General features: G+C 43.9%; 114 protein-coding genes, 13 tRNA genes, 9 rRNA genes and 2 other annotated features (2 of these 138 cut by a window edge). Of the genes, 132 read left to right on the plus strand and 4 right to left on the minus strand.

The genetic code is table 11. The annotated features are described in order from the left end of the window. The 16 genes from ridA to K7887_RS00365 all read left to right on the plus strand — a co-directional run. Positions 1-41 carry the end of a 2-iminobutanoate/2-iminopropanoate deaminase gene (ridA, locus tag K7887_RS00290; protein ID WP_010191383.1) on the plus strand. 334 nt of this gene lie to the left of the window's left edge, so the window shows 41 of its 375 coding nt (coding positions 335-375); its start codon lies beyond the left edge, outside the window; the stop codon is at positions 39-41. 127 nt (positions 42-168) lie between these two features. Further along, positions 169-459: a septation regulator SpoVG gene (spoVG, locus tag K7887_RS00295; protein WP_010191385.1), complete on the plus strand. Its 291-nt coding sequence runs from the start codon at positions 169-171 to the stop codon at positions 457-459. Positions 460-609: 150 nt separating this feature from the next. Next, positions 610-1980 (plus strand): bifunctional UDP-N-acetylglucosamine diphosphorylase/glucosamine-1-phosphate N-acetyltransferase GlmU, encoded by a 1371-nt coding sequence (glmU, locus tag K7887_RS00300; RefSeq protein WP_223491730.1) that lies wholly within the window; start codon positions 610-612, stop codon positions 1978-1980. A 210-nt stretch (positions 1981-2190) separates the two neighbouring features. Further along, complete coding sequence (locus tag K7887_RS00305; protein WP_010191388.1) at positions 2191-3141, plus strand: ribose-phosphate diphosphokinase; 951 nt, start codon at positions 2191-2193, stop codon at positions 3139-3141. A gap of 84 nt (positions 3142-3225) precedes the next feature. Further along, positions 3226-3867 (plus strand): 50S ribosomal protein L25/general stress protein Ctc, encoded by a 642-nt coding sequence (locus tag K7887_RS00310; RefSeq protein WP_223491731.1) that lies wholly within the window; start codon positions 3226-3228, stop codon positions 3865-3867. Positions 3868-4503: 636 nt separating this feature from the next. Then, on the plus strand, positions 4504-5064 hold the full coding sequence (pth, locus tag K7887_RS00315; RefSeq protein WP_223493546.1) for an aminoacyl-tRNA hydrolase: 561 nt from the start codon (positions 4504-4506) through the stop codon (positions 5062-5064). A gap of 131 nt (positions 5065-5195) precedes the next feature. Then, positions 5196-5426: an anti-sigma-F factor Fin gene (locus tag K7887_RS00320; protein ID WP_223491732.1), complete on the plus strand. Its 231-nt coding sequence runs from the start codon at positions 5196-5198 to the stop codon at positions 5424-5426. A gap of 111 nt (positions 5427-5537) precedes the next feature. After that, positions 5538-9074 (plus strand): transcription-repair coupling factor, encoded by a 3537-nt coding sequence (mfd, locus tag K7887_RS00325; RefSeq protein WP_223491733.1) that lies wholly within the window; start codon positions 5538-5540, stop codon positions 9072-9074. 203 nt (positions 9075-9277) lie between these two features. Further along, positions 9278-9814 (plus strand): stage V sporulation protein T, encoded by a 537-nt coding sequence (gene spoVT, locus K7887_RS00330; RefSeq protein WP_010191397.1) that lies wholly within the window; start codon positions 9278-9280, stop codon positions 9812-9814. 116 nt (positions 9815-9930) lie between these two features. Then, positions 9931-11520 (plus strand): putative polysaccharide biosynthesis protein, encoded by a 1590-nt coding sequence (locus K7887_RS00335; protein WP_223491734.1) that lies wholly within the window; start codon positions 9931-9933, stop codon positions 11518-11520. 21 nt (positions 11521-11541) lie between these two features. After that, positions 11542-13005, plus strand: a complete 1464-nt coding sequence (gene yabN / locus K7887_RS00340; protein ID WP_223491735.1) for a bifunctional methyltransferase/pyrophosphohydrolase YabN — start codon at positions 11542-11544, stop codon at positions 13003-13005. Between the two features lie 16 nt (positions 13006-13021). Next, positions 13022-13291: an RNA-binding S4 domain-containing protein gene (locus K7887_RS00345; protein ID WP_223491736.1), complete on the plus strand. Its 270-nt coding sequence runs from the start codon at positions 13022-13024 to the stop codon at positions 13289-13291. A gap of 78 nt (positions 13292-13369) precedes the next feature. Further along, on the plus strand, positions 13370-13675 hold the full coding sequence (gene yabP / locus K7887_RS00350; RefSeq protein WP_223491737.1) for a sporulation protein YabP: 306 nt from the start codon (positions 13370-13372) through the stop codon (positions 13673-13675). Then, positions 13672-14310 (plus strand): spore cortex biosynthesis protein YabQ, encoded by a 639-nt coding sequence (gene yabQ, locus K7887_RS00355; RefSeq protein WP_223491738.1) that lies wholly within the window; start codon positions 13672-13674, stop codon positions 14308-14310. Before yabP ends, yabQ begins: the two co-directional genes overlap by 4 nt. Positions 14311-14325: 15 nt before the next feature. Then, on the plus strand, positions 14326-14721 hold the full coding sequence (locus tag K7887_RS00360; protein ID WP_223491739.1) for an FtsB family cell division protein: 396 nt from the start codon (positions 14326-14328) through the stop codon (positions 14719-14721). 76 nt (positions 14722-14797) lie between these two features. Further along, positions 14798-15259 carry a S1 domain-containing RNA-binding protein gene (locus K7887_RS00365; RefSeq protein ID WP_088016645.1) on the plus strand — a complete coding sequence of 154 codons (462 nt, stop codon included), beginning with the start codon at positions 14798-14800 and terminating at the stop codon, positions 15257-15259. A gap of 542 nt (positions 15260-15801) precedes the next feature. On the opposite strand, the gene K7887_RS00370 is transcribed toward K7887_RS00365, so the two are convergent. Further along, positions 15802-15873: transfer RNA gene (locus K7887_RS00370), tRNA-Glu, on the minus strand. A 9-nt stretch (positions 15874-15882) separates the two neighbouring features. Further along, a tRNA-Met gene (locus K7887_RS00375) sits at positions 15883-15959 on the minus strand. Between the two features lie 448 nt (positions 15960-16407). Between K7887_RS00375 and spoIIE the strand changes: the two genes are divergently transcribed. The 109 genes from spoIIE to K7887_RS00920 all read left to right on the plus strand — a co-directional run bounded on the left by spoIIE (position 16408) and on the right by K7887_RS00920 (position 107238). Then, a complete protein-coding gene (gene spoIIE, locus K7887_RS00380) occupies positions 16408-18894 on the plus strand; it encodes a stage II sporulation protein E (RefSeq protein WP_223491740.1) in 2487 nt (828 codons plus the stop codon). Beyond that, positions 18895-19362, plus strand: a complete 468-nt coding sequence (locus tag K7887_RS00385; RefSeq protein WP_223491741.1) for a hypothetical protein — start codon at positions 18895-18897, stop codon at positions 19360-19362. An 88-nt stretch (positions 19363-19450) separates the two neighbouring features. Then, positions 19451-20188: a vWA domain-containing protein gene (locus K7887_RS00390; RefSeq protein WP_223491742.1), complete on the plus strand. Its 738-nt coding sequence runs from the start codon at positions 19451-19453 to the stop codon at positions 20186-20188. Then, positions 20154-21197, plus strand: a complete 1044-nt coding sequence (locus K7887_RS00395; protein WP_223491743.1) for a protein kinase domain-containing protein — start codon at positions 20154-20156, stop codon at positions 21195-21197. Before K7887_RS00390 ends, K7887_RS00395 begins: the two co-directional genes overlap by 35 nt. Before the next feature lie 142 nt (positions 21198-21339). Continuing rightward, a complete protein-coding gene (gene tilS, locus K7887_RS00400) occupies positions 21340-22761 on the plus strand; it encodes a tRNA lysidine(34) synthetase TilS (RefSeq protein WP_223491744.1) in 1422 nt (473 codons plus the stop codon). After that, positions 22758-23306 (plus strand): hypoxanthine phosphoribosyltransferase, encoded by a 549-nt coding sequence (gene hpt, locus K7887_RS00405; RefSeq protein WP_223491745.1) that lies wholly within the window; start codon positions 22758-22760, stop codon positions 23304-23306. The genes tilS and hpt overlap by 4 nt, the downstream gene beginning before the upstream one ends. Before the next feature lie 85 nt (positions 23307-23391). Beyond that, on the plus strand, positions 23392-25326 hold the full coding sequence (gene ftsH, locus K7887_RS00410) for an ATP-dependent zinc metalloprotease FtsH (protein WP_223491746.1): 1935 nt from the start codon (positions 23392-23394) through the stop codon (positions 25324-25326). 436 nt (positions 25327-25762) lie between these two features. Beyond that, complete coding sequence (locus tag K7887_RS00415; protein WP_223491747.1) at positions 25763-26536, plus strand: type III pantothenate kinase; 774 nt, start codon at positions 25763-25765, stop codon at positions 26534-26536. A 22-nt stretch (positions 26537-26558) separates the two neighbouring features. Then, positions 26559-27440 carry an Hsp33 family molecular chaperone HslO gene (gene hslO, locus K7887_RS00420; RefSeq protein WP_223491748.1) on the plus strand — a complete coding sequence of 294 codons (882 nt, stop codon included), beginning with the start codon at positions 26559-26561 and terminating at the stop codon, positions 27438-27440. A gap of 9 nt (positions 27441-27449) precedes the next feature. Continuing rightward, entirely contained in the window at positions 27450-28379 is a 930-nt protein-coding gene (locus K7887_RS00425) for a peptidyl-prolyl cis-trans isomerase (protein WP_223491749.1), read from the plus strand. Between the two features lie 93 nt (positions 28380-28472). Next, entirely contained in the window at positions 28473-29399 is a 927-nt protein-coding gene (gene cysK, locus K7887_RS00430) for a cysteine synthase A (RefSeq protein ID WP_223491750.1), read from the plus strand. 116 nt (positions 29400-29515) lie between these two features. Next, complete coding sequence (locus K7887_RS00435) at positions 29516-30946, plus strand: anthranilate synthase component I family protein (protein WP_223493547.1); 1431 nt, start codon at positions 29516-29518, stop codon at positions 30944-30946. Further along, positions 30943-31524 (plus strand): aminodeoxychorismate/anthranilate synthase component II, encoded by a 582-nt coding sequence (gene pabA, locus K7887_RS00440; protein WP_223491751.1) that lies wholly within the window; start codon positions 30943-30945, stop codon positions 31522-31524. The genes K7887_RS00435 and pabA overlap by 4 nt, the downstream gene beginning before the upstream one ends. Before the next feature lies 1 nt (position 31525). Next, positions 31526-32449, plus strand: coding sequence for an aminodeoxychorismate lyase (pabC, locus tag K7887_RS00445; protein ID WP_223491752.1), 924 nt, complete (start codon positions 31526-31528; stop codon positions 32447-32449). Next, the gene (gene folP / locus K7887_RS00450) at positions 32400-33254 is read left to right on the plus strand and encodes a dihydropteroate synthase (protein WP_223491753.1); all 855 of its coding nucleotides are present in this window, start codon (positions 32400-32402) and stop codon (positions 33252-33254) included. The genes pabC and folP overlap by 50 nt, the downstream gene beginning before the upstream one ends. Beyond that, positions 33247-33609 carry a dihydroneopterin aldolase gene (folB, locus tag K7887_RS00455; protein ID WP_223493548.1) on the plus strand — a complete coding sequence of 121 codons (363 nt, stop codon included), beginning with the start codon at positions 33247-33249 and terminating at the stop codon, positions 33607-33609. Before folP ends, folB begins: the two co-directional genes overlap by 8 nt. Then, a complete protein-coding gene (gene folK / locus K7887_RS00460) occupies positions 33609-34127 on the plus strand; it encodes a 2-amino-4-hydroxy-6-hydroxymethyldihydropteridine diphosphokinase (RefSeq protein WP_223491754.1) in 519 nt (172 codons plus the stop codon). Before folB ends, folK begins: the two co-directional genes overlap by 1 nt. Further along, positions 34079-34309 (plus strand): helix-turn-helix domain-containing protein, encoded by a 231-nt coding sequence (locus tag K7887_RS00465; RefSeq protein ID WP_223491755.1) that lies wholly within the window; start codon positions 34079-34081, stop codon positions 34307-34309. Before folK ends, K7887_RS00465 begins: the two co-directional genes overlap by 49 nt. Then, positions 34309-35310 (plus strand): tRNA dihydrouridine synthase DusB, encoded by a 1002-nt coding sequence (gene dusB, locus K7887_RS00470; RefSeq protein ID WP_223491756.1) that lies wholly within the window; start codon positions 34309-34311, stop codon positions 35308-35310. The genes K7887_RS00465 and dusB overlap by 1 nt, the downstream gene beginning before the upstream one ends. Before the next feature lie 158 nt (positions 35311-35468). Continuing rightward, positions 35469-36959 carry a lysine--tRNA ligase gene (lysS, locus tag K7887_RS00475; protein ID WP_168866012.1) on the plus strand — a complete coding sequence of 497 codons (1491 nt, stop codon included), beginning with the start codon at positions 35469-35471 and terminating at the stop codon, positions 36957-36959. Positions 36960-37375: 416 nt separating this feature from the next. Next, a 16S ribosomal RNA gene (locus tag K7887_RS00480) occupies positions 37376-38927 on the plus strand. A gap of 201 nt (positions 38928-39128) precedes the next feature. Further along, positions 39129-42060: ribosomal RNA gene (locus K7887_RS00485) — 23S ribosomal RNA — on the plus strand. 87 nt (positions 42061-42147) lie between these two features. Next, positions 42148-42264, plus strand: a 5S ribosomal RNA gene (gene rrf, locus K7887_RS00490). A gap of 8 nt (positions 42265-42272) precedes the next feature. Then, positions 42273-42348: transfer RNA gene (locus K7887_RS00495), tRNA-Val, on the plus strand. A gap of 35 nt (positions 42349-42383) precedes the next feature. Then, positions 42384-42459 (plus strand) — tRNA-Thr (locus tag K7887_RS00500). A gap of 58 nt (positions 42460-42517) precedes the next feature. After that, positions 42518-42593, plus strand: a tRNA-Lys gene (locus tag K7887_RS00505). 8 nt (positions 42594-42601) lie between these two features. After that, positions 42602-42682, plus strand: a tRNA-Leu gene (locus K7887_RS00510). A 16-nt stretch (positions 42683-42698) separates the two neighbouring features. Beyond that, a tRNA-Gly gene (locus K7887_RS00515) sits at positions 42699-42773 on the plus strand. Between the two features lie 14 nt (positions 42774-42787). After that, positions 42788-42876 (plus strand) — tRNA-Leu (locus K7887_RS00520). A gap of 37 nt (positions 42877-42913) precedes the next feature. Then, positions 42914-42990: transfer RNA gene (locus tag K7887_RS00525), tRNA-Arg, on the plus strand. 4 nt (positions 42991-42994) lie between these two features. Next, positions 42995-43071, plus strand: a tRNA-Pro gene (locus tag K7887_RS00530). Between the two features lie 19 nt (positions 43072-43090). Continuing rightward, a tRNA-Ala gene (locus K7887_RS00535) sits at positions 43091-43166 on the plus strand. 130 nt (positions 43167-43296) lie between these two features. Next, positions 43297-44848, plus strand: a 16S ribosomal RNA gene (locus K7887_RS00540). A 201-nt stretch (positions 44849-45049) separates the two neighbouring features. Next, a 23S ribosomal RNA gene (locus K7887_RS00545) occupies positions 45050-47981 on the plus strand. Between the two features lie 87 nt (positions 47982-48068). Continuing rightward, positions 48069-48185, plus strand: a 5S ribosomal RNA gene (gene rrf / locus K7887_RS00550). The 16S, 23S and 5S rRNA genes sit together here with 9 tRNA genes alongside, the layout of an rRNA operon. Before the next feature lie 531 nt (positions 48186-48716). Continuing rightward, positions 48717-49178, plus strand: a complete 462-nt coding sequence (locus tag K7887_RS00555) for a CtsR family transcriptional regulator (RefSeq protein ID WP_223491757.1) — start codon at positions 48717-48719, stop codon at positions 49176-49178. 11 nt (positions 49179-49189) lie between these two features. Continuing rightward, positions 49190-49738 carry a protein-arginine kinase activator protein McsA gene (locus K7887_RS00560; RefSeq protein WP_223491758.1) on the plus strand — a complete coding sequence of 183 codons (549 nt, stop codon included), beginning with the start codon at positions 49190-49192 and terminating at the stop codon, positions 49736-49738. Continuing rightward, complete coding sequence (locus tag K7887_RS00565; RefSeq protein ID WP_223491759.1) at positions 49739-50803, plus strand: protein-arginine kinase McsB; 1065 nt, start codon at positions 49739-49741, stop codon at positions 50801-50803. Positions 50804-50825: 22 nt separating this feature from the next. Beyond that, the gene (gene clpC, locus K7887_RS00570; RefSeq protein WP_223491760.1) at positions 50826-53264 is read left to right on the plus strand and encodes an ATP-dependent protease ATP-binding subunit ClpC; all 2439 of its coding nucleotides are present in this window, start codon (positions 50826-50828) and stop codon (positions 53262-53264) included. A 198-nt stretch (positions 53265-53462) separates the two neighbouring features. After that, positions 53463-54839: a DNA repair protein RadA gene (gene radA, locus K7887_RS00575; protein WP_223491761.1), complete on the plus strand. Its 1377-nt coding sequence runs from the start codon at positions 53463-53465 to the stop codon at positions 54837-54839. Between the two features lie 2 nt (positions 54840-54841). After that, positions 54842-55915: a DNA integrity scanning diadenylate cyclase DisA gene (gene disA / locus K7887_RS00580; RefSeq protein WP_223491762.1), complete on the plus strand. Its 1074-nt coding sequence runs from the start codon at positions 54842-54844 to the stop codon at positions 55913-55915. A 107-nt stretch (positions 55916-56022) separates the two neighbouring features. Continuing rightward, positions 56023-57114 carry a PIN/TRAM domain-containing protein gene (locus K7887_RS00585; RefSeq protein ID WP_223491763.1) on the plus strand — a complete coding sequence of 364 codons (1092 nt, stop codon included), beginning with the start codon at positions 56023-56025 and terminating at the stop codon, positions 57112-57114. A gap of 91 nt (positions 57115-57205) precedes the next feature. After that, positions 57206-57883 carry a 2-C-methyl-D-erythritol 4-phosphate cytidylyltransferase gene (ispD, locus tag K7887_RS00590; protein WP_223491764.1) on the plus strand — a complete coding sequence of 226 codons (678 nt, stop codon included), beginning with the start codon at positions 57206-57208 and terminating at the stop codon, positions 57881-57883. A gap of 209 nt (positions 57884-58092) precedes the next feature. After that, on the plus strand, positions 58093-58569 hold the full coding sequence (gene ispF / locus K7887_RS00595; RefSeq protein WP_223491765.1) for a 2-C-methyl-D-erythritol 2,4-cyclodiphosphate synthase: 477 nt from the start codon (positions 58093-58095) through the stop codon (positions 58567-58569). 268 nt (positions 58570-58837) lie between these two features. Further along, positions 58838-60289, plus strand: coding sequence for a glutamate--tRNA ligase (gene gltX, locus K7887_RS00600; RefSeq protein ID WP_223491766.1), 1452 nt, complete (start codon positions 58838-58840; stop codon positions 60287-60289). Positions 60290-60346: 57 nt separating this feature from the next. Next, positions 60347-60588 (plus strand) — a binding site (T-box leader). Between the two features lie 41 nt (positions 60589-60629). Continuing rightward, a complete protein-coding gene (gene cysE / locus K7887_RS00605) occupies positions 60630-61322 on the plus strand; it encodes a serine O-acetyltransferase (RefSeq protein WP_263290347.1) in 693 nt (230 codons plus the stop codon). Continuing rightward, positions 61303-62703 (plus strand): cysteine--tRNA ligase, encoded by a 1401-nt coding sequence (gene cysS, locus K7887_RS00610; protein WP_223491768.1) that lies wholly within the window; start codon positions 61303-61305, stop codon positions 62701-62703. Before cysE ends, cysS begins: the two co-directional genes overlap by 20 nt. Before the next feature lie 8 nt (positions 62704-62711). Continuing rightward, positions 62712-63122 carry a Mini-ribonuclease 3 gene (locus K7887_RS00615; RefSeq protein ID WP_223491769.1) on the plus strand — a complete coding sequence of 137 codons (411 nt, stop codon included), beginning with the start codon at positions 62712-62714 and terminating at the stop codon, positions 63120-63122. A 2-nt stretch (positions 63123-63124) separates the two neighbouring features. Beyond that, positions 63125-63868: a 23S rRNA (guanosine(2251)-2'-O)-methyltransferase RlmB gene (gene rlmB, locus K7887_RS00620; protein ID WP_223491770.1), complete on the plus strand. Its 744-nt coding sequence runs from the start codon at positions 63125-63127 to the stop codon at positions 63866-63868. Between the two features lie 6 nt (positions 63869-63874). Beyond that, on the plus strand, positions 63875-64384 hold the full coding sequence (locus K7887_RS00625; RefSeq protein WP_010191462.1) for an NYN domain-containing protein: 510 nt from the start codon (positions 63875-63877) through the stop codon (positions 64382-64384). 68 nt (positions 64385-64452) lie between these two features. After that, positions 64453-65103, plus strand: coding sequence for an RNA polymerase sporulation sigma factor SigH (sigH, locus tag K7887_RS00630; protein ID WP_010191463.1), 651 nt, complete (start codon positions 64453-64455; stop codon positions 65101-65103). 112 nt (positions 65104-65215) lie between these two features. Continuing rightward, positions 65216-65365, plus strand: a complete 150-nt coding sequence (rpmG, locus tag K7887_RS00635; RefSeq protein WP_010191464.1) for a 50S ribosomal protein L33 — start codon at positions 65216-65218, stop codon at positions 65363-65365. 29 nt (positions 65366-65394) lie between these two features. After that, positions 65395-65577, plus strand: coding sequence for a preprotein translocase subunit SecE (gene secE, locus K7887_RS00640; RefSeq protein ID WP_010191465.1), 183 nt, complete (start codon positions 65395-65397; stop codon positions 65575-65577). 205 nt (positions 65578-65782) lie between these two features. Further along, complete coding sequence (gene nusG, locus K7887_RS00645; protein ID WP_010191466.1) at positions 65783-66316, plus strand: transcription termination/antitermination protein NusG; 534 nt, start codon at positions 65783-65785, stop codon at positions 66314-66316. 172 nt (positions 66317-66488) lie between these two features. After that, positions 66489-66914 (plus strand): 50S ribosomal protein L11, encoded by a 426-nt coding sequence (rplK, locus tag K7887_RS00650; RefSeq protein WP_148990097.1) that lies wholly within the window; start codon positions 66489-66491, stop codon positions 66912-66914. Between the two features lie 116 nt (positions 66915-67030). Further along, positions 67031-67735: a 50S ribosomal protein L1 gene (gene rplA, locus K7887_RS00655; protein ID WP_010191468.1), complete on the plus strand. Its 705-nt coding sequence runs from the start codon at positions 67031-67033 to the stop codon at positions 67733-67735. 48 nt (positions 67736-67783) lie between these two features. After that, positions 67784-67929, plus strand: a sequence feature (ribosomal protein L10 leader region). Positions 67930-67969: 40 nt separating this feature from the next. Continuing rightward, positions 67970-68470, plus strand: a complete 501-nt coding sequence (rplJ, locus tag K7887_RS00660; protein WP_169289716.1) for a 50S ribosomal protein L10 — start codon at positions 67970-67972, stop codon at positions 68468-68470. 65 nt (positions 68471-68535) lie between these two features. After that, on the plus strand, positions 68536-68895 hold the full coding sequence (gene rplL / locus K7887_RS00665) for a 50S ribosomal protein L7/L12 (protein ID WP_223491771.1): 360 nt from the start codon (positions 68536-68538) through the stop codon (positions 68893-68895). Between the two features lie 168 nt (positions 68896-69063). Next, positions 69064-69666 carry a class I SAM-dependent methyltransferase gene (locus K7887_RS00670; protein ID WP_148967033.1) on the plus strand — a complete coding sequence of 201 codons (603 nt, stop codon included), beginning with the start codon at positions 69064-69066 and terminating at the stop codon, positions 69664-69666. Positions 69667-69954: 288 nt separating this feature from the next. Continuing rightward, complete coding sequence (rpoB, locus tag K7887_RS00675; RefSeq protein WP_223491772.1) at positions 69955-73512, plus strand: DNA-directed RNA polymerase subunit beta; 3558 nt, start codon at positions 69955-69957, stop codon at positions 73510-73512. A gap of 66 nt (positions 73513-73578) precedes the next feature. After that, complete coding sequence (rpoC, locus tag K7887_RS00680) at positions 73579-77175, plus strand: DNA-directed RNA polymerase subunit beta' (RefSeq protein WP_223491773.1); 3597 nt, start codon at positions 73579-73581, stop codon at positions 77173-77175. 127 nt (positions 77176-77302) lie between these two features. After that, the gene (locus K7887_RS00685; protein WP_010191478.1) at positions 77303-77551 is read left to right on the plus strand and encodes a 50S ribosomal protein L7ae-like protein; all 249 of its coding nucleotides are present in this window, start codon (positions 77303-77305) and stop codon (positions 77549-77551) included. A 102-nt stretch (positions 77552-77653) separates the two neighbouring features. Beyond that, positions 77654-78076: a 30S ribosomal protein S12 gene (rpsL, locus tag K7887_RS00690; protein ID WP_010191479.1), complete on the plus strand. Its 423-nt coding sequence runs from the start codon at positions 77654-77656 to the stop codon at positions 78074-78076. Positions 78077-78125: 49 nt separating this feature from the next. Then, positions 78126-78596, plus strand: a complete 471-nt coding sequence (rpsG, locus tag K7887_RS00695) for a 30S ribosomal protein S7 (RefSeq protein WP_010191480.1) — start codon at positions 78126-78128, stop codon at positions 78594-78596. Positions 78597-78685: 89 nt separating this feature from the next. Next, positions 78686-80764, plus strand: coding sequence for an elongation factor G (gene fusA / locus K7887_RS00700; protein WP_010191481.1), 2079 nt, complete (start codon positions 78686-78688; stop codon positions 80762-80764). A gap of 111 nt (positions 80765-80875) precedes the next feature. Continuing rightward, a complete protein-coding gene (tuf, locus tag K7887_RS00705; RefSeq protein ID WP_223491774.1) occupies positions 80876-82066 on the plus strand; it encodes an elongation factor Tu in 1191 nt (396 codons plus the stop codon). A 632-nt stretch (positions 82067-82698) separates the two neighbouring features. Beyond that, positions 82699-83007 (plus strand): 30S ribosomal protein S10, encoded by a 309-nt coding sequence (gene rpsJ, locus K7887_RS00710; RefSeq protein ID WP_010191483.1) that lies wholly within the window; start codon positions 82699-82701, stop codon positions 83005-83007. 36 nt (positions 83008-83043) lie between these two features. Next, complete coding sequence (gene rplC / locus K7887_RS00715) at positions 83044-83664, plus strand: 50S ribosomal protein L3 (protein WP_047972345.1); 621 nt, start codon at positions 83044-83046, stop codon at positions 83662-83664. A gap of 25 nt (positions 83665-83689) precedes the next feature. After that, entirely contained in the window at positions 83690-84313 is a 624-nt protein-coding gene (gene rplD / locus K7887_RS00720; RefSeq protein WP_088016681.1) for a 50S ribosomal protein L4, read from the plus strand. Continuing rightward, the gene (rplW, locus tag K7887_RS00725; RefSeq protein WP_010191491.1) at positions 84313-84600 is read left to right on the plus strand and encodes a 50S ribosomal protein L23; all 288 of its coding nucleotides are present in this window, start codon (positions 84313-84315) and stop codon (positions 84598-84600) included. Before rplD ends, rplW begins: the two co-directional genes overlap by 1 nt. A gap of 39 nt (positions 84601-84639) precedes the next feature. Further along, complete coding sequence (gene rplB, locus K7887_RS00730) at positions 84640-85470, plus strand: 50S ribosomal protein L2 (protein WP_223493549.1); 831 nt, start codon at positions 84640-84642, stop codon at positions 85468-85470. Between the two features lie 57 nt (positions 85471-85527). Then, a complete protein-coding gene (rpsS, locus tag K7887_RS00735) occupies positions 85528-85806 on the plus strand; it encodes a 30S ribosomal protein S19 (RefSeq protein WP_010191495.1) in 279 nt (92 codons plus the stop codon). A 19-nt stretch (positions 85807-85825) separates the two neighbouring features. Next, positions 85826-86167: a 50S ribosomal protein L22 gene (rplV, locus tag K7887_RS00740; RefSeq protein ID WP_010191496.1), complete on the plus strand. Its 342-nt coding sequence runs from the start codon at positions 85826-85828 to the stop codon at positions 86165-86167. A 3-nt stretch (positions 86168-86170) separates the two neighbouring features. Next, a complete protein-coding gene (gene rpsC, locus K7887_RS00745; RefSeq protein WP_010191497.1) occupies positions 86171-86827 on the plus strand; it encodes a 30S ribosomal protein S3 in 657 nt (218 codons plus the stop codon). 2 nt (positions 86828-86829) lie between these two features. Next, positions 86830-87264: a 50S ribosomal protein L16 gene (gene rplP / locus K7887_RS00750; protein ID WP_010191498.1), complete on the plus strand. Its 435-nt coding sequence runs from the start codon at positions 86830-86832 to the stop codon at positions 87262-87264. Then, positions 87254-87454 (plus strand): 50S ribosomal protein L29, encoded by a 201-nt coding sequence (gene rpmC / locus K7887_RS00755; RefSeq protein ID WP_010191499.1) that lies wholly within the window; start codon positions 87254-87256, stop codon positions 87452-87454. Before rplP ends, rpmC begins: the two co-directional genes overlap by 11 nt. Before the next feature lie 20 nt (positions 87455-87474). Further along, positions 87475-87738 carry a 30S ribosomal protein S17 gene (gene rpsQ, locus K7887_RS00760; RefSeq protein ID WP_010191500.1) on the plus strand — a complete coding sequence of 88 codons (264 nt, stop codon included), beginning with the start codon at positions 87475-87477 and terminating at the stop codon, positions 87736-87738. Positions 87739-87780: 42 nt separating this feature from the next. Then, positions 87781-88149, plus strand: a complete 369-nt coding sequence (rplN, locus tag K7887_RS00765; protein ID WP_010191501.1) for a 50S ribosomal protein L14 — start codon at positions 87781-87783, stop codon at positions 88147-88149. 37 nt (positions 88150-88186) lie between these two features. Then, positions 88187-88498, plus strand: coding sequence for a 50S ribosomal protein L24 (gene rplX, locus K7887_RS00770; RefSeq protein WP_010191502.1), 312 nt, complete (start codon positions 88187-88189; stop codon positions 88496-88498). 26 nt (positions 88499-88524) lie between these two features. Next, a complete protein-coding gene (gene rplE, locus K7887_RS00775) occupies positions 88525-89064 on the plus strand; it encodes a 50S ribosomal protein L5 (RefSeq protein WP_223491775.1) in 540 nt (179 codons plus the stop codon). Between the two features lie 30 nt (positions 89065-89094). Further along, positions 89095-89280: a type Z 30S ribosomal protein S14 gene (locus K7887_RS00780; RefSeq protein WP_010191505.1), complete on the plus strand. Its 186-nt coding sequence runs from the start codon at positions 89095-89097 to the stop codon at positions 89278-89280. A gap of 30 nt (positions 89281-89310) precedes the next feature. Then, on the plus strand, positions 89311-89709 hold the full coding sequence (gene rpsH / locus K7887_RS00785; protein ID WP_010191507.1) for a 30S ribosomal protein S8: 399 nt from the start codon (positions 89311-89313) through the stop codon (positions 89707-89709). Positions 89710-89740: 31 nt separating this feature from the next. Next, a complete protein-coding gene (gene rplF / locus K7887_RS00790) occupies positions 89741-90277 on the plus strand; it encodes a 50S ribosomal protein L6 (protein WP_010191508.1) in 537 nt (178 codons plus the stop codon). Positions 90278-90312: 35 nt separating this feature from the next. Beyond that, positions 90313-90672 carry a 50S ribosomal protein L18 gene (gene rplR, locus K7887_RS00795; RefSeq protein ID WP_223491776.1) on the plus strand — a complete coding sequence of 120 codons (360 nt, stop codon included), beginning with the start codon at positions 90313-90315 and terminating at the stop codon, positions 90670-90672. Between the two features lie 20 nt (positions 90673-90692). Further along, positions 90693-91196, plus strand: coding sequence for a 30S ribosomal protein S5 (rpsE, locus tag K7887_RS00800; RefSeq protein WP_223491777.1), 504 nt, complete (start codon positions 90693-90695; stop codon positions 91194-91196). Positions 91197-91209: 13 nt separating this feature from the next. Next, on the plus strand, positions 91210-91392 hold the full coding sequence (gene rpmD, locus K7887_RS00805) for a 50S ribosomal protein L30 (protein WP_223491778.1): 183 nt from the start codon (positions 91210-91212) through the stop codon (positions 91390-91392). A 35-nt stretch (positions 91393-91427) separates the two neighbouring features. Then, a complete protein-coding gene (gene rplO / locus K7887_RS00810; protein ID WP_010191512.1) occupies positions 91428-91868 on the plus strand; it encodes a 50S ribosomal protein L15 in 441 nt (146 codons plus the stop codon). Further along, positions 91868-93163 (plus strand): preprotein translocase subunit SecY, encoded by a 1296-nt coding sequence (gene secY / locus K7887_RS00815; protein WP_223491779.1) that lies wholly within the window; start codon positions 91868-91870, stop codon positions 93161-93163. Before rplO ends, secY begins: the two co-directional genes overlap by 1 nt. A gap of 60 nt (positions 93164-93223) precedes the next feature. Further along, positions 93224-93874, plus strand: coding sequence for an adenylate kinase (locus K7887_RS00820; RefSeq protein WP_223491780.1), 651 nt, complete (start codon positions 93224-93226; stop codon positions 93872-93874). Then, positions 93874-94620, plus strand: coding sequence for a type I methionyl aminopeptidase (map, locus tag K7887_RS00825; RefSeq protein ID WP_010191515.1), 747 nt, complete (start codon positions 93874-93876; stop codon positions 94618-94620). Before K7887_RS00820 ends, map begins: the two co-directional genes overlap by 1 nt. A 13-nt stretch (positions 94621-94633) precedes the next feature. Further along, positions 94634-94948, plus strand: coding sequence for a KOW domain-containing RNA-binding protein (locus tag K7887_RS00830; protein ID WP_317849229.1), 315 nt, complete (start codon positions 94634-94636; stop codon positions 94946-94948). After that, positions 94948-95166: a translation initiation factor IF-1 gene (gene infA / locus K7887_RS00835; RefSeq protein ID WP_010191517.1), complete on the plus strand. Its 219-nt coding sequence runs from the start codon at positions 94948-94950 to the stop codon at positions 95164-95166. Before K7887_RS00830 ends, infA begins: the two co-directional genes overlap by 1 nt. A 41-nt stretch (positions 95167-95207) precedes the next feature. Next, positions 95208-95321 (plus strand): 50S ribosomal protein L36, encoded by a 114-nt coding sequence (rpmJ, locus tag K7887_RS00840; RefSeq protein ID WP_003156543.1) that lies wholly within the window; start codon positions 95208-95210, stop codon positions 95319-95321. Positions 95322-95341: 20 nt separating this feature from the next. Then, positions 95342-95707: a 30S ribosomal protein S13 gene (rpsM, locus tag K7887_RS00845; RefSeq protein ID WP_010191536.1), complete on the plus strand. Its 366-nt coding sequence runs from the start codon at positions 95342-95344 to the stop codon at positions 95705-95707. Positions 95708-95736: 29 nt separating this feature from the next. Next, the gene (rpsK, locus tag K7887_RS00850; protein ID WP_010191537.1) at positions 95737-96126 is read left to right on the plus strand and encodes a 30S ribosomal protein S11; all 390 of its coding nucleotides are present in this window, start codon (positions 95737-95739) and stop codon (positions 96124-96126) included. A 172-nt stretch (positions 96127-96298) separates the two neighbouring features. Next, on the plus strand, positions 96299-97243 hold the full coding sequence (locus K7887_RS00855) for a DNA-directed RNA polymerase subunit alpha (RefSeq protein WP_223491781.1): 945 nt from the start codon (positions 96299-96301) through the stop codon (positions 97241-97243). A gap of 75 nt (positions 97244-97318) precedes the next feature. Beyond that, positions 97319-97681 carry a 50S ribosomal protein L17 gene (rplQ, locus tag K7887_RS00860; RefSeq protein ID WP_010191541.1) on the plus strand — a complete coding sequence of 121 codons (363 nt, stop codon included), beginning with the start codon at positions 97319-97321 and terminating at the stop codon, positions 97679-97681. Between the two features lie 606 nt (positions 97682-98287). Further along, positions 98288-99121, plus strand: coding sequence for an energy-coupling factor ABC transporter ATP-binding protein (locus tag K7887_RS00865; protein ID WP_223491782.1), 834 nt, complete (start codon positions 98288-98290; stop codon positions 99119-99121). Beyond that, positions 99097-99966, plus strand: coding sequence for an energy-coupling factor ABC transporter ATP-binding protein (locus K7887_RS00870; RefSeq protein WP_223491783.1), 870 nt, complete (start codon positions 99097-99099; stop codon positions 99964-99966). The genes K7887_RS00865 and K7887_RS00870 overlap by 25 nt, the downstream gene beginning before the upstream one ends. Then, positions 99963-100760, plus strand: a complete 798-nt coding sequence (locus tag K7887_RS00875) for an energy-coupling factor transporter transmembrane component T family protein (protein WP_223491784.1) — start codon at positions 99963-99965, stop codon at positions 100758-100760. The genes K7887_RS00870 and K7887_RS00875 overlap by 4 nt, the downstream gene beginning before the upstream one ends. An 11-nt stretch (positions 100761-100771) precedes the next feature. Continuing rightward, positions 100772-101521 carry a tRNA pseudouridine(38-40) synthase TruA gene (gene truA, locus K7887_RS00880; protein WP_317849230.1) on the plus strand — a complete coding sequence of 250 codons (750 nt, stop codon included), beginning with the start codon at positions 100772-100774 and terminating at the stop codon, positions 101519-101521. A gap of 164 nt (positions 101522-101685) precedes the next feature. Then, positions 101686-102123 carry a 50S ribosomal protein L13 gene (gene rplM, locus K7887_RS00885; RefSeq protein WP_010191550.1) on the plus strand — a complete coding sequence of 146 codons (438 nt, stop codon included), beginning with the start codon at positions 101686-101688 and terminating at the stop codon, positions 102121-102123. Between the two features lie 20 nt (positions 102124-102143). Next, positions 102144-102536, plus strand: coding sequence for a 30S ribosomal protein S9 (gene rpsI, locus K7887_RS00890; protein WP_010191551.1), 393 nt, complete (start codon positions 102144-102146; stop codon positions 102534-102536). A gap of 642 nt (positions 102537-103178) precedes the next feature. Further along, complete coding sequence (locus K7887_RS00895) at positions 103179-103496, plus strand: hypothetical protein (RefSeq protein ID WP_223491785.1); 318 nt, start codon at positions 103179-103181, stop codon at positions 103494-103496. A 15-nt stretch (positions 103497-103511) separates the two neighbouring features. Then, on the plus strand, positions 103512-104282 hold the full coding sequence (locus K7887_RS00900; RefSeq protein WP_223491786.1) for a hypothetical protein: 771 nt from the start codon (positions 103512-103514) through the stop codon (positions 104280-104282). Further along, on the plus strand, positions 104275-104718 hold the full coding sequence (locus tag K7887_RS00905; protein WP_223491787.1) for a hypothetical protein: 444 nt from the start codon (positions 104275-104277) through the stop codon (positions 104716-104718). Before K7887_RS00900 ends, K7887_RS00905 begins: the two co-directional genes overlap by 8 nt. A 125-nt stretch (positions 104719-104843) precedes the next feature. Continuing rightward, entirely contained in the window at positions 104844-105284 is a 441-nt protein-coding gene (locus K7887_RS00910) for a YbaK family protein (RefSeq protein ID WP_010191559.1), read from the plus strand. Positions 105285-105346: 62 nt separating this feature from the next. Then, positions 105347-106069 carry an N-acetylmuramoyl-L-alanine amidase CwlD gene (gene cwlD / locus K7887_RS00915; protein WP_223491788.1) on the plus strand — a complete coding sequence of 241 codons (723 nt, stop codon included), beginning with the start codon at positions 105347-105349 and terminating at the stop codon, positions 106067-106069. Positions 106070-106191: 122 nt separating this feature from the next. Continuing rightward, a complete protein-coding gene (locus tag K7887_RS00920) occupies positions 106192-107238 on the plus strand; it encodes an Mrp/NBP35 family ATP-binding protein (protein ID WP_223491789.1) in 1047 nt (348 codons plus the stop codon). A 45-nt stretch (positions 107239-107283) separates the two neighbouring features. Here K7887_RS00920 and gerD read toward each other — a convergent pair whose 3' ends face one another. Continuing rightward, a complete protein-coding gene (gene gerD / locus K7887_RS00925; protein ID WP_223491790.1) occupies positions 107284-107919 on the minus strand; it encodes a spore germination lipoprotein GerD in 636 nt (211 codons plus the stop codon). 157 nt (positions 107920-108076) lie between these two features. Between gerD and K7887_RS00930 the strand changes: the two genes are divergently transcribed. Then, entirely contained in the window at positions 108077-108679 is a 603-nt protein-coding gene (locus K7887_RS00930; protein ID WP_223491791.1) for a KinB-signaling pathway activation protein, read from the plus strand. 45 nt (positions 108680-108724) lie between these two features. Here K7887_RS00930 and pdaB read toward each other — a convergent pair whose 3' ends face one another. Further along, on the minus strand, positions 108725-109489 hold the full coding sequence (gene pdaB / locus K7887_RS00935) for a polysaccharide deacetylase family sporulation protein PdaB (protein ID WP_223491792.1): 765 nt from the start codon (positions 109487-109489) through the stop codon (positions 108725-108727). A 141-nt stretch (positions 109490-109630) separates the two neighbouring features. On the opposite strand from pdaB, the gene K7887_RS00940 reads away from it, so the two are divergent. The 6 genes from K7887_RS00940 to K7887_RS00965 all read left to right on the plus strand — a co-directional run. Beyond that, on the plus strand, positions 109631-109867 hold the full coding sequence (locus K7887_RS00940; RefSeq protein WP_148990121.1) for a hypothetical protein: 237 nt from the start codon (positions 109631-109633) through the stop codon (positions 109865-109867). 373 nt (positions 109868-110240) lie between these two features. Beyond that, positions 110241-111792: ribosomal RNA gene (locus K7887_RS00945) — 16S ribosomal RNA — on the plus strand. Positions 111793-112016: 224 nt separating this feature from the next. After that, positions 112017-114948, plus strand: a 23S ribosomal RNA gene (locus K7887_RS00950). A 125-nt stretch (positions 114949-115073) separates the two neighbouring features. Continuing rightward, positions 115074-115190, plus strand: a 5S ribosomal RNA gene (gene rrf, locus K7887_RS00955). A gap of 9 nt (positions 115191-115199) precedes the next feature. Then, positions 115200-115274: transfer RNA gene (locus tag K7887_RS00960), tRNA-Asn, on the plus strand. A gap of 1 nt (position 115275) precedes the next feature. After that, a tRNA-Thr gene (locus K7887_RS00965) sits at positions 115276-115343 on the plus strand (it continues 6 nt past the right edge of the window).

Consider the following 115343-nt stretch of genomic DNA (forward strand, 5'->3'; position numbering starts at 1 on the left):
ATGTTCTTGTAGAAATAGAAGTTATCGCTCTAGTAAAATAGAATCTGTTCTTTTTACACCATTTTGCCCAAAATTTTCAAAAAAAATTTGAAAATAAGAAGGAATTCTAGAAAATTTAGAGAATTTATAATACTAAGTTTTTTATTGGGACAAAAGGTGGTGAACAGAATGGAAGTAACTGACGTAAGATTACGCCGCGTAAATACCGATGGTCGCATGAGAGCTATCGCATCTATTACATTAGATCATGAATTCGTTGTTCATGACATCCGTGTAATCGATGGAAACAACGGCTTGTTCGTTGCGATGCCTAGTAAACGTACGCCGGATGGAGAATTCCGCGATATCGCGCACCCTATCAATTCCGGGACGCGTGGGAAAATCCAGGAAGCGGTTCTAGCAGAGTACCACCGCTTAGGCGAATTAGAAGTAGAATACGAAGAAGCAGGTGCTTCTTAATCGATAGAAGGTGAAACAGGCTGTTATGCGGCCTGTTTTTTCTTTTGGCCTTTTTTTTGACAAATAAATGTACTTTCGTGTACTTCCTTGAAATGGTCCCCGTTTTAGGATATATTCGTAATGGATAATTAGGTGAAAATGGAGGCCGTTATGATAAATCGATATGCCGTAATATTAGCAGCTGGACAAGGTACACGGATGAAATCTAAATTATATAAAGTGTTACATCCTGTTTGTGGCAAACCAATGGTTCAACATGTCGTTGATCATGTTTCTGCACTCAACTTCGAGAAAATCGTAACAGTGGTTGGACATGGAGCAGAGACAGTAAAGAGCCATCTTGGAACAAGAAGCGAGTATGCACTTCAGGCAGAACAGTTGGGAACAGCGCATGCAGTCATGCAAGCTGCACCAATGTTGCAGGATAAAAAAGGCGTAACACTGGTCATTTGTGGAGATACTCCACTTATCACACCGGAAACGATGCAGGAACTTCTTGATCTGCACGAAAACACGGGAGCGAAGGCGACCATTCTGACAGCTTATGCAGAAGATCCTACTGGGTATGGACGCATTATCCGTAACAGCGAAGGACATGTTGGGAAAATTGTGGAGCATAAGGACGCTAGCGAAGAAGAGCGTAAAGTGACAGAAATCAATACAGGTACTTACTGCTTCGACAATGAGGCACTTTTTACAGCGCTTAACAATGTTTCCAATGACAATGTGCAAGGAGAATATTACCTTCCAGATGTCATTGAAATACTGAAAGAACAAGGCGATATCGTTTCTGCCTACCAAACATTAGACTTTGATGAAACACTTGGAGTCAATGACAGAGTGGCACTTTCTCAGGCCGAAAAAACTATGAAGAAAAGAATTAATAAAAAACATATGATCAATGGAGTAAGCATCATTGATCCAGATAATACGTATATCTCAGCAGATGCAGAGATTGGCAGAGATACTGTCATCAACCCTGGTACCGTTATCTTAGGAGAGACGAAAATCGGGGAAGATTGTATGATCGGACCAAACTCTGAGATTAAAGACTGCCAAATCGGGGACCGTACAACTATCCGCCAATCTGTGGCACATGACAGCGAAATTGGAAACGATGTAAATATCGGACCGTTTGCCCACGTGAGACCTGATTCCAAGATTGGAAATGAAGTAAAGCTCGGTAACTTTGTTGAAGTGAAAAAAGCGACATTTGGAAACGGAAGCAAGGCTTCTCATCTTAGCTATATTGGAGATGCGGAAGTTGGAACAGACGTAAACCTTGGATGCGGCTCTATCACAGTCAACTATGATGGGAAAAAGAAATACTTAACTAAAATTGAAGATGGTGTATTTGTAGGTTGCAACTCCAACTTGGTGGCACCTGTGACAATCGGCAAAAACGCCTATGTTGCAGCAGGATCCACCATAACAGAAGATGTACCCGGAGAATCACTATCCATCGCACGCGCACGCCAAGTAAACAAAGAAAACTACGTAAACAAGCTTCACAATAAATAATTCACCTGTTTCATAGAGTTTTATAGCTGTTGATTGGAGCACCGGGCGAAGACTCCTGAGGGAGATAGCGGTAGCTTGAGACCCCCGAGCGTTGTGAGGAGGCTCAAGCACCGCCCCTAGGAAAGCGAAGCCCGGTGCGGAAATCAACAGCGGTGTTAACAGTTTAACAAAGAAGCCATTAAAAAAACCTAGCGGAGGGTTCAAGATACCATGCCAAAGTATGCAGATTCTAATCTAAAGATTTTCACGTTAAATTCCAACACAGCCTTAGCGGAAGAAATTGCTCAACATGTAGGTGTTCCAATCGGAAAATGCTCAGTTGCCCGTTTCAGTGATGGAGAAGTACAAATAAACATCGAGGAAAGCATCCGTGGTTGTGACGTGTATGTGATCCAATCTACAAGCGCACCTGTAAACGAACACATCATGGAGACGCTTATCATGATTGACGCACTTAAACGTGCTTCTGCAAAAACGATCAACATTGTGATGCCGTATTACGGTTACGGAAGACAAGACCGTAAAGCGCGTGCACGTGAGCCAATCACGGCTAAACTAGTGGCAAATCTTTTAGAAACTGCTGGAGCAGACCGTGTCATTACGCTTGATCTGCATGCACCGCAAATTCAAGGATTCTTTGATATCCTGATTGACCACTTAATGGGTGTTCCGATCTTAGCGGAATACTTCGATAGCAAACAACTAGAAGACCTTGTAATTGTATCTCCTGACCATGGTGGGGTAACAAGAGCAAGAAAGCTAGCTGACCGTCTGAAAGCGCCGATTGCGATCATCGACAAACGCAGACCTCGTCCAAATGTTGCAGAGGTTATGAACATTGTTGGTCATATTGAAGGAAGAACGGCAATCTTGATTGATGACATGATTGATACCGCGGGAACCATTACATTAGCGGCAAATGCCTTGATTGAAAATGGAGCAAAAGAAGTATATGCATGCTGTACACACCCAGTACTGTCAGGCCCTGCGATTGAACGTATCCAAAACTCTAAAATTAAAGAGTTGGTCATTACGAACACCATCTCTTTACCAGAAGAGAAGAAAATAGAAAAAATTACACAACTATCCGTTGCACAGCTTATTGCAGAAGCAATTATTCGTGTGCATGAAGAGAAATCCGTTAGTACTTTATTTGATTAATCGTAAGAATCATGTTTAACCTTCCGTAAATTGGGGAAATTGAATGAGAGACAAGTATTTTATTTTCCCAGGAAGGTGATAAGAATGTCAGTATTACATGCAAATGAACGTACAGAATTCAAAGGATCTTCAAAAACCAAAATCCGTGAGGAAGGTTTAATTCCAGCGGTTGTTTACGGGAATGATACAGAAAATAAATCTATTACTGTCGATAGTAAAGAATTTATTAAAACGATTCGTGAAACAGGACGAAACGGCATCATTTCGCTTGAAATTGGTTCTGATAAACGCAAAGTAATGCTTTACGATTATCAAATTAACCCGTTGAAAAGCTTGGAATTCGTCCACTTGGATTTCCATGTAGTAGATTTCAAATCAGAGATTGATGTAGATGTTACGGTTCATGTTACAGGCGATGCAAAAGGAGTGAAAGATGGAGGAGTCTTACAACAAGTTCTCCATGAAGTATCCATCAAAGCACTTCCAAACGATGTACCGGAATCCATTGATGTGGATGTAACGGAACTTGACGTGAACGAAAATATCACAATCGGCGATTTAAAATCAGGTAAATACAGCTTCAATCATGAAGATGATGAAGTGGTTGCTTCCATCTTACCTCCGCGACAAGAAGAGGAAATCGACCCTGGTGAAGAACAAGAACCAGGCGAGCCTGAACTTGTAGAAGGTAGAGAAAACAAGGAAAGCACAGAGGAGGAGGCGTAACCTTTAAGGTTACGTCTTTTCTCTTGTTACCGAAGAAGACTCTCTAAACTCTGGTGCATCAAAAGGTTAATGGAAAGCTTAATTGGAAAAACATACAATTATAATTGCCCAAAGCCACGAGTGAAAAGAGTAAACGGTCATATAGAGTGCTTCTATACGCCCGAAGGCACGAGGTAAAGGAGTAAACGGTCAAATAGAGTGCTTCTATACGCCCGAAGGCACGAGGAAAAGGAGTAAACGGTCATATAGAATGCTTCTATACGCCCGAAGGCACAAGGAAAAAGAGTAAACGGTCATATAGAATGCTTCTATACGCCCGAAAGCAGGAGGGAAAGAAGCAAACGGTCATATAGAATGCTTCTATACGCCCGAAGGCAGGAGGAAAAGGAGCAAACGGTCATATGAGCGCTTCTATACGCCCGAAGGCACGAAGAAATAGCGCAAACAGTCGTATAGCGCTAGTTAGCCTTCTAAACTCCAGTAATGTTGTTTTCACCGACAAGACCCCTTCTCATTTCCTTTTCACCACGTGTTCAAGTAAAATGAAGATAGCGAATAGGTTTGTGGGAGGTATCCATGAAGAAATTTTTGCATTCCTTATTTGGTAAAGAGCAAGATGTTTCAGGAGGAAAAATAATGAAAGTTTTTGTGGGGCTTGGGAATCCAGGCCGTCAATATGAAGAAACAAGGCACAATATCGGATTTATGGTAATAGATGAATTAGCGGACAAATGGAACATCCCTTTGACACAGTCCAAATTTAAAGGGATATTCGGCCAAGGCACGATAAACGGTGAAAAGGTACTATTAGTGAAGCCTCTTACATATATGAATTTATCGGGGGAATGTGTTCGCCCGTTATTGGACTTCTATAAGCTTGATGTAGAGGATCTGGTGGTAATATATGATGATTTAGACTTGCCTGCAGGAAAGCTGCGCCTTCGCCAAAAAGGCAGTGCTGGGGGGCATAATGGCATCAAGTCTTTAATACAGCACTTGGGGACGCAAAACTTTAACCGTATCCGTATGGGGATTGATCGTCCGAAAAATGGACCGTCCATCTCGGATTATGTACTTGGGAAGTTCCATGCAGAAGAGCGTCCGGCAATTGATGACAGCGTAAAGAAAGCGGCAGAAGCGTGTGAAGAAAACCTGTCAAAAGAATTCCTTCAAGTAATGAACACTTTTAATCAGTAATAGAATGTTAAGGTAGCTTTCCTTAGACTTACTCGAACCCAACACACCTTGTATAACAATGTTTCCCACTGTTCATACTATTGGTAAAAGGGGCCATTTTTTAGGTCTTGTAGAAAAGTGGAGGGAAAAGGATGTCTATCCATTATCATTGCAGGCATTGCGGCTATAAGGTCGGCACCATCGATTCTAAATCGGTATTTTCAGAAGAACTGGGGTTTCATCAACTGTCGGATACAGAACGACATGAAATGATAGCATATCAACAAAATGGTGATGTACATGTTAAAACGATTTGTGAGGATTGCCAGGAAGCCCTTGACCGGAATCCTGACTGGCATGAACAAGAACGGTTCATACAATAGAACAGATAAATTAGCTTTGGTGAGACACCAAAGCCTTTTTGCGTCTGAGAAGCTTAATGATAAAAAAGAAGAATATAAAGCACTGATAATAGAGAGGGGAGGGTGTTTGTCATGAAGGGTTTTATTCCATATTTCAGTGAAAATGATGATTTCCAGTCAGTTTTGGTTGGCCTGCAAGAAGGGTTGCAAGAACAGTTGATTTCAGGGATTTCTAATTCCGCGAGGTCGATGTTAATTGCGGCGTTGTATGAAGAAAGAAAGGCGCCAATCCTGCTTATCACCCATAATTTATTTCATGCCCAAAAAGTGTATGATGACTTGGCAAGCTTCCTGCCGGAGGATCAACTGTATCTTTACCCTGTAAACGATGTGTTGGCAGCGGAAATTGGAATCGCCAGTCCGGAACTTAAAGCACAGCGGGTAGAGGCCCTTAACCATTGGGCTACGAAAAATAATGGAATTATTATCGCACCCATCGCAGGGTTAAAAAGAATACTTCCATCTAAAGAAAAATGGCAGCAAACATTGTTGACCATTGAAGTAGAAAAAACACTGGAACTCGATAACTTAGCTGAACGACTAGTCAGGTTCGGATATCAGCGCGTAGGAATGGTGGCAACGCCTGGGGATTTCAGTATCAGAGGCGGAATCATTGACATCTACCCTATCACGGAGGAATATGCCGTCCGGATTGAACTTTTTGATGACGAAGTGGAGTCCATCCGTTATTTTACGGTAGAGGATCAGCGCTCTCAAAAGCATATGGATAGCGTGACGATTGGGCCTGCAACAGAGATGCTCCTTACAAATCAAGAGCTTGAAAATGGTCGGGAGGTTCTTGAAAAGGAACTGGCGAAAACGATAAAAAAGGTGAAAAATGATAAAGTAAAACAGCTTTTAACGGAAAACATTTCCTATGAACTAGAGCAAATACGCAACGGACAAGTGTTTTCAGAGCTTTATAAATATCTTTCATTCTTTTACAGTTCTCCAGCTAGTTTACTAGATTACATTCCTGAAGGCGGCTTAGTCATCATGGATGAAATCAGCAGAATCCATGAAACGGCGGAAAGCCTTGATAAAGAGGAAGCAGAGTGGCTTGTAGAGCTATTGGCAGAAGGAAAAGCGGTGCATGACCTAAAGTTTTCTCATTCTTTTGCCCAAATCGTACATAGCAAAAAGCAGCCATTTCTATATCTATCCCTCTTTTTACGAGCAGTGCCACATACACATCCGGAAAACTTGATTAATATGTCTTCTAAAAGCATGCAGCACTTCCACGGGCAGATGCATCTGTTGAAATCAGAAATTGAACGCTGGAGGAAGGCGAACTATGCCATTGTGGTCCTTGCTTCCAACCAAGAGAGGATGGAGAAGCTAGAGACAGTGCTTGCGGATTATGAGATGGACATAAGAAAGCTTTCCAAAGGATCGGCCTTTGCCCATGGAGAGGTCCAGCTTGTGGAGGGAGATCTGCAGTCAGGTTTTGAATTGCCGATGCAAAAGCTTGCCGTCATCACAGAAGAAGAGCTTTTCAAAAAGAAAGCGAAAAAACCTAAAAACAGACAAAAGCTATCCAACGCAGAACGAATTAAAAATTATACCGAATTGAATGTAGGCGACTATGTTGTCCATATTAACCACGGTATTGGTAAATACTTAGGAATTGAAACACTTGATATAAATGGTCTTCATAAAGATTATATTCATATTAAATATCAAGGTTCTGACAAACTTTATGTGCCTGTGGAGCAAATAGATCAGGTCCAGAAGTATGTAGGTTCTGAAGGGAAAGAACCGAAAGTTTATAAACTTGGTGGGACCGACTGGAAAAAGGTCAAAAATAAAGTGGAGTCGTCTGTCCAAGACATTGCAGATGACCTTATTAAGCTTTATGCCGAAAGAGAAGCGAGTGTCGGGCATGCCTTTTCACCAGATGGAGAAATGCAAAGAGAGTTCGAAGCAACCTTCCCTTATCAGGAGACAGAAGATCAGCTGCGATCCATCCATGAGATCAAATTGGATATGGAAAAAACCCGCCCGATGGACCGATTGCTGTGCGGTGATGTAGGCTATGGAAAAACGGAAGTTGCCATCAGGGCTGCTTTTAAGGCAATTACAGATGGCAAGCAGGTAGCCATTTTGGTGCCAACCACTATTTTGGCCCAGCAGCATTATGAAACCATCAGGGAAAGATTCCAAGACTACCCTATCAATATTGGCTTGTTAAGCCGTTTCCGTTCTAGAAAGCAACAGACCGAAACGATGAAAGGGCTTGGAAACGGAACGGTGGATATTGTCGTTGGGACACACCGCTTATTATCCAAAGACATTAAATACAAAGACCTTGGTCTGTTGATTATTGATGAAGAACAGCGCTTTGGGGTTACCCATAAGGAAAAAATCAAACAGCTTAAAGCAAATATCGACGTGCTTACCTTAACCGCAACGCCAATACCGCGGACACTTCATATGTCTATGCTTGGCGTGCGTGATTTATCTGTCATTGAGACACCGCCGGAAAACCGTTTCCCTGTCCAAACCTATGTAATGGAATATAACGGAAACTTGGTGAAAGAGGCAATTGAAAGAGAGTTGGCTAGAGGCGGTCAAGTTTATTTCTTATATAACAGGGTGGAAGATATCGAGCGAAAAGCGGATGAAATCTCCATGCTTGTTCCAGAAGCGCGTGTCACCTATGCACATGGAAAAATGACAGAAAATGAACTAGAGTCGGTGATGATTCAGTTTCTTGAAGGAGAAGCGGAAGTGCTTGTCAGTACGACCATCATCGAAACAGGTGTCGACATTCCAAATGTTAATACATTGATCGTCTTTGATGCAGATAGAATGGGATTGTCCCAGCTTTATCAGCTTAGAGGTCGTGTCGGAAGGTCAAATCGTGTGGCATATGCTTATTTCACGTATCGAAAAGATAAAGTGCTCACAGAAGTGGCCGAGAAACGACTGCAATCTATCAAAGAATTCACAGAGCTTGGTTCAGGATTCAAAATTGCCATGCGTGATCTCTCCATTCGGGGAGCCGGAAATCTGCTAGGTGCCCAGCAACACGGATTTATCGATTCTGTCGGTTTTGATATGTATTCCCAGATGCTAAAAGAGGCAATTGAGCAACGCCAAGGTCCGAAAGATGCGAAAAAAACGCATGAAATCTCCATTGACGTGGAGCTTGATGCGTACATTCCTGAGTCCTACATCCCGGACAGTAAGCAAAAGATTGATATGTATAAGCGCTTCCGCGGATTAGAGTCAAAAGAGGATCTTGTTGAGCTTCAAGATGAAATGAAGGACCGTTTCGGAAACTATCCAAAAGAGGTTGATTACTTATTCCAAGTATCAGAGATGAGAGTCTATGGTCTGAAGGAAAAAGTGGATTCCATCAAACAAACAAAACAAGAGTTGGTCATTCTTCTTTCTGAGGAAGCCAGCGCCATTATTGATGGACAAAAGCTATTCTTATTAGGGAATGAGTTTGGCAGGATGGTGAGCCTCGGGATGGAAGGGAAGCATCTGAAGATTGTCATCCAGACGAAACGATCTGCGACAGAAGAGTGGATACAAGTGGCCATTTCCATGATAAAAGGACTAGAAAAAGTAAAAAAAGAAAGCGTAAATGCTTCCTCATAGGTTTGAGTTTGTGAAGAAACGTCTATATAAATACTGGGGGAATTTACTATCAGAAAAAAACTTTTCCAACATGTATATAACTCCCTGAGTGTAAGATACTAACTTCAACGAATGGTGAATTCTTCAAAAGCAGGACATATTGATCAATTCCACCAATTTAACTCATCTCTTTTTATCATCGGATGAAGGAGGCAACCTAAGAAATGAAAGCAACTGGTATTGTACGTCGTATTGATGACCTCGGTCGCGTTGTAATTCCTAAAGAAATAAGAAGAACCCTGCGTATTCGCGAGGGTGACCCGCTTGAGATTTTTGTCGATCGAGACGGAGAGGTTATCTTAAAGAAATACTCTCCAATTAGTGAGCTTAGCGATTTCGCTAAGGAATATGCCGAAGCTCTCTATGATAGCCTGGGACACCCGGTGTTAATCTGTGATCGCGATACGTTTATTGCTGTCGCTGGAAGTTCTAAAAAGGAATATCTGAACAAAAGCATCAGCGAAGTTGTGGAGAAATCCATGGAAGATCGCAATTCAGTGTTAAAAACGGATGAACAGCAGCTGGCAATTGTCGACGGGCACGTAGAACCACTTTCCTCTTATACCATTGGACCTATCGTGGCAAACGGAGATCCAATTGGGGCAGTGGTAATCATGTCCAAAGATAAGTCGCTTGGAGAAGTGGAACAAAAAGCTGTTGAAACAGCTGCAGGCTTCCTTGCGAGACAGATGGAGCAATAATATTTAGGTGGGAGCAGCAGACAAGCGTGTCTGTTGCTTCTTTTCTTTTGTCTCTAAAGCTTGCTGATATGCTATAATTATACAATTGTACGAATACCTTTAAGGCGGGCTTTTTTATGAATGATTTATCATCACACTCCTATCAAAAGGTCTGGAAAGGCGCCATGATCCTCACTGTTGCAGGGATCATCATCAAAATCCTCAGTGCAGCATATCGCGTTCCTTTTCAAAATATCGTAGGAGATGTTGGCTTTTATATTTATCAGCAGGTATATCCCTTTTACGGGGTTGCTATCATTTTATCTACATATGGCTTTCCGGTTGTCATTTCTAAAATCATTGCAGAACACCCTGAGAACACAAGAGAACAAGCGGCACGTAAAATACGCTGGGTGTCCTTTTGTTTCTTGACGCTGTTGGGTTTGAGCTTTTTTCTGTTGCTGTACCTTGGTGCGCCCCACTTAGCAGCTTTTATGGGAGATTTGGAACTCTCTGTATTAATTAAAATTGTCTCCTTCTCCTTTTTGCTGTTGCCTTTGGTGTCTGTGTGGAGGGGAAGCTTTCAGGGACTCGGGGAGATGACGCCGACAGCCGTTTCGCAAGTCAGTGAACAGGTAATTAGAGTAGGGACTATCCTGGTTCTATCCTATCTGCTCATGAATGCTGGATTTTCCCTTTATGAAGTAGGTGCAGGGGCCATATTCGGGTCAGTCATCGGCGGAATTGCTGCGGTCCTGATACTGTTGGCCTTTTATCAAAAAAGGAAAAGAGAGCAGAAACACACGGTTGCACCTTCAAACATGCTTCCGTCTTCGAAGTCTATTGTAAAGGTCCTTATGCTTCAAGGCTTTACCATCTGCATCAGCTCGCTGTTGCTGGTCCTTTTTCAGATGGTGGACGCGTTTACGATTTATGCGGGGCTGTTGGATTCAGGTGTTGATGCGCAGAGTGCCAAAGGACTCAAAGGGGTCTATGACAGGGGACAGCCGCTTATACAGCTTGGAACGGTGGTGGCGACGGCATTCTCGCTATCGCTTGTCCCATACATTATTCTCTCTAAGGACAAGGAAGAGGCAGTGAAAGAGAAGATCAGTCTCTCGATCCGTGTCAGCATTGGAGTGGGAGCAGGAGCGGCTGTGGGACTTGCCTGGCTTATTAAACCAGTGAATGTGATGCTTTTTTCCAATGAAAATGGCTACCATGTTCTATTGGTACTTGGTTTGTCGATTCTCTTTTGCAGTATTGCCCTGACGGCAGCTGCTATCTTGCAGGGACTTGGCAATCCGTATCTTCCGGCTCTTTTTGTAGGTATCGGGATCGGCTTTAAATATTTGCTGAATGTCCTGTTGATCCCGGTCCATTCCACAATGGGAGCGGCGGTCAGTACTTTGGTGGCGTTCAGTTCGGTCGCCGTCATGATGGTCCTTGCGTTAAAAAAGAAGACAGGCACTTCTATTTTTGAGAGAATGCCAACCGTCCCCTTGCTTGTGAGCATCGGAATGATGTCTGCCGTTTTGGCAGTCTATCTGCTTCTTACAGATGCACTGATAGGCGACAGCCGTACCCTTGCCACCTTCCAAAGCATAGTGGGAGTGGTGATTGGCGGACTCACCTACCTATTAATTTTAATTAAAAATCATTTTTTCACAAAAGAAGAACTTATGCTTCTCCCTTTAGGAAAAAAGCTGGTGAAGCTTTTAAAATAATAATAAAGTTGGTGTCCATATATGAATATGATAAAGGTTCTGGGACTTGGTGCAGGTGACCTTGAACAGCTTCCGATGGGAGTGTACAAGCAATTAATGAAGGCGGAACATCTTTTCCTTCGAACGAAAGAGCATCCTGTTATTGAAGAGCTTGAAATGGAAGGGCTGGCCTACGAGTCGTTTGATGCCATTTATGAACAGGAAGGTACATTTGGCACGGTATATGAAAGAATAGCAGACGAACTGATAGAACGTAGTGCGCAAACAGAAATTGTATACGCCGTTCCGGGACATCCGCTTGTGGCGGAGAAGACCGTGCAGATCTTGTTGGAAAAAGAAAGGGAAGGCGTGATTAAGCTCGATATCAAAGGCGGACAAAGCTTCCTTGACCCAATGTTTACAGCAGTAGGACTTGATCCAATCGACGGCTTTCAGTTCCATGATGCCACTGCCCTCGTAAAAGAAGCGATTGAGCCAACCCAGGCGATGATCTTCTGCCAGGTATATGATGCCTTCATTGCATCAGAAGTGAAGCTCACCCTGATGGAGATATTGCCTGATGACTATCCGGTTACCATTGTAACGGCAGCGGGATCTTCCATGGAACAGATAACAGAGGTGCCATTGTACGAGCTTGACAGGGTGGCAGAAATCAATAACCTGACAAGTGTTTATGTACCAGCAGTGAAAGAGGAAGAGGTTCTTTATAAACAATTCTCTTCTTTTAGAAAAACCATTGCGACTTTAAGAGGTCCTGGTGGCTGTCCATGGGATCAGAAACAAACGCATGAGTCCTTGAAAAAATACTTGATCGAAGAAGCGTATGAATTGCTTGATGCCATTGATGAGGAAGACACAGATGGAATCATTGAGGAGCTTGGGGATGTTCTTTTACAAGTGCTGCTTCATGCTCAGATCGGGGAGGATGAAGGGTACTTTAGCATAGAAGATGTGATTGAGGAAATCAATGAGAAGATGATCCGCAGACATCCGCATGTATTTGCCGACACCTCTGTGGAAGATGCAGATGATGTCATCACCAATTGGGAAGCAATTAAAGCGGAGGAAAAAGGAGAAAGGGCGGAGCAGTCCATTCTTGATTCTGTTGCAAAAGGACTCCCTAACCTTACAAAAGCATTCCAGTATCAGAAAAAAGCCGGCAAAGTAGGGTTCGATTGGGATGATGTTGCACCAATGTGGGATAAGGTGAACGAGGAAATCGGGGAGTTGCAGGAGGAACTGGCAAAGGATTCAAGTTCTGTCCTTGTGGCTGCAGAATTCGGGGACGTCCTTTTTGCTCTCGTCAACATTGCAAGATACTATAAAATAGACCCAGAAGAAGCGGTGGCCTTAACCAACCGAAAATTTTACCGCAGGTTTACTTTTATTGAAAAGAAGGTAAAGGAATTAGGGCACTCCTTCGAGAATCTATCATTAGAACAATTAGATGCTATCTGGGAAGAAGCAAAAAAGAACGGGTTATAATAGGGGGAGTAACATTATGCGTTTAGATAAATTTTTGAAAGTATCAAGAATCATCAAGCGTCGTACACTTGCTAAAGAAGTGGCAGAACAAGGACGCATCTACATTAACAACGTACAAGCGAAAGCCAGCAGCAATGTGAAGGCGGGAGATGAATTAAAAATTCAATTTGGCCAAAAAATCGTCACCGCTTCCGTCGACAACATTCAAGAGAATGCCAAAAAAGAAGACGCAGCAATGATGTATACGATTGTAAAAGAAGAAAGAGTGGAACAAACCGAAGAGTAACGGACAGGCTTGTTCTAAAAATATATCCCTCTCATATACATGTACTATCTTCAAGTACTAGATAGGTGAGGGATGAATATGAACCAATACTATGATCCGAATCAAGGAAACAAGCAGACTGTCCAAGAGCAAGACATCGTGATGAGAAGCCGCAGAATGTTGGATATCACAGGTGTAAAGCAAGTGGAAAGTTTTGATAACGAAGAGTTTCTGCTCGAAACCGTCATGGGATTTCTCTCTGTCAGGGGTCAAAACCTTCAGATGAAAAACCTAGATGTCGAAAGTGGCGTCGTCTCCATCAAAGGCAAAATCATGGAAATCATTTATTTAGATGATCAACAGTCGGAGAAAGCTAAAGGGTTCTTTAGTAAGTTGTTCAAATGACACTTACCACCCAGCTTTATACAATGCTTGCCATGATTGGGATGGGAGCATGGCTTGGAGCGGCCATTGATACGTATGGACGCTTTCTTAAACGGGAAAAAAGAGCCAAATGGGTCGTGTTCATTCACGACATCCTGTTTTGGCTCTTGCAAGCCCTTATCGGTTTTTATGTATTACTAAGGGTCAATGAAGGGGAAATTCGTTTTTATATTCTTATTGCCCTCGTATGCGGCTTTGCAGCTTATCAAAGCTTATTCCGGTATTTTTATTTAAGCCTGCTAGAATCCATCATACAACTTGTCATCAATTTGTATCGCTTCTTGGAAAAAATGGTAAGAATACTGATAGTGAAGCCTATTCAACTATTAGTACAAGCACTTATTGTATTATTATTAGGTATCTGGAAGTTCCTTTATTCGACAGTCCGCTTTCTGCTTTTGATTTTATGGCGGATTGTTAAAATTTGTTCATTACCATTTAGGTGGATCCTTATGCTAGTATGGAAGTTGGTCCCGAACGTTGTCAAAAAATATTTACACATTGTTTTCAAAAAACTTGAAGGATTTTTCACACTAGTAAAGAATAGGAAACATAGTATAATAAATAGAGTAAAGAACTTTTGGAAAAAGCGCTAGGAGAGGAATGATAAGATGAGCGCGGCAAAAGATGATAAGGTATCAAAAATCCATTCCGATTATTCCAAGCAAAAACAGGACCAGCAGTTGAAACAACAGAAAAGACGCCGTGGACTTTATCGCCGTTTATCATTATTCTTTTGTTTAGCATTAGTCTTTGGAATACTAATGGGAAAAACACTCTTAGACCAACGAGCTATTCTTCAAGAAAAAGAAGATAGAAAAGAAGTAGTCGCACAAGAGCTGGCAAAACTGAAAAAAGAACAACAGCGTTTAGAAGAGGAAATTGTAAAACTGAACGATGATGATTATATTGCGAAGATCGCACGTAGAGATTATTTCATGTCAGAAGAGGATGAAATCATCTTCAATATGCCTGACGATTCGTCGTCAGATTCGTCGTCATATTGACACCTCAATTTTGCTCTAGGTATAATGGTAGGTAAAGTGATTTATTTTTATGATTTTAAGGAGGAGCATTTTTTTTATGTCAATCGAAGTAGGCAGCAAGTTACAGGGTAAGGTAACAGGTATAACTAATTTTGGCGCGTTCGTTGAGTTGCCAGGAGGAACAACCGGTCTTGTTCACATCAGTGAAGTTGCAGACAACTATGTGAAGGATATTAACGACCATCTAAAAGTTGGTGATGAAGTACAGGTGAAAGTGATCAACGTGGAGAAGGATGGCAAAATTGGTCTATCCATTAAAAAGGCAAGCGACACGTATCGTGAGCCACAACCACGTTCTGCTGCACCATCACAACGTCCGAACAACAACCAACAACGCTCAAATCAACGTCCACCACGAGGAAGAAGAGAAGAATTCAAACCAAAGGAAAACTTCGAACAGAAGATGGCTAGATTCTTGAAAGATAGCGAAGACCGTTTATCTACCCTGAAGCGTAGCACGGAATCAAAACGTGGAGGTCGTGGAGCAAGTAGAAAGTAACTTGCTGCTGAAAATCTCATATATAAAAACGTAACGTTTGAACACGCCCTGAATTTGAGGGGCGTGTTTTTTTGTTTTGCAGGGGGAAAATTGTAGAACGGTTGATTTCCGTTCCAGGCGCTTCGCTTTCCTGCGGGCGGTCCGGGAGCCTCCTCGGCTTCGCCTGTGGGGTCTCCCCTGTCCCTTCCTCCCGCGGGAGTCTTCGCGCCTTCCACTACAATCAACTTAGGTTTTGCATTTAGCAAGTGGACAGTTCCCTTGGGTTACTATAATGGATAAATATCTTTTATGATGGATATATCGGTTTTACAATTGATATATTATTTTTGCAATGGATATATCGACTTTACAATGGATATATTCCATTTACAATGGATAAACGAATATTCACCCTGAATTTGAATAGTTAGAACAGTTAATATGGATGGATCCACCCCAAAATCAAAAGAAAGTTACCCAAAACCACTTTAATAAGTTCCGCAAACACAAAAAAGCTGCCACAGTTTCAGGTATTCCCTGAAGCTGTGGCAGCTTTTATTTTATGACCCATACGGGATTCGAACCCGTGTTACCGCCGTGAAAGGGCGGTGTCTTAACCGCTTGACCAATGGGCCTTATAAAGTTGGTAGCGGCGGAGGGAGTCGAACCCACGACCTCACGGGTATGAACCGTACGCTCTAGCCAGCTGAGCTACACCGCCAAAATTATAAGAGTAATGCATAAGATTCACTGGCGACCAGTCTTACTGGTCTGTGTCCCTTCCTCTGCAAGTATAGCCAGGAAGTGAATCCGTCGGGACAACTCGTAGTAGATTCGTGGAAGTGTCGCTCGTCGCTACACCGCCAAATTTATAAGTGAATCTAGTGAATCTCTCACAAGACACAAGAGTTATCATACTAACTTATCATGCATATGTCAATACGTTTTAAAAATGTAAGAATAATTAGAACATTATCCTCGCAATTACCTATAGAATTTACAAAAACTGATGAGGGGCATTAGCAAATGCGATGATTTCATGACAGCTTTTCCCTCTTTTCCTTGTAATACGTCGAACACTTCTTAGGTTCCGGACGGTTCTTTTGACAAATCTTTTCCTTTTGAGCTTGTATAATGACCCCAATAGATAAAATATGGGAGTGGATATCATGCAGGGACTAGAAAGAGATTTGGGGGAACCGGTTTCCAATCTTCAGTTTGGTAAAATCAGAAAAACATTGATGAAGTCGATCCATACGACGAAAACGAAACTTACGACCATTCTATTTCACCAAGGATTTCTTTTAGTCTTTATCGGGTTCTTACTCGGACGAGCCCTGATCCTTAATGAAATCACACCGTTTGCGTTACCATTTTTCGCAGCTGTGTATTTTTTGAAAAAGAAACGGGCTGGGCTCACATTAATCGCCTTAATGGTCGGATCGGCCACTATCTCGGCACTGACCGCCGCCTATGTGCTTGGTGGGATGATATTATTTGTTTTCCTTTTCAAATGGGCACAGGCATTAAAGATAGAGCCTCTTAAGGCAATGCCGTTCCTCGTTTTCATATCAGCCTTTCTATCCAAGACAACGATGATTTATTTTACTACAGGAATTGTAACGTATGATTGGCTGATGATCGGAGTGGAGGCGGGGCTTGGATTTATCCTCACACTTATTTTCTTTCAAAGCCTGCCGCTCATCACCATGAGGAAAAAAAGACAGGCATTTAAAACAGAGGAAATTATTTGTCTCATTATTTTGTTCGCTTCCGTTCTGACAGGGACCATCGGTTGGACAGCCTATGATCTTTCTGTTGAACATATATTATCTCGTTATCTTGTATTAATCTTTGCTTTTGTCGCCGGGGCCACCATAGGTTCGACGGTTGGCGTGGTGACAGGGCTCATTTTAAGCTTAGCAACTGTATCCAACCTATATCAAATGAGTCTGCTGGCTTTTGCCGGTCTGTTAGGAGGGCTGTTACGGGAAGGAAACAAGCTTGGTGTATCGGTGGGACTGCTTCTAGGTACATTACTAATTGGCATTTATGGGGAGGGGATGACACTGCTTGTTCCTACCATCATGGAGTCGATGGTGGCTGTTGCGCTCTTTCTGCTAACTCCGCAAAGAGCTATTGCTAACCTGGCTAAATCCATTCCCGGAACAGCCGAACATACAGCAGAACAACAGCAATACATGCGGAAGATCCGTGATGTGACCGCGAATAGGGTGGAACAATTTTCACACGTTTTCCAAGCGCTATCCAACAGTTTTTCAAAATTTCAATTTGAACATCCAAATTCAGAAAAAGAAGTGGATCTCTTTTTGAGTAATGTAACTGAGAAGACGTGTCAAAATTGCTTTAAAAAAGAGCAGTGCTGGACACAGAATTTCCAGAAAACCTATGATTATATGACTCACTTAATGGAGGATACAGAGGAAGGAACCATCAGTATGAATGTCAAACTGCAAAAGGAGTGGGATCGCCATTGCGTAAAATCGGAAAAGGTAAAAACCGTGATCAAAAACGAGCTAGCCCAGTTCCACGCGAGTGAGAAGCTGAAAAAACAATTAATGGAGAGTAGGAGGTTGGTAGCCGATCAATTGATGGGAGTTTCACAAGTGATGGAGGATTTTGCAAGGGAGATTCAGCGAGAGAGGGAGAATCATTATGTTCAGGAAGATCAGATACTAGATGCCCTCCAAGCATTCGGGATAGAAATTGAACAAGTAGAAATTTACAGCGTCGAGCAGGGGAATGTGGATATTGAAATGACCGTTCCATACTGCGAAGGGCGAGGTGAGTGTGAAAAACTCATTGCTCCGATGCTTTCAGATATATTGCGGGAGAATATTATCGTTAAAAAGGAAGAGTGTAATGCGGATAACAATGGTTACTGTCATGTATCATTCGGCTCTGCAAAAGCGTTTGTAGTCGACACAGGCGTTGCGCATGCCGCAAAAGGAGGAGGACTGATATCAGGGGATAGCTATTCCACGATAGAGTTAGGACATGGAAAATACGCCATTGCCATTAGTGACGGGATGGGAAATGGCGAGCGCGCGCACTATGAAAGCAAAGAAACATTAAAGTTGCTTCAAGAGATTCTACAGTCTGGAATCAAAGAAAAAGTGGCAATCAAATCGGTAAACTCGGTCCTATCATTAAGGACGACCGATGAGATTTTTACTACGCTCGATCTAGCAATGATTGATCTTCAAGATGCTTCTGCTAAGTTTTTGAAAGTTGGTTCGACTCCAAGTTTTGTGAAGAGGGGAGATAAGGTAATCAAAATTGAAGCGAGTAATCTACCAATGGGCATTATTCAAGAATTCGATGTGGACGTCGTGAGTTCCCAGTTGAAAGCTGGTGATCTACTCATTATGATGAGCGACGGAATTTTTGAAGGACCAAAGCATGTAGAAAACTATGATTTATGGATGAAGCGAAAAGTATCCGAAATCAGAACGGACGACCCGCAAGAAATGGCAGATATCATTATGGAGGAGGTCATTCGGACAAGATCAGGTCAGATCCAGGACGATATGACGGTTGTGGTAGCAAAAATAGAGAGGAATATTCCGAAATGGGCAGCCATTCCTGCCTATAACTATTTATCCAAAAACCAAGGAATGAAGGAGGCGCTTTAAATGTTGAAAATTTTATCTAAAATGGTAACGGGTCTTGTGAAGGAGATGGGTGGCCGTCGTGAGATTGTGGAGGCTGTAACGGAAAGTAAAAATGTTGGTGTCGTGTCCCGCAGTCCTAAGAATATGCTGGGGAGACAAGCTCTGAAACTTGCAAGCAATGCGGAGATCATGCTGGGAAGAACGGTAAGCGAGCTCGGTAATGCGGGAATCGTGATGAGGAGAAAGTTTAACACGCTGGTAGTGATTGCCCGAAATGTGATGGATAAAGAGATCAGTCTTTTATCCAGAATGAAAGCAACGAACGAGAATGGGAAAGAAAAGATTCCAGCAAATATGCCAAATAAATCAGTGGGAGTGAAGGAGCGAATAGGACTCTTCGCAAAACTTCCAATCAACTTACTGGCAGAATTCAAGTTTGCCCTATCTCTTCTTAGTAAAAAGGAAGTGGTCGGGGTGAATACCTCTTAGAAGGTAAATTGTGCACAAAAGGTATAAATTAAGCCCGTCTCGTCCATGATGGCTAATGTAAATTATACGCATTAGGAGGGGACGAAACGTGTATAAAGGAACGTTAAAACAAATTTTACTAATTACAGATGGATGCTCAAATTCAGGGGACGACCCAATTGCCATGGCAGCCCTTGCGAAGGAGCAAGGTATTACAGTAAATGTTATTGGGGTGATGGATGAGGATACGATAGATGAAAGAGGAATGCAAGAGATAGAGGGGATCGCAATGTCTGGTGGCGGCGTCAGTCAAATTGTGTATGCCAAGAACTTATCTCAGACAGTCCAGATGGTGACAAGAAAAGCGATGACCCAAACATTACAGGGGGTTATTAATAAGGAGCTTCAACAAATATTGGGTTCAGAGACTTCCATGGAGGATCTTCCGCCTGAGAAACGGGGGGAAGTGATGGAAGTAGTGGATGAACTGGGTGAAACGGTTTCCCTGCAGGTGCTGATTCTTGTTGATACTAGTGCCAGCATGAAATCCAAGCTTCCAACCGTCAAGGAAGCACTTTTGGATTTGGCGCTAAGCTTGAATGCAAGAATTGGTGATAACCAGTTTTCAGCCTTTGTTTTCCCGGGAAAACGCCAAGAGGTGGAGAAGATCTTAGATTGGACACCGAAATTGGAATCGCTGTCCAGTATTTTTCCAAAACTATCGACAGGCGGGATCACGCCAACAGGTCCTGCCATTCAAGAAGCCATTCCTTATTTTAAAGAAACACGTAACCTGAGGAGCATGATTTCCGATGATGAACAATACTATGAAGAATCCGGTAGGTAACCTGCCTCAAGGGACGACCATTATCGGAAAATGGCATAAAGAGAGATACACCATTGTCAGAACACTCGGGTACGGTGCGACGGGGTATGTATATCTAACCAGGAGTTCAAAGGGATTAGCTGCCTTAAAAATAAGTGAAAACAGCATGTCCATCACTTCTGAGGTTAATGTCCTGCGTCATTTTTCGAAGGTCCAAGGGTTCTCCCTGGGGCCTTCTTTGTTAGATGTAGATGATTGGGAGAGGCCAAGTCTCGGTGGAAAACAGTCCTTTTCCTTTTATGTAATGGAATTTCTGGAAGGTGAACCTCTTCTTTCATTTGTCCAAAAGAGGGGAATGGAGTGGGCAGGCATCCTAACCTTGCAATTGCTGACAGATCTTGAAACCCTTCATCAAGAAGGTTGGGTGTTTGGAGATCTGAAACCCGATAATCTCATTGTCACGGCAACCCCTCCTAAGGTACGTCTTGTAGATGTTGGTGGAACAACCCAGCATGGCCGGGCCATTAAAGAATTCACGGAGTTTTTTGATCGGGGTTATTGGGGACTAGGTTCTAGAAAGGCAGAAGCTACTTACGATCTTTTTGCTGTGGCAATGATCATGATACATATCTGTTACCCGAAACAGTTTCAAAAGAACGGAGAGGGCGGACGCAAGCAGTTGGAAGAGCAGATTGACAAAAACAGCTGGCTAAAAACGTATAAAGTTGTCCTGATGAGAGCGTTAGCGGGTGAATATTCCTCTGCACATGAAATGAAAAGCGGGATGCTCGCGGTCATGAGCCAACGAAACCCAAGCCCTTCTTCAAAGGTGGCGGCACAGCGACCAGTAAGCAACAAGCCCAAACAAGGACCTGCCTCAAGTACGAGTCGGGCGGCTAGAAAAGGTGCCAGTGCACAAAGTCAGCCTATTTCCACGAAACCATCAAGCAAAGGATGGATGGAAACTGCCGTGCTTTTATCAGTCGTACTGTTTGCATATTTCTTCTATTTATATGGCCAAATAATGTAGGGATAAGCGTTTCGAGGATGTGTTTGGGGGTATAAAGCAATATGGATGTTTTTGGATAAGCATCTATTTTTGCAGGAGAAGAAGTCAAATGGTAGGATAAAATAGAAAATATACGCGTAGATTAAAGGAATGGGTACACTTTATGTGGGAAACTGTCTCGACATTCATAAGAAAATATGACTTGCTGCCAGCCAACACAATTGTGGTGGTAGGTGTCAGTGGCGGAGCAGATTCCATGGGTTTGCTTCATTATTTAGATTCCATCAAAGAAGCTAAACGCTTGAAGCTGGTGGTGGCCCACGTCGATCATATGTTCCGAGGGGCGGAATCCGAAGAGGATATGATGTTTGTAAAGCAGCATTGTGAAAAAAGAGGCCTTCTCTTTGAAGCAGAACAAATAGATGTATCTGCCTATCAAAACGAGAAGAAACTCACCGTGCAAGTTGCAGCAAGAGAATGCCGCTATGCTTTTTATGAAAAAGTGATGAAGAAATATCGCGCTGACGTTCTCGCGCTCGGTCATCATGCAGACGATCAGGTGGAAACCATTCTGATGAGACTTGGAAGAGGAGCATCGATGACTGGATATGCCGGCATTCTTCCTACACGTACTTTTGGAGATGGAGTCATCGTGCGGCCGTTCTTGACTGTCACAAAGTCTGAAATCATGGAATATCTAAAAGCCCATGAAGTTCCATTCAGGCATGATCCAAGCAATGACAAGGACGCTTACAGAAGAAACAGGCTGCGGCATCACATTCTGCCAATCCTGAAGGAGGAATTTCCCGGACTTCATCAGAGGTTCCAAGCTTTCAGCGAGCAGATTCAAGAAAGTGAACAATACATAGGGGCATTAATGGAAAAGGAATGGATTGACGTTATTAAGAGTAAAGAGAACGACAGGGTGGTATTGGACAGAAAACCTTTGCTTTTCATGGCTAAACCTTTACAAAGGCGTGGGATTCAACTAATATTAAACTATCTCTATAATAATGAAATTCCTCCATCTCTTTCCTCTATACATATTGATAATTTATTATCCTTATTGGAAAGTGAACACCCTTCTGGAAGGCTGCATTTCCCAAATGGCTTACAGGTTATTAAATCCTATAATGAATGCACATTGACATTTGATAAGGATGAAAGTGATAAAGCCTACAAGCATCTGCTTGAAGTCCCTGGCAATGTAAAGCTGCCAACCGATTTTATGATCACCAGCGAGATTTGGACACAATATAAACCTCAAGATGTCAAAGAAAATCAAGCAGTGATCGATTTATCGAAGGTCGTCCTTCCACTATATGCGCGAACCCGTCTTGACGGTGATCGAATCAAGCTGAAGGGGACAAACGGCTCCAAAAAAATCAAAAGCATCTTCATAGAAGGTAAAATACCTCTGCAACAACGAGATACATGGCCTTTAATTGTCGATGCCAACCAAGAGATTTTGTGGATGCCTATGCTTAAACGTTCCACTTTTGAAGCAACAGAGGAAACGATGGGTCCTGTTTTAGTATTAACATGCAAGACGAGTCAAAAAGTTTGGGAGGCAACAAAGAAATGAACAAAGATATCGAAAAAGTACTCTTTAGTGAAGAAGAGCTTCAAGTAAAGGTTAGAGAATTAGGTGCACAATTAACAGAGGACTACAGTGATCGTTTTCCTTTGGCAATCGGCGTGTTAAAAGGCGCAATGCCTTTTATGGGTGACCTTATCAAACGTATGGATACATATTTGGAAATGGATTTCATGGACGTTTCAAGCTACGGAAACTCCACTGTTTCCTCTGGTGAAGTAAAAATCCTAAAAGACTTGGATACTTCAGTAGAAGGAAGAGACATCCTTATTATTGAGGACATCATCGACAGTGGCTTGACGCTAAGCTACTTAGTGGAACTATTCCGCTATCGTAAAGCGAAAACCATCAAGATTGTTACACTGCTTGACAAGCCAAGCGGAAGAAAAGCAGATATTAAAGCTGACTATGTCGGGTTCATCGTACCAGATGAGTTCGTTGTAGGATATGGCCTTGATTATGCTGAAAAATATCGTAACCTTCCGTATATCGGAGTATTGAAACCTGAAATTTATTCTAACGTAGAAGAATAAGCTATCCCAATACAGATTCCTTGAATTGGATTAATTTACTATGTTACTATTGGTTTAGTTTGGCTATCGTGGGAGGAGGTAAGGGATGAACAGAATATTTCGTAATACCATCTTTTATTTATTAATATTTTTAGTGGTCATTGGTGTTGTGAGCTTTTTCAATAGCCCTGACACGAGCGAAAAACCGATCACCTATAATACATTCATCCAGAATCTTGAAGAAAATAAGGTGGAGGAATTCACCATCCAACCAACGCGTTCGGTATATGAAGCACGCGGTAAATTGGAAGGCGCTAAAGAAGGGGAAACGTTTGTAACGGTCTTCCCAAATAGTGCGAGTGCTCTAGAGCGCGTGGAAAACATTGCAGAAGAACAAAACATTCCAATGACAGTTGATCCGGCGGAAGAAACGAGTGGTTGGGTAACCTTCTTTACTTCGATTATTCCTTTTGTCATTATCTTTATCTTATTCTTCTTCTTACTTAATCAAGCACAGGGCGGCGGAAGTCGTGTGATGAATTTTGGTAAAAGTAAGGCAAAGCTCTATAGCGAAGAGAAGAAAAAGGTTAAATTTAAAGACGTTGCTGGTGCAGATGAAGAAAAGCAAGAGCTTGTCGAGGTAGTGGAATTCTTGAAGGATCCACGTAAATTCTCTGAGCTTGGTGCCCGTATCCCTAAAGGGGTTCTGCTAGTCGGACCTCCTGGTACAGGTAAAACATTACTTGCAAGAGCAGTTGCTGGAGAAGCTGGCGTACCATTCTTCTCTATCAGTGGTTCTGACTTTGTGGAAATGTTCGTTGGGGTCGGTGCATCCCGTGTACGTGACCTTTTCGAAAATGCAAAAAAGAACGCTCCATGTATCATTTTCATTGATGAGATCGATGCAGTAGGTCGCCAACGTGGCGCAGGCCTAGGTGGAGGTCATGATGAGCGTGAACAGACATTAAACCAATTGCTTGTTGAAATGGATGGTTTCGGTGCGAACGAAGGTATCATCATCGTTGCAGCAACGAACAGACCGGACATTCTTGACCCGGCATTATTGAGACCTGGTCGTTTTGACCGTCAAATAACTGTCGATCGCCCTGACTTAAAAGGCCGTGAAGCAGTACTGAAAGTCCATGCAAGAAATAAACCTATCGATGACAGTATCAATATGAAGACAATCGCGATGCGTACCCCTGGTTTCTCTGGGGCCGACCTTGAAAACTTGTTGAATGAAGCTGCACTTGTGGCTGCAAGACGAGACAAGAAGCATATCGATATGTTGGATATTGATGAGGCTATTGATAGAGTAATTGCTGGACCTGCTAAAAAGAGCAGAGTTATCTCCAAAAAAGAGCGTAATATCGTTGCCTATCATGAAGCAGGGCATACGATTATCGGTGTTGTGTTGGATGAAGCTGATACGGTACATAAAGTTACGATTGTACCTCGTGGGCAGGCTGGCGGTTATGCGGTCATGCTTCCAAAAGAAGACCGTTACTTTATGACAAAACCAGAGCTGTTAGACAAGATCACAGGTCTATTGGGTGGTCGTGTTGCAGAGGAAATCACATTTGGCGAAGCAAGTACTGGTGCCCACAATGACTTCCAACGTGCAACAGGAATAGCGCGCAAAATGGTTACCGAATACGGAATGAGCGAAAAACTTGGTCCATTGCAATTTGGTCAGGCTTCAGGAGGGCAAGTCTTCCTTGGCCGTGATATCCAAAATGAGCAAAACTACAGTGATGCCATTGCACACCAAATTGATTTGGAGATTCAACGTTTCATCAAAGAGTGTTATGAAAGAGCCAAGCAGATTCTTACGGAAAACCGTGATAAGCTGGAACTTGTAGCACAAACTCTATTAGAGGTTGAAACACTTGATGCAGATCAAATCAGACACCTATATGACAAAGGGAAGCTTCCAGAACTTCCTGTAAAAGCTGACGGTGGCGAAGACGTGAAAGTGAACATCAACTCTAAAAAAGATGAAACCAAAACTGAATCCACTGACGAAAACAAACCTGAATAAACAAAAAGGTGCCTGGAGTAAAAATCAGGCACCTTTTTTATGTAATCCAAGCGTTAAATGGGAATATCCCCTGTTGACTGAAGTGCAGGGATGAGATTGTAGTTTCTAGCTGTTGATTGGAGCAAAAGGCGAAGACTCCTGAGGGAGATAGCGCTAGGTGGAGACCCCACAGGCGTAGCCGAGGAGGCTCCAGCAGCGCCCCTAGGAAAGCAAAGCCATTTGCGGAAATCAACAGCGGCGTTCAAAGAGGTTCGATAAGTGAGGGGGCTCAAGGTCGCCCCGCGGAAAGCTAACCCCGGAACGGAAGGAAAAAGAGTTACGCAAACACTAGAATTCTGTCGAATCATGATTTCCCGAGGAATAATTATTTCTATTGGGTCAGTTAGGTTACCATATAGTATAATGAAACTAATTTTAAAGCATGGTGGGGATATAAATGTTATTTGTGTTGGATGTCGGAAATACCAATACCGTAATAGGTGTATATGACGGAGAAGAACTAAAACATCACTGGCGTGTCGAAACAAGCCGTAATAAAACAGAAGACGAATTCGGGATGATCTTCAAATCCCTTCTTGAACATGTAGGCTTAAGCTTTAAAGACTTTGAAGGAATCATCATTTCATCAGTTGTGCCGCCAATCATGTTCTCCCTTGAAAGAATGTGCCAAAAATACTTTCATCTAAAACCATTGATTGTCGGACCAGGAATCAAAACAGGTTTAAACATAAAATATGAAAACCCAAGAGAAGTAGGAGCCGACAGAATCGTCAATGCTGTGGCGGGGATCCACCTTTACGGCAGCCCATTAGTTATTGTGGACTTTGGTACTGCAACTACCTATTGCTACATAAACGAAGACAAGCAATATATGGGGGGCGCGATTGCACCGGGAATAAGCATTTCCACAGAAGCGCTTTACTCACGTGCGTCCAAGCTTCCAAGAATAGAAATTGCCAGACCAGATGGAGTGATTGGCAAAAACACCGTAAGTGCGATGCAAGCGGGCATTCTTTTTGGCTATGTTGGCCAGGTTGAGGGTATCGTAAATCGTATGAAGAAACAAAGTGATGTGACACCGAAAGTTATCGCAACCGGTGGTCTTGCTGCCCTTATCGGCAATGAGTCAGATGTCATTGATATTGTGGACCCTTTCTTGACGTTAAAGGGATTGCATTTAATTTATATGAAAAATACTAAAGAGGATTGAAACACGAAAGGAGCTAACTAGCATGTCAGACTATCTCGTAAAAGCTTTGGCTTTTGAAGGCCAAGTACGTGCCTATGGAATTAGAACAACAGAAACAGTGGGAGAGGCTCAACAGCGCCATCAGACATGGCCAACTGCGTCCGCCGCATTAGGCCGTGCAATGACTGCATCGGTGATGATGGGAGCAATGCTAAAGGGTGAAAATAAACTTACCGTGAAAATAGATGGCGGTGGTCCGATTGGGGTAATCTTAGTCGACAGCAACGCAAAGGGACAAGTTCGCGGCTATGTGACCAACCCTCAAACGCATTTTGACTTGAATCAGCACGGTAAGCTTGATGTAGCACGTGCTGTCGGAACAAATGGAACACTTTCCGTTGTAAAAGACCTTGGACTAAGAGAGCATTTTTCCGGTCAAACAGAATTAATTTCAGGAGAGCTTGGAGAGGACTTCACTTATTATCTTGTATCTTCCGAGCAGGTGCCTTCTGCTGTCGGAGTGGGTGTACTTGTTAATCCTGATAACACGATTCTTTCAGCTGGAGGTTTCATCATTCAACTTTTACCAGGAACGTCTGAAGAGACAATTACATTGATTGAAGAGAAAATCAATAATATGACCCCTGTTTCCAAGTTGATTGAAAGAGGCCTAACGCCGGAAGAACTTTTGACAGAAATCCTTGGAGAAGGAAATGTCAAAGTACTAGAAACCATGCCGATTGAATTTAAATGTACATGCTCAAAAGAGCGCTTTGAACAAGCGATCATTTCTTTGGGAGAAAAGGATATTACAGAAATTATCGAGGAAGATGGTCAAGCAGAAACACACTGTCATTTCTGTAATGCAAAGTATCTTTTCAGCAAAGAAGAATTAGAGGCAATGAGGGAGCAAGTTAAAGGCTAGGGGGCACATATGAACGAAAAGCGGAGATTAAAACAAAAGTGGGTATGGAATATCATCTTTGGTCTCGTGATTATCAATTGCCTCACACTAGCTGTAGTGGCGAAACAGGCTTTTTCCTTGAGAGAAGCAGCTGATGCAAGTGCATTTGTGAACGGTCAGGCGAATATAGTTGCAACGGTAGGCGATACGGTCATCACGAGAAAAGATATGTTAGAGGAACTTGAAGGCATGTATGGGCAGGAAATGCTCACAAAAATGGTTAATAATGAAGTGGTCAAGCAAATTGCGAAGAAATACAAGGTGACGGTTTCAGAACAGTCGGTCGACAGAGAATGGAAGATGATCAAAACGATGTACAGCCGTTCCCCTTTGCATACAAATACTTCTGAAGAGCTGGTGAAGGACCAAATTCGTTCCAGTTTATTGCTCGAAGAACTGCTTGTAAAGGATGTCAACATACCAGATGCGGAGCTTGAAAGTTATTATCAAGAAAACAAGCAGCTTTATACGATTGAGGACTCTTTTCATCTCTCACATATTATCGTAGAGACGAAAGATGAGGCAGAGGCTGTTGTAAAAGAATTAGAGGATGGATCCAATTTTACGTCTCTTGCGATGGAAGTCTCAACGGATGAGTTGACAGCAAATCAAGGAGGCGACCTTGGGTTTTTAACACATGAATCGCAAGTTTATCCGAATGTCTATATGACGGAAGCTGCAAACTTAAAAGAGAAAACGTGGAGCGATCCAATTTCTGTTGATGAAAAGTACGCCATCATCTACCTTCATGAAAAAATGAACGGAGTCACATATTCTTTTGATGAAGTAAAAGATCAGATTCGACGACACCTTGCGATGGAACACATGGACGGTTCAGTGGATGCGTCCATATTCTGGGACGAGGTTGGTGTGGAGTGGAACCTGCCGTCTGCACAATAGGTCGAACCAAATAAATTGACAATTCAGATTTAATGGTGTTAAATGGGATTAATCCGACAAAAACACTAAGTTTTAAAGACAGGGGGAAAAATAATGGTACGAGTAGCAAATTCTATTGATGAGTTAGTCGGGAAGACTCCCGTCGTAAAGCTGAATCGAATTGTAGAAGAAGATATGGCTGATGTGTATTTGAAGCTTGAATTCATGAATCCGGGCAGCAGTGTAAAAGACCGTATTGCCCTAGCAATGCTTGATGCTGCGATAGAAGACGGTAAATTAAAAGAAGGCGACACAATCATTGAGCCTACTAGCGGAAATACCGGGATCGGACTAGCAATGATTGCGGCAGCTAAAGGGCTGAAGGCTATTCTAGTCATGCCTGAGACGATGAGCTTGGAGAGAAGAAATCTCCTTCGTGCATATGGAGCAGAACTGGTACTTACACCAGGTCCGGAAGGTATGGGTGGAGCGATCCGAAAAGCGGAAGAATTGGCTAAGGAAAAAGGGTTATTCATGCCCCAGCAGTTCAATAATCCGGCAAACCCTGAGATTCATCGTAACACGACAGGAAAAGAGATTGTCGAGCAATTCAGCGACGGTCTTGATGCCTTTGTTTCTGGTATCGGAACAGGTGGTACCATCACAGGTGCCGGCGGGGTCTTAAAGGAAGCATTCCCCGGCATTAAGATTGTGGCGGTGGAGCCGGCTGATTCCCCGGTGCTTTCCGGCGGTAAACCAGGGCCCCACAAAATTCAGGGAATCGGTGCAGGGTTTGTTCCTTCTATCTTGGATACAAACATCTACGATCAAGTAATTACCGTGAAAAATGAAGAAGCGTTTGAATATGCACGCCTTGCCGCTAAACGTGAAGGGTTGCTTGGAGGTATCTCCTCAGGAGCTGCTATTTCCGCGGCTTTACAAGTGGCCAAAGAGCTGGGTAAAGGGAAAAAGGTGCTGGCCATTATCCCTAGTAACGGGGAACGCTATTTAAGCACACCATTATATCAATTTGAAGAATAGGTTATCTTAAGGGGAACAGTTTGTTGAGCTGTTTCCCTTTTCTTTTTATCGTGCATCAGAGTGTAATTTTCATGTAATATAAAGGTAGTATGCAATTTAGGAGCGTGACAGCAAGAATGCAAAAGGTGCCTGTTGGAATGAAGCTAACGTTAAATGAAGATCAATGGTTTGCAAAATATAAAACACTTGCGAAGGACAAGCCATATCATGTCCTGTTAGAGAGTGGTCGTGGGGGAAGATATCATATTATCGGGCTAGATCCAATCGCCTCCGTGCAAGGAAAAGGAAAAGAGCTGCACATCGATTATCTTGATGGCAAAAAAGAAAAGAGAAGCGGCAATCCTTTAATGTTATTACAAGAGGTCATCTCTGAGCGATCTATTCAAAAACTACAAGGTTTTCCTGACTTTACAGGCGGAGCGATTGGTTATCTGACCTACGATTGCGTCAGATACATTGAGCGTTTGCCCGAAATCGCGGAGGATGACCTCGCATTGCCTGACCTTTATTTCTTGTTATTTGATGATGTGTTTGTCTATGACAAAGAAGAAAGTGTGCTCTATTTGATTAGCCATGCTGATGTGGGACAGGAAGAGGCAGCTAAAACTCGCCTGGAACTATATAAAAGGCAATGGGAAAAGCAAGTGGAAAAAGCAGTCTATCCGTATACACCAGAAAGGCAGCCGGTCGACAACAGAGAGGTCTCTTTTACAGAAGAGGATTTCATAAAAGCTGTGAAAAAGGTTCAAGCATATATTGCTCAAGGTGATGTCTTTCAAGTGAATCTTTCGGTCAGACAGGGAGAACCCCTCATGACACATCCAATGGAAGTTTACTCGTCTTTGAGAAAAATCAACCCTTCTCCATATATGGGATACTTGCAATTCCCCGATTTCCAGCTGGTCAGCGGTTCCCCTGAACTTTTAGTAAAGAAAAAGGGCGATGTGGTAAGTACAAGGCCGATAGCAGGCACAAGATCCCGCGGGATGACGGATGAAGAAGACCGCAGGCTTGCACAAGAGCTGATAGATAATGAGAAAGAGCGTGCCGAACATGTCATGCTGGTGGACTTGGAGAGGAATGACCTGGGCCGGGTCTGCGAATACGGCACGGTGGAAGTGAATGAATTCATGGCGATTGAAAAATATTCACATGTCATGCATATCGTGTCCAATGTCCAGGGAGTGTTGAAAGAAGGAAAAAACATTTCCGATATCATCGAGGCGACCTTCCCGGGCGGAACCATAACAGGTGCCCCAAAGGTGAGGACGATGGAGATCATAGAAGAGCTTGAGCCGGTAAGGCGTTCTGTATATACTGGTTCCATAGGGTGGATCGGCTATGATGGGGAAATGGAACTCAACATCTCCATCCGGACGATGATTGCCAAAGACGGCATGGCCTATGTGCAGGCCGGCGCCGGAGTGGTCATTGATTCCGTGCCGAAGCGGGAATATAAAGAGTCCTTAAAGAAAGCCGCGGCCCTATGGAAAGCAAAAGAGCTGAGTGAAGAAGAGTTAAAAAAACGAGCAGAGGTGAGAGTATGATTTTAATGATCGATAACTATGATTCATTTACGTACAATTTGGTGCAATACTTAGGGGAGCTTGGAGAGGAATTGGTGGTAAAGCGTAATGACGAAATTACCATTGAGGAAATAGAAGCGCTCAACCCTGAATTTTTGATGATATCTCCTGGTCCTTGTTCACCGAATGAGGCGGGAATTAGCTTAGAAGTAATCAAGCATTTTGCCGGCAAGAAACCTATTTTTGGCGTGTGCCTTGGACATCAATCCATTGCCCAGGTTTTTGGCGGAGACGTGATTCAGGCGGAAAGATTGATGCATGGGAAGACATCTGAGATGCATCATGATGAAAAAACGATTTTCCGTACACTGCCAAACCCTTTTGTTGCGACGAGATACCATTCTTTGATCGTGAAAAAAGAAACACTTCCGGAATGCTTTGAGATAACAGCATGGACAGATCAAGATGAAATAATGGCCATCCGCCATAAAGAGCTGCCGATTGAAGGAGTTCAATTTCACCCGGAATCTATCATGACCTCAGTAGGAAAAGAATTATTGCGCAACTTCATTGCCGCCTACTCTACAAAAAAGGTATAACATGATTGTTTATAAGGATGGAAGTTGGCAACCGATAGAAGAGACAAATGTATCTGTAATGGATCACGGTTTTCTATACGGAGTGGGGCTTTTTGAAACATTCCGGACGTATAACGGCGTCCCGTACTTGTTTCATGATCACCTGAAACGTTTAAGGGACGGATTAGAGTCCGTCTATATAGAGTGGAGCCATACAGATGAACAGCTGCGGGAATTAGTAACAGAAGCTTTGGAGAAAAACGGGTTAACGGATGGTGTGATCCGTCTGAATGTTACTGCCGGCATCAGCAATTGGGGTCTTCCGACTGAAACGTACCGGGCCCCGTCCTTGCTGTTGTTCACAAGGCCTGTTCCTGAACACCATGCAGCGAGTAAAAATGCGGTGATTTTGAACCGGAGACGCAATACCCCTGAAGGTGATACAAGGTTAAAGTCTCACCACTACTTAAATAATCTTTTAGGTAAAAGGGAAATAGGGAACAGGCCGGATGTAGAAGGGATCTTTCTTACAGAGGAAGGGTTTGTAGCAGAAGGGCTTGTCTCCAATATCTTTTGGATAAAAGGGGGCACCGTCTATACCCCGAGCATTTCAACAGGGATCTTAAATGGGGTGACTAGAAAGTTCATCTTGCACTTATGCTCCCTAATCAACCTGGAAGTGAAGGAAGGGAAGTTCCCTCTAGAGGAACTTTTAGAAGCCGATGAGGTATTCATCACCAACTCCACCCAGGAAATAATACAGATTGCAAAACTTGATGACACAGTATTTCCCACGGTGAATTCATTGTGGCTCACTTGTCTGAAGGATTTGTATAAACAGAGTACAGAACAACAATTGATGTCCTATCAACAGGTAAAGAAGGTAGATTGGAAAAATGGGAAATACGAACTTATATCAAACGAAGCTGACATGTGGACCGTATAACTTGCCGCTGGGTGAAAAAACCTTAATCATGGGGATCTTGAATGCCACTCCCGATTCTTTTTCTGATGGAGGCAAATACAATGAAGTGCAAAAGGCGGTCCTGCGCGCAAAGGAACTTGTGGAGCAAGGTGCGGACATCCTGGATATTGGCGGGGAATCGACCAGGCCTGGCGCGGAGAAGGTGAGCCTTGAGCAGGAACTCGAACGGGTCATTCCGGTTATACAGGCTATTTCAAAAGAGGTGCAAGTTCCTATTTCCATCGACACCTATAAGGCGGAAGTGGCGAAACAGGCAATACAGGCAGGCGCCCACATCATCAATGACGTATGGGGGGCAAAGGGAGACCCTGACATGCCCGCTGTTGCGGCCGAGCTTCAAGTACCAATCATCCTTATGCAAAATCGGAAAGAGCGGGACTACTACCAATTGATTCCGGATATGATCAGCGACTTATTTGAGAGCATTACATTGGTCAAGCGTGCCGGGGTGAAGGATGAAAATATCATCTTGGACCCGGGGATAGGATTTGCTAAAACATATGAAGACAATATTAAAGTGATGCAAAAGCTCGACCATTTCCATACACTTGGATACCCGCTGCTGCTCGGTACGTCCAGAAAAAGATTTATCGGCCATGTGTTAGATCTTCCGGCCGAGGAAAGAATGGAAGGAACCGGGGCCACCGTGTGCCTTGGCATACAGAAGGGCTGCCACATTGTCCGTGTACATGATGTGAAAGAGATTGCACGTATGGCAAAGATGATGGATGCCATGCTTTTTGAAGGAGGGCCTACCTATCGATAAAATATATGTAAATCAGATGAAATTCTACGGATACCATGGCGTATTTCCGGAAGAAACGAAACTTGGCCAACGGTTTATGATTGATCTGACAGTAGAACTCGATTTATCCAAAGCGGGTAAAACGGATGACCTTACCCAGTCAGTGAACTATGCAGATCTATACAATACATGTAAAAAAGTAGTCGAGGGTGAAACGCACAAATTGGTGGAAACCGTTGCGGAGAGAATTGCAGAGGAGATTCTGTCGTCCTTTGAACGGATTAAAAGTTGTACCATTAAAGCAATCAAGCCGGATCCTCCAATTCCTGGACACTATGAATCTGTAGCAGTAGAAATTACGAGGGGTCGTTCTTAATGAATACAGCCTATATTGCCCTGGGGTCCAATCAAGGGAATCGTGCCGGGTACCTTGAGCAGGCCGTGCAGCAGATTAGGGAACATGACAAGATAACCTTAGAGAAGGAATCTTCCATCTACGAAACAGATCCTGTCGGCTTTACGGACCAGGACAAATTTTTAAATATGGTAATTAAAGTAAACACCGAGTTAACGCCTATTGATTTATTAAAGGTATTACAGGGATTCGAGCATTTTTTTGGTCGGAAAAGAGAGGTGCGCTGGGGTCCGCGTACTTTAGACCTTGACATTTTATTGTATAACCAAGAAAATATTGAAACAGAAGAGCTTATTATCCCGCATCCAAGAATGTGGGAAAGAGCTTTTGTTTTTGTTCCTTTAATGGAGATCGCAGAAAGTAAAGATCTGCCCATAGAGATAGATAGAAAAGAACTTCTTGCACAACAAGATAGAGAAGGGGTACATGTATGGAAGCCGAAAAGTGGGGAAGACGTATCCGGGCTTACCGAAAGCTAAAAGGATATACCCAAGAATCATTTGCAAAAAATCTTCATATATCAGTCTCTGTTCTAGGAGAAGTTGAACGGGGAAACCGCGTTCCTTCAGAAGAGCTTGTTCAGTCGATTGCCAAGGAACTGAATATTACTGTTGAGGAACTTGAACCACCAGAACTAACCAGAGAGGAGGTCAAAAACTGATGTTGAAAATCGGCGATATCACCATGAAAAACCAAGTGGTCTTAGCGCCAATGGCAGGAGTATGTAATGCCGCGTTCCGCCTGACGGTGAAAGAATTCGGAGCGGGCCTTGTCTGTGCCGAGATGGTAAGTGACAAAGCGATTCTCTATAAAAATGCCAAAACGATGGGCATGCTTTATATTGATGAGCGCGAGAAACCACTAAGTCTGCAAATCTTTGGAGGCGAGAAGGATACGCTTGTGGAAGCGGCGAAGTTCGTGGACAAAAACACCACAGCAGACATTATTGATATCAATATGGGTTGCCCGGTACCTAAGATCGTCAAGTGTGACGCAGGTGCAAAATGGCTGCTTGATCCGAACAAAATCTATGAGATGGTGGCAGCTGTTGTAGATGCAGTCGACAAGCCTGTTACGGTTAAAATGCGCACCGGGTGGGACGAAGATCATATCTTTGCCATTGAAAATGCCCGTGCCGTTGAACGAGCAGGGGGGCAAGCGGTAGCGGTCCATGGCCGTACTAGAGTCCAAATGTATGAGGGACATGCAGACTGGGACATCATCAAGCAGGTAAAAGAGTCTGTCAACATCCCTGTCATCGGAAACGGAGACGTTCAAACTCCTCAGGATGCAAAAAGAATGCTGGAGGAAACGGGAGTCGACGGTGTCATGATCGGTCGCGCGGCACTCGGAAACCCTTGGATGATCTACAGTACGGTACAGTACTTGGAAACAGGAAAGCTTGTCGGGGAACCATCTGTTCGTGAAAAAATGGACGTGTGTAAGCTGCACCTTGATCGTCTTATCGACCTCAAAGGAGAAAATACAGCAGTGCGCGAAATGCGCAAACATGCCGCGTGGTATCTAAAAGGCATCCGCGGCAACGCATTAGTTCGTAACTCCATTAATGAATGCAACACAAGAATGGATCTTGTAAGTTTGCTTGATAACCTTGTGGAAGAATCTGAGGAAAAAGAAGCAATGGCTTCGCAAGTGATCTAAGCGACGCTAGGCGACTGTACCCCAAAAACTCGTTTGAACTGCCAGTAAGTTACTACTGGCAGTTTTAGCTTTATTTATAGTTGGAAAGTCTATATGATAGATAAAAGAAAAGCTGCTACATAATGGAGTAGATAAATTACTAGTTGGAGTTGAATGAAATGAGTCAAGAAGAATTAAACTTGAATGACCAGTTGATGGTTAGGAGAGAAAAATTACAAAAACACCGCGATAAAGGATTAGATCCGTTCGGAGCTAGATTTGAGCGCACAAATGATTCCAAAGAACTGATTAACCAGTACGGAGAAATCGAAAAAGAACAATTGGACGAGCAGGAAATTGCAGTAACACTTGCCGGGCGCATCATGACAAAGCGCGGCAAAGGAAAAGCGGGCTTTGCGCATATCCAGGACCTTACCGGCCAAATCCAACTATACATCCGTAAAGATGCTGTAGGAGATGAAGCGTACGAAATCTTCAACTCAGCAGATATCGGCGACATCGTCGGAGTAACAGGTTTTGTTTTCAAAACAAAAGTAGGCGAGCTTTCTATTAAAGCAACTTCTTTTGAATTGCTTACAAAAGCATTGCGCCCGCTGCCTGAGAAGTACCACGGACTTAAAGATGTGGAACAGCGTTACCGTCAACGCTATCTAGATCTAATCACAAACCCAGAGAGCAGAGAAACATTCATTGCTCGCTCTAAGATTATCCAAGCGATGCGCCGTTATTTGGACGACCATGGCTACCTAGAAGTCGAAACACCAATGATGCACTCCATCGCCGGTGGAGCTTCAGCACGTCCGTTTATCACACATCACAATACATTAGATATGACGTTATACATGCGTATTGCGATTGAGCTTCATCTAAAACGCCTGATTGTCGGTGGTTTAGAGAAAGTTTATGAAATCGGGCGTGTATTCCGTAACGAAGGTGTATCCACTCGACATAATCCTGAATTCACCATGATTGAACTATATGAAGCGTACGCTGACTATAAAGATATTATGAGCCTGACAGAGAACCTTGTAGCTCACATTGCCAAGGAAGTCTTAGGCAGCACGAAGGTTCAGTATGCCGACAGCGAAATTGATCTGACACCTGAGTGGAAGCGACTGCACATGGTAGACGCAGTTAAGGAAGCAACAGGCGTAGACTTCTGGCAGCAGATGACTGATGAGGAAGCGCGTGCTCTTGCAAAAGAACATGGCATTCAAATTACAGAACATATGCAGTTCGGTCATATCTTGAACGAATTCTTTGAGCAAAAAGTAGAAGAGACGCTTATTCAACCTACATTCATCTATGGACACCCAGTGGAAATCTCTCCACTAGCTAAGAAGAATGCAGAAGACCCGCGTTTCACAGATCGTTTTGAATTGTTCATCGTTGGCCGTGAGCATGCAAATGCCTTCACAGAGCTTAACGATCCAATCGATCAAAAAGAGCGTTTCGAAGCGCAGCTTAAAGAAAAAGAGCAAGGTAATGACGAAGCACACGAAATGGATCACGACTTCATCGAGGCACTTGAGTACGGTATGCCGCCAACAGGTGGACTTGGAATCGGAATCGACCGTCTTGTTATGTTATTGACAAACTCTCCTTCTATTAGAGATGTATTGTTATTCCCGCAAATGAGACACCGTTAATTCTATATAGTAACGCCGCGCTGCGAATAAGCAGCGCGGCGTTTTTGTTAAGGCTTGACGATTAATGGTGGCCATTTAATTAAGGTGGAAACACGCACTGAATAATGAGACTATTACAACATTACCATTTAACGAAAATAATCGAAAAAACCTATTGCCTTTGTATTCTAGCGATGGTATATTAATATTCGTTGTCACAAACGACATCGTTTCTTCCGAAAAAAAGAAATGAAAAAAGTTGTTGACACAAACCAATTGATTTGGTAAGATAATAAAGTCGCCTTGAGAGAGACGACAGAGTAAATGATCTTTGAAAACTAAACAAAACAACAGCGTCATAACGTCGGTTCTACGGAACACGATAAAATGATTTAAGTAACACAAGCTAGCAAATTTTGAGCAAAAGCTCAGACTCTTTATTGGAGAGTTTGATCCTGGCTCAGGACGAACGCTGGCGGCGTGCCTAATACATGCAAGTCGAGCGGACCTTTTAAAAGCTTGCTTTTGAAAGGTCAGCGGCGGACGGGTGAGTAACACGTGGGCAACCTGCCTGTAAGACTGGGATAACTTCGGGAAACCGGAGCTAATACCGGATAATATAAGGAACCTCCTGGTTCTTTATTGAAAGATGGTTTCGGCTATCACTTGCAGATGGGCCCGCGGCGCATTAGCTAGTTGGTGAGGTAACGGCTCACCAAGGCAACGATGCGTAGCCGACCTGAGAGGGTGATCGGCCACACTGGGACTGAGACACGGCCCAGACTCCTACGGGAGGCAGCAGTAGGGAATCTTCCACAATGGACGAAAGTCTGATGGAGCAACGCCGCGTGAGCGATGAAGGCCTTCGGGTCGTAAAGCTCTGTTGTTAGGGAAGAACAAGTGCGAGAGTAACTGCTCGCACCTTGACGGTACCTAACCAGAAAGCCACGGCTAACTACGTGCCAGCAGCCGCGGTAATACGTAGGTGGCAAGCGTTGTCCGGAATTATTGGGCGTAAAGCGCGCGCAGGTGGTCCTTTAAGTCTGATGTGAAAGCCCACGGCTCAACCGTGGAGGGTCATTGGAAACTGGGGGACTTGAGTGCAGAAGAGGAAAGTGGAATTCCAAGTGTAGCGGTGAAATGCGTAGAGATTTGGAGGAACACCAGTGGCGAAGGCGACTTTCTGGTCTGTAACTGACACTGAGGCGCGAAAGCGTGGGGAGCAAACAGGATTAGATACCCTGGTAGTCCACGCCGTAAACGATGAGTGCTAAGTGTTAGAGGGTTTCCGCCCTTTAGTGCTGCAGCTAACGCATTAAGCACTCCGCCTGGGGAGTACGGTCGCAAGACTGAAACTCAAAGGAATTGACGGGGGCCCGCACAAGCGGTGGAGCATGTGGTTTAATTCGAAGCAACGCGAAGAACCTTACCAGGTCTTGACATCCTCTGACACTCCTAGAGATAGGACGTTCCCCTTCGGGGGACAGAGTGACAGGTGGTGCATGGTTGTCGTCAGCTCGTGTCGTGAGATGTTGGGTTAAGTCCCGCAACGAGCGCAACCCTTGATCTTAGTTGCCAGCATTCAGTTGGGCACTCTAAGGTGACTGCCGGTGACAAACCGGAGGAAGGTGGGGATGACGTCAAATCATCATGCCCCTTATGACCTGGGCTACACACGTGCTACAATGGACGGTACAAAGGGCAGCAAAACCGCGAGGTCGAGCCAATCCCATAAAACCGTTCTCAGTTCGGATTGCAGGCTGCAACTCGCCTGCATGAAGCCGGAATCGCTAGTAATCGCGGATCAGCATGCCGCGGTGAATACGTTCCCGGGCCTTGTACACACCGCCCGTCACACCACGAGAGTTTGTAACACCCGAAGTCGGTGGGGTAACCTTTTGGAGCCAGCCGCCTAAGGTGGGACAGATGATTGGGGTGAAGTCGTAACAAGGTAGCCGTATCGGAAGGTGCGGCTGGATCACCTCCTTTCTAAGGAATGTACGCTTGTTGTTTTGTTTAGTTTTGAGAGAGCATTCTCTCATTTTAGATAAATCTTCGGATTTATCGAAGTTGTTCCTTGAAAACTAGATAATGTAACTAATATCAAGATATTCACAAAATATCGTTCATCTTAGTAATTTTCTTTATAGATATCATCGCTGATATCGACACATGACCATATTGGTCAACGGTTAAGTTATTAAGGGCGCACGGTGGATGCCTTGGCACTAGGAGCCGATGAAGGACGGGACTAACACCGATATGCTTCGGGGAGCTGTAAGTAAGCTTTGATCCGGAGATTTCCGAATGGGGAAACCCACTGCTCGTAATGGAGCAGTATCCTTATCTGAATACATAGGGTATGGAAGGCAGACCCGGGGAACTGAAACATCTTAGTACCCGGAGGAAGAGAAAGCAAACGCGATTTCCTGAGTAGCGGCGAGCGAAACGGAATTAGCCCAAACCAAGAGGCTTGCCTCTTGGGGTTGTAGGACACTCAACATGGAGTTACAAAGGAACGGGGTAAATGAAGCGATCTGGAAAGGTCCGTCATAGAAGGTAAAAACCCTGTAGTTGAAACTTCGTTCCCTCCTGAGTGGATCCTGAGTACGGCGGGACACGAGAAATCCCGTCGGAAGCAGGGAGGACCATCTCCCAAGGCTAAATACTCCCTAGTGACCGATAGTGAACCAGTACCGTGAGGGAAAGGTGAAAAGCACCCCGGAAGGGGAGTGAAATAGATCCTGAAACCGTGTGCCTACAAGTAGTTAGAGCCCGTTAATGGGTGATAGCGTGCCTTTTGTAGAATGAACCGGCGAGTTACGATTACGTGCAAGGTTAAGTCGATGAGACGGAGCCGTAGCGAAAGCGAGTCTGAATAGGGCGCATGAGTACGTGGTCGTAGACCCGAAACCAGGTGATCTACCCATGTCCAGGGTGAAGTTCAGGTAACACTGAATGGAGGCCCGAACCGACTCACGTTGAAAAGTGAGCGGATGAGGTGTGGGTAGGGGTGAAATGCCAATCGAACCTGGAGATAGCTGGTTCTCTCCGAAATAGCTTTAGGGCTAGCCTCATGTGTTAGAGTCTTGGAGGTAGAGCACTGATTGGACTAGGGGTCCTCATCGGATTACCGAATTCAGTCAAACTCCGAATGCCAAAGACTTATCCATGGGAGTCAGACTGCGAGTGATAAGATCCGTAGTCAAGAGGGAAACAGCCCAGACCGCCAGCTAAGGTCCCCAAGTATACGTTAAGTGGAAAAGGATGTGGAGTTGCTTAGACAACCAGGATGTTGGCTTAGAAGCAGCCACCATTTAAAGAGTGCGTAATAGCTCACTGGTCGAGTGACTCTGCGCCGAAAATGTACCGGGGCTAAACGTATCACCGAAGCTGCGGACTGTTCTTACGAACAGTGGTAGGAGAGCGTTCTAAGGGCGTTGAAGCTAGACCGTAAGGACTGGTGGAGCGCTTAGAAGTGAGAATGCCGGTATGAGTAGCGAAAGAAGGGTGAGAATCCCTTCCACCGAATGCCTAAGGTTTCCTGAGGAAGGCTCGTCCGCTCAGGGTTAGTCGGGACCTAAGCCGAGGCCGAAAGGCGTAGGCGATGGATAACAGGTTGATATTCCTGTACCACCTCCACTCCGTTTGAGCAATGGGGGGACGCAGAAGGATAGGGTAAGCGCGCTGTTGGATATGCGCGTCTAAGCAGTAAGGCTGAGAAGTAGGCAAATCCGCTTCTCATTAAGGCTGAGCTGTGATAGCGAGGGAAATATAGTACCGAAGTTCCTGATTTCACACTGCCAAGAAAAGCCTCTAGCGAGGAGTATGGTGCCCGTACCGCAAACCGACACAGGTAGGCGAGGAGAGAATCCTAAGGTGAGCGAGAGAACTCTGGTTAAGGAACTCGGCAAAATGACCCCGTAACTTCGGGAGAAGGGGTGCTCTGTTAGGGTGTTAAAGCCCGAGAGAGCCGCAGTGAATAGGCCCAGGCGACTGTTTAGCAAAAACACAGGTCTCTGCGAAGCCGTAAGGCGAAGTATAGGGGCTGACGCCTGCCCGGTGCTGGAAGGTTAAGGGGAGAGGTTAGCGCAAGCGAAGCTTTGAACCGAAGCCCCAGTAAACGGCGGCCGTAACTATAACGGTCCTAAGGTAGCGAAATTCCTTGTCGGGTAAGTTCCGACCCGCACGAAAGGCGTAACGATCTGGGCACTGTCTCAACCAGAGACTCGGTGAAATTATAGTACCTGTGAAGATGCAGGTTACCCGCGACAGGACGGAAAGACCCCGTGGAGCTTTACTGTAGCCTGATATTGAATTTTGGTACAGCTTGTACAGGATAGGTAGGAGCCTGAGAAGCCGGAGCGCTAGCTTCGGTGGAGGCGTCGGTGGGATACTACCCTGGCTGTATTGAAATTCTAACCCGCAGCCCTTATCGGGCTGGGAGACAGTGTCAGGTGGGCAGTTTGACTGGGGCGGTCGCCTCCTAAAGAGTAACGGAGGCGCCCAAAGGTTCCCTCAGAATGGTTGGAAATCATTCGCAGAGTGTAAAGGCACAAGGGAGCTTGACTGCGAGACCTACAAGTCGAGCAGGGACGAAAGTCGGGCTTAGTGATCCGGTGGTTCCGCATGGAAGGGCCATCGCTCAACGGATAAAAGCTACCCCGGGGATAACAGGCTTATCTCCCCCAAGAGTCCACATCGACGGGGAGGTTTGGCACCTCGATGTCGGCTCATCGCATCCTGGGGCTGTAGTCGGTCCCAAGGGTTGGGCTGTTCGCCCATTAAAGCGGTACGCGAGCTGGGTTCAGAACGTCGTGAGACAGTTCGGTCCCTATCCGTCGTGGGCGCAGGAAATTTGAGAGGAGCTGTCCTTAGTACGAGAGGACCGGGATGGACGCACCGCTGGTGTACCAGTTGTCTTGCCAAAGGCATAGCTGGGTAGCTACGTGCGGACGGGATAAGTGCTGAAAGCATCTAAGCATGAAGCCCCCCTCAAGATGAGATTTCCTTTTACTTCGGTAAGTAAGATCCCTGAAAGATGATCAGGTAGATAGGTTCGAGGTGGAAGCGTGGCGACACGTGCAGCTGACGAATACTAATCGATCGAGGACTTAACCCAAATAAGTATCGAAATAAGTGAACGATATGAATATCTTGATAAGAACACATTATCTAGTTTTGAAGGATCAACCTTCAACTGAATATGTCTGGTAATGATGGCGAAGAGGCCACACCCGTTCCCATACCGAACACGGAAGTTAAGCTCTTCAGCGCCGATGGTAGTTGGGGGATCTCCCCCTGTGAGAGTAGGACGTTGCCAGGCATTTATATGGAGGATTAGCTCAGCTGGGAGAGCATCTGCCTTACAAGCAGAGGGTCGGCGGTTCGATCCCGTCATCCTCCACCATTTAGATTTTTTCATATAATGAAAATTAATCTTATGCCGGTGTAGCTCAGTTGGTAGAGCAACTGACTTGTAATCAGTAGGTCGTGGGTTCGACTCCTATCGCCGGCACCATCTTTCTTGACATAACGAAGTTATGGTCAACTAAATTGCATAATATCACTTTTATTACGTGCCATTAGCTCAGTCGGTAGAGCATCTGACTTTTAATCAGAGGGTCGAAGGTTCGAGTCCTTCATGGCACACCATTTATTTTGCGGGTGTGGCGGAATTGGCAGACGCGCTAGACTTAGGATCTAGTGTCTTTGACGTGGGGGTTCGAGTCCCTTCACCCGCATTGTAATTTTATATTAGCGGAAGTAGTTCAGTGGTAGAACACCACCTTGCCAAGGTGGGGGTCGCGGGTTCGAATCCCGTCTTCCGCTCCAACAGATTTGCCCTTGCCGGGGTGGCGGAACTGGCAGACGCACAGGACTTAAAATCCTGCGGTAGGTGACTACCGTACCGGTTCGATTCCGGTCCTCGGCACCAGAGTTTTTTACAGTAGTAAAATAACTTTCATCTATATGCGCCCGTAGCTCAATTGGATAGAGCGTTTGACTACGGATCAAAAGGTTAGGGGTTCGAGTCCTCTCGGGCGCGCCATTATCGGGGAGTAGCTCAGCTTGGTAGAGCACTTGGTTTGGGACCAAGGGGTCGCAGGTTCAAATCCTGTCTTCCCGACCAGTAGAAACTTTTATATTATGGGGCCTTAGCTCAGCTGGGAGAGCGCCTGCTTTGCACGCAGGAGGTCAGCGGTTCGATCCCGCTAGGCTCCACCAACAGAACTTTTGATTTAATGATCTTTGAAAACTAAACAAAACAACAGCGTCATAACGTCGGTTCTACGGAACACGATAAAATGATTTAAGTAACACAAGCTAGCAAATTTTGAGCAAAAGCTCAGACTCTTTATTGGAGAGTTTGATCCTGGCTCAGGACGAACGCTGGCGGCGTGCCTAATACATGCAAGTCGAGCGGACCTTTTAAAAGCTTGCTTTTGAAAGGTCAGCGGCGGACGGGTGAGTAACACGTGGGCAACCTGCCTGTAAGACTGGGATAACTTCGGGAAACCGGAGCTAATACCGGATAATATAAGGAACCTCCTGGTTCTTTATTGAAAGATGGTTTCGGCTATCACTTGCAGATGGGCCCGCGGCGCATTAGCTAGTTGGTGAGGTAACGGCTCACCAAGGCAACGATGCGTAGCCGACCTGAGAGGGTGATCGGCCACACTGGGACTGAGACACGGCCCAGACTCCTACGGGAGGCAGCAGTAGGGAATCTTCCACAATGGACGAAAGTCTGATGGAGCAACGCCGCGTGAGCGATGAAGGCCTTCGGGTCGTAAAGCTCTGTTGTTAGGGAAGAACAAGTGCGAGAGTAACTGCTCGCACCTTGACGGTACCTAACCAGAAAGCCACGGCTAACTACGTGCCAGCAGCCGCGGTAATACGTAGGTGGCAAGCGTTGTCCGGAATTATTGGGCGTAAAGCGCGCGCAGGTGGTCCTTTAAGTCTGATGTGAAAGCCCACGGCTCAACCGTGGAGGGTCATTGGAAACTGGGGGACTTGAGTGCAGAAGAGGAAAGTGGAATTCCAAGTGTAGCGGTGAAATGCGTAGAGATTTGGAGGAACACCAGTGGCGAAGGCGACTTTCTGGTCTGTAACTGACACTGAGGCGCGAAAGCGTGGGGAGCAAACAGGATTAGATACCCTGGTAGTCCACGCCGTAAACGATGAGTGCTAAGTGTTAGAGGGTTTCCGCCCTTTAGTGCTGCAGCTAACGCATTAAGCACTCCGCCTGGGGAGTACGGTCGCAAGACTGAAACTCAAAGGAATTGACGGGGGCCCGCACAAGCGGTGGAGCATGTGGTTTAATTCGAAGCAACGCGAAGAACCTTACCAGGTCTTGACATCCTCTGACACTCCTAGAGATAGGACGTTCCCCTTCGGGGGACAGAGTGACAGGTGGTGCATGGTTGTCGTCAGCTCGTGTCGTGAGATGTTGGGTTAAGTCCCGCAACGAGCGCAACCCTTGATCTTAGTTGCCAGCATTCAGTTGGGCACTCTAAGGTGACTGCCGGTGACAAACCGGAGGAAGGTGGGGATGACGTCAAATCATCATGCCCCTTATGACCTGGGCTACACACGTGCTACAATGGACGGTACAAAGGGCAGCAAAACCGCGAGGTCGAGCCAATCCCATAAAACCGTTCTCAGTTCGGATTGCAGGCTGCAACTCGCCTGCATGAAGCCGGAATCGCTAGTAATCGCGGATCAGCATGCCGCGGTGAATACGTTCCCGGGCCTTGTACACACCGCCCGTCACACCACGAGAGTTTGTAACACCCGAAGTCGGTGGGGTAACCTTTTGGAGCCAGCCGCCTAAGGTGGGACAGATGATTGGGGTGAAGTCGTAACAAGGTAGCCGTATCGGAAGGTGCGGCTGGATCACCTCCTTTCTAAGGAATGTACGCTTGTTGTTTTGTTTAGTTTTGAGAGAGCATTCTCTCATTTTAGATAAATCTTCGGATTTATCGAAGTTGTTCCTTGAAAACTAGATAATGTAACTAATATCAAGATATTCACAAAATATCGTTCATCTTAGTAATTTTCTTTATAGATATCATCGCTGATATCGACACATGACCATATTGGTCAACGGTTAAGTTATTAAGGGCGCACGGTGGATGCCTTGGCACTAGGAGCCGATGAAGGACGGGACTAACACCGATATGCTTCGGGGAGCTGTAAGTAAGCTTTGATCCGGAGATTTCCGAATGGGGAAACCCACTGCTCGTAATGGAGCAGTATCCTTATCTGAATACATAGGGTATGGAAGGCAGACCCGGGGAACTGAAACATCTTAGTACCCGGAGGAAGAGAAAGCAAACGCGATTTCCTGAGTAGCGGCGAGCGAAACGGAATTAGCCCAAACCAAGAGGCTTGCCTCTTGGGGTTGTAGGACACTCAACATGGAGTTACAAAGGAACGGGGTAAATGAAGCGATCTGGAAAGGTCCGTCATAGAAGGTAAAAACCCTGTAGTTGAAACTTCGTTCCCTCCTGAGTGGATCCTGAGTACGGCGGGACACGAGAAATCCCGTCGGAAGCAGGGAGGACCATCTCCCAAGGCTAAATACTCCCTAGTGACCGATAGTGAACCAGTACCGTGAGGGAAAGGTGAAAAGCACCCCGGAAGGGGAGTGAAATAGATCCTGAAACCGTGTGCCTACAAGTAGTTAGAGCCCGTTAATGGGTGATAGCGTGCCTTTTGTAGAATGAACCGGCGAGTTACGATTACGTGCAAGGTTAAGTCGATGAGACGGAGCCGTAGCGAAAGCGAGTCTGAATAGGGCGCATGAGTACGTGGTCGTAGACCCGAAACCAGGTGATCTACCCATGTCCAGGGTGAAGTTCAGGTAACACTGAATGGAGGCCCGAACCGACTCACGTTGAAAAGTGAGCGGATGAGGTGTGGGTAGGGGTGAAATGCCAATCGAACCTGGAGATAGCTGGTTCTCTCCGAAATAGCTTTAGGGCTAGCCTCATGTGTTAGAGTCTTGGAGGTAGAGCACTGATTGGACTAGGGGTCCTCATCGGATTACCGAATTCAGTCAAACTCCGAATGCCAAAGACTTATCCATGGGAGTCAGACTGCGAGTGATAAGATCCGTAGTCAAGAGGGAAACAGCCCAGACCGCCAGCTAAGGTCCCCAAGTATACGTTAAGTGGAAAAGGATGTGGAGTTGCTTAGACAACCAGGATGTTGGCTTAGAAGCAGCCACCATTTAAAGAGTGCGTAATAGCTCACTGGTCGAGTGACTCTGCGCCGAAAATGTACCGGGGCTAAACGTATCACCGAAGCTGCGGACTGTTCTTACGAACAGTGGTAGGAGAGCGTTCTAAGGGCGTTGAAGCTAGACCGTAAGGACTGGTGGAGCGCTTAGAAGTGAGAATGCCGGTATGAGTAGCGAAAGAAGGGTGAGAATCCCTTCCACCGAATGCCTAAGGTTTCCTGAGGAAGGCTCGTCCGCTCAGGGTTAGTCGGGACCTAAGCCGAGGCCGAAAGGCGTAGGCGATGGATAACAGGTTGATATTCCTGTACCACCTCCACTCCGTTTGAGCAATGGGGGGACGCAGAAGGATAGGGTAAGCGCGCTGTTGGATATGCGCGTCTAAGCAGTAAGGCTGAGAAGTAGGCAAATCCGCTTCTCATTAAGGCTGAGCTGTGATAGCGAGGGAAATATAGTACCGAAGTTCCTGATTTCACACTGCCAAGAAAAGCCTCTAGCGAGGAGTATGGTGCCCGTACCGCAAACCGACACAGGTAGGCGAGGAGAGAATCCTAAGGTGAGCGAGAGAACTCTGGTTAAGGAACTCGGCAAAATGACCCCGTAACTTCGGGAGAAGGGGTGCTCTGTTAGGGTGTTAAAGCCCGAGAGAGCCGCAGTGAATAGGCCCAGGCGACTGTTTAGCAAAAACACAGGTCTCTGCGAAGCCGTAAGGCGAAGTATAGGGGCTGACGCCTGCCCGGTGCTGGAAGGTTAAGGGGAGAGGTTAGCGCAAGCGAAGCTTTGAACCGAAGCCCCAGTAAACGGCGGCCGTAACTATAACGGTCCTAAGGTAGCGAAATTCCTTGTCGGGTAAGTTCCGACCCGCACGAAAGGCGTAACGATCTGGGCACTGTCTCAACCAGAGACTCGGTGAAATTATAGTACCTGTGAAGATGCAGGTTACCCGCGACAGGACGGAAAGACCCCGTGGAGCTTTACTGTAGCCTGATATTGAATTTTGGTACAGCTTGTACAGGATAGGTAGGAGCCTGAGAAGCCGGAGCGCTAGCTTCGGTGGAGGCGTCGGTGGGATACTACCCTGGCTGTATTGAAATTCTAACCCGCAGCCCTTATCGGGCTGGGAGACAGTGTCAGGTGGGCAGTTTGACTGGGGCGGTCGCCTCCTAAAGAGTAACGGAGGCGCCCAAAGGTTCCCTCAGAATGGTTGGAAATCATTCGCAGAGTGTAAAGGCACAAGGGAGCTTGACTGCGAGACCTACAAGTCGAGCAGGGACGAAAGTCGGGCTTAGTGATCCGGTGGTTCCGCATGGAAGGGCCATCGCTCAACGGATAAAAGCTACCCCGGGGATAACAGGCTTATCTCCCCCAAGAGTCCACATCGACGGGGAGGTTTGGCACCTCGATGTCGGCTCATCGCATCCTGGGGCTGTAGTCGGTCCCAAGGGTTGGGCTGTTCGCCCATTAAAGCGGTACGCGAGCTGGGTTCAGAACGTCGTGAGACAGTTCGGTCCCTATCCGTCGTGGGCGCAGGAAATTTGAGAGGAGCTGTCCTTAGTACGAGAGGACCGGGATGGACGCACCGCTGGTGTACCAGTTGTCTTGCCAAAGGCATAGCTGGGTAGCTACGTGCGGACGGGATAAGTGCTGAAAGCATCTAAGCATGAAGCCCCCCTCAAGATGAGATTTCCTTTTACTTCGGTAAGTAAGATCCCTGAAAGATGATCAGGTAGATAGGTTCGAGGTGGAAGCGTGGCGACACGTGCAGCTGACGAATACTAATCGATCGAGGACTTAACCCAAATAAGTATCGAAATAAGTGAACGATATGAATATCTTGATAAGAACACATTATCTAGTTTTGAAGGATCAACCTTCAACTGAATATGTCTGGTAATGATGGCGAAGAGGCCACACCCGTTCCCATACCGAACACGGAAGTTAAGCTCTTCAGCGCCGATGGTAGTTGGGGGATCTCCCCCTGTGAGAGTAGGACGTTGCCAGGCAAATTTATAGAAACCAGTGCTTATATGTTTAGGCGCTGGTTTTTTTGTGTTTTCTTTTAGAGATTGTGGGCGGAAAAATGACAGAATCCTTGGAAAAGAAGAGGTTTTGTCATCGTAGAGCGAGAACGGTGCCAAAACAGAGGAAACGAAGCTAACTTTGTCACCATTTCACGTGCAGACCCGATAGCAGACCCGATGAGTGTAGGGGGACCCCACCATCCCCACCTTCAAAAAACACCTACCTCAAACACCATCCACCCCACCCCACACCCGCCCCTATAAAACCTCTTTTGAACAATTTTGACCAATTGACGTTTAAACAACTCCCAAAAGTGGAATTCTGTTTGAGAGAGACCCGTTCACAAAGAAACTCCCTACATCCTAACACCGACACTACATAAATGGACGCACCTAAACCCAAAACGTACAGAATGACAGTTTTTAGCGAATGGTTATCTATTGAATTTTTTCAGAAGGTCTTATATATTTTACTTATAGTCAAAGATAGTCAAGGTCAGATAGGAGGATAGCATGAGAAACATATCTGATGTCATTGAGCAATATTTGAAACAGGTGTTGGAGGGGAGCAGGGAGAATTCTGCTGAGATCAAACGCAGTGAGATTGCAGATAAGTTTGAATGTGTGCCCTCTCAGATTAATTATGTGATAAATACTAGATTTACGATTGAACGAGGATATTTGGTGGAGAGCAAGCGTGGAGGCGGCGGTTATATAAGAATTATTAAAATTAAGCCGCATGACCATTTGCAATTGATCGACCAGCTTATAGATTTAATAGATATGAGAGTTTCCCAGGCGAGTGCGGAGGATGTTATCTTTCGGTTGGTGGAAGAGAAGGTGATTTCCGCCAGGGAGGCGAAGATAATGGTTAGTGTCATGGACCGCTCTGTCTTATATTTGGGCTTGCCTGAAAGAGATGAACTACGGGCTAGGATGTTAACGGCCATGCTGACTACACTGAAGTATCGGTAGGGGGGATAAAAATGGTATGCCAAGAATGTAATGAGCGTCCAGCTGCTTTGCATTTTACAAAAATTATTAATGGTGAAAAATCCGAGATTCATATATGTGAGCAATGTGCTCAAGAAAAAGGCAGTATGTCGATGTTTACTGGTGGATCAGGTTTTTCCATCAATAACCTGATTGCCGGGTTGTTGAATACGGAACAGGCAATTCCCAATCCTCAACACGAAGACCTTGAGCAGCGCAAGATTTTGCAGTGTGAGCGCTGTAAGATGACGTTTCCGCAGTTTACGAAAATTGGGCGGTTTGGTTGTTCGGAATGTTATCATACTTTTTCCGACAAGATGCAGCCAATTTTAAAAAGGCTGCACAGTGGAAACACGGTACATGCCGGGAAGATTCCGAAAAGAATCGGCGGGAGCATGCATGTGAGGAAAGAAATTGATGCGCTGAGAGAAGAATTACAAGAACTTATTTTACAGGAAGAATTCGAGAGTGCGGCGAATACTAGAGATAGAATCAGAGAATTGGAAAGACAATTAAGTGAAAAAAGAGAGGGGGAGCAGTAAATGTCTCTTGAACACTTTTTGAATAATGCGGTCAGTTCCTGGATGAAGCAGGAGGGCCCGGATTCAGATATCGTCCTTAGCAGCAGGGTAAGGCTAGCTAGAAATTTAGAAAAGATGCAGTTTCCGACAGTGTCGAGCAACGAGGAAGCGCAGCAGATTGTGGATATCATGAAACAGCATTTTGGAGAAATGAAGTTTCAGGATCTCGGGGAGCTGGAGTTTCTTCTTATGGAGGAATTGAATGCTTTAGAGAAGCGGGTGTTGGTAGAAAAGCACTTGATCAGTCCACAACTGGCGGAGGATTCGGCATTTGGAGCATGTTTGTTATCACCGAATGAAGAAGTGAGCATTATGATAAATGAGGAGGATCATATCAGGATTCAATGCTTGTTTCCCGGCCTGCAGTTGAATGAAGCGTTGCAGGTAGCCAATTCATTGGATGATTGGATAGAAGAAAAGATTGATTATGCGTTTGATGAAAAACGAGGATACTTAACGAGCTGCCCGACAAATGTGGGAACGGGGCTCCGCGCTTCGGTCATGATGCACTTGCCCGCACTGGTGCTGACGCAGCAGATGAACAGAATTGTTCCGGCAATTAATCAATTGGGATTAGTTGTTAGAGGAATTTATGGGGAAGGTAGCGAAGCTTTAGGAAACATCTTTCAAATTTCCAACCAAATGACACTCGGCAAGTCAGAAGAGGATATTGTACAGGACCTTATGGGTGTTGTGCAGCAACTTATTTCACAAGAGCGTTCTGCCAGGGAAGCATTAGTCAAAACTTCGAACATACAATTAGAAGATAGGGTATTTCGCTCATATGGATTATTGGCACACAGTCGTATCATGGAAACGAAAGAGGCGGCAAAATGTTTGTCGAATGTCCGGCTAGGTATAGATTTAGGCTATATCACCGACATTTCCAGATCAATTTTGAATGAATTAATGATATTAACTCAACCGGGCTTCTTGCAGCAATATGCTGGAGGGCCATTAAAGCCTAATGAAAGAGATGTTCGCAGGGCCAGCTTGATTCGGGAAAGAATGCGATTAAATAGATAAATTATTCGGGAGGCGAATGGATATGATGTTTGGTCGATTTACAGAAAGAGCTCAAAAAGTATTGGCATTGGCACAGGAAGAGGCATTGCGCCTAAGCCATAATAATATTGGAACAGAGCATATCCTGCTTGGACTGGTCAGAGAAGGGGAAGGGATTGCTGCAAAAGCATTGATCGCCCTTGGCTTAGGACCGGAAAAAATACAAAAAGAAGTAGAAAACCTCATTGGCAGAGGACAGGACAGTGGTCAGTCGATTCCTCACTACACGCCAAGAGCGAAGAAGGTAATCGAGCTATCCATGGATGAAGCGCGTAAACTTGGTCATTCCTATGTAGGAACAGAGCATGTATTGCTTGGCCTGATCCGTGAGGGAGAAGGGGTTGCGGCACGCGTATTGAACAACTTGGGAGTGAGCTTGAACAAGGCGCGCCAGCAGGTGTTACAACTGCTTGGAAGCAACGAGTCTTCCGGAGGACATCAGGGTGGTGCTTCTGCTAATGTGAACACGCCTACCCTTGATAGCCTGGCAAGGGACCTGACTGCGGTAGCACGGGAAGGCAGCTTGGATCCAGTTATCGGACGAAGCAAAGAAATTCAGCGTGTGATAGAAGTACTTAGCCGCAGAACGAAAAACAACCCTGTATTGATCGGGGAGCCTGGTGTAGGTAAAACGGCCATTGCTGAAGGACTTGCACAGCAAATCGTGAGCAATGAAGTTCCGGAAATCCTTCGAGATAAACGCGTGATGACACTCGACATGGGTACGGTTGTTGCTGGTACAAAATATCGTGGAGAGTTTGAGGACCGCTTGAAGAAGGTGATGGATGAGATCCGTCAAGCTGGTAACATCATTCTTTTCATTGACGAACTTCATACATTGATCGGTGCCGGTGGAGCGGAGGGTGCCATTGACGCATCCAACATCTTAAAACCATCCTTAGCGCGTGGAGAGTTGCAATGTATCGGTGCAACAACGCTTGATGAGTACCGTAAATATATCGAAAAAGATGCAGCACTTGAGCGCAGATTCCAGCCGATCACAGTAGATGAGCCGACAGCAGCTGAGTCCATTCAAATTCTGACAGGACTGCGCGACCGTTATGAAGCGCATCATCGTGTATCCATCACAGATGAAGCGATTGAGCAGGCGGTTAAACTTTCCGACCGTTACATTTCTGACCGCTTCCTGCCGGATAAAGCGATCGACTTGATTGATGAGGCAGGCTCAAAAGTACGTCTTCGTTCCTTCACCACTCCTCCTAACTTGAAGGAGTTAGAAGTGAAGCTGGAATCTGTTCGAAACGAAAAGGATGCTGCCGTGCAGAGCCAGGAGTTTGAAAAAGCTGCCTCTTTAAGAGATACAGAGCAGCGTCTTCGTGAACAACTAGAAGAAACGAAGAAAACGTGGAAAGAAAAGCAGGGACAAGAGAATTCTGAGGTGACAGTGGAAGATATTGCGATGGTTGTATCCAGCTGGACGGGAATTCCAGTATCAAAACTTGCACAAACAGAAACAGATAAACTGTTAAACATGGAATCTTTATTGCACTCCCGTGTTATCGGGCAGGATGAAGCGGTTAAAGCTGTATCGAAAGCCGTTCGCCGTGCACGTGCCGGCTTGAAAGATCCAAAGCGTCCGATTGGTTCCTTCATATTCCTTGGACCAACTGGGGTAGGTAAAACGGAGCTTGCAAGAGCACTGGCGGAATCTATCTTCGGTGATGAGGATGCAATGATCCGTATTGATATGTCCGAATACATGGAGAAGCATTCGACTTCCCGTCTTGTTGGTTCCCCTCCAGGATATGTCGGGTATGATGAGGGCGGCCAGTTGACGGAGAAAGTTCGCCGCAAACCGTATTCTGTTATTCTTTTAGACGAAATTGAAAAAGCACATCCTGATGTGTTTAATATTCTTTTACAAGTGTTAGAGGATGGCCGTCTGACAGATTCGAAAGGTCGTACAGTGGACTTCCGCAACACGCTTGTCATTATGACATCAAATGTTGGGGCAGACGCATTGAAGCGCAACAAATATGTCGGCTTTAATGTTCAGGATGAGAACCAGAACTATAAAGACATGAAAGGGAAAGTGATGGAAGAGCTGAAAAAGGCGTTCCGTCCGGAGTTCCTGAACCGTGTCGATGAAATGATTGTGTTCCACTCTTTAGAGAAAACACACTTAAAAGAAATCGTGACTCTGCTTTCCGAGCAGTTAACGAAACGTCTGAAAGAGCAGGATATCGATCTGGAGCTGACAGAAGCTGCGAAAGAGAAGATTTCAGAAGAAGGCTACGATCCGGAATACGGTGCAAGACCGTTACGCCGTGCCATCCAAAAGCATGTGGAGGATAAGCTTTCAGAAGAGCTGTTAAAAGGTAATATCGAGAAAGGCAAGAAAATCTCCTTGGATGTTGTAGACGGGGAATTTGTTGTCCGTGATGTGGAAATAGTAAAATAAGGTTGCTGGTCGTTTGCATGGCTGTATAGAAGTGGAGGTAAGCCCGTGATACAAGGGCTTTCCTCCTTTCTTGTATTTTCCAATAGTTTAGATTAGCGTAATTTATGTGAAATAAGGTATCATAAAAGAAGGAAAACAATGGTATTTTTATAACACTCTTTTCATAAAGATTATTGTTCATATAGAGAGGATTTTTGGATGGCAAAGCGTAAGACAAAGTTTATGTGTAAGGAATGCGGGTATGAGTCACCTAAGTGGATGGGGAAGTGTCCCGGGTGCAACGCGTGGAATACAATGGTGGAGGAACTAGAAGAGTCCAGAACGCCGAGGCGCGGTGGTTTTACGACCACTTCCTCAACATTGGCAAGAAAAGCAGAATCCATCACGAAAGTGGAGAATATTAAACAGTCAAGGATTTATACAGATATGGAAGAGTGCAATAGAGTGCTTGGAGGCGGATTAGTCCAAGGGTCGCTTGTACTGATCGGGGGAGACCCTGGCATCGGAAAGTCGACTTTATTGCTGCAGGTATGCTGTCAATTGGCATTAAAAAAACATCGTGTCCTATACATATCCGGGGAAGAATCTGTTCAACAGACAAAGCTGCGGGCAGATCGTTTAGGAGTACAGGCAGAAGAGTTGTTTGTTTTGTCAGAAACGGACTTTGAGCTTGTTGCAAAAGCGGTGGACGATGTACAGCCGACCTTGCTTGTTGTCGATTCCATTCAAACGGTTTACCACCCTGCTGTTACCTCCGCTCCAGGGAGTGTGTCGCAGGTCAGGGAGTGTACGGCTGAACTGATGAGGATTGCAAAGACAAAGAATATTGCCGTCTTCATCGTAGGGCATGTCACTAAAGAAGGATCTATCGCAGGACCGCGTCTTCTCGAACATATGGTAGACACGGTGTTATATTTTGAAGGAGAAAGACACCATACTTATCGTATTTTGCGTTCGGTGAAAAATAGATTCGGTTCGACGAATGAGATTGGTATTTTTGAAATGAAAGAAGAGGGTTTGACGGAAGTAAAGAACCCCTCAGAAATCTTTTTAGAAGAACGGTCAAAAGGAGCTGCAGGTTCCACAGTTGTAGCATCCATGGAAGGTACAAGGCCCGTATTGGTGGAAATCCAGGCATTGATCTCTCCAACAGGTTATGGAAATCCAAGAAGAATGGCGACAGGAATCGATCACAACAGGGTATCGCTTATTATGGCGGTACTTGAAAAAAGAGTCGGGCTGTTGCTTCAAAACCAGGATGCCTACTTGAAAGTGGCAGGAGGGGTAAAACTCGATGAACCGGCCATCGACCTCGCAGTAGCGGTCAGCATTGCTTCCAGCTTCCGCAATCAAACTTCTGAACCTACAGATGTGGTGATTGGCGAAGTAGGACTGACAGGTGAAATCAGACGGGTATCACGTATTGAACAACGCGTTCAAGAAGCGGCAAAGCTTGGATTCAAACGAGTGATCATACCGGCGAAAAACCTGGGAGGTTGGACCATACCGAAAGAGGTTAATGTCATTGGCGTTAACACCATCGAGCAGGCTCTTCAATATACTCTAGGGGGATAGAGATGGAAGAACAACGGCAGAAAGAAAAAATAATGGCAGATACGTTACAGTTTATTGCTCCCGGAACACCTATTCGGGAAGGGATCAACAATATTCTTCGTTCCCAAACCGGCGGACTTGTGGTCGTGGGATTCAATGATAAAGTGAAAGATATGGTAGATGGCGGTTTTTCGATCAATTGTCCATTCAGCCCTGCCTACGTATATGAATTGGCCAAAATGGATGGTGCCATCATCTTGAATGAAAAAGGGACGAAAATACTCTATGCCAATGCGCAATTAACACCCAATCCCACGATCATTTCCACTGAAACAGGAATGAGGCACCGAACAGCAGAACGTGTGGCGAAGCAGACGGGCTGTCTTGTTGTCGCCATATCTCAGCGCCGTAATGTCATTACCTTGTATAAAGGCGACTTCCGTTATGCGTTGCGTGATATCGGGGTTATTTTTACAAAAGCAAATCAGGCGATTCAAACATTGGAAAAATATAAAACCGTACTAGATCAAGGGATTACCAATCTTGGTGCTTTAGAATTTGAAGAACAGGTATCATTATCGGAACTTTTACAGGTGATACACCGTATAGAAATGGTACTACGAATTAAAAATGAAATACTAAGCTATATCAATGAACTTGGAACGGAAGGCAGACTAATTCGACTGCAAATGACGGAACTCCTTGCCCACATTGAAGAAGAGGCCATTCTCCTCATCAAAGATTATTGCATTGATAAAGAGATGGATGCGTTCATGATTCTAAGACGATTGCAGGAGTTGGCAAATACCGACCTATTAGATGATGCAGTTATTTTAAAGATGCTTGGGTATTCAGGGTTTATGAATCCGGACGAAATCGTCCTGCCAAGAGGTTATAGAGTATTGCATAAGATTCCGAGACTTCCACCGCTTGTCATCGAAAACCTTATCTGCAGGTTCTGGAATTTAAAGCAGATTCTGAACGCTACAGTGGAGGAACTAGATGATGTGGATGGGATTGGTGAGGTACGAGCCCGTAAAATCAAAGAGGGATTGAAACGAATACAAGATCAACTACAAATAGACCGACAAATGTAAGCCGTAAAATCAGGAATGTGACAAAATCCTTACAAAAGTAAATTAAAAGTTTTTTCGACGTTTTATTTAAAGGAAACTGTTTATAATGAATAAAGGGAGGTGAGGCAATGTTAAGGCGTACGGTTCAACTGTTCTTTTTAATTCTTGGCGGAACATTGGGGATCTTTTTTATTCCCGAGCTGTTTTCACTCTTGAATCTAGGGGATATCCCTTTTCTTACTAAGCCTTATACTGTTGCTATTTTAGGAGCAATTATATTTTTTATCCTTACTTTTTGGTTAGTGGATTATGTTGTAGGATTCATTAAATGGATTGAGGAATCTTTAGTGAAAGCGCCTGTTACCGATGTGTTATTTGGTAGTTTAGGACTGATTTTTGGACTTATTGTCGCTTATCTGGCAGTTATTCCTTTAGAGAGAATCCCATTTGTCAGCGCCATATTCCCTATTTTCATTACCATTCTATTAGGATATCTTGGTTTTCAAGTAGGCTTTAAAAAACGAGACGAATTGGTGAATTTATTTTCGATCTCCTCAAAATTCGGTAAGAAAAAATCAGTAGAAGATGACGAGTTGGATTTATCTTCAAAGAAGCTGAAAATCTTGGATACGAGCGTTATTATTGACGGCAGGGTTGCAGATATTTGCCAAACCGGCTTTCTGGAAGGGACCATCGTCATTCCGCGATTTGTTCTGGAAGAGCTTCAGCATATCGCCGATTCTTCTGATGTATTAAAACGAAATCGTGGTCGACGTGGGTTGGATATCCTAAACAGGATCCAAAAAGAATTAGCGATAAAAGTAGAGATATATGAAGGCAATTTTGAAGATATCCAGGAAGTGGATTCAAAGCTTGTGAAGCTGGCAAAATTGACCTCTGGTGTAGTCGTTACCAATGACTTTAACTTAAATAAAGTATGTGAGCTTCAAAGTGTGGAAGTGCTGAATATAAACGATCTTGCCAATGCAGTAAAGCCGGTCGTCCTTCCTGGTGAAGAGCTTACGGTACAAGTCATCAAAGACGGTAAAGAACATAATCAAGGTGTCGCGTACCTTGATGACGGTACCATGATTGTCGTGGAAGAAGGCCGTGATTATATCGGCAAGCACATTCAGGTATTAGTCACAAGTGTGCTTCAGACATCTGCCGGACGAATGATCTTTGCCAAGCCCAAACAACTAGAACGGGCAGCGTTATAAGTAAATAAGAGTAACCCTTACCCTCTTAAGCTCTGCTTAGAGGGTATAAGTTATTTTGTGCTAAAATTCAACACCCACGGGAGAGTATATAATGAACTATCAAGTAATCGTACTAGCAGCAGGACAGGGGAAACGGATGAAGGCAGGAAAAAACAAGCAGTTCATCGAGCTTGAGGGGAAACCTGTCATCATACATACCCTCTCCGTCTTTGAAGCGGATCCTTGGTGCAGTGAAATCAAACTAGTCATCAATGAAAAAGAAAAAGATATATTCAAAGAACTTTTACACCAATATCCAGTACAAAAAATAAAAGAAATGGTCATTGGTGGAGAAGAGCGGCAAGATAGCGTGTATAATGGGCTTACATCGTTTCAATCAGCAGAAATTGTACTGGTTCATGATGGAGCAAGGCCTTTTATTTCACAGGAAGTCATTCACCATCTAGTGGAAAAAGCGTCCAAAGAAGGGGCAGCTATTGTAGGGGTGCCTGTTAAAGATACAATTAAACGCGTCAGCAAGGCGGGAGTGGTGGAAGAAACGGTGGAACGGTCCAGCTTATGGTCCATTCAAACACCACAAGCTTTTCGTTATCCGGTCCTTAAAGAAGCCCATGAAAAAGCAAAAACAGAGAACTACTTAGGAACCGACGAAGCAAGTCTCGTAGAACGAATTCAAGTGCCGGTACACATCGTAGAAGGCGAATACGAAAACTTCAAACTAACCACACCCGAAGACCTAATCCTTGCAAAAGCTTTTTTACAAAAATAATTCTATGGAAATGTAACAGATTATATTAAGCCGTAAACCCCTGTAGATTGGAGTGCAAGGTGTGAAACTCCGGAGGGAGGTAGCGGTAGGTTGAGACCCCGCAACGAAGTGAGGAGGCTCAAGCACCGCCCCTCGGAAAGCGAACACCTGGAACGGAAATTTACAGGAGTTAATCAGACTATAAATACATATAAATGGAGAGGTGCACTATGTTTCGAATTGGACAAGGTTTTGACGTACATCAGTTTGCAGAAGGCAGACCACTAATAATCGGAGGCATCACCATCCCTTACGAAAAAGGACTACTCGGACACTCTGATGCCGACGTACTTTTACATACAATCTCTGACGCTTGCTTAGGCGCAATTGGAGAAGGGGATATCGGGAAACACTTCCCGGACACAGACCCAGCATTTAAAAATGCAGATTCCGCTGTTTTAATGGAACAAGTATGGGCAATAGTAAAAGAAAAAGGCTATACACTGGGGAACGTGGACTGTACCATCATTGCACAAAAACCAAAAATGGCTCCCCATATCGAACCGATGCGTAAAAGAATTGCCGAATTGCTAGAAGCGGACGTGGAACAGGTCAATGTAAAAGCCACCACCACCGAAAAACTCGGCTTCACCGGCAGAGAAGAAGGAATAGCCGCCCAAGCAGCCGTCCTATTACTAAAGAAATAGCTTTTGCCAACGGGATCTTTAGCTGGTGATTGGAGCAAATGGCGTAGACTCCAGCGGGAAAGTAGCGACAATGTTGAGACCCCGCAACGAAGTGAGGAGGCTCAAGGTCGCCCGCGGAAAGCGAAGCCATTTGCGGAAATCAACAGCGGCGTTATAAGAAAGCTATAGAAAGAAATAGATACGAATCCAACATTTTTATGTTAAAATAATGCTTAGTTTTAAAAACCGTCAGCGCCCGAAAGCCGACGGAAAATGGAGGTAACAAAACATGACAGTTCGTGTACGATATGCCCCAAGTCCAACAGGGCACTTACATATAGGAAATGCCAGAACCGCACTATTCAACTACCTGTTTGCACGCAGCCAAAACGGGAAATTCATTATCCGCATCGAAGATACAGACAAAAAGCGCAATATCGCAGGCGGAGAAGAAAGCCAGCTGAAATATTTGAAGTGGCTTGGCATGGACTGGGATGAAAGCGTCGATGTAGGTGGCGAATATGGTCCATACCGCCAATCAGATCGTAATGATATCTACACAAAATACTATAATGAGCTTTTGGAAAAAGGGCTTGCCTATAAATGTTATTGCACGGAAGAGGAACTGGAAGCGGAGCGCGAGGAACAGATTGCCCGTGGAGAGAACCCTAATTACTCCGGCAAGCACAGCAACTTAACCGAAGAAGAACAAAAAGCCTTTAAAGCAGAAGGAAGAGAACCAAGCATTCGCTTCCGCGTACCGAAAGGAAAAGAAATTAAGTTTCATGACATGGTAAAAGGAGACGTATCCTTTGAATCCGACGGCATTGGTGACTTTGTTATCGTGAAAAAGGACGGAACACCTACTTACAATTTCGCAGTGGCAGTTGATGATTACCTTATGCAGATTTCCCACGTCCTTCGTGGAGATGATCATATTTCGAACACGCCAAAACAAATCATGATCTTTGAAGCATTAGGCTGGGATGTTCCTGTGTTCGGTCACATGACATTGATTGTAAACGAAAGCCGCAAGAAATTAAGTAAACGTGATGAGTCCATCATCCAGTTTATTGAGCAATATGAGGAGCTTGGCTATCTGCCTGAAGCTTTGTTCAACTTTATTGCCTTACTTGGCTGGTCTCCAGTCGGCGAAGAAGAAGTCTTCTCCAAGGAGCAATTTATTGAAATCTTTGATACAGCACGTTTATCCAAATCACCAGCTGTATTTGATACAAACAAATTAACATGGATGAACAACCAATACATCAAAACAATGGACCTGGATCGACTTGTTGACATCTCCTTGCCGCACCTAGTAAAAGCAGGTCGTCTGGAAGAGTCGATGACAGAAGATCAGAAGGCTTGGGCAAAAGAACTTATCGGGCTTTACCAAGAGCAGATGAGCTTCGGAGCGGAAATTGTGGAGCTGACAGAAATGTTCTTCCAAACGCATATTGAATACGATGAAGAAGCAAAAGCTGTCCTGGCTGAAGAACAAGTACCGGAAGTAATGGTTGCCTTCCATAAGGAATTGGAAGAGATGGAGGACTTCTCTGTAGACAACATCAAAGCTGCAACGAAAGCTGTTCAAAAAGCAACTGGTCATAAAGGGAAAAAGCTGTTCATGCCAATCCGCGTGGCAACAACTGGCCAAACACACGGTCGTGACCTGCCGCAAACGATTCACCTATTAGGAAAAAAAACAGTTTTAGCGAGGTTGTCGAAGCTAATCGGTTAACATTTTCCGTAAAACATAATATGATAGAACTAACATATTTTTAAACGAGAAAACCATGATTGAATGTTGAAGAGGAGAGTAGAAAAGGTACATCCTTTCCAGAGAGAATCGCCATGGCTGCAAGCGATTCATGTGATGACTTTTTTGAAATGCACCTCCGAGTCTGTTGCTAAAAGGCCTTAAAGCCGAGTAAGTTACAGCGGCCACCTCCCGTTACGAGGCTTAAGTGGGGATAAGGGTCCTTATATAAGCACACCCATATCCAAACAGAGTGGAACCGCGCCATAAGCGTCTCTGTGTCAATGACACGGAGGCGTTTTTATTTTTGAAGAAATATTCATTGGAAAAAAGAAAGGAGGTTCACTCCATGTTTCGCAAACTAAAGGAAGACATTGAAGTGGTATTTGAACAAGATCCCGCTGCAAGAAATTATTTCGAAGTAATCCTAACCTACTCGGGTCTCCATGCCGTATGGGCCCACCGGATTGCGCACGCTTTTTTTAAACGGAAAATGTTCTTCATCGCAAGAGTCATCTCCCAAGTGAGCCGGTTTTTCACCGGAATAGAAATCCACCCAGGTGCCAAAATCGGCCGCAGATTTTTTATTGACCACGGAATGGGAGTTGTCATAGGAGAAACATGTGAAATTGGGAATAATGTTACTGTCTTCCAAGGAGTAACCCTCGGCGGTACCGGAAAAGAAAAAGGAAAACGCCACCCAACCATTCAAGACAACGCATTGATTGCAACGGGCGCCAAAGTATTGGGTTCCATCACAATCGGTGAAAACTCTAAAGTTGGAGCGGGATCTGTAGTCTTAAAAGATGTACCTGCCAACTCCACTGTTGTCGGCATTCCGGGGAAGATCGTCATTCAGGATGGAGTGAAGGTGAAAAGGGATTTAAATCATCACGAAATGCCAGATCCGACAGGTGACAGGTTTGTGGAATTGGAAAAACAAATTGCCCGCCTGCAAAATGAACTGCTACTTTTAAAAGAGAGGAAGAAAATAGATGACCATTCATCTTTTTAATACACTAACACGTCAAAAGGAAAAGTTCGTCCCGCTTGAAGAGGGCAAGGTCAAGATGTATGTGTGCGGACCGACCGTATATAACTACATCCATATCGGGAATGCAAGGCCGCCAATCGTGTTTGATACGGTTAGAAGATACTTAGAATACCGCGGCTACGAAGTGAACTATGTTTCTAACTTTACAGATGTGGACGACAAGCTGATCAAGGCTGCCAAGGAATTAGGAGAAGATGTACCGACCATTGCAGAACGGTTTATAGCGGCGTACCACGAAGACGTCTCTGCACTGGGTTGCAAACAAGCAACTGTTCACCCAAGAGTGACAGAAAGCATGGACATTATCATTGAATTTATTGAAGCATTGATTGAAAAAGGTTATGCCTATGAGTCCGGTGGAGATGTATATTACAGAACTCGCGAGTTTAAAGAGTATGGAAAGCTTTCACATCAACCGATTGAGGACCTTCAGCTTGGAACGCGTATTGAAGTGGGAGATAAGAAACAAGATGCGCTCGATTTTGTGCTTTGGAAAGCGGCAAAAGAGGGAGAAATCCATTGGGAAAGCCCATGGGGTAAAGGCAGACCTGGGTGGCATATCGAGTGCTCGGCAATGGCACGCAAATACCTAGGGGACACGATTGATATCCACGCAGGCGGCCAGGACTTGTCCTTCCCGCATCATGAAAATGAAATCGCCCAATCCGAGGCGCTGACAGGCAAGACATTTGCTAAGTATTGGCTGCATAATGGGTATATTAATATCGATAACGAAAAGATGTCCAAATCACTCGGTAACTTTGTGTTGGTTCATGACATTATCAAAAAGCATGATCCGCAATTGTTGCGTTTCTTTATGCTTTCCGTCCATTACCGTCATCCAATCAACTATAACGAGGAGCTGCTTCAAAGCACGAAAAACGGCCTTGAACGTATCCGAACCGCTTACGAAAACTTAAAGCACCGTTTGGACAATACAGCAGACCTTGCGACAGATGATGCCGAATGGCTACAAAAGGTAGAAGCGTTTAAAAATGAATTCATCAAAGTGATGGATGATGATTTTAATACAGCCAATGCTATTTCCGTACTGTTTGATATGGCGAAACAAGCCAACACTTACTTGAACGGGAAAAACACTTCTGAAAAAGTGCTACAGGCATTTACTTCTCAATTTGAAGAACTATTTTCCGTTATCGGTGTGTCCCTGACCGCAGAGGAAGAACTATTGGATGAGGAAATCGAAAGCTTGATCCAGCAGCGCATTGATGCAAGGAAAAACCGTGACTTTGCAAGAGCGGATGAGATTCGTGAAGAATTGAAAGCGAAAAATATCATCCTCGAAGATACTGCACAAGGCACACGATGGAAAAGAGGATAATAGCTGCAATGAGCAATACACAAGTAGATGCAAAGCAATTAAACAGTCTGGCGCTTGCCTATATGGGGGACGCGGTGTATGAAGGATACATCCGCCACCACCTTTTAAAATCCGGGAAGATTCGTCCAAATCAGTTGCATCGGGCCGCAACAAACTATGTGTCTGCGAAATCGCAGGCACATCTGCTTCATCAGCTGATGGATCGTGAATTTTTTTCCGAAGAAGAACAAGGTGTCATCAGACGGGGACGAAATGCGAAGTCCGGTTCGGTACCGAAAAATACGGATGTGCAGACATACCGTTACTCTACCGCATTTGAAGCGCTGATCGGCTATCATTATTTAAGTGAAGACATAGACCGCATGGAAGAAATCGTGTTTACCTGCATAGAACTGGTAGACAGCAAGAGAGGTGAATAGAGATGACAAAAGAATTCATTATGGGAAGAAACCCGGTGCTAGAGGCGCTTAAATCAAATAGAGAAATTAACAAGTTATGGATAGCAGAAGGTGGTCAAAAAGGCTCTATCCAACAGGTAATCGCTATGGCGAAGGAAGCGAATGTCCTCGTACAATTCGTGCCCCGCAAAAAGATTGACCAGATGGTCGAAGGAAATCATCAAGGAGTCGTCGCTTCTGTCGCTGCCTATGACTATGCAGAGCTTGATGATCTGTATAAAGCTGCAGAACAGCGAAACGAAGATCCATTCTTTCTCATTTTAGATGAAATAGAAGATCCGCATAACTTAGGTTCGATCATGCGTACAGCAGATGCAGTAGGGGCACATGGCATCATCATTCCTAAGCGCAGAGCGGTAGGCTTGACTGCAACGGTAGCAAAATCCTCCACAGGTGCCATTGAGCATATCCCGGTCGTGCGAGTGACCAATCTTGCCAGAACGGTGGACGAGCTGAAAGAGCGAGGACTTTGGATCTTCGGAACAGACGCAAAAGGAACCGTTGATTATACGAAAATGGATGGCTCCTTGCCGCTCGGGCTTATTATCGGCAGTGAAGGAAAAGGAATGGCCAGACTTTTAAAAGAAAAATGTGATTTCCTTGTCTCTTTACCGATGGTGGGAAAAGTTACGTCACTAAATGCATCTGTAGCAGCAAGTCTATTAATGTATGAGGTTTTCCGCAAAAGATTGTCGGCAGGAGAGTAAAGGAGAATGGATATTCTACTGGTAGATGGATATAACATTATCGGTGCGTGGCCGGAGCTGAGGGTCCTGAAAGATCAGGATCTGGCAATGGCCCGTGATATCCTTATTTCTAGAATGGCAGAGTACCAGGCGTATACAGGTTACAAGGTGATTATTGTCTTTGACGCGCATATGTCACAGGGAATAGAGACAAAGTACAAAAATCATCGCGTGGAAGTCATCTATACTCGTGAAAACGAAACAGCCGATGAACGAATCGAGAAACTTGCCATCAGCTTAAGTGACATTCGCACACAAATCCATGTGGCCACTTCTGACTTTACAGAACAATGGGCCATTTTCGGTCAAGGTGCATTGCGGAAATCAGCCCGTGAACTTCTGAACGAGTCAGACGCTATTGAAGCAAGAATAAAAAAACGCGTAACAAAATTTACCAACGAAAAGCCGTCAAAACGCATTGAACTCGACAATGAAATTTCAGCAATTTTCGAAAAATGGCGCCGAGGACAGCGATGAGTGGTTGACGGTCAATTTATGACTACTGTATAATATTTCTATCTACTGATTCAGTCGGAGGGATAGGTGTGATTGTGAGCGATCCAAGAAATGCTAACAGGATATTAGAGCTTATGGAAGACGAACAGATGGTAGAACTTGTGCATTTAGGTGATAGTGAAGCGCTGGATTATTTAATCAACAAGTATAAAAACTTCGTTCGCGCGAAGGCTAGATCCTATTTTCTAATTGGTGCAGATCGCGAAGATATCGTGCAAGAAGGGATGATAGGTCTATACAAGGCAATCCGTGACTTTAAAGAGGACAAGTTGACTTCTTTCAAGGCATTTGCCGAACTTTGTATCACAAGACAGATCATTACTGCGATTAAAACTGCCACTAGACAGAAGCATATTCCATTGAATTCGTACGTTTCCTTGGACAAGCCTATCTATGATGAGGAATCAGATCGTACATTAATGGATGTCATTTCAGGGGCAAAGGTAATGGACCCTGAAGAATTAATTATAAATCAAGAGGAATTTGATGATATAGAGGTTAAGATGGGGGAGTTGCTTAGCGACCTTGAGAGAAAGGTTCTTGCTCTTTACCTGGACGGACGTTCCTATCAAGAAATTTCAGAAGATTTAAACCGGCATGTGAAATCCATCGATAACGCATTGCAAAGGGTAAAACGCAAGTTAGAAAGATACTTGGAGCTGAGGGAGATTACCTTATAAGCAGTTCATTCTCTTATGTTTAGGTAAGATGGTTGCGCCTTCAAATCACATTGACTAATTATTACGCCTATGTTACATTTTTAGGGACATCTATGTTTTGGTGGTGTAACACATGCAAAGTAAGGTAGCACTTGCTTGCGCGACGTGTTCTTCCCGTAACTATTCAACAGTTAAAGGAAAGTCACAGAGTGCAGAGCGATTAGAGATAAAGAAGTTTTGTAAGGTTTGTAATGCTCACACCGTTCATCGGGAGACAAAATAGATCACTATCTGGGGTTGGAGGTTACATGGATGGGACGTTTGACTAATTTTTTTCGTGATGTAGCTCGCGAAATGAAAAAAGTAAGCTGGCCAAAACGCCAGGAACTTACTCGCTATACAATTACAGTAGTAACAACAGTATTGTTTGTAGCAGTGTTTTTCTGGGTTATTGACTTAGGTATTTCCGAGTTAATCCGTGCTTTGATTAACTAATAACTTAAGAGCAGACAATAATTTTTTCCTTATTCCTTTTGCTCTTGAATAAGTAATGTTATATCATGGTATAATGTAAATAATACTTTCTGACAAAAAGCCCGTTCAACGGGTTTTTTCATTTGGGAAAAAACACCACGGTGTTTTAATAGTTTTACTGATTATAAAGTTACAAAAAGGGAGGGACGGACACAAGTCCTAAACAATGGAGAAAAACTGGTACGTTGTTCATACTTATTCCGGATACGAGAATAAAGTAAAAGCGAACTTAGAAAAACGAGTAGAATCAATGGGGATGCAAGACAAGATCTTCCGTGTCGTAGTTCCTGAAGAAGAAGAAACAGACATCAAAAACGGCAAAAAGAAAGTAACAAAGAAAAAAGTATTCCCAGGATACGTCCTAGTAGAAATCGTCATGACAGACGACTCCTGGTACGTTGTGCGTAACACACCTGGAGTAACAGGTTTCGTAGGATCAAGCGGCTCCGGCTCCAAACCAACCCCTCTATTGGATGATGAAATTGCATTTATCCTGAAGAGAATGGGCATGATGGAGAAGCAAGTAGAAGTAGACTTCGATCTGAAAGAATCCGTAAAAGTAACAGAAGGACCTTTTGCAAACTTCACTGGACACATCGTAGAGATGGACAAAGACAAGCATAAAGTGAAAGTTCTTGTAAATATGTTCGGCCGTGAAACCCCTGTGGAGCTTGACTTTACGCAGATTGAAAAATTATAATGTAAAAAAACTTGAAATAGTTTCGTAAAAATGATATTATTTCAAAGGTCAGTATGTCTCTGAAATAGAGGCTATTAATAAAAAAATATTCTTTATTAAATATATAAAGAATGAGTTGAGTGGGAGGGAGAAATCCCAGATACCACATCACGGACTTAAGGAGGTGTGTCTCGTGGCTAAAAAAGTAATTAAAATGGTAAAGCTACAAATTCCGGCAGCGAAAGCTAACCCAGCACCACCAGTTGGACCAGCACTAGGTCAAGCAGGTGTTAACATCATGGGTTTCTGTAAAGAGTTTAACGCTCGTACAGCAGATCAAGCTGGATTGATTATCCCTGTTGAAATCACGGTTTTTGAAGACCGTTCATTTACATTTATTACGAAAACTCCACCTGCTGCAGTTTTACTTAAAAAAGCAGCTGGTATTGAGTCTGGTTCTGGTGAACCAAACCGTAATAAAGTTGCAACAGTTAAGCGTGATAAAGTACGCGAAATTGCGGAGACGAAAATGCCAGATCTAAACGCTGCAAGCGTAGAAGCTGCAATGCGCATGGTTGAAGGTACTGCTCGTAGCATGGGTATCGTCATCGAAGACTAATCCATTGCTTTTGATTTAACTGCTGTTCAGGGTTGCGGATTTTGGTTTACGGCCAATCCGCAACCTTTATTCGTGGGAGGTTATTCCGCTAAAACCACATAAGGAGGACGTTTAAAATGGCTAAAAGAGGTAAAAAGTACATCGAAGCTGCGAAACTTGTAGACCGTCAAACGGCTTACTCTGTTAACGAAGCTATCGAGTTAGTAAAGAAAACAAACACTGCGAAGTTCGACGCTACTGTGGAAGTTGCATTCCGTCTTGGAGTTGACCCTCGTAAAAATGACCAACAGATCCGTGGAGCAGTAGTGCTTCCTCATGGAACTGGTAAAACTCAAAAAGTCCTAGTTTTCGCTAAAGGCGAAAAAGCGAAAGAAGCAGAAGCTGCTGGAGCTGACTATGTTGGGGATGCTGACATGATCGCGAAAATCAACCAAGGTTGGTTCGATTTCGACGTAATCGTTGCTACACCAGACATGATGGGTGAAGTTGGTAAACTAGGACGCGTATTAGGACCTAAAGGCCTAATGCCAAACCCTAAAACTGGTACAGTTACATTTGATGTAACGAAAGCTGTTAACGAGATCAAAGCTGGTAAAGTTGAATACCGCCTTGATAAATCCGGAAACATCCACGTACCAGTAGGTAAAATCTCTTTCGAAGATGCGAAGCTTGTTGAAAACTTCACAACTATCTATGAGACTTTACTAAAAGCTAAACCGGCTGCTGCAAAAGGTACATTCATGAAGAACGTTGCCGTTACTTCTACAATGGGCCCTGGAGTAAAAGTTGACACTTCTACTTTCGTAGCTACCAAAAACTAACATATTGACACAAGATAACTAGACGGTTATAATAATCGTTGTGTTTATAAAATGATATTGTTTGTACCGTAGACAGTAGGTGCCGCAAGGCTTAATTTCCTACCGAGGTGTGAATTTTTACGATTTAAAGCCTTGTGCTTTTAACGATAAAACTTCTGCCTCCACCTGCGTGGAGGCATTCTTTATGTACACCGGTCGGTATAAGTGGTAACCAACTTTTTAGGAGGTGTAACGATGAGCAAAGCAGTTGAAGTAAAAAAACAAGCTGTTGGAGAAATCGCTGACAAGTTTAAAGGTTCTGTATCTACTATCGTAGTTGACTACCGTGGACTTAACGTTTCGGAAGTAACAGAACTTCGTAAACAACTTCGTGAAGCAGGTGTTGAGTTCAAGGTTTACAAAAACTCTTTAACTCGCCGTGCGGCTGAAGCAGCAGACATCAACGGACTTAATGACGCATTAACAGGACCTAACGCTATCGCATTCTCTACTGAAGATGTAGTAGCTCCTGCTAAGATCCTTAATGACTTCGCGAAAAAACACGAAGCATTAGAAATCAAAGCTGGTGTAATCGAAGGAAATGTTGCAACGGTTGAAGAAGTGAAAGCTCTTGCTGAACTTCCATCCCGCGAAGGTCTTCTTTCCATGTTGCTTAGCGTCCTTCAAGCTCCAATCCGCAACTTGGCTCTTGTTACGAAAGCAGTTGCAGATCAAAAAGAAGAGCAAGGCGCTTAATTTCAATCTAGCAAGTTAAGTAAGAAAAACAAAAAAACTTATAATATCTAAGGAGGAAATTAACAATGACACACGAACAAATCATTGAAGCGGTTAAAAATATGACTGTTTTAGAATTAAACGACCTAGTAAAAGCAATCGAAGAAGAATTTGGTGTAACTGCTGCTGCTCCTGTAGCTGCTGCTGGTGTAGCTACTGAAGCTGCTGCTGAGCAAACTGAATTCGACGTAATCCTAGCTAACGCTGGCGGACAAAAAATCAAGGTTATCAAAGTAGTACGTGAAATCACTGGCCTTGGTCTTAAAGAAGCTAAAGAAGTTGTAGACAACGCTCCTAAAGCTCTTAAAGAAGGTATTGCTAAAGAAGAAGCTGAAGAAATCAAAGCTAAACTTGAAGAAGTTGGAGCTTCTGTAGAAGTTAAGTAATTACAGGCTCTTAAAAAGGAAAGCTCGCTACGTGTTAGCGGGCTTTTTTTAAACGGTGCCACAACTTGATGTAAGGATCGTTTGGTTACTGTCTTTTTCAAGGGTGCTAATATATGAAGTTGATTTGTTGAAAAGCTAGTGTTAGCTTTTCAGATAAGGAGACTAAATATGACGAATCATTATTATACAAACAAGCCATCTGTGGAAAGCAACCGTCAACAATGGAAATTTGATTTAAAAGGTAACAACTTTTCTTTCATAACGGATAGCGGTGTTTTTTCAAAAAAAGAAGTGGACTTTGGATCAAGAGTGCTGATAGAGGCTTTTGAAGAACCGGAAGTGGAAGGTCGCATTCTGGATGTTGGCTGTGGATATGGTCCGATTGGATTGTCTCTTGCTAAATTTTATCCACATCGTCACGTGGACATGATTGATGTCAATGAAAGAGCTGTTGAGCTTGCCAAAGAAAACGGTTCTATTAACAAAGTGGAGAATATCACTGTTTTCACCAGTGATATCTATGAAAATGTCACTTCCACCGATTATGCGGCAATACTTTCTAATCCGCCGATACGCGCTGGCAAAAAAGTTGTTCATGAAATTTTAGAAAAGGCATGGACGCATTTGGCGCCAAAAGGTGAACTGTGGATTGTGATCCAAAAGAAACAGGGAGCTCCTTCTGCAATGGAGAAATTGGAATCATTGTTTGAGGAAGTGGAAGTTGTGACAAAGAAAAAAGGCTACTCCATCATCAAATCAAAAAAGGGTTGACTTGGTTTTTTTGTTATGGTAGCATTGTTTAATGCCAATATGTATTTTTCTGAGCGCTAATATTTTTATGTATTTTGCATGTATAAAATTAGTATGCTTGGAAAAGATAGTAAAATCAATAGAGCGATTGTAAAAACGTGGTTTTCTGTATTGAAACCATTTTTTATTTTTAACTTGGATTCATTTTTCAGTATTGTTTCCATGTTGAATGTTTTTTTATGTTTGGCTTTGAGTGGTTTATATTTTTTAAACTACTATTAATAACGCTTGATACGAGGGGTGAATCAGTTGACAGGTCAACTAGTTCAATACGGACGACACCGCCAACGCAGAAGTTATGCTCGCATTAGTGAAGTATTAGATTTACCAAATCTAATAGAGATTCAAACATCTTCTTATCAATGGTTCCTTGATGAAGGATTAAGAGAAATGTTTCATGACATTTCCCCAATTGAAGACTTCACAGGAAATCTATCTTTAGAATTCATCGATTATAGCTTAGGGGAACCTAAATATTCTGTTGAAGAATCAAAGGAAAGAGATGTTACATACTCAGCTCCTTTACGTGTGAAGGTTCGTCTCATTAACAAAGAAACTGGTGAAGTAAAAGACCAGGATGTATTTATGGGTGATTTCCCGTTGATGACGGATACTGGTACGTTCGTTATTAATGGTGCAGAACGTGTTATTGTATCTCAGTTAGTGCGTTCTCCAAGTGTGTATTACAGCGGAAAAGTAGATAAAAATGGTAAAAAAGGCTTTTCGGCTACTGTTATTCCAAACCGTGGTGCATGGTTAGAATACGAGACTGACGCTAAAGATGTTGTATATGTTCGTATAGATCGTACTCGTAAACTACCAGTAACGGTTCTTTTGCGTGCTCTTGGATTCGGTTCCGACCAGGAAATCATTGATCTTCTTGGCGAAAACGAGTACCTTCGCAATACTTTAGATAAGGATAACACAGAAAGCACAGAAAAGGCATTACTAGAAATATATGAGCGTCTACGCCCTGGTGAACCACCAACGGTTGAAAACGCGAAAAGTTTATTAGAGTCTAGATTTTTCGATCCTAAACGCTATGATTTAGCAAGTGTTGGAAGATACAAGATTAATAAAAAGCTTCATATCAAGAACAGACTTTTCAATCAACGTATCGCTGAAACACTTGTAGACCCTGAAACTGGGGAAATCATTGTAGAAAAAGGTACACTGTTAGATCGTAGAACTTTAGACCGCATTCTACCTAACATTGAAGACGGCATCGGCCTGACTTCTTTCCATCCGCATGGCGGGGTAGTGGAAGATGAAGTGCCAATGCAATCTATTAAGATATATGCACCGAATGATGCAGAAGGTGAAAAAGAAATCGTCGTTTTAGGCAACGGTTTTATAGAAGAAAAAGTAAAGCATATCGCTCCGGCGGACATCATTGCTTCTATCAGTTACTTCTTTGACCTTCTACACGGTGTAGGCGATACAGATGATATCGATCACCTTGGTAACCGTCGTTTACGTTCTGTTGGAGAACTTCTTCAAAACCAGTTCCGTATCGGTCTATCCAGAATGGAGCGTGTGGTTCGTGAAAGAATGTCCATCCAGGACACTAACACAATCACTCCTCAACAATTGATCAATATCAGACCTGTTATTGCATCTATTAAAGAGTTCTTCGGAAGCTCTCAGTTATCTCAGTTCATGGATCAAACGAATCCATTAGCTGAATTAACACATAAACGTAGATTGTCTGCGCTTGGACCTGGTGGTTTGACGCGTGAGCGTGCCGGCTTTGAAGTACGTGACGTTCACTACTCTCACTATGGCCGTATGTGTCCGATCGAGACTCCTGAGGGACCAAACATCGGTTTGATTAACTCCCTTTCTTCTTTTGCGAAAGTGAATAAATTTGGTTTCATCGAAACTCCTTACAGAAGAGTTGACCCTGAAACGGGCCGTGTGACAAACCAAATTGATTACTTGACTGCAGATGAAGAAGATAACTATGTAGTAGCCCAAGCGAACGCACGCCTTGGTGAAGATGGAACTTTCCTTGATGAGAATGTTGTTTCCCGTTTCCGCGGCGAGAACACGGTTGTTGTAAGTGAGAGAATCGACTACATGGACGTTTCTCCTAAGCAGGTTGTATCTGCTGCGACAGCTTGTATTCCTTTCTTGGAAAACGATGACTCCAACCGTGCCCTAATGGGAGCAAACATGCAACGTCAAGCTGTACCTTTATTGCAACCGGAATCCCCGATTGTTGGTACTGGGATGGAGCACGTTTCTGCTAAAGACTCCGGAGCTGCCGTAATCTGTAAACACCCTGGTGTTGTAGAACGTGTAGAAGCCCGCGAAGTTTGGGTGCGTCGTATGGAAGAAGTAGACGGACAACAGGTAAAAGGCAACCTTGATAAGTACAGAATGCTTAAATTCATTCGTTCTAACCAAGGAACTTGCTATAACCAACGTCCAATCGTTTCTGTTGGTGACGTTGTAACAAAAGGAGAAATCCTTGCAGACGGTCCATCCATGGAAAAAGGTGAATTGGCACTTGGCCGTAACGTAATGGTCGGTTTCATGACATGGGACGGTTATAACTATGAGGATGCTATCATCATGAGTGAGCGTCTGGTAAAAGATGATGTGTACACTTCCATTCATATTGAAGAATATGAGTCAGAAGCACGTGACACAAAACTTGGACCAGAAGAAATCACACGTGATATCCCGAACGTTGGGGAAGAGGCACTTAAAAACCTTGACGATCGCGGAATCATCCGAGTAGGTGCGGAAGTAAAAGACGGAGACCTGCTAGTAGGAAAAGTAACACCTAAAGGGGTTACGGAACTTACTGCAGAAGAGCGTCTATTACACGCAATCTTCGGTGAGAAAGCAAGAGAAGTACGTGATACATCACTAAGAGTTCCACATGGTGGTGGCGGTATCGTACTTGATGTAAAAGTGTTCAACCGTGAAGATGGTGACGAATTGCCACCAGGTGTTAACCAATTGGTTCGTGCATACATCGTTCAGAAGCGTAAAATTTCTGAAGGTGACAAAATGGCCGGACGACATGGTAACAAAGGGGTAATCTCTCGTATCTTACCGGAAGAAGATATGCCTTACTTGCCAGATGGAACACCAATTGACATCATGTTAAACCCACTAGGGGTACCTTCTCGTATGAACATCGGGCAGGTATTGGAGCTTCACCTGGGAATGGCAGCAAGAACATTGGGTATCCACGTTGCTTCCGCCGTATTTGATGGCGCGCGTGAAGAAGACGTTTGGAGCACGCTTGAAGAGGCTGGCATGGCAAGAGATGCAAAAACAGTATTGTATGACGGAAGAACAGGTGAGCCGTTCGACAGCCGTGTATCTGTAGGGATCATGTATATGATCAAACTTGCGCACATGGTTGATGATAAGCTTCACGCACGTTCCACTGGGCCATACTCACTTGTTACGCAACAACCACTGGGCGGTAAAGCTCAATTTGGTGGACAACGTTTCGGTGAGATGGAGGTTTGGGCACTTGAGGCTTATGGTGCCGCTTATACACTACAAGAAATCCTTACAGTTAAATCTGATGACGTAGTAGGACGTGTGAAAACGTACGAGGCGATCGTTAAAGGTGAAAATGTACCTGAACCAGGTGTACCTGAATCCTTCAAAGTATTGATCAAAGAACTTCAAAGTTTAGGTATGGACGTAAAAATCCTATCAGGCGATGAAGAAGAGATAGAAATGAGAGATCTAGAGGAAGATGAAGAACAAGCTTCCGAAGGTATTTCCCTTGATTCAAATCAAGTAGAAGAAGTAAAAGAAACTGTCGCTAAAGACTGATGGCCAACAGTACTTTAAAGATAAGCATTTGGGTAGAACCTGTAGATTATAAGGGAGGTAGGCCCCTTGCTAGATGTTAATAATTTTGAATATATGAAAATAGGCCTTGCTTCACCCGACAAGATCAGATCCTGGTCTTTCGGGGAAGTCAAGAAGCCTGAGACAATTAACTATCGTACATTAAAGCCAGAAAAAGATGGGTTATTCTGCGAAAGAATTTTCGGTCCTACAAAGGACTGGGAATGTCACTGTGGTAAATACAAGCGCGTCCGTTATAAAGGCGTTGTCTGTGACCGCTGTGGTGTAGAAGTAACAAGAGCGAAAGTACGTCGTGAACGCATGGGTCACATCGAGCTTGCTGCTCCTGTATCCCACATCTGGTACTTCAAAGGAATCCCAAGCCGCATGGGTCTTGTTCTTGACATGTCCCCACGTGCGCTAGAGGAAGTAATTTACTTTGCATCTTACGTGGTAACAGAAACAGGCGACACTCCTTTGGAGAAGAAGCAACTGCTTTCTGAAAAGGAATTCCGTGCATACCGTGAAAAGTATGGTCAAACATTCCAAGCAGCCATGGGTGCAGAAGCAATCAAGAAACTTCTTTTTGATATCGACTTGGAAAAAGAAGTTGATACGCTAAAAGAAGAGCTTAAAACTGCTCAAGGTCAACGCCGTACAAGAGCAATTAAGCGTCTGGAAGTATTGGAATCCTTCAGAGGATCCGGCAATGAACCATCTTGGATGATCCTTGATGTGCTACCGGTTATCCCTCCTGAATTACGTCCAATGGTTCAATTGGATGGTGGTCGTTTTGCGACTTCCGACTTGAATGACTTGTATCGCCGTGTAATCAACCGTAACAACCGTTTAAAACGTCTTCTTGACCTTGGTGCTCCAAGCATCATCGTACAGAACGAAAAACGTATGTTACAAGAAGCTGTTGACGCACTTATCGACAATGGTCGCCGTGGCCGTCCGGTAACAGGACCTGGTAACCGTCCATTGAAATCTCTTTCTCATATGTTGAAAGGGAAGCAAGGTCGTTTCCGTCAGAACTTACTAGGAAAACGTGTTGACTACTCTGGTCGTTCCGTTATCGTAGTAGGACCTAACCTGAAAATGTACCAATGTGGATTACCGAAAGAAATGGCCCTTGAGCTATTCAAGCCTTTCGTAATGAAAGAACTTGTAGAACGCGGGCTTGCACATAACATTAAGAGTGCGAAGCGTAAGATCGAACGCGTACAACCAGAGGTTTGGGACGTATTGGAATCCGTTATCAGGGAACATCCAGTATTACTAAACCGCGCACCAACTCTACACAGACTAGGTATTCAAGCATTTGAACCTACACTTGTAGAAGGCCGTGCTATCCGCCTTCATCCACTTGTATGTACTGCATACAACGCGGACTTTGACGGAGACCAAATGGCTGTTCACGTACCTCTTTCTGCTGAAGCACAAGCTGAAGCACGCATCTTGATGCTTGCTGCACAGAACATCCTGAACCCTAAGGATGGAAAGCCAGTAGTAACACCTTCCCAGGATATGGTACTTGGTAACTACTACTTAACACTAGAGCGAGAAAACGCTGTAGGTGAAGGAATGGTATTCAAGGATACGAATGAAGCGCTTATCGCTTATTCAAACGGCTATGTACATCTGCACACTCGTGTAGCGGTATATGCAGGTTCCTTAAATAACGAAACATTCACCGAAGAGCAAAAACAACAGCTTCTAATTACGACAGTAGGAAAGTTGATCTTCAACGAAATCCTGCCGCCGTCATTCCCTTACATTAACGAACCGACAAAGTTCAACTTAGAAGTAAATACTCCTGAGAAGTACTTTGTGGAAAAAGGTGCGAATGTAAAAGAAGCGATACAAGCACAAGAATTAATCGATCCATTTAAGAAGAAAATCCTTGGTAACATCATTGCGGAAGTGTTCAAACGCTTCAAGATTACGCAAACATCCGAAATGCTTGACCGCATGAAGAACCTTGGATTCCGTTACTCTACTAAAGCTGGTATCACAGTTGGTGTAGCAGATATCGTAGTTCTTAAAGAGAAAGATGAAATCTTGGTGGAAGCACAAACAAAAGTTGATACAGTTCTTAAGCAGTTCCGCCGTGGTTTAATCACAGAGGAAGAACGTTATGACCGCGTTATCTCCATCTGGAGTGCTGCGAAGGATAAGATCCAAGGATTGCTAATGGAGTCCTTACCACGCTTGAACCACATCTTCATGATGAGTGATTCCGGTGCCCGTGGTAACGCATCTAACTTTACACAGTTAGCTGGTATGCGTGGACTAATGGCCAATCCATCTGGACGTATCATTGAATTACCGATCAAATCCAGTTTCCGTGAAGGTCTTACGGTATTGGAATACTTTATCTCTACTCACGGTGCGCGTAAAGGTCTTGCCGATACAGCACTGAAAACTGCCGATTCTGGTTACTTGACTCGTCGTCTTGTAGACGTGGCGCAGGATGTTATCGTTCGTGAGATTGATTGTGGAACAGACCGCGGTCTGCACATATCCTCTCTGAAGGACGGTACGGAAGTAGTAGAAAAATTAGAAGAGCGTTTAGTCGGCCGTTATGCAAGAAAAGCTGTGAAGCATCCTGAAACCGGGGAAGTTCTTGTTGCGGGTAACGATTTAATCACTGAAGACCTTGCTACAACCATTGTAGAAGCAGGCGTGGAAGATGTTTGGATCCGCTCTGTATTTACATGTGACACTCGTCACGGTGTATGTAAAAAATGTTACGGCCGCAACCTTGCGACTGGCTTAGAAGTAGAAGTGGGAGAAGCAGTAGGTATTATCGCTGCCCAATCTATCGGTGAGCCGGGAACTCAGTTGACGATGCGTACATTCCATACAGGTGGGGTTGCAGGAGACGATATCACACAAGGTTTACCGCGTATCCAAGAGATCTTCGAAGCGCGTAATCCTAAAGGTCAAGCGGTCATCTCTGAAATTGATGGTGTTGTTACATCCATCAACGAAGGTCGCGACCGTCAGCAAGAAATCACTGTCCAAGGTGAAGTGGAAACGAGAAACTACACAGTACCATATACTGGCCGCCTTAAAGTCGGCGTAAATTCAGAAGTATTACGTGGCCAGGAACTAACAGAAGGTTCCATCGATCCGAAAGAACTACTGAAAGTGAAAGATATGGTATCTGTACAGGAGTATCTATTGCTTGAAGTTCAAAAAGTATACCGTATGCAAGGGGTAGAAATCGGTGACAAGCACGTAGAGGTTATGGTTCGCCAGATGCTACGTAAAGTACGTGTTATTGATGCTGGTGATACAGATGTACTACCAGGAACACTGCTTGATGTTCACCAATTCACTGATGCAAACGAACGTGTACTTCTTGAAGGCAGAACACCTGCAACCGGACGTCCGGTATTACTAGGTATCACGAAAGCTTCTCTTGAAACGGATTCCTTCCTATCTGCAGCTTCCTTCCAGGAAACGACAAGAGTCCTGACAGACGCTGCGATTAAAGGAAAACGCGACGAGTTACTAGGTCTTAAAGAGAATGTTATCATCGGTAAACTAGTTCCAGCTGGTACAGGTATGAACCGCTACCGCAAATTCGATCTAACGAAAGAAGTCGGCAAAGAAGAGCCTGTAACGGTAGAATAAAAGAAAGATTGTCGGGTATCCCCCGACAATCTTTTCAATGTTATTCGATAAAGTGTTGACATTCAAAAATAGAGATGGTAATATAGCAAAGGTGCTTATATAACCTGTTGCTTTGGAGGATATGTTAATGTCTTATGAAAAAGTGATGCAGGCAAACACCTTCATTGTTGGTACAAAACAAACGGTGAAGGCGCTGAAATCCGGAACAGTAAAAGAGGTTGTCATTGCAGAAGATGCTGATGTGATTGTTACACAGAAAGTTGTCCAAACTGCCAATGAGCACAACATACCAGTCTTAAAAGTAGATTCGATGAAAAAACTCGGAAAAGCTTGCGGGATTGAAGTGGGTGCCTCCGCTGTTGCGATCATTCATTAAAAACTGTTTTTGTGAGTGCAGATTCGCAAAGACTTTGTTTTTTACCTAAAAATGAACCACCTGGATATGTGGTCTTAAAACATTAGGAAGGAGGAAATATTAATGCCTACTATTAACCAGTTAGTCCGTAAAGGACGTACAAGTAAAGTTGTAAAGTCAAAATCTCCAGCTTTGAACAAAGGTTATAACAGTTTCAAGAAGGCTCAAACTGATGTGTCTTCACCTCAAAAACGTGGTGTATGTACTCGTGTTGGTACAATGACTCCAAAGAAACCGAACTCCGCATTACGTAAATATGCTCGTGTTCGTTTAACTAACCAAATTGAGGTAACTGCTTATATCCCAGGTATCGGTCACAACCTACAAGAGCACAGCGTAGTTTTAATTCGCGGCGGTCGTGTAAAAGATTTACCAGGGGTACGTTACCACATCGTTCGTGGAGCACTTGATACTGCGGGAGTTAACAACCGTATGCAAGGTCGTTCTAAATATGGTACTAAGAGACCAAAAGCACCTAAGAAGTAATAAACTTCAAACTGCTTAACATTAAGTTACCCGAAAGGAGGAAAATAATATGCCACGTAAAGGCCCTGTTGCAAAAAGAGACGTATTACCAGATCCGTTATACAACTCTAAATTAGTAACTCGTCTTGTAAATAAATTAATGATCGATGGTAAGAGAGGAAAATCTCAAGCTATCATCTATAACGCATTCAAACTAGTTGGTGAGCGTTCCGGACAAGAACCTATGGAAGTGTTCGAACAAGCTATGAAAAACATCATGCCTGTTCTTGAAGTTAGAGCACGCCGTGTAGGTGGAGCAAACTACCAAGTACCTGTAGAGGTGCGCCCAGATCGTCGTACAACTCTTGGACTTCGCTATTTAGTTAACTACTCTCGTCTTCGTGGAGAGAAAACGATGGAAGAGCGTTTAGCTAACGAAATCCTTGATGCTGCTAACAACACTGGAGCTTCAGTTAAGAAGCGTGAAGATATGCACAAAATGGCAGAAGCAAACAAAGCGTTTGCTCACTACCGCTGGTAAGATCACATACTATCTGGAGCTGTTAAGACAAGTACTTAACAGCTTTAGGTATAAATTAAATCTAGTTACTTAGGAAGGAGAAATACACTATGGCAAGAGAGTTCTCCTTAGATAAAACACGTAATATCGGTATCATGGCTCACATCGATGCTGGTAAAACAACGACAACTGAGCGTGTTTTGTTCTACACAGGACGTATTCACAAAATTGGTGAAACTCACGAAGGTGCTTCTCAAATGGACTGGATGGAGCAGGAGCAAGAGCGTGGAATCACGATCACATCTGCTGCGACAACAGCTCAATGGAAAGGCCACCGCGTAAACATTATCGATACACCTGGTCACGTAGACTTCACTGTTGAAGTTGAACGTTCCCTACGTGTACTTGATGGTGCGGTAGCAGTTCTTGATGCACAGTCTGGAGTTGAGCCTCAAACTGAAACAGTTTGGCGCCAAGCTACAACTTATGGTGTTCCACGTATCGTGTTCGTTAACAAAATGGACAAGATCGGTGCAGACTTCTTATACTCTGTAGGAACTATCCATGACCGCCTTCAAGCTAATGCTCATCCAATTCAACTTCCTATCGGAAGTGAAGATGAGTTTGAAGGTATCATCGACCTAGTAGAAATGCAAGCTTACTTCTACGAGGACGACCTAGGTACTCGTTCTGAAGCGAAAGAAATTCCAGCTGAGTACAAAGACCAAGCTGACGAATATCGTCAACGCTTAGTTGAAGCAGTAGCAGAATTAGATGAAGAATTAATGATGAAATACCTAGAAGGAGAAGAGCTAACTACTGAAGAGTTGAAAGCTACTATCCGTAAAGGTACTTGTGATGTTAACTTCTACCCAGTAATCTGTGGCTCTGCTTTCAAAAACAAAGGTGTTCAGTTAATGCTTGACGCTGTTATCGATTATCTTCCAGCGCCAACAGATGTACCTTCAATCAAAGGTACGATTCCTGACACTGAAGAAGAAGTAACTCGTGAACCTGGAGACGACAACCCGTTTGCTGCTCTAGCGTTTAAAGTTATGACAGACCCTTATGTAGGGAAATTAACGTTCTTCCGTGTGTACTCTGGTACATTAAACTCCGGTTCTTACGTTATCAACTCTACAAAAGGTAAGCGTGAGCGTGTAGGACGTATCCTGCAAATGCACGCAAACAGCCGTGAAGAGATTCCTGTTGTATATTCTGGAGATATCGCTGCTGCAGTTGGTCTTAAAGACACAACTACTGGTGACACTCTATGTGACGACAAAAACCAAGTTATCTTGGAGTCCATGGAATTCCCAGAGCCGGTTATCCAATTATCTGTTGAGCCTAAATCTAAGGCCGACCAAGATAAAATGACAACTGCTCTTCAAAAATTGCAAGAAGAAGATCCTACTTTCCGTGCACATACAGATCAGGAAACTGGTCAAACAATCATCGCAGGTATGGGTGAGCTTCACCTTGATATCCTAGTTGACCGTATGAAGCGTGAATTCAAAGTAGAAGCAAACGTTGGTGCACCTCAGGTTGCTTACCGTGAAACGTTCCGCGGATCTGCTAAGGTTGAAGGTAAATTTGCTCGTCAATCTGGTGGACGTGGTCAATTCGGACACGTTTGGATCGAATTCGAACCAAACGAAGAAGGAAAAGGCTTCGAATTTGAAAACAAAATCGTAGGTGGAGTAGTACCTCGTGAATACGTACCTGCTGTTCAAGCTGGTCTGGAAGATTCCATGAAGAACGGTGTACTTGCTGGTTACCAATTAATTGATGTTAAAGCTGCATTGGTTGATGGTTCTTACCATGACGTTGACTCCTCTGAGATGGCGTTTAAAGTAGCTGCATCTTTAGCTCTTAAAAATGCAGTGTCCAAATGTAATCCTGTAATCCTTGAGCCTGTCATGAAAGTTGAAGTAGTGACACCTGAAGAATACATGGGAGACATCATGGGTGGTATCACTTCCCGTCGTGGTCGTGTAGAAGGTATGGAAGCTCGCGGTAACGCTCAAGTTGTTCGCGCTATGGTTCCACTTTCTGAAATGTTTGGTTATGCAACATCCCTACGTTCTAACACACAAGGACGCGGAGTGTTCACAATGCATTTCGATCACTATGAAGAAGTACCAAAATCGATTTCTGAAGAAATCATCAAAAAAAATAAAGGTGAATAATTGATTTTCACCTAATCTTGTTTTATAAATAGTATGTAGGTTAATAAGTGGAAATCACTTGTTAATAACATATAAAATAAAATCTAATGAAATTCCAAGGAGGATATAACAATGGGTAAAGAGAAATTCGATAGATCCAAGACTCATGCTAATATCGGTACAATCGGTCACGTTGACCACGGTAAAACAACTTTAACAGCTGCAATCACAACTGTTCTTGCTAAAAAGAGCGGTAAAGGTGCTGCAATGGCATACGACATGATCGATGCTGCTCCAGAAGAAAGAGAGCGTGGAATCACAATTTCTACAGCTCACGTTGAGTACGAAACTGAAACTCGTCACTATGCACACGTTGACTGCCCAGGACATGCTGACTATGTTAAAAACATGATCACTGGTGCTGCTCAAATGGACGGCGGAATCCTAGTAGTATCTGCTGCTGACGGCCCAATGCCACAAACTCGTGAGCACATCCTTCTTTCTCGTCAAGTAGGTGTACCTTACCTAGTAGTATTCTTAAACAAATGCGACATGGTAGACGACGAAGAATTATTAGAACTAGTTGAAATGGAAGTTCGTGATCTTCTTTCTGAGTACGATTTCCCTGGAGACGATGTTCCTGTAATCAAAGGTTCTGCTCTTAAAGCTCTTGAAGGAGACGCTGAGTGGGAAGAAAGAATCGTTGAGCTTATGGCTGCAGTTGATGACTACATCCCAACACCAACTCGTGACACTGAAAAGCCATTCATGATGCCAGTTGAGGACGTATTCTCTATCACTGGTCGTGGAACAGTTGCTACTGGACGTGTTGAGCGTGGACAAGTTAAAGTTGGTGACACTATCGAAATCATCGGTTTAACTGAAGAGCCTAAATCTACTACTGTAACTGGAGTAGAAATGTTCCGTAAGCTTCTTGACTATGCTGAAGCTGGAGACAACATCGGTGCACTTCTTCGTGGGGTTGCTCGTGACGACATCCAACGTGGACAAGTATTAGCTAAGCCTGGTACAATCACTCCACACACAAAGTTCAAAGCTGAAGTTTACGTATTATCTAAAGAAGAGGGTGGACGTCACACTCCATTCTTCACAAACTACCGTCCTCAGTTCTACTTCCGTACAACTGACGTAACTGGTATTTGTAACCTACCTGAAGGCATCGAAATGGTTATGCCTGGCGACAACGTTGAGATGACTGTTGAACTTATCTCTCCAATCGCTATCGAAGAAGGAACTAAGTTCTCTATTCGTGAAGGTGGACGTACTGTAGGCGCTGGCGTAGTAGCGACTATCCAAGAGTAATCTTTAGATCTGAATAGATCTTCTATAGAAACCGGCATCCCGATTGAGGGGTGCCGGTTTTTTTGTTTCCGAGATTGATATCATAAGGACGATGAAGACAATTCTGAGAGATAAAGCGGGCCGAGATTGTCATCATAAGGTGGATGAAGACAATTCCGAGAAAGAAAGCAGGCTGAGATTGTCATCATAGGGTCAATGAAGACAATTCCGAGAGAGAAAGCTGCATGAGATTGTCATCATAACTGTATTGAGGAAAATTCAGCAGGCAATCCACACAAGAGAGTCCCCCCAAAAACACTTAAATCCAAGCAACCTCCACCATCATAAAACGTCTTTCTTCTATATAAATATCCACCAAATCCTACTGGAAAAAACTGAAACGAATAAATTCCCTGCCCACCGGTTGCAATAAACCTCACTTCTCGTTATAATATGAAAAGTGCTCAGAGATATTTTTGAAATATAGTTGCATTGTCTATTAACACCATGTATAATAGGTAATGTTGGTCTTTGACTGCGATGATGTGAAAGGTTGCTGGCACACCCGGCCGCTTTGCCATGGCGAGTGTGACAGGTTAATTTTCACGGAGAATGTCTATCAATAATATAGGCGAAAAAAGGAGGGAAAAATAATGGCAAAAGAAAAGATTCGCATTCGTTTAAAAGCTTATGATCACAGAATTCTAGATCAATCTTCTGAGAAGATCGTTGAAACTGCAAAACGTTCAGGTGCAACTGTTTCTGGTCCTATTCCGTTACCAACGGAAAGATCTGTATACACAATCTTACGTGCGGTACACAAATATAAAGATTCTCGTGAGCAATTCGAAATGCGCACTCATAAGCGCTTAATCGACATCATTAATCCAACACCACAAACGGTTGACAGCTTAATGCGTTTAGACCTACCATCTGGTGTAGATATCGAAATCAAGCTTTAATCAATAAATACTTAAATAATCTAGGAGGTGTGACTGATGACCAAAGGAATCTTAGGAAGAAAAGTTGGTATGACTCAAGTTTTTGCTGAAAACGGCGATCTTATCCCTGTAACAGTAATTGAAGCTACACCAAACGTAGTACTTCAAGTTAAAACTGTTGAAACAGACGGATATGAAGCGGTTCAGATTGGTTTTGCTGACAAACGCGATAAATTAGCGAACAAGCCTTTAAAAGGACACGTTGCTAAAGCGAACACAGCACCTAAGCGCTTCATTCGAGAAATCAGTGGAGCTAACTTAGAAGTTGGTCAAGAAGTCAAAGTTGATATTTTCGCAGAAGGCGATGTAGTAGATGTAACAGGAATTTCAAAGGGTAAAGGTTTCCAAGGCTCAATTAAACGCCATAACCAATCTCGTGGCCCAATGACTCACGGTTCCCGTTATCACCGTCGTCCTGGTTCTATGGGACCTGTTGCTCCAAACCGTGTATTCAAAGGTAAACTATTACCTGGACGTATGGGTGGAGAGCGCATTACTATCCAGAACCTTGAGATCGTGAAAGTAGACGCAGAACGTAACCTATTACTTGTTAAAGGTAACGTACCTGGTCCAAAAAAATCTTTAATCACAATTAAAAGTGCTATAAAAGCAAACTAATTGTTTAGGAAAGGAGGAACTACAAATGCCTAAAGTAGCATTATACAACCAAGCTGGCGCAAACGTTGGTGAAGTTGAATTAGCAGATGCTGTATTCGGTATTGAGCCAAATAACAGCGTATTGTTCGATGCGATCGTTATGCAAAGAGCATCTCAACGTCAAGGTACTGCAAAAGTAAAAGGACGTTCTGAAGTAGCAGGTGGTGGACGTAAACCATGGCGTCAAAAGGGTACTGGTCGTGCTCGTCAAGGGTCTATCCGCTCTCCACAATGGCGTGGTGGTGGTATCGTATTCGGTCCTACACCAAGAAGCTACAGCTACAAACTTCCTAAGAAAGTTCGTCGCTTAGCTATCAAATCTGCGTTATCATCTAAGGTATTAGAAAACGAACTATTAGTATTAGAAGGATTAGCTTTTGATGCACCAAAAACAAAAGAAATGACTTCTGTATTAAAGGGTTTAGAAATCAATCGTAAAGCGTTGATCGTAACAGCTGACGCTGACGAAAACGTTGCTTTATCTGCTCGTAACATTCCTGGAGTAACAGTTGTTACAGTAACTGGTGTGAACGTATTAGACGTTGTAAACCACGATAAAGTAATCTTTACGAAAGACGCTGTTCAAAAATTAGAGGAGGTGCTTGCATAATGAGAGATCATCGTGATGTTCTTAAGCGCCCCGTGATTACTGAGCGTTCTACAGATTTAATGACTGAAAAGAAATACACTTTTGAAGTAGATGTTAGAGCTAATAAAACTGAAGTTAAAGATGCTGTTGAAGCGATCTTTGGCGTAGACGTTGAAAAAGTAAACATCATGAACTACAAAGGTAAATTCCGTCGTGTAGGTCGTCATAGCGGATTAACTAACCGTCGTAGAAAAGCTATCGTAACTTTAAAAGCTGATAGCAAAGAAATCGAATTCTTCGAGGTTTAATACAAAAAATAAAAACATCATCGAAAAGGAGGGAACATGATGGCGATTAAAAAATACAAACCAACCTCAAATGGACGTCGTGGCATGACAGTTTCTGATTTTGCTGAGATCACTACAGACAAACCAGAAAAAAGCTTGCTTGCACCGTTGCACAAAAAGGGTGGTCGTAATAACCAAGGTAAATTGACTGTACGTCACCAAGGTGGTGGACACAAACGTCAATACCGCGTCATCGACTTTAAACGTGATAAAGATGGTATACCAGGACGCGTTGCTACAATCGAGTACGATCCTAACCGTTCCGCTAATATCGCGTTAATCAACTATGCAGATGGGGAAAAACGTTACATCCTTGCTCCTAAGAACTTAGAAGTAGGTATGACTGTAATGGCTGGACCTGAAGCAGACATCAAAGTAGGAAATGCATTACCACTAATCAACATCCCAGTTGGTACTGTAATCCACAACATCGAGTTAAAACCAGGTAAAGGTGGACAATTAGTTCGCTCTGCAGGAACTTCTGCTCAAGTACTTGGTAAAGAAGGTAAATACGTACTTGTACGTTTAACTTCTGGTGAAACTCGTATGATTCTTTCCACTTGCCGCGCTACAGTAGGTCAAGTTGGTAACGAACAACACGAACTTATCAACATTGGTAAAGCAGGACGTTCTCGTTGGATGGGTATTCGCCCAACTGTACGTGGTTCTGTAATGAACCCTAACGATCACCCACACGGTGGTGGTGAAGGACGTTCTCCAATCGGACGTAAGTCACCTATGACTCCTTGGGGCAAACCGACTCTTGGATTCAAAACTCGTAAGAAAAAGAACAAGTCTGACAAATTTATCGTTCGTCGTCGTAAAAAATAACGGGGTTGTACTACGGTTCAACGGAGCCGTAGAGCAATCACGAAGGGAGGTTTCCACATGGGTCGCAGCTTGAAAAAAGGGCCTTTTGTAGATGATCATTTAATGGCTAAGGTTGAAAAGTTAAATGAAACTGATGGTAAGCAAGTTGTTAAAACTTGGTCTCGTCGTTCTACTATTTTCCCACAATTTATCGGACATACAATCGCTGTATATGATGGCCGTAAACACGTACCTGTATATGTGACAGAAGACATGGTAGGTCACAAGCTTGGAGAATTTGCTCCATCTCGTGCTTACAAAGGTCACGGAAATGATGATAAGAAAACAAAACGCTAATTAGAGAGGAGGCTTTTACATGCAAGCTAAAGCTGTTGCAAGAACAGTTCGTATTGCTCCTCGTAAAGCTCGTCTAGTTATGGATTTAATTCGAGGCAAGCAAGTAGGCGAAGCGGTAGCTATTTTGGCATTAACTCCAAAAGCTGCTTCACCAGTAATCGAAAAGGTTCTAAAGTCCGCTATTGCAAATGCAGAGCATAATTTTGAAATGGACGCAAACTCACTAGTTGTAACTGAGGCATACGTTAACGAAGGTCCAACTTTGAAACGTTTCCGCCCTCGTGCAATGGGTCGTGCGAGCCAAATTAACAAACGTACTAGCCACATTACAATCGTGGTATCAGAAAAGAAGGAGGGATAACCAGTGGGTCAAAAGGTAAATCCGATCGGTCTTCGTGTAGGAGTCATTCGTGACTGGGAGTCCAAGTGGTACGCAGGCAAAGATTATGCTAACCTGCTACATGAAGACATCAAAGTTCGCGAATACATCGCAAAACGTCTAAATGACGCATCTGTTTCTAAAGTAGAAATCGAACGTGCTGCAAACCGTTTGAACGTTACTGTTCACACTGCTAAGCCAGGTATGGTTATTGGTAAAGGTGGTACGGAAGTTGAAGCATTACGTAAAGCACTTAACCAACTAACTGGTAAACGTGTACACATCAACATCCTTGAAATTAAGAGAGCAGATTTGGATGCTAAATTGGTAGCTGAAAACATCGCTCGTCAATTAGAAAACCGTGTATCTTTCCGTCGTGCTCAAAAGCAATCACTTCAACGTGCAATGCGCGCTGGTGCGAAAGGTATTAAAACGATGGTTTCTGGTCGCCTAGGCGGAGCAGATATCGCTCGTTCTGAACATTATAGTGAGGGTACAGTTCCACTTCATACTCTTCGCGCTGATATTGACTATGGTACAGCAGAAGCTGATACAACTTACGGTAAATTAGGTGTGAAAGTATGGATCTACCGTGGAGAGGTCCTTCCTACAAAGAAGAAAAATGAGGAAGGAGGAAAATAATTATGTTATTACCAAAACGCGTAAAATATCGCCGCGAACATCGTGGAAAAATGCGTGGTAAAGCGAAAGGCGGTACAGAAGTACATTTCGGAGAGTTCGGATTACAATCTCTTGAAGCTTCTTGGATCACTAACCGTCAAATCGAAGCTGCGCGTCGTGCGATGACTCGTTACATGAAACGTGGCGGTAAAGTTTGGATTAAAATTTTCCCTTCAAAACCATACACTGCAAAACCTCTAGAGGTCCGAATGGGTTCCGGTAAAGGTGCTCCAGAAGGATGGGTAGCAGTTGTTAAACCTGGAAAGGTTATGTTTGAAATTTCAGGTGTATCTGAAGAAGTAGCTCGTGAAGCATTACGTTTAGCTATGCACAAGTTGCCAGTTAAATGTAAGTTCGTAAAACGTGAAGAAATTGGTGGTGAATCTAATGAAAGCTAATGAACTACGCGACTTAACCACTGCCGAGATTGAACAAAAAGTGAAATCTTTAAAAGAAGAGTTATTTAACCTACGCTTTCAATTAGCGACTGGTCAATTAGAAAACACTGCTCGTATTCGCGAAGTACGTAAGTCAATCGCTCGTATGAAAACAGTAGTTCGCGAGAGAGAGATCGCTTCTAACAAATAATCAAGAGGAGGTTCGCGAAAATGAGTGAACGTAACCAACGTAAAGTTTACACTGGACGTGTTGTGTCTGATAAAATGGACAAAACAATCACAGTCCTTGTAGAAACTTATAAAACTCACGCACTCTACGGCAAACGTGTTAAGTACTCTAAAAAGTACAAAGCGCATGATGAGAATAGCATGGCTAAAACTGGCGACATCGTAAAAATCATGGAGACTCGTCCATTATCTTCTACGAAGCGTTTCCGTTTGCTAGAGGTTGTAGAGAAAGCTGTAATTATCTAATATATAAGTTCGGATATCTAATTCCGAAGGGAGGTACCATGCATGATTCAACAAGAATCTCGTTTGAAAGTTGCTGATAACTCAGGTGCTCGTGAAGTGCTTGCTATTAAAGTACTAGGTGGATCTGGTCGTCGCTACGCTAACATTGGTGATGTAATCGTTTGTACAGTGAAACAAGCAACACCAGGAGGCGTTGTTAAAAAAGGTGACGTAGTGAAGGCTGTTGTTGTACGTACAAAGCGCGGAGTTCGTCGTAATGACGGTTCATACATCCGTTTCGATGAGAACGCATGCGTAATCATCAAGGATGATAAGAGCCCTCGTGGAACTCGTATCTTCGGACCAGTTGCACGTGAACTACGTGATAACAACTACATGAAGATTGTATCTTTAGCTCCAGAAGTTCTGTAATAAATCGAAAAGATGTTTGTCAAGGAGGTGCGAAAGGATGCATGTCAAAAAAGGTGATAAAGTTGTAGTTATCTCTGGTAAGGATAAAGGTAAACAAGGAGTAATTCTTGAATCTTATCCTAAGAAAGACCGTGTTCTTGTAGAAGGTATCAACGTGATCAAAAAGCACGCTAAACCATCTCAAGAAAATCCTCAAGGTGGAATCATTAACCGTGAGGCACCTATTCATGTATCAAACGTTATGCCTTTAGATCCTAAGTCCGGTGAACCGACTCGTGTAGGATACAAGGTAGTAGACGGTAAAAAAGTACGTGTTGCAACAAAATCAGGTGAACAATTAGATAAATAGAACGTTGAAGAAAGGAGGTACTTTTGATGAACCGCCTAAAAGAAAAGTATCAAAGCGAAATTATTCCTGCTCTAATGGGCAAGTTTAACTATAAATCTGTGATGCAAGCTCCAAAGCTTGAGAAAATCGTTATCAACATGGGTGTTGGTGATGCTGTAGCAAACTCCAAGGCTTTAGACACAGCTGTTGAAGAATTATCTTCAATCACTGGTCAAAAACCTGTTGTAACAAGAGCGAAAAAATCTATCGCTGGTTTCCGTCTTCGTGAAGGAATGCCTATCGGTGCGAAAGTTACATTACGCGGCGAGCGTATGTACGAATTCCTAGATAAGTTAGTATCTGTTTCTCTACCACGTGTACGTGACTTCCGTGGAATCTCCAAGAAGTCTTTCGACGGTCGTGGAAACTACACTCTTGGAGTGAAAGAGCAACTTATCTTCCCTGAAATTGATTACGATAAAGTTAGCAAGGTTCGTGGTATGGATATCGTTATCGTTACTACTGCTAACACTGATGAAGAAGCTCGTGAGCTTTTAACATCATTCGGAATGCCATTCCAAAAATAATACCAGCGTGTGGTAGAGGGAGGCGAAAATGTGGCTAAAAAATCAATGATTGCGAAACAAAAACGCACACCTAAACATAATGTGCAAGCTTATACTCGTTGCGAACGTTGTGGACGTCCCCACTCTGTAATCCGTAAATTTAAGCTTTGCCGTATTTGTTTCCGTGAATTAGCTTATAAAGGCCAAATTCCTGGCGTTAAAAAAGCAAGTTGGTAAAACCCGATAATTGGGAAGGAGGTAAATTAAATGGTTATGACAGATCCTATTGCAGATATGCTTACTCGCATCCGCAATGCGAACATGGTACGTCACGAGAAGCTTGAACTTCCTGCTTCTAAAATCAAAAAAGAAGTTGCTGAAATCTTAAAGCGTGAAGGTTTCGTACGTGACGTAGAATTTATCGAAGACAACAAACAAGGTATCATTCGTATTTTCTTGAAATACGGTGCTAACAACGAGCGTGTAATTACTGGTCTTAAGCGTATCAGTAAGCCTGGTCTTCGTGTTTACGCAAAAGCAAATGAAGTACCTCGTGTATTAAACGGTTTAGGTATTGCGATCATCTCTACTTCTCAAGGTGTTATCACTGATAAAGAAGCTCGTCAAAAACAAGCTGGTGGAGAAGTATTAGCATACGTTTGGTAATAAATTTCTTTAAATGAACGGAGGTGTAACTATGTCACGTGTAGGTAAAAAACCTATTGAAATCCCAACTGGGGTTACAATTACAAACGACAACAACACAGTTACCGTAAAAGGTCCTAAAGGTGAATTAACTCGTACATTCAGCCAAGAAATGGCTATTACAGTAGAAGAAAACGTTCTAACAGTAGTACGTCCTTCTGATAGCAAAGAACACCGTACAATCCACGGAACAACTCGTGCACTTTTAAACAACATGGTTCAAGGTGTTACAGCTGGTTTCGAAAGAGGATTGGAACTTATCGGGGTAGGTTACCGTGCATCTAAGCAAGGTAACAAGCTAGTTCTTAACGTTGGTTACTCTCATCCAGTTGAAATCACTCCTGAACAGGGGATTGAAGTGGAAGTACCGGCAAACACAAAGATCGTTATTAAAGGTATTGATAAAGAGCGCGTAGGTGCTTTAGCAGCTAACATTCGTGACGTTCGCCCACCAGAGCCTTACAAAGGTAAAGGTATTCGTTATGAAGGTGAACAAGTACGTCGTAAAGAAGGTAAAACTGCTAAGTAATACGGCATAAGCAGATAGAAAGGAGTGACTGCACGATGATTACAAAACCTGATAAGAATTCTACTCGTAAGAAAAGACACACTCGTGTTCGTGCTAAGTTATCAGGAACTGCAACTCGTCCACGTTTAAATGTGTTCCGTTCCAACCAACACATTTACGCTCAAGTGATCGACGATACTAACGCTGTAACAATCGCAAGTGCTTCTACACTTGACAAAGATGTAACAGTAAACGGTAGCAACGTTGAGTCCGCTAAAGCAGTTGGAGAACTTGTTGCAAAGCGCGCAATTGAACAAGGAATCAAATCAGTAGTATTCGACCGCGGTGGATACTTATATCACGGCCGTGTGAAAGCATTAGCAGATGCTGCACGTGAGGCTGGTCTAGAATTTTAATCGGAAAAGGAGGGACACTGATGCGTCGTAATATTGACCCAAACAAATTAGAACTTGAAGAACGCGTTGTTACGGTTAACCGCGTTGCGAAAGTAGTAAAAGGTGGACGTCGTTTCCGCTTTGCTGCTCTAGTAGTAGTAGGAGATAAAAACGGTAATGTTGGTTTTGGTACTGGTAAAGCTCAAGAAGTACCTGAAGCAATCCGTAAAGCAATTGAAGATGCGAAAAAGAACTTAGTTGCTGTGCCAATCGTTGGTACAACAATTCCTCACCAAGTACTTGGAGAGTTCGGTTCTGGAGAAATCCTATTGAAACCTGCTTCTGAAGGTACTGGGGTTATCGCTGGAGGACCAGTTCGTGCGGTACTTGAGTTAGCGGGTGTTCAAGACATCCTTTCTAAATCTTTAGGATCTAACACACCAATCAACATGATCCGTGCAACAATTAACGGATTAAAGCAATTGAAACGTGCAGAGGACGTTGCTAAATTGCGTGGTAAAACGGTAGAAGAACTGTTAGGATAAGGAGGGAAACAAAATGGCGAACAAATTAGCAATCACCCTCACTCGCAGTGTAATCGGTCGTCCACAAGATCAACGTGCGACTGTTCAAACTCTTGGTTTGAAAAAGATGCACCAAACAGTTGTCCATGAGGATAACGCAGCTATCCGTGGAATGATTAACAAGGTATCTCACCTTGTTACTGTGAACGAGCAATAAATAGAAACGGTTTTTTTAAATAAGGAGGTGCCACAATGAAACTTCATGAGTTAAAACCTAACGAAGGATCTCGTAAAGAGCGCAACCGTGTAGGTCGCGGAACTGGTTCTGGTAACGGAAAAACTTCTGGTAAAGGTCATAAAGGTCAAAATGCACGCTCAGGCGGTGGCGTTCGTCCTGGATTCGAAGGTGGTCAAACACCTCTATTCCAACGCTTACCTAAGCGCGGATTCACGAACATCAATCGCAAAGAGTACGCAATCATCAACCTTGATACTTTAAACCGCTTTGACGAGGGAACTGAAGTTACTCCTGAATTACTTCTTGAAACAGGTTTAGTTAGCAAATTAAACGCTGGTCTTAAAGTATTGGGTAACGGTTCTATCGAGAAAAAGCTTACAGTACGTGCTCATAAATTCTCCTCAGCAGCTAAGGAAGCTATCGAAGCAGCTGGCGGTTCAGTTGAGGTGATTTAATGTTCCAGACATTCTCCAATTTTATGCGCGTGGGTGATATAAGAAAGAAAATTGTCTTCACCCTATTAATGTTAGTCATTTTCCGTATCGGTACGTTTATCCCAGTACCAGGGGTGAACGCTGACATTTTGAAATTCCAGGATGAACTTAGTGTTTTTGGTATCCTGAATACTTTTGGTGGTGGAGCTCTTCAGAACTTCTCTATTCTAGCCATGGGTGTAATGCCATACATCACAGCGTCCATCATTGTGCAGTTACTGCAAATGGATGTTGTTCCGAAGTTTACGGAGTGGTCAAAACAAGGAGAAGCTGGACGTCGCAAACTAGCTCAATTCACTAGGTATTTTACCATTGTACTTGGTTTCATCCAGGCAATTGGTATGTCAATCGGGTTCAACACAATGGCCAATGGTCAATTGATTACGAATCCGACTTTCACTACTTATCTGCTAATAGCATTAGTGTTAACAGCAGGAACTGCATTCTTGATGTGGCTAGGTGAGCAAATCACGGCACATGGCGTAGGAAACGGAATCTCTATTCTGATCTTCGCTGGTATCGTATCTGCAATCCCAACCGGCGCAAATCAGATTTACGCATCTTTGATCCAGGATGCTGGTGATCAGTTGTTCTTAAATCTTGTGATTGTTGCACTCATCGTTCTTGCAATCTTAGCTGTTATCGTAGGTGTAATCTTCATTCAGCAAGCGTTACGTAAAATTCCGATTCAGTATGCGAAGAAGATGGCGGGGCGCGCTCCTACTGGTGGAGGACACACTACACACTTACCTTTAAAGGTTAATGCAGCAGGGGTAATTCCGGTTATCTTTGCAGTATCCTTTATCATTACACCACCGACGATCGCTTCATTCTTTAGCGAGAATGCAGTGACAAGATGGATCATTAGTACTTTTGACTATACGAATCCAATCGGTATGGTTGTATATGTAGCTCTTATAATTGCCTTCACTTACTTCTATACATTTGTTCAGTCTAATCCTGAACAGATGGCAGAAAACTTAAAGAAACAAGGCGGATATATTCCAGGAATTCGTCCTGGTTTAAATACACAGGAATACTTGACAAAGATTATTTACCGACTAACATTTGTTGGTGCGTTATTCTTAGCAGCTATTTCTATCCTTCCTATTATCTTTATGAGCTTTGCCGGTCTTCCTGCAGCAGTGCAGATTGGCGGTACTAGTCTACTGATCGTCGTAGGTGTTGCACTTGAGACGATGAAGCAGCTAGAAAGCCAGTTAGTGAAGCGTCATTATAAAGGTTTTATCAAGTAATGAAGTAATTGGGATAAATTTATCCCAATATACTTCACAAGATACTGAGGGGGCAAAAAGATGAATTTAGTTCTAATGGGACTTCCGGGTGCCGGTAAAGGTACTCAAGCAGAACGAATTGTCGAAAAGTACAATATCCCTCATATCTCTACTGGAGATATGTTTCGTGCTGCTATGAAGGAAGAAACTGAACTAGGCATGAAAGCTAAGTCTTTCATGGATCAAGGTCAGCTTGTTCCGGATGAAGTGACGATCGGTATCGTTCGTGAAAGATTAGAAAAAGAAGATTGCAAAGCCGGTTTCCTATTAGATGGTTTCCCAAGAACGGTTCCTCAAGCAGATGCTCTTGAGCAAATGCTAGAAGAATTAGGTCGTAAAATTGACTATGTCATCAACGTCAATGTCGACCAAAGCATTCTTATGGAACGTTTAACTGGGCGTCGTATTTGTAAAGATTGTGGATCTACTTACCACTTGGTATTCAACCCGCCTGCAAAGGATGGCGTTTGTGACAAGTGTGGAGGAGAACTTTATCAACGTGCTGATGACAACGAAGAGACAGTAGGTAACCGTCTTGAAGTTAACGTTAAACAATCTAAGCCATTGTTAGACTTTTACGAGTCCAAAGGCTATCTTCGCAATATCAATGGCCAACAAGCGATCGATAAGGTATTCGCTGATATAGAAGAACTTCTTGGAGGTCAGGCGTAATGATTATCTGTAAAACTCCTCGTGAACTTGAGATCATGAGAGAAGCAGGTAGAATTGTCGCTCTTACACACCAAGAATTAAAAAAGCATATTGTACCTGGTGTAACAACGAAGCAATTGGATGATATTGCTGAGAAATTCATCCGCAAACATGATGCAATTCCTTCGTTTAAGGGGTATAATGGTTTTCGCGGAAGCATCTGCGCTTCTGTCAATGAAGAACTTGTTCATGGTATTCCCGGCGATCGTGTACTGAAAGACGGAGATATCATTAGCATAGATATTGGTGCTAAGTATAATGGTTACCACGGTGACTCCGCTTGGACGTATGCTGTTGGTAACATATCCGATGAAACAAAGCGATTACTTGAAGTCACGGAACAATCATTGTATGAAGGCATCAAGGAAGTAAAACCGGGCGCTCGTCTCTCTGATGTTTCCCATGCGATTCAAACGTATGCGGAAGCTCACGATTTTTCAATTGTGAGAGAGTATGTAGGGCATGGAATTGGTCAAGACTTACATGAAGACCCACAAATTCCTCATTATGGACCTCCTAACAAAGGTCCACGGTTAAAACCTGGTATGGTTCTTGCAATTGAACCAATGGTCAATGCAGGCACCCGCTACGTAAAAACGCTAGCAGATGACTGGACTGTTGTTACTGTTGACGGTAAAATGTGTGCTCATTTTGAACATACGGTCGCTATTACAGAAACAGGCTACGAGATCTTAACAAAAGCCTAAGAGGTGATATTGCTTGATCGAATCTGATTCGACTTTGCAAGTAGGCCAAATTGTTTCGATTACTCAAGGCAGAGATGCCGGACAGTATGCCGTAATTATTAAAATTCTTGATGAGCGTTTTGTCGTCCTAGCGGATGGAGACAAGCGGAAGTTTGACCGCCCAAAGAAAAAGAACATTCATCATCTTGAATTTTTTGATTACGTGTCTCCAGAAGTTCAGAACAGTATGAAGGAAACAGGCCGTGTGACAAATGGAAAGCTGCGTTTCGCACTTGCCAAGTTTGTTAACGAGCTTGTTACTGATTTGAAGAAGGGAGAACTTAATTAATGGCGAAAGACGATGTAATTGAAGTAGAAGGTACGGTCATTGAGACTTTACCAAATGCTATGTTTAAAGTAGAATTGGAAAATGGTCATACTGTGTTGGCTCATGTATCTGGGAAAATACGTATGCACTTTATTCGAATCCTACCAGGAGATAAAGTAACGGTGGAGCTTTCTCCATACGATTTAACACGCGGTAGAATTACGTATCGTTTTAAATAAACCTATTTTAGCACTCCGTACTATCAGGGAGGTAATATAAGATGAAAGTGAGACCATCTGTTAAGCCGATCTGCGAAAAATGTAAAGTTATTCGTAGAAAAGGCAAAGTCATGGTTATTTGTGAAAACCCGAAACACAAACAAAAACAAGGATAACTTGAGGGAGGTGCGCATATATGGCACGTATTGCTGGTGTTGATGTTCCTCGCGACAAGCGCGTTGTAATTTCATTAACATATGTTTTCGGTATCGGTCGTTCTACAGCTGAGAAAGTATTAGCTGAAGCAGGTGTTTCTGAAGACACTCGCGTTCGCGACTTAACGGAAGAAGAATTAGGAAAAATTCGTGATGTTGTAGATAAAATTAAAGTTGAGGGTGATCTTCGTCGTGAAGTATCTCTTAACATTAAACGTCTAATCGAGATCGGTTGCTACCGTGGTCTTCGTCACCGTCGTGGTTTACCGGTTCGCGGTCAAAACACTAAAAACAATGCTCGTACACGTAAAGGACCTCGTCGTACTGTAGCAAACAAAAAGAAATAATTTTAAGTAAGTAAGGAGGTAAGTTAAATATGGCACGCAAAACTAATACACGTAAACGCCGTGTGAAAAAGAATATTGAGCAAGGTATCGCGCATATCCGTTCAACATTCAATAACACAATCGTAACGATTACTGACTCTCACGGAAATGCAATTGGGTGGTCTAGTGCAGGTGCTCTTGGCTTCAGAGGTTCTCGTAAATCTACTCCATTCGCAGCGCAAATGGCAGCTGAAACAGCAGCTAAAGCTTGCATGGAGCACGGTTTGAAAACTCTTGAAGTTACAGTTAAAGGCCCTGGTGCTGGTCGTGAAGCAGCAATCCGTGCTTTACAAGCAGCTGGTCTTGAAGTAACTGCTATCAGAGACGTAACCCCAGTACCTCATAACGGTTGCCGTCCACCAAAACGTCGCCGTGTTTAATTTGTCTGTATAGATTTTGTATACATGTCAATAATGGCTGATGATACAGTTTAAAAATATACAGAGATAATTAAATGTTGTTGTTGTGCACAATCGGGACATACCTATGGGGAATTTCGGTAAGACATTCTATGTCTTTCCGGGGTTTCGACGTTTTGAAGGAGGGTTATGAATGTTAGAAATCGAAAAACCAAAAATCGAAACGGTTGAAATCAGCGATGACGCCAACTATGGTAAATTCGTCGTCGAGCCACTTGAGCGTGGATATGGAACAACTTTGGGTAACTCCTTACGTCGTATTCTTTTATCCTCACTTCCTGGTGCCGCTGTAACATCTATCCAAATAGATGGTGTACTGCATGAGTTCTCAACAATTGAAGGCGTCGTTGAAGATGTTACAACAGTTATTTTGAACGTTAAGAAGCTAGCATTAAAAATCTATTCAGATGATGAGAAGACGTTAGAGATTGATGTACAAGGTGAAGGTGCTGTAACAGCTGCTGACATTACCCATGACAGCGATGTTGAAATCCTTAACCCTGATCTTCATATCGCTACGTTGGCGAAGGACGCTCACCTGCGTATCCGTTTCACTGCTAAGCGCGGTCGTGGATATGTACCAGCGGACAAAAACAAACGTGAAGACCAACCAATCGGTGTTATTCCGATTGATTCCATTTTCACTCCAGTTTCTCGCGTTTCTTATTATGTTGAAAATACACGTGTAGGCCAAGTCTCTAACTACGACAAGCTTACATTAGATGTATGGACAGATGGTAGTAACGGTCCACAAGAAGCAGTAGCACTTGGGGCAAAGATTTTAACTGAACACTTAAATATATTTGTAGGTCTGACAGATGAAGCGCAAAACGCTGAAATCATGGTAGAAAAAGAAGAAGATCAGAAAGAAAAAGTTCTTGAGATGACTATCGAAGAATTAGATCTATCTGTTCGTTCTTACAACTGCCTGAAGCGTGCTGGCATCAACACTGTTCAGGAACTTGCAAATAAGACAGAAGAAGATATGATGAAAGTTCGTAACTTAGGCCGTAAATCTTTAGAAGAAGTCAAGCACAAATTAGAAGAGCTTGGACTTGGCCTGCGTAAAGATGACTAGTTTTTAATTGGAAAACTAGGCATCTTTATGTGTTTGAACGTTTCATGACTTTCTACAGAAGGAGGGAACATCAACATGGGATACAGAAAATTAGGTCGTACTAGCGCACAGCGTAAAGCAATGTTACGTGACTTGACTACTGACTTGATCATCAGTGAGCGCATTGAAACTACAGAAGCACGTGCGAAAGAATTACGTTCTTTAGTAGAAAAAATGATTACTCTTGGTAAGCGTGGTGACTTACACGCTCGTCGTCAAGCAGCTTCTTACGTTCGTCATGAAGTAGCGAATGCAGAAACTGGTCAAGACGCAGTTCAAAAGTTATTCGCTGACATCGCTCCACGTTATGAAGAGCGTCAAGGTGGATACACTCGTATCATGAAACTTGGACCTCGTCGTGGAGACGGAGCTCCAATGGTTATCATTGAACTTGTATAATATATATATTAGATGATAGTGGGTTAAAGAGGAGGAAACGAATCTTTTAACTTACTATAGTCAGTCATAAATAAGGGCGGACAGTTGTAATGACTGATCTAAGCCCTTTATTTTTTTGTCCTTTTATTATTACACCGCTGGTGATTTCCGCAAAAGGCTTCGCTTTCCGCGGGGCGACCTTGAGCCTCCTCGGGCTGCGCCCTGCGGGGTCTCAACATTGTCGCTACTCCCCTGCAGGAGTCTACGCCTTTTGCACCAATCACCAGCTACAGATTTCATTGAATATAGGTTTAGAGATTCCTAAGAATGGGAGTTTATTGCATCAACTGTCTATGTATTAAAACCAGTAACCCCCTGTTGCTTGAAGTGCAAGGTGTGAGACTCCTGCGGGGGATAACGGTTGGTTGAGACCCCGCAACGAAGTGAGGAGGCTCAAGCATCGTCCCGCGGAAAGCGAACACCTGGAACGCAAAGCAACAAGGGCGGTTAACCAAACCATTGCTTTTGTACTGTAGAAGCAGGGACTGTACTTATTTTCTTTTTTTGAAGGTTAAGTCTATAGTAGAGAGAGTTAGTTAAGCGGAGAAGAGAGGAGTTGTGTTTTCGATGGCCATCTTAGAAGTGAAGGACTTGTCCTTCCGCTACGCAAACCAAGAAGAAGATACGTTAAAGAATATTAGTCTAAAAGTGGAACAAGGAGAATGGACAGCGATTGTTGGCCATAACGGCTCCGGCAAGTCCACATTGGCTAGAATCTTGAACGGCTTGCAGCTCCCGACAGATGGATCTGTAACAGTTCAAGGAACAGAGTTAACAGAGGAGACTATATGGGATATTAGAAGGCAAGTAGGAATGGTCTTTCAAAACCCTGATAATCAATTTGTAGGTTCGACGGTAGAGGACGATGTTGCGTTTGGTTTAGAAAATATTGGCGTCCCCCGTGAAGAGATGATATCCCGCGTGGCAGAGGGGATTGAAAAAGTTGGGATGGAATCTTTTTTAACCCAAGAGCCACATCAGCTTTCTGGAGGCCAGAAACAGCGTGTGGCCATTGCTGGCTTAATTGCGCTTCGACCATCCATCATCATCTTGGATGAAGCTACAAGTATGCTCGATCCTATTGGACGGAAGGAAGTAATTGACACCATAGAAGAGCTTAGACAACAGGTGGGAGTAACGGTAATATCCATTACGCATGACCTGGAAGAGGCAGCGAGAGCAGATCGGATTATTGTGTTGAACGGCGGAAAAGTATATGGCGAAGGAACCCCTGAGGAAGTTTTCCGAATGGGAGATAAGCTTGTGGAGATAGGTCTTGATTTGCCTTTTCCTATCATCTTGGCGAATAAACTGCAACAGTTGGGTGTGGAGTTTGAGGCAGATCCGACCAATAGGGAAAGGCTGATGGAAGAGTTATGCAAATTACAATCAAAGATTTAGAGCATCGCTATCAGCTGAATACTCCTTTTGAAAGGGTTGCCCTTTTTGATGTGGACATGATGATTCCTGAGAACTCCTACACCGCCATTATCGGTCATACAGGATCCGGCAAGTCTACATTGCTGCAACATCTTAATGGACTGTTACGACCTACAAACGGCACCATTCAAGTTGGAGATATCACTTTGCATGCTAATAAGAAGGAAAAGAACATCAAGGCCCTTCGCAAAAAAGTAGGGATTGTCTTTCAATTTCCTGAGCATCAGTTGTTTGACGAAACCGTGGAGAAGGATGTTTGTTTTGGACCGCTTAATTTCGGTGTTCCGGAAGAGGAAGCAAAAAGGCGGGCAAGAGAGGCACTTAAGCTTGTTGGTCTGCCTGATAGATATCTGGAGTCTTCCCCGTTTGATTTAAGTGGGGGCCAGATGCGCCGGGTGGCGATAGCTGGGGTGCTTGCGATGCAGCCGGAGGTCCTTGTATTGGACGAACCGACAGCAGGGCTAGATCCACGAGGTCGTAAAGAAATCATGGATCTCTTTTATAAACTGCATAAAGAGCAGAACCTTACCACCATCCTAGTCACCCACAGTATGGAGGATGCGGCGAAGTATGCGGATTCCATTATGGTAATGAACAAAGGGACAGTTGGGTTAAAAGGGACACCTAGAGAAATTTTCAGCCAGGCAGAGGAAATTAAGAAGCTTGGATTGGACGTTCCGGAGACGGTTCTGTTTATGAAAGAGCTGGGGGCCCGATTGGATTTAGAGTTCAATGAAGTGTGTCTGACTGTTGAAGAAGTGGCAGAAGCGATTGCCTCCCGCTTGAAAAGGGGCGGTGAGGGATGATGAATAATTTAATAATCGGTCGGTATGTGCCGGGAACCTCTCTTATTCACCGGATGGACCCGAGGGCAAAACTGCTGCTTGTATTTATTTTCGTCCTGGTTGTGTTTCTTGCCAATAATATTTGGGGATACGCGATGCTTGGTGCCTTTACGTTGACGGTCGTGTTGCTTACCAGAATTCCGGTACCCTTTATATTAAAAGGGCTCAAACCGATTATCTGGATCATTATTTTTACCATGCTTTTTCATGTTTTTTTGACGAAAGAAGGAACGCTGCTTTTTGAAGTAGGCTTTATTCAGGTGTACGAAGAAGGCATCATACAAGCTATTTTTATATCCTTACGCTTTTTATTCTTGATCACGATTACCACCATCCTTACCTTGACCACTACACCAATTGAGGTGACAGATGGGATGGAGACGTTATTTGGTCCGTTTAAAAAGGTCGGCGTTCCTGTCCACGAACTTGCGCTAATGATGTCAATTTCCTTGCGATTCATCCCGACATTGATGCAGGAAACAGACAAGATTATGAAGGCGCAGAGTGCACGGGGAGCAGACTTTACTGTAGGGCCTCTGAAGGAGCGTGTAAAGGCTTTGATCCCTTTGCTTGTCCCATTGTTTATCAGTGCGTTTAAACGCGCAGAGGAGCTTGCTACGGCGATGGAGGCACGAGGGTATAAAGGCGGCGAAGGGAGAACGAAATTTCGTCTGCTAGAATGGCAGTTGAAAGATACCTTATTGATGGTGACCCTGGCTGTCCTTACGTTTATCTTAGTTCTTATCCGAACATAATGGAGTTAGATATGATGAATAGATTAAAATGTATCCTAACCTATGACGGCGCCCAGTTTGAAGGCTATCAGATTCAGAAGGAGAAGCGTACGGTACAACTGGAGGTCCAGAAGGCCTTGTCCCGAATTCATAAGGGGACGGAGATAAAGGTTTCTGCTTCTGGCCGCACGGATGCAGGTGTTCATGCCGTTGGTCAAGTACTACACTTTGATTCTCCTTTAACTATTCCTGATGCTGCCTGGCAGAAGGCGCTGAATGCCCATTTGCCCAAAGATATTTGGGTGAAGAGGGTGGAGTCTGTCTCAGGGGACTTCCATGCTCGTTTTGATGTGGTGAAAAAGGAATACCGTTACAAGGTGAGCCTGGCAAAGGACTTTAATGTATTTGATCGGGATCAGGTGTTTCACTACCCTTACCCGCTGGATTTAGAAGCTGTTAAGGAGGCGTGTGGGCATTTTATTGGCGAACACGACTTCACGAGTTTCTGTTCTGCAAAAACAGAAGTGGAGGACAAGGTGAGGACCATCTACTCACTTGATGTGGAGTTGCAAGGCGAGGACCTTGAGTTCCGTATTGTCGGCAACGGCTTTTTATACAATATGGTCCGTATCATTGTTGGTACTTTACTAGAAATTGGACAGGGTAAAAAATTACCAAGAGATATTTTTTCGATCTTGGGAGCAAGAGATCGGGGGGCGGCAGGAAAAACGGCACCAGCACACGGTTTATACTTATGGAACGTGGTTTATGATGACAACTAATCCTGGTGTAACATCTTCTTGACAATCTCGCAAAAAAGAGATAAGATATCACATGGTATGTATTTTAACCCCACGATCAAGCCCCGGAAGAGTTTCATCGTGATGAATAAAATATATTAAGAAATGAAAAATAAAAGCTTTATTTTTTTTAGGAGGGAAATTTAATGCGTACAACGTTTATGGCGAAAGCTAGCGAAATTAATCGTAAATGGTACGTGGTTGACGCTGAAGGTCAAACTTTAGGTCGTCTTGCAAGTGAAGTTGCATCCATTTTACGTGGTAAACATAAACCAACTTTTACTCCAAACGTAGACACTGGAGATCATGTTATCATTATCAATGCAGAAAAAATCCACTTAACAGGTAACAAGTTGAACGGTAAGATCTACTACCGTCACACAATGCACCCAGGTGGACTTAAACAAAGAACGGCTTTGGAAATGCGTACTAACTATCCTACAAAGATGTTAGAACTAGCAATCAAAGGCATGCTTCCAAAAGGAAGTCTTGGCCGTCAGCAAGCTAAAAAATTGAATGTGTATGCTGGAAGCGAGCATCCACACCAAGCACAACAACCTGAAGTTTACGAACTTCGCGGTTAATTAATAAGGAGGGTATAACTTTGGCACAAGTACAATACTACGGCACAGGTCGTCGTAAAAGCTCCGTTGCACGTGTACGTCTAGTTCCTGGTAACGGACAAATCGTGATCAACGATCGTGATATCGAAAACTACATCCCATTCGAAGCTCTACGTAACGTTGTTAAACAACCATTGGCAGTTACTGAAACAGAAGGTAACTACGATGTATTAGTAAACGTTGACGGTGGAGGATACACTGGTCAAGCTGGTGCGATCCGTCACGGAATCGCTCGTGCATTATTGCAAGCTGATCCTGAGTTCCGTGCTACTTTAAAGCGTGCAGGGTTCCTAACTCGTGACGCGCGTATGAAAGAGCGTAAAAAATACGGACTTAAGGGCGCTCGTCGTGCACCTCAGTTCTCAAAACGTTAATCTTCGGATTCCAATATGGAAAACCCCCGACCCTTTGTGGTTGGGGGTTTTTTGGTGTTTTGGCGGAGTGTGTGTGGGTTGAATTTTATGCAAGAGAGGTCCTCATACGAGTGATGAAGACGTGAGTGGGTTGAATTTTGTGCAAGAGAGGTCCTCATGAGGCCGATGAAGACGTGTCTGGGTTAAATTTTGTGCAAGAGAGGTCTTCATGCGGCCGATGAAGACGTGTCTAAGGTATTTTCCGTGCAAGAGAGGTCTTTATAATTCTCGTGCGCGGTGGATAAATTGTCCGAGAGGTTTATAGAGCGGGAATTCCATGCTGAAGCGGTCTGGGAAACTAAGCCTCACCAGAACCTTAGAGCCCCTCCATTCTACCTAAGCAGTATTTCACACGCACTCCTGGAAATTAAGTAAAAATTAGGTAATTACAACCAAATACGACTGTTCTATATAGTGAATAAAATAGGCACTATGCAACTTAACAAATTTTAGAACTTGCTATATCATTAGTTCTTAATAAAGAAAAAAAGGAGGTAACTTGTCATAAGAAATAAGTTAACGGTTCCAATTCTGATTCTGACCTGTTTTTTCTTCGCAGGCACTCACGTACAAGCAACTAGCTGGACTAACCTCAAAGACTGGATGGCAGATAATCTTAATGGGTATCTACATCATGAAAACTCCAACAACACCTTTTCAGAACAACTCCAAGAAATAGACAACTCCCAATACTCCTTAGAAATAGAAGAGTTCTTCAAGTCCACCACCACCTCAACAAAGAGCAAAATTAAAAACCACCAAGCAGATTACATACAACAGCTCACACAAGCGCAATCACAATTAAAACAGAATACACTGGATAGTTATTACGATGAACGCCAATCGAAGCTGGACGAAGAATTGACCCAGGAACTTGAGCAATATCTCGCAGAATTATTGGATGAAACTAATAAACCTTAAGAGGAGAGATATAGGATGACTTGGAAAAAGAAATTAGTAGCAGGTACAGTAGCGGTAGGTTTAGTGTCTGGTGTTGGTATGACGTTTGCAAGTGCAAGTGAAGGATCGCCTTTGAGACAGTGGTACGACGGATTATTTGGCAATACACAACAGTCTGTTTTGGCAGATAACGAAGCGGCGGCAAGTGAGGCATTTGCAAACTGGGCAGCAACTACCGAACAGCTTAAAGTTGGTGCAGGCATGCAAATCAATGAAAAAATGGAAGCAGAACTTACAAGGGCAGGCACGGAAATTTTGAGTGCAAAGGATGAGCATATATCTTCACTGGACGAAGAGAAAGCGGCATTGCTTGCAAACATGAACTACCAAGTGTATCAAAACATTTTCTTAGAAGGATTCATGGCAATCCAAAACCAAGGAAATGCAGCGATGGGTACGGTCGAGGAAAGCTTCCGGGATTACACCAGTGAAACAGGACAAGCTGCTGTAAATGAAATGACGCAAGAGTTGACCTTTGCAAAAGATTCCGCGGTTACTGAATTGGAAGAGGCGATTGCACAAGCCAAAGCGGAACTGTCCGCACAGCTTGCGATGGAAGAGCAGGTAAGCAGACATAATCTGGAGCGACAGATCACATACAAGTTGAGCGACTTGCGCGATGCATTGACATCTATCATCAATGAACTGGTGAGTGAACAGCAGAGTATCATCACAGCGAAGGCTTTGGAACTGGAAGAAGAGGCCAAAGCAAGTCTTGATGAAGTAATGGAAAGCATTAATGACTGACAAGCGACAGCAAAGACTGTTCATTGTGGTGATGATGGTCTTGGCACTTCTTTTTACAGCAGAATGGAAAACGGCATATGCCAGCTCCAATATAAAATCTTTGCTCACAAGTTGGTTTGAAGGGAAGCAACAGGAATCCATTCAATCTTTGGAAAATGAAATTATGTCAGAAAAAGAAGCCCAGATGACTATTTTAAAACAAGAAATAGCTGTTTCATTAGATCAGGTCAATAAAGAGCTTGCCAATTTTACTATTATAGAGGCGGAAAAAAGCAAGGCGGAGCTCAAAAGCTATACAGAGGAACTTATCCAATCCATCGAATTTGATGAGGAAGGTAAGCAGGAGCAGTTTATAAGTGAACTCGAGAAAATTATGGAGGAAGCGTATTTGAAAATGGAACAAGCCCGTGAAGATGCGCTTCATCCATCAGAATAGTCCATTTGCCTGTGCCAGGTTGCGCAGGCTTTTTTCAATTCCAACTTTGGAAAAACGTACTCATTCTTTGCACGCATGAAAGCCTTCGCCCATTAGGAAACTAATCGGGAAAGGGTGTGAAAGAGATGACTGTAGTAACAACCTTCAAGGAAAAGCGCAGGGAAAAGCAGATGAAATATGAGCGAAAAATGCTGCGTGAAATATCATTAGAGGTTTTACGGACAAAGGTGAAGGATTTTTTCTCGCCATACTTAAAGAACAAAAAACAGGTAACTGCCATAGAAGAGGGCTGTCTTGATGTAGCGATTGAAGCTTATCTTCTGGGTGCTTCATATAGCAAGTTTGGGTATTATGGTGAAAATGCAGAGCAGGTGAAAACGCGCTGCCATGTGGAAGAGAAGTATTTGATTGATACCTTGTATGATTATTTCTTGTACTGGGGTTCCATCGGTGACAATGATATGGTTCATGAATCGTTTTATATGACGTGTGATGCCTTTGTTGATTATTGGTGGCGCGAAGGTTTTCATAAAGGAGAAAAAAGATACCGCATGAGGTTGCACTAATTATCATAAACTTCCCCCTTGTCCCATATAGTGTAAAGAGTGGACATGCGGGAGGGGTACATATGCAGAGGTGGAAATTCTGGGCTTTTCTAACGGTAATCTTAACGGTGACCGCCGTTTTTCAATATCAATTGTTTTCAAAAGATACTTGGGAACAGTGGAGTTTGCCATTGAGCGGGAAGATTATCATCCTTGACCCTGGCCACGGTGGGCCTGATGGAGGAGCGGTCGGTGGAGATATTTTAGAAAAAGATGTGGCTCTTGAAGTGTCCCGTTATGTGAAGGATTACCTTCAGGAGCAAGGGGCATTGGTGCTGATGACGAGAGAAGAGGACGTAGACCTTGCTGATCCAGCCACAAAAGGCTATAGCCGCAGGAAAGTAGAAGATTTGCGGAAGCGTATCGAGATGATCAATGAATCGGATGGGGACCTTTTTCTCAGCATTCACCTGAACGCCATTCCGTCACCAAGATGGAGAGGGGCACAAACCTTCTACCATGGGACGAAACATAAGGAAAATGAACGCTTGGCAAAATTCATCCAAGAAGAGTTCAGGGTCAACCTTGAAAATACAGACCGTTATGCAAAATCGATGAATACGCTTTTCATCTTAAAAAACGCTGAAATACCTGGTGCTTTAGTGGAAGTTGGATTCTTGTCCAATCCTGCCGAACGGGCCTTGCTCGATACAGAAGAATATCAGAAATCCTTAGCGGCTTCCATCTATAATGGAGTGATGCGTCATTATACAAATGAAGAAGAACTTCCCGATCCCCCTCAATAACGAAAAAGGGGGATTTTTTATAGGCACATTACAGTAAAATAAAGCAGTCTATATGTTATACTGAAATTGTAAACGAATTCAATTCTGAAAATAGACTATTATCACATAAGGGTGGGGTCACATTGTTAACAGAAGCTAAAGTTGTACAGTTACTAAAAGATCTACATGATCCGTTTTTACATAGAACATTCGAAGAAACAAACGCAATTCAGGAAATCTCCCTTAAGGAAGAAAAGAGTCATGTCAGTGTGAAGGTGGCACTTGCCAAAACGGGTACAGCGGAGCAGATGCAATTGCAAAGTACCATCGTCAATCTTTTAAAAGAAGCAGGAGCGGCAACGGTAGGCCTGCGTTTCATGGAACTACCACAAGAAGTAGTTGCGCGTTTTGGCGTGGAGGCTCCTAAAGAAGAAGAGACACTTCTATCAAGCAACAAAACAACCTTCCTCGCCATTGCTTCCGGAAAAGGCGGCGTTGGAAAATCAACTGTATCTGTCAACTTGGCGGTTTCGTTAGCGCGTCTAGGGAAAAAAGTCGGCTTGATTGATGCAGACATTTACGGCTTTAGCGTGCCTGATATGATGGGCATTACGAAACGTCCGGTCGTGCGCGGCGAAAAAATCATCCCGGTGGAACGATTCGGTGTGCAAGTCATCTCCATGGGCTTTTTTGTAGAAGACAACTCGCCGGTTATTTGGAGAGGTCCAATGCTTGGCAAGATGTTGAACAGCTTCTTTAACGAAGTGGAGTGGGGAGACTTAGACTACCTACTGCTAGACTTGCCTCCTGGAACAGGGGACGTGGCGCTTGATGTGCATTCCATGCTTCCATCCTGTAAAGAATTAATCGTAACAACTCCTCATCCGACAGCAGCATTCGTTGCAGCTAGAGCGGGGGCAATGGCGATTAAAACGGACCATGAAGTAATTGGTGTCATTGAAAACATGGCCTACTTTGAAAGCAAGAAGACAGGTGAAAAAGAGTATGTATTTGGAAAAGGTGGAGGAGACAAACTTGCAGAAGAATTGCAGGCACCGCTTCTTGGACAACTTCCATTACAACAACCTGATTGGAATGACGAGGACTTTGCTCCGTCTATCTACCAAGAAGATCATGATCTTGGAAAAATATATTTAAGCATCGCATCAAAAGTGGTGGAATTAACGTAAATCAAAACAAGCAGACCCCTGTAATTTGTGGGTCTGCTTGTTTTTTTATCCGCCTTCTGAACCGCCGCCGGATTCCTGTCCACCTTCCGAGCCGCCACCTTCTCCGCCTTGCCCGCCGTCACCGCCACCTTGTCCTTCGCCGCCTTGCATTTCAGAAGCGGCTTTTAACAATAGGTCTTGTAGCTTGGCTTTAAACAACGGACTCTCAAACGTCTCGGTGATTACTTTTTGCAGGTGTTTTTTATACTCCTGCCCGCTCATGACGGTAATCATTTGTTTTTCCATTTCGGGGTCCTGCAAGATCTGAACCATCATCGCTTGATACTCAGGATCCTTCATTAAATCTTTAATAAGCTTCTCATGTTCTGTCTGCATGCTCTTTGCAAAAGTCTCCGCAAACTTCGGATCTTCAAACGCCTTTTTCCAAAATTCCGCGCCTTTTTCGCTGTCCAAGGTCTGCTCGATCGATTTTGTTACGACTTCCTGATCCAGGACAAAGTTAGCCTTCATCTTATCGTCAGCCATGATTTCTTCAATCGCTTTTTTTCCATCGTCTGTCTTTAATATATCAACAACCATTTTTTTGGTTTCGTCGTAATCCATTTGGCCGCCTTTTTCACTCTCTGCACATCCAGTAAGAAGGAGGGAAAGAAGGAGCGGCGGCAAAAGGTAGCTTTTCATCAAGAAAACTCCTTCCAACATGTATTTCATACGATTAATATGTGACAAATTTAATCAAATATACAAATTTGCAAGGTAGGGATTATGGATTTTTACTGGTTACATTGGTAAAATGGGAACTAGTGTCTTTAATCTGTGTTAAATGGAGGAAAAGAAAGTGAACAGTCGTAATTGGGTTCGATTATTTCTTTCCACGCTACTAGTCGGAGCGGTAACAACCGTTATTGTTGCGTTCATAGTCCGTTGGGATCAACATACAGCACAATTTGCAAATGGAGAATACCTTCAATTCCTATCCATCATTGCCTGGTACATAGGAGTAGGTTTGATATTCAGCATCATCAGCCAAATGGGATTCTTCGCCTACTTGACGATTCACCGATTCGGCTTGGGTATATTCAAATCTCTTTGGAGTGCCGTACAATTGGTGCTGATTGTTTTCGTTTTATTTGATCTTGTGTATTTCCGTTATATATCTTTTGCAAATGAAGGAGATTCCTTACTTCCTTATTTCGCATTTCCGATTTTTCTTTTGGTATACGGCTTGCTCGTTGCCTATGTGAAAAAGGCCCAGACCAACAAACACGCATTTATTCCTGCATTGTTCTTTATGGTGGTGGTAACAACGATCGAGTGGTTCCCGGCACTTAGGGAAAATGAACCGGGTTGGTTGTTATTCATGCTGTTCCCTTTATTAGCATGTAATTCCTATCAGCTGCTTTTGTTGCACCGGTTGAATAAAACCTCTCCAGCAAAATAAAAAACGGCGCTTCCCCGATTTGGAGAGGCGCCGTTTTTTGATAAGTTATTGTACTTCCTTACTTTTTGCTTTCGTGTTGTTGATCAGTTCGGTTACGCTGCTGATTTCATACCCTTTGTTCTTGATATATTGAATGATCTCCGGTAATGCTTCTTCCGTTTGTTTAGCAGAATCGGATGCATGAAGAAGAACGATATCCCCATTACTTAAATTTTTTGTCACGTTATCCACGATAATTTCCTTCCCAGGGTTGATCAGGTCATGAGAATCCACACTCCAATGCACGACAGTAAAACCGAGTGAATTGGCAATCTCAAGCACTCGCTTATCAAAAGCACCTTTAGGCGGGCGAAGCAAATTGACCTTCTTGACCTCCAGCTTCTCGAATACATCCAAAGCTTTTAAGATATCCCTCTTCACCTTCAAGTCTTCAAGGTCCCGGTAATTTTCATATGCATACCCCATGCTGCCGATTTCATGGCCGTCTTCCACAATTCGTTTCACGATATCTGGATGCCTTTCCGCCCATGATGCTGATAAGAAGAATGTAACCCCAGTTACATTATTTTGTTTTAGCAAATCCAAGATGGGAAGTGCTTTCTCATCCCCCCAGCTAATATCAAAGGACAAAGCAACTTCCTTGTTACTGCCTTCCCCTTTATAAATTGCCCGAGGTCCATCTTTGGTTGAAAACACCGGCTGATTTGAAAAGTTCTCTATATATAAAATCCCTGCAGTGAAGAATGCCGCCAAAATGATGATGGATAATTGCTTAAGCTTTCTTCCGTTAATAACATAGAAATTAGTCATGCTTAGCCCCCTTGTCCACAGTATCTACTCTCATAAATATTCAATAGGACAAATCTTATGCAAAAAAATTTAGGAAAATGTTTCATAAAAACCTGTTTGGTGGAAAAAATACACTATAAAGTATTTTTTAGAGGTGAAGAAATGTTAGGGATGCTGTTAAACAATAAAGAAGTGAAAGAAATGGAATACTTGTTAAAAAGAGAACTAGAAGAACTCTTACACGATTTTGATGATCATCGCATCGATAGAGTAGTAAAGCATGCCATGGAAGAACGCTATCAAATTCTCTACAAAATGTTCACCCGTATCGCTCCGCCGACAGAGTGTATGAAATATATACGATCCAAAGCCGTTTTTAGGGAAAGAGAATCCTATTAAACCCTATTCAATCAGCCGCAGAAATTGCGGCCTTTTATTTGCTCATCTATCACTTGTATATAAGAAGAAAGTACGTCAGAAAAACAAATTGAAAAAACTTTTTAAAAGTAGTTGACGGTAAAAGAAAATCCGTGGTATATTATTATTCGTCGCTGCGAGATACATAACGCTTGCAAGACGAAAAATAAAAAACATGTTGACATCAACTAAGCCAATGTGTTACATTAGTAAAGTCGCTTCTGAGCGACAAACGATTGAAATGATCTTTGAAAACTAAACAAAACAACAGCGTCATAACGTCGGTTCTACGGAACACGACAAAATGATTTTAAGTAACACAAGCTAGCAAATTTTGAGCAAAAGCTCAGACTCTTTATTGGAGAGTTTGATCCTGGCTCAGGACGAACGCTGGCGGCGTGCCTAATACATGCAAGTCGAGCGGACCTTTTAAAAGCTTGCTTTTGAAAGGTCAGCGGCGGACGGGTGAGTAACACGTGGGCAACCTGCCTGTAAGACTGGGATAACTTCGGGAAACCGGAGCTAATACCAGATAATATAAGGAACCTCCTGGTTCTTTATTGAAAGATGGTTTCGGCTATCACTTACAGATGGGCCCGCGGCGCATTAGCTAGTTGGTGAGGTAACGGCTCACCAAGGCGACGATGCGTAGCCGACCTGAGAGGGTGATCGGCCACACTGGGACTGAGACACGGCCCAGACTCCTACGGGAGGCAGCAGTAGGGAATCTTCCACAATGGACGAAAGTCTGATGGAGCAACGCCGCGTGAGCGATGAAGGCCTTCGGGTCGTAAAGCTCTGTTGTTAGGGAAGAACAAGTGAGAGAGTAACTGCTCGCACCTTGACGGTACCTAACCAGAAAGCCACGGCTAACTACGTGCCAGCAGCCGCGGTAATACGTAGGTGGCAAGCGTTGTCCGGAATTATTGGGCGTAAAGCGCGCGCAGGTGGTTCTTTAAGTCTGATGTGAAAGCCCACGGCTCAACCGTGGAGGGTCATTGGAAACTGGGGAACTTGAGTGCAGAAGAGGAAAGTGGAATTCCAAGTGTAGCGGTGAAATGCGTAGAGATTTGGAGGAACACCAGTGGCGAAGGCGACTTTCTGGTCTGTAACTGACACTGAGGCGCGAAAGCGTGGGGAGCAAACAGGATTAGATACCCTGGTAGTCCACGCCGTAAACGATGAGTGCTAAGTGTTAGAGGGTTTCCGCCCTTTAGTGCTGCAGCTAACGCATTAAGCACTCCGCCTGGGGAGTACGGTCGCAAGACTGAAACTCAAAGGAATTGACGGGGGCCCGCACAAGCGGTGGAGCATGTGGTTTAATTCGAAGCAACGCGAAGAACCTTACCAGGTCTTGACATCCTCTGACACTCCTAGAGATAGGACGTTCCCCTTCGGGGGACAGAGTGACAGGTGGTGCATGGTTGTCGTCAGCTCGTGTCGTGAGATGTTGGGTTAAGTCCCGCAACGAGCGCAACCCTTGATCTTAGTTGCCAGCATTCAGTTGGGCACTCTAAGGTGACTGCCGGTGACAAACCGGAGGAAGGTGGGGATGACGTCAAATCATCATGCCCCTTATGACCTGGGCTACACACGTGCTACAATGGACGGTACAAAGGGCAGCAAAACCGTGAGGTCGAGCCAATCCCATAAAACCGTTCTCAGTTCGGATTGCAGGCTGCAACTCGCCTGCATGAAGCCGGAATCGCTAGTAATCGCGGATCAGCATGCCGCGGTGAATACGTTCCCGGGCCTTGTACACACCGCCCGTCACACCACGAGAGTTTGTAACACCCGAAGTCGGTGGGGTAACCTTTTGGAGCCAGCCGCCTAAGGTGGGACAGATGATTGGGGTGAAGTCGTAACAAGGTAGCCGTATCGGAAGGTGCGGCTGGATCACCTCCTTTCTAAGGAATGTACGCTTGTTGTTTTGTTTAGTTTTGAGAGAGCATTCTCTCAATAATGACAGTTCTTATGAATTGTCGCAGATAAATCATTCGATTTATCCCTGTTGTTCCTTGAAAACTAGATAATGTAACTAATATCAAGATATTCACAAAATATCGTTCATCTTAGTAATTTTCTTTATAGATATCATCGCTGATATCGACACATGACCATATTGGTCAACGGTTAAGTTATTAAGGGCGCACGGTGGATGCCTTGGCACTAGGAGCCGATGAAGGACGGGACTAACACCGATATGCTTCGGGGAGCTGTAAGTAAGCTTTGATCCGGAGATTTCCGAATGGGGAAACCCACTGCTCGTAATGGAGCAGTATCCTTATCTGAATACATAGGGTATGGAAGGCAGACCCGGGGAACTGAAACATCTTAGTACCCGGAGGAAGAGAAAGCAAACGCGATTTCCTGAGTAGCGGCGAGCGAAACGGAATTAGCCCAAACCAAGAGGCTTGCCTCTTGGGGTTGTAGGACACTCAACATGGAGTTACAAAGGAACGGGGTAAATGAAGCGATCTGGAAAGGTCCGTCATAGAAGGTAAAAACCCTGTAGTTGAAACTTCGTTCCCTCCTGAGTGGATCCTGAGTACGGCGGGACACGAGAAATCCCGTCGGAAGCAGGGAGGACCATCTCCCAAGGCTAAATACTCCCTAGTGACCGATAGTGAACCAGTACCGTGAGGGAAAGGTGAAAAGCACCCCGGAAGGGGAGTGAAATAGATCCTGAAACCGTGTGCCTACAAGTAGTTAGAGCCCGTTAATGGGTGATAGCGTGCCTTTTGTAGAATGAACCGGCGAGTTACGATTACGTGCAAGGTTAAGTCGATGAGACGGAGCCGTAGCGAAAGCGAGTCTGAATAGGGCGCATGAGTACGTGGTCGTAGACCCGAAACCAGGTGATCTACCCATGTCCAGGGTGAAGTTCAGGTAACACTGAATGGAGGCCCGAACCGACTCACGTTGAAAAGTGAGCGGATGAGGTGTGGGTAGGGGTGAAATGCCAATCGAACCTGGAGATAGCTGGTTCTCTCCGAAATAGCTTTAGGGCTAGCCTCATGTGTTAGAGTCTTGGAGGTAGAGCACTGATTGGACTAGGGGTCCTCATCGGATTACCGAATTCAGTCAAACTCCGAATGCCAAAGACTTATCCATGGGAGTCAGACTGCGAGTGATAAGATCCGTAGTCAAGAGGGAAACAGCCCAGACCGCCAGCTAAGGTCCCCAAGTATACGTTAAGTGGAAAAGGATGTGGAGTTGCTTAGACAACCAGGATGTTGGCTTAGAAGCAGCCACCATTTAAAGAGTGCGTAATAGCTCACTGGTCGAGTGACTCTGCGCCGAAAATGTACCGGGGCTAAACGTATCACCGAAGCTGCGGACTGTTCTTACGAACAGTGGTAGGAGAGCGTTCTAAGGGCGTTGAAGCTAGACCGTAAGGACTGGTGGAGCGCTTAGAAGTGAGAATGCCGGTATGAGTAGCGAAAGAAGGGTGAGAATCCCTTCCACCGAATGCCTAAGGTTTCCTGAGGAAGGCTCGTCCGCTCAGGGTTAGTCGGGACCTAAGCCGAGGCCGAAAGGCGTAGGCGATGGATAACAGGTTGATATTCCTGTACCACCTCCACTCCGTTTGAGCAATGGGGGGACGCAGAAGGATAGGGTAAGCGCGCTGTTGGATATGCGCGTCTAAGCAGCAAGGCTGAGAAGTAGGCAAATCCGCTTCTCATTAAGGCTGAGCTGTGATAGCAAGGGAAATATAGTACCGAAGTTCCTGATTTCACACTGCCAAGAAAAGCCTCTAGCGAGGAGTATGGTGCCCGTACCGCAAACCGACACAGGTAGGCGAGGAGAGAATCCTAAGGTGAGCGAGAGAACTCTGGTTAAGGAACTCGGCAAAATGACCCCGTAACTTCGGGAGAAGGGGTGCTCTGTTAGGGTGTTAAAGCCCGAGAGAGCCGCAGTGAATAGGCCCAGGCGACTGTTTAGCAAAAACACAGGTCTCTGCGAAGCCGTAAGGCGAAGTATAGGGGCTGACGCCTGCCCGGTGCTGGAAGGTTAAGGGGAGAGGTTAGCGCAAGCGAAGCTTTGAACCGAAGCCCCAGTAAACGGCGGCCGTAACTATAACGGTCCTAAGGTAGCGAAATTCCTTGTCGGGTAAGTTCCGACCCGCACGAAAGGCGTAACGATCTGGGCACTGTCTCAACCAGAGACTCGGTGAAATTATAGTACCTGTGAAGATGCAGGTTACCCGCGACAGGACGGAAAGACCCCGTGGAGCTTTACTGTAGCCTGATATTGAATTTTGGTACAGCTTGTACAGGATAGGTAGGAGCCTGAGAAGCCGGAGCGCTAGCTTCGGTGGAGGCGTCGGTGGGATACTACCCTGGCTGTATTGAAATTCTAACCCGCAGCCCTTATCGGGCTGGGAGACAGTGTCAGGTGGGCAGTTTGACTGGGGCGGTCGCCTCCTAAAGAGTAACGGAGGCGCCCAAAGGTTCCCTCAGAATGGTTGGAAATCATTCGCAGAGTGTAAAGGCACAAGGGAGCTTGACTGCGAGACCTACAAGTCGAGCAGGGACGAAAGTCGGGCTTAGTGATCCGGTGGTTCCGCATGGAAGGGCCATCGCTCAACGGATAAAAGCTACCCCGGGGATAACAGGCTTATCTCCCCCAAGAGTCCACATCGACGGGGAGGTTTGGCACCTCGATGTCGGCTCATCGCATCCTGGGGCTGTAGTCGGTCCCAAGGGTTGGGCTGTTCGCCCATTAAAGCGGTACGCGAGCTGGGTTCAGAACGTCGTGAGACAGTTCGGTCCCTATCCGTCGTGGGCGCAGGAAATTTGAGAGGAGCTGTCCTTAGTACGAGAGGACCGGGATGGACGCACCGCTGGTGTACCAGTTGTCTTGCCAAAGGCATAGCTGGGTAGCTACGTGCGGACGGGATAAGTGCTGAAAGCATCTAAGCATGAAGCCCCCCTCAAGATGAGATTTCCTTTTACTTCGGTAAGTAAGATCCCTGAAAGATGATCAGGTAGATAGGTTCGAGGTGGAAGCATGGCGACATGTGGAGCTGACGAATACTAATCGATCGAGGACTTAACCCAAATAAGTATCGAAATAAGTGAACGATAGGAATATCTTGATAGGAACACATTATCTAGTTTTGAAGGAACAAGAAAGATGTAAAAACATCTTGATTTTCTTTCTCAATTTTGTATAATATAATTTGTCTGGTAATGATGGCGAAGAGGTCACACCCGTTCCCATACCGAACACGGAAGTTAAGCTCTTCAGCGCCGATGGTAGTTGGGGGATCTCCCCCTGTGAGAGTAGGACGTTGCCAGGCTAGTATTGTTCCACCATAGCTCAGCGGTAGAGCATTCGGCTGTTAACCGAAGGGTCGTAGGTTCGAATCCTACTGGTGGAGCCATGCTTCCATAGCTCAGTTAGGTAGAGCACTTCCATGGTAAGGAAGAGGTCACCGGTTCGAGCCCGGTTG

It is taken from the genome of Sutcliffiella horikoshii (genome assembly GCF_019931755.1).
Lineage (GTDB): Bacteria > Bacillota > Bacilli > Bacillales > Bacillaceae_I > Sutcliffiella_A > Sutcliffiella_A horikoshii_E.

Bases quoted from the DNA above. Each gene is read 5' to 3' on its own strand.
- spoVG (WP_010191385.1), top strand. From the start codon at position 169: ATGGAAGTAACTGACGTAAGATTACGCCGCGTAAATACCGATGGTCGC.
- glmU (WP_223491730.1), top strand. From the start codon at position 610: ATGATAAATCGATATGCCGTAATATTAGCAGCTGGACAAGGTACACGG.
- K7887_RS00305 (WP_010191388.1), top strand. From the start codon at position 2,191: ATGCCAAAGTATGCAGATTCTAATCTAAAGATTTTCACGTTAAATTCC.
- K7887_RS00310 (WP_223491731.1), top strand. From the start codon at position 3,226: ATGTCAGTATTACATGCAAATGAACGTACAGAATTCAAAGGATCTTCA.
- pth (WP_223493546.1), top strand. From the start codon at position 4,504: ATGAAAGTTTTTGTGGGGCTTGGGAATCCAGGCCGTCAATATGAAGAA.
- K7887_RS00320 (WP_223491732.1), top strand. From the start codon at position 5,196: ATGTCTATCCATTATCATTGCAGGCATTGCGGCTATAAGGTCGGCACC.
- mfd (WP_223491733.1), top strand. From the start codon at position 5,538: ATGAAGGGTTTTATTCCATATTTCAGTGAAAATGATGATTTCCAGTCA.
- spoVT (WP_010191397.1), top strand. From the start codon at position 9,278: ATGAAAGCAACTGGTATTGTACGTCGTATTGATGACCTCGGTCGCGTT.
- K7887_RS00335 (WP_223491734.1), top strand. From the start codon at position 9,931: ATGAATGATTTATCATCACACTCCTATCAAAAGGTCTGGAAAGGCGCC.
- yabN (WP_223491735.1), top strand. From the start codon at position 11,542: ATGAATATGATAAAGGTTCTGGGACTTGGTGCAGGTGACCTTGAACAG.
- K7887_RS00345 (WP_223491736.1), top strand. From the start codon at position 13,022: ATGCGTTTAGATAAATTTTTGAAAGTATCAAGAATCATCAAGCGTCGT.
- yabP (WP_223491737.1), top strand. From the start codon at position 13,370: ATGAACCAATACTATGATCCGAATCAAGGAAACAAGCAGACTGTCCAA.
- yabQ (WP_223491738.1), top strand. From the start codon at position 13,672: ATGACACTTACCACCCAGCTTTATACAATGCTTGCCATGATTGGGATG.
- K7887_RS00360 (WP_223491739.1), top strand. From the start codon at position 14,326: ATGAGCGCGGCAAAAGATGATAAGGTATCAAAAATCCATTCCGATTAT.
- K7887_RS00365 (WP_088016645.1), top strand. From the start codon at position 14,798: ATGTCAATCGAAGTAGGCAGCAAGTTACAGGGTAAGGTAACAGGTATA.
- spoIIE (WP_223491740.1), top strand. From the start codon at position 16,408: ATGCAGGGACTAGAAAGAGATTTGGGGGAACCGGTTTCCAATCTTCAG.
- K7887_RS00385 (WP_223491741.1), top strand. From the start codon at position 18,895: ATGTTGAAAATTTTATCTAAAATGGTAACGGGTCTTGTGAAGGAGATG.
- K7887_RS00395 (WP_223491743.1), top strand. From the start codon at position 20,154: ATGATGAACAATACTATGAAGAATCCGGTAGGTAACCTGCCTCAAGGG.
- tilS (WP_223491744.1), top strand. From the start codon at position 21,340: ATGTGGGAAACTGTCTCGACATTCATAAGAAAATATGACTTGCTGCCA.
- hpt (WP_223491745.1), top strand. From the start codon at position 22,758: ATGAACAAAGATATCGAAAAAGTACTCTTTAGTGAAGAAGAGCTTCAA.
- ftsH (WP_223491746.1), top strand. From the start codon at position 23,392: ATGAACAGAATATTTCGTAATACCATCTTTTATTTATTAATATTTTTA.
- K7887_RS00415 (WP_223491747.1), top strand. From the start codon at position 25,763: ATGTTATTTGTGTTGGATGTCGGAAATACCAATACCGTAATAGGTGTA.
- hslO (WP_223491748.1), top strand. From the start codon at position 26,559: ATGTCAGACTATCTCGTAAAAGCTTTGGCTTTTGAAGGCCAAGTACGT.
- K7887_RS00425 (WP_223491749.1), top strand. From the start codon at position 27,450: ATGAACGAAAAGCGGAGATTAAAACAAAAGTGGGTATGGAATATCATC.
- cysK (WP_223491750.1), top strand. From the start codon at position 28,473: ATGGTACGAGTAGCAAATTCTATTGATGAGTTAGTCGGGAAGACTCCC.
- K7887_RS00435 (WP_223493547.1), top strand. From the start codon at position 29,516: ATGCAAAAGGTGCCTGTTGGAATGAAGCTAACGTTAAATGAAGATCAA.
- pabA (WP_223491751.1), top strand. From the start codon at position 30,943: ATGATTTTAATGATCGATAACTATGATTCATTTACGTACAATTTGGTG.
- pabC (WP_223491752.1), top strand. From the start codon at position 31,526: ATGATTGTTTATAAGGATGGAAGTTGGCAACCGATAGAAGAGACAAAT.
- folP (WP_223491753.1), top strand. From the start codon at position 32,400: ATGGGAAATACGAACTTATATCAAACGAAGCTGACATGTGGACCGTAT.
- folK (WP_223491754.1), top strand. From the start codon at position 33,609: ATGAATACAGCCTATATTGCCCTGGGGTCCAATCAAGGGAATCGTGCC.
- K7887_RS00465 (WP_223491755.1), top strand. From the start codon at position 34,079: ATGGAAGCCGAAAAGTGGGGAAGACGTATCCGGGCTTACCGAAAGCTA.
- dusB (WP_223491756.1), top strand. From the start codon at position 34,309: ATGTTGAAAATCGGCGATATCACCATGAAAAACCAAGTGGTCTTAGCG.
- lysS (WP_168866012.1), top strand. From the start codon at position 35,469: ATGAGTCAAGAAGAATTAAACTTGAATGACCAGTTGATGGTTAGGAGA.
- K7887_RS00555 (WP_223491757.1), top strand. From the start codon at position 48,717: ATGAGAAACATATCTGATGTCATTGAGCAATATTTGAAACAGGTGTTG.
- K7887_RS00560 (WP_223491758.1), top strand. From the start codon at position 49,190: ATGGTATGCCAAGAATGTAATGAGCGTCCAGCTGCTTTGCATTTTACA.
- K7887_RS00565 (WP_223491759.1), top strand. From the start codon at position 49,739: ATGTCTCTTGAACACTTTTTGAATAATGCGGTCAGTTCCTGGATGAAG.
- clpC (WP_223491760.1), top strand. From the start codon at position 50,826: ATGATGTTTGGTCGATTTACAGAAAGAGCTCAAAAAGTATTGGCATTG.
- radA (WP_223491761.1), top strand. From the start codon at position 53,463: ATGGCAAAGCGTAAGACAAAGTTTATGTGTAAGGAATGCGGGTATGAG.
- disA (WP_223491762.1), top strand. From the start codon at position 54,842: ATGGAAGAACAACGGCAGAAAGAAAAAATAATGGCAGATACGTTACAG.
- K7887_RS00585 (WP_223491763.1), top strand. From the start codon at position 56,023: ATGTTAAGGCGTACGGTTCAACTGTTCTTTTTAATTCTTGGCGGAACA.
- ispD (WP_223491764.1), top strand. From the start codon at position 57,206: ATGAACTATCAAGTAATCGTACTAGCAGCAGGACAGGGGAAACGGATG.
- ispF (WP_223491765.1), top strand. From the start codon at position 58,093: ATGTTTCGAATTGGACAAGGTTTTGACGTACATCAGTTTGCAGAAGGC.
- gltX (WP_223491766.1), top strand. From the start codon at position 58,838: ATGACAGTTCGTGTACGATATGCCCCAAGTCCAACAGGGCACTTACAT.
- cysS (WP_223491768.1), top strand. From the start codon at position 61,303: ATGACCATTCATCTTTTTAATACACTAACACGTCAAAAGGAAAAGTTC.
- K7887_RS00615 (WP_223491769.1), top strand. From the start codon at position 62,712: ATGAGCAATACACAAGTAGATGCAAAGCAATTAAACAGTCTGGCGCTT.
- rlmB (WP_223491770.1), top strand. From the start codon at position 63,125: ATGACAAAAGAATTCATTATGGGAAGAAACCCGGTGCTAGAGGCGCTT.
- K7887_RS00625 (WP_010191462.1), top strand. From the start codon at position 63,875: ATGGATATTCTACTGGTAGATGGATATAACATTATCGGTGCGTGGCCG.
- rpmG (WP_010191464.1), top strand. From the start codon at position 65,216: ATGCAAAGTAAGGTAGCACTTGCTTGCGCGACGTGTTCTTCCCGTAAC.
- secE (WP_010191465.1), top strand. From the start codon at position 65,395: ATGGGACGTTTGACTAATTTTTTTCGTGATGTAGCTCGCGAAATGAAA.
- nusG (WP_010191466.1), top strand. From the start codon at position 65,783: ATGGAGAAAAACTGGTACGTTGTTCATACTTATTCCGGATACGAGAAT.
- rplA (WP_010191468.1), top strand. From the start codon at position 67,031: ATGGCTAAAAGAGGTAAAAAGTACATCGAAGCTGCGAAACTTGTAGAC.
- rplJ (WP_169289716.1), top strand. From the start codon at position 67,970: ATGAGCAAAGCAGTTGAAGTAAAAAAACAAGCTGTTGGAGAAATCGCT.
- rplL (WP_223491771.1), top strand. From the start codon at position 68,536: ATGACACACGAACAAATCATTGAAGCGGTTAAAAATATGACTGTTTTA.
- K7887_RS00670 (WP_148967033.1), top strand. From the start codon at position 69,064: ATGACGAATCATTATTATACAAACAAGCCATCTGTGGAAAGCAACCGT.
- K7887_RS00685 (WP_010191478.1), top strand. From the start codon at position 77,303: ATGTCTTATGAAAAAGTGATGCAGGCAAACACCTTCATTGTTGGTACA.
- rpsL (WP_010191479.1), top strand. From the start codon at position 77,654: ATGCCTACTATTAACCAGTTAGTCCGTAAAGGACGTACAAGTAAAGTT.
- rpsG (WP_010191480.1), top strand. From the start codon at position 78,126: ATGCCACGTAAAGGCCCTGTTGCAAAAAGAGACGTATTACCAGATCCG.
- fusA (WP_010191481.1), top strand. From the start codon at position 78,686: ATGGCAAGAGAGTTCTCCTTAGATAAAACACGTAATATCGGTATCATG.
- tuf (WP_223491774.1), top strand. From the start codon at position 80,876: ATGGGTAAAGAGAAATTCGATAGATCCAAGACTCATGCTAATATCGGT.
- rpsJ (WP_010191483.1), top strand. From the start codon at position 82,699: ATGGCAAAAGAAAAGATTCGCATTCGTTTAAAAGCTTATGATCACAGA.
- rplC (WP_047972345.1), top strand. From the start codon at position 83,044: ATGACCAAAGGAATCTTAGGAAGAAAAGTTGGTATGACTCAAGTTTTT.
- rplD (WP_088016681.1), top strand. From the start codon at position 83,690: ATGCCTAAAGTAGCATTATACAACCAAGCTGGCGCAAACGTTGGTGAA.
- rplW (WP_010191491.1), top strand. From the start codon at position 84,313: ATGAGAGATCATCGTGATGTTCTTAAGCGCCCCGTGATTACTGAGCGT.
- rplB (WP_223493549.1), top strand. From the start codon at position 84,640: ATGGCGATTAAAAAATACAAACCAACCTCAAATGGACGTCGTGGCATG.
- rpsS (WP_010191495.1), top strand. From the start codon at position 85,528: ATGGGTCGCAGCTTGAAAAAAGGGCCTTTTGTAGATGATCATTTAATG.
- rplV (WP_010191496.1), top strand. From the start codon at position 85,826: ATGCAAGCTAAAGCTGTTGCAAGAACAGTTCGTATTGCTCCTCGTAAA.
- rplP (WP_010191498.1), top strand. From the start codon at position 86,830: ATGTTATTACCAAAACGCGTAAAATATCGCCGCGAACATCGTGGAAAA.
- rpmC (WP_010191499.1), top strand. From the start codon at position 87,254: ATGAAAGCTAATGAACTACGCGACTTAACCACTGCCGAGATTGAACAA.
- rpsQ (WP_010191500.1), top strand. From the start codon at position 87,475: ATGAGTGAACGTAACCAACGTAAAGTTTACACTGGACGTGTTGTGTCT.
- rplN (WP_010191501.1), top strand. From the start codon at position 87,781: ATGATTCAACAAGAATCTCGTTTGAAAGTTGCTGATAACTCAGGTGCT.
- rplX (WP_010191502.1), top strand. From the start codon at position 88,187: ATGCATGTCAAAAAAGGTGATAAAGTTGTAGTTATCTCTGGTAAGGAT.
- rplE (WP_223491775.1), top strand. From the start codon at position 88,525: ATGAACCGCCTAAAAGAAAAGTATCAAAGCGAAATTATTCCTGCTCTA.
- rpsH (WP_010191507.1), top strand. From the start codon at position 89,311: ATGGTTATGACAGATCCTATTGCAGATATGCTTACTCGCATCCGCAAT.
- rplF (WP_010191508.1), top strand. From the start codon at position 89,741: ATGTCACGTGTAGGTAAAAAACCTATTGAAATCCCAACTGGGGTTACA.
- rplR (WP_223491776.1), top strand. From the start codon at position 90,313: ATGATTACAAAACCTGATAAGAATTCTACTCGTAAGAAAAGACACACT.
- rpsE (WP_223491777.1), top strand. From the start codon at position 90,693: ATGCGTCGTAATATTGACCCAAACAAATTAGAACTTGAAGAACGCGTT.
- rpmD (WP_223491778.1), top strand. From the start codon at position 91,210: ATGGCGAACAAATTAGCAATCACCCTCACTCGCAGTGTAATCGGTCGT.
- rplO (WP_010191512.1), top strand. From the start codon at position 91,428: ATGAAACTTCATGAGTTAAAACCTAACGAAGGATCTCGTAAAGAGCGC.
- secY (WP_223491779.1), top strand. From the start codon at position 91,868: ATGTTCCAGACATTCTCCAATTTTATGCGCGTGGGTGATATAAGAAAG.
- K7887_RS00820 (WP_223491780.1), top strand. From the start codon at position 93,224: ATGAATTTAGTTCTAATGGGACTTCCGGGTGCCGGTAAAGGTACTCAA.
- map (WP_010191515.1), top strand. From the start codon at position 93,874: ATGATTATCTGTAAAACTCCTCGTGAACTTGAGATCATGAGAGAAGCA.
- infA (WP_010191517.1), top strand. From the start codon at position 94,948: ATGGCGAAAGACGATGTAATTGAAGTAGAAGGTACGGTCATTGAGACT.
- rpmJ (WP_003156543.1), top strand. From the start codon at position 95,208: ATGAAAGTGAGACCATCTGTTAAGCCGATCTGCGAAAAATGTAAAGTT.
- rpsM (WP_010191536.1), top strand. From the start codon at position 95,342: ATGGCACGTATTGCTGGTGTTGATGTTCCTCGCGACAAGCGCGTTGTA.
- rpsK (WP_010191537.1), top strand. From the start codon at position 95,737: ATGGCACGCAAAACTAATACACGTAAACGCCGTGTGAAAAAGAATATT.
- K7887_RS00855 (WP_223491781.1), top strand. From the start codon at position 96,299: ATGTTAGAAATCGAAAAACCAAAAATCGAAACGGTTGAAATCAGCGAT.
- rplQ (WP_010191541.1), top strand. From the start codon at position 97,319: ATGGGATACAGAAAATTAGGTCGTACTAGCGCACAGCGTAAAGCAATG.
- K7887_RS00865 (WP_223491782.1), top strand. From the start codon at position 98,288: ATGGCCATCTTAGAAGTGAAGGACTTGTCCTTCCGCTACGCAAACCAA.
- K7887_RS00870 (WP_223491783.1), top strand. From the start codon at position 99,097: ATGCAAATTACAATCAAAGATTTAGAGCATCGCTATCAGCTGAATACT.
- K7887_RS00875 (WP_223491784.1), top strand. From the start codon at position 99,963: ATGATGAATAATTTAATAATCGGTCGGTATGTGCCGGGAACCTCTCTT.
- truA (WP_317849230.1), top strand. From the start codon at position 100,772: ATGATGAATAGATTAAAATGTATCCTAACCTATGACGGCGCCCAGTTT.
- rplM (WP_010191550.1), top strand. From the start codon at position 101,686: ATGCGTACAACGTTTATGGCGAAAGCTAGCGAAATTAATCGTAAATGG.
- K7887_RS00895 (WP_223491785.1), top strand. From the start codon at position 103,179: ATGGCAGATAATCTTAATGGGTATCTACATCATGAAAACTCCAACAAC.
- K7887_RS00900 (WP_223491786.1), top strand. From the start codon at position 103,512: ATGACTTGGAAAAAGAAATTAGTAGCAGGTACAGTAGCGGTAGGTTTA.
- K7887_RS00905 (WP_223491787.1), top strand. From the start codon at position 104,275: ATGACTGACAAGCGACAGCAAAGACTGTTCATTGTGGTGATGATGGTC.
- K7887_RS00910 (WP_010191559.1), top strand. From the start codon at position 104,844: ATGACTGTAGTAACAACCTTCAAGGAAAAGCGCAGGGAAAAGCAGATG.
- cwlD (WP_223491788.1), top strand. From the start codon at position 105,347: ATGCAGAGGTGGAAATTCTGGGCTTTTCTAACGGTAATCTTAACGGTG.
- gerD (WP_223491790.1), bottom strand. From the start codon at position 107,919: ATGAAAAGCTACCTTTTGCCGCCGCTCCTTCTTTCCCTCCTTCTTACT.
- pdaB (WP_223491792.1), bottom strand. From the start codon at position 109,489: ATGACTAATTTCTATGTTATTAACGGAAGAAAGCTTAAGCAATTATCC.
- K7887_RS00940 (WP_148990121.1), top strand. From the start codon at position 109,631: ATGTTAGGGATGCTGTTAAACAATAAAGAAGTGAAAGAAATGGAATAC.